Source organism: Streptomyces sp. NPDC058279 (assembly GCF_042881255.1).
Lineage (GTDB): Bacteria > Actinomycetota > Actinomycetes > Streptomycetales > Streptomycetaceae > Streptomyces.
Genome location: NZ_JBHVYA010000005.1, coordinates 291,184 through 403,454, shown reverse-complemented (window position 1 = coordinate 403,454; position 112,271 = coordinate 291,184). Strand labels below are relative to the sequence as shown.

104 protein-coding genes, 1 tRNA gene and 6 pseudogenes (1 of these 111 running past the window's edge) are annotated in these 112,271 nt (G+C 70.5%); 59 read left to right on the top strand and 52 right to left on the bottom strand.

Going from position 1 to position 112,271, the window contains the following annotated elements; translation table 11 throughout:
• From ACFVXJ_RS13750 to ACFVXJ_RS13725, 6 genes are all read right to left on the bottom strand, one after another.
• Positions 1-2,945, bottom strand: partial view of an alpha-mannosidase gene (locus tag ACFVXJ_RS13750; RefSeq protein ID WP_389661898.1) — the 5' portion only. 79 nt of this gene lie to the left of the window's left edge; the window shows 2,945 of its 3,024 coding nt (coding positions 1-2,945); it begins with the start codon at positions 2,943-2,945; the stop codon falls past the left edge of the window.
• Between the two features lie 58 nt (positions 2,946-3,003).
• Complete coding sequence (locus ACFVXJ_RS13745) at positions 3,004-3,882, bottom strand: carbohydrate ABC transporter permease (RefSeq protein ID WP_389661897.1); 879 nt, start codon at positions 3,880-3,882, stop codon at positions 3,004-3,006.
• A complete protein-coding gene (locus tag ACFVXJ_RS13740) occupies positions 3,879-4,769 on the bottom strand; it encodes a carbohydrate ABC transporter permease (protein ID WP_389661896.1) in 891 nt (296 codons plus the stop codon). Before ACFVXJ_RS13740 ends, ACFVXJ_RS13745 begins: the two co-directional genes overlap by 4 nt.
• A gap of 80 nt (positions 4,770-4,849) precedes the next feature.
• The gene (locus ACFVXJ_RS13735; RefSeq protein WP_389661895.1) at positions 4,850-6,184 is read right to left on the bottom strand and encodes an ABC transporter substrate-binding protein; all 1,335 of its coding nucleotides are present in this window, start codon (positions 6,182-6,184) and stop codon (positions 4,850-4,852) included.
• Positions 6,185-6,492: 308 nt separating this feature from the next.
• Positions 6,493-7,428: a serine/threonine dehydratase gene (locus ACFVXJ_RS13730; protein ID WP_389661894.1), complete on the bottom strand. Its 936-nt coding sequence runs from the start codon at positions 7,426-7,428 to the stop codon at positions 6,493-6,495.
• A 65-nt stretch (positions 7,429-7,493) separates the two neighbouring features.
• Complete coding sequence (locus ACFVXJ_RS13725) at positions 7,494-8,153, bottom strand: TetR/AcrR family transcriptional regulator C-terminal domain-containing protein (RefSeq protein WP_389661893.1); 660 nt, start codon at positions 8,151-8,153, stop codon at positions 7,494-7,496.
• Positions 8,154-8,344: 191 nt separating this feature from the next.
• Here ACFVXJ_RS13725 and ACFVXJ_RS13720 point away from each other — a divergent pair, with 191 nt between their 5' ends.
• The 5 genes from ACFVXJ_RS13720 (at position 8,345) to ACFVXJ_RS13700 (ending at position 15,766) form a co-directional block, all read left to right on the top strand.
• A complete protein-coding gene (locus tag ACFVXJ_RS13720) occupies positions 8,345-10,024 on the top strand; it encodes a ricin-type beta-trefoil lectin domain protein (protein ID WP_389661892.1) in 1,680 nt (559 codons plus the stop codon).
• Between the two features lie 104 nt (positions 10,025-10,128).
• Positions 10,129-12,426 carry an alpha-N-acetylglucosaminidase gene (locus ACFVXJ_RS13715; protein WP_389661891.1) on the top strand — a complete coding sequence of 766 codons (2,298 nt, stop codon included), beginning with the start codon at positions 10,129-10,131 and terminating at the stop codon, positions 12,424-12,426.
• Between the two features lie 207 nt (positions 12,427-12,633).
• The gene (locus ACFVXJ_RS13710; RefSeq protein WP_389661890.1) at positions 12,634-12,927 is read left to right on the top strand and encodes a hypothetical protein; all 294 of its coding nucleotides are present in this window, start codon (positions 12,634-12,636) and stop codon (positions 12,925-12,927) included.
• Positions 12,928-13,052: 125 nt separating this feature from the next.
• Positions 13,053-14,651, top strand: coding sequence for a molybdopterin-dependent oxidoreductase (locus ACFVXJ_RS13705; protein ID WP_389661889.1), 1,599 nt, complete (start codon positions 13,053-13,055; stop codon positions 14,649-14,651).
• Positions 14,652-14,695: 44 nt separating this feature from the next.
• On the top strand, positions 14,696-15,766 hold the full coding sequence (locus ACFVXJ_RS13700) for an alpha/beta hydrolase (protein ID WP_389661888.1): 1,071 nt from the start codon (positions 14,696-14,698) through the stop codon (positions 15,764-15,766).
• Here ACFVXJ_RS13700 and ACFVXJ_RS13695 read toward each other — a convergent pair.
• Entirely contained in the window at positions 15,648-17,006 is a 1,359-nt protein-coding gene (locus ACFVXJ_RS13695) for a cytochrome P450 (RefSeq protein WP_389661914.1), read from the bottom strand. The genes ACFVXJ_RS13700 and ACFVXJ_RS13695 overlap by 119 nt on opposite strands.
• Before the next feature lie 148 nt (positions 17,007-17,154).
• Positions 17,155-18,252: an enoyl-CoA hydratase/isomerase family protein gene (locus ACFVXJ_RS13690; RefSeq protein WP_389661887.1), complete on the bottom strand. Its 1,098-nt coding sequence runs from the start codon at positions 18,250-18,252 to the stop codon at positions 17,155-17,157.
• Positions 18,253-18,279: 27 nt separating this feature from the next.
• Between ACFVXJ_RS13690 and ACFVXJ_RS13685 the strand changes: the two genes are divergently transcribed.
• The 3 genes from ACFVXJ_RS13685 (at position 18,280) to ACFVXJ_RS13675 (ending at position 20,023) form a co-directional block, all read left to right on the top strand.
• Entirely contained in the window at positions 18,280-18,840 is a 561-nt protein-coding gene (locus tag ACFVXJ_RS13685) for a dihydrofolate reductase family protein (protein ID WP_389661886.1), read from the top strand.
• A gap of 75 nt (positions 18,841-18,915) precedes the next feature.
• Positions 18,916-19,389, top strand: coding sequence for a MarR family winged helix-turn-helix transcriptional regulator (locus tag ACFVXJ_RS13680; protein WP_389661885.1), 474 nt, complete (start codon positions 18,916-18,918; stop codon positions 19,387-19,389).
• 25 nt (positions 19,390-19,414) lie between these two features.
• Positions 19,415-20,023 carry a hydrolase gene (locus tag ACFVXJ_RS13675; RefSeq protein ID WP_389661884.1) on the top strand — a complete coding sequence of 203 codons (609 nt, stop codon included), beginning with the start codon at positions 19,415-19,417 and terminating at the stop codon, positions 20,021-20,023.
• Between the two features lie 4 nt (positions 20,024-20,027).
• Here the strand turns inward: ACFVXJ_RS13675 and ACFVXJ_RS13670 are convergent, their stop codons facing one another.
• The 3 genes from ACFVXJ_RS13670 to ACFVXJ_RS13660 all read right to left on the bottom strand — a co-directional run bounded on the left by ACFVXJ_RS13670 (position 20,028) and on the right by ACFVXJ_RS13660 (position 21,210).
• A complete protein-coding gene (locus ACFVXJ_RS13670; protein WP_389661883.1) occupies positions 20,028-20,426 on the bottom strand; it encodes an ATP-binding protein in 399 nt (132 codons plus the stop codon).
• A gap of 56 nt (positions 20,427-20,482) precedes the next feature.
• A complete protein-coding gene (locus tag ACFVXJ_RS13665) occupies positions 20,483-20,845 on the bottom strand; it encodes an STAS domain-containing protein (protein ID WP_389661882.1) in 363 nt (120 codons plus the stop codon).
• A 291-nt stretch (positions 20,846-21,136) separates the two neighbouring features.
• A tRNA-Pro gene (locus tag ACFVXJ_RS13660) sits at positions 21,137-21,210 on the bottom strand.
• 121 nt (positions 21,211-21,331) lie between these two features.
• On the opposite strand from ACFVXJ_RS13660, the gene ACFVXJ_RS13655 reads away from it, so the two are divergent.
• Positions 21,332-21,820 carry a DUF309 domain-containing protein gene (locus ACFVXJ_RS13655; RefSeq protein ID WP_389661881.1) on the top strand — a complete coding sequence of 163 codons (489 nt, stop codon included), beginning with the start codon at positions 21,332-21,334 and terminating at the stop codon, positions 21,818-21,820.
• On the opposite strand, the gene ACFVXJ_RS13650 is transcribed toward ACFVXJ_RS13655, so the two are convergent.
• From ACFVXJ_RS13650 to ACFVXJ_RS13635, 4 genes are read right to left on the bottom strand one after another with little or no spacing between them, the layout of a single operon-like run.
• On the bottom strand, positions 21,788-22,192 hold the full coding sequence (locus tag ACFVXJ_RS13650; RefSeq protein ID WP_389661880.1) for a VOC family protein: 405 nt from the start codon (positions 22,190-22,192) through the stop codon (positions 21,788-21,790). The genes ACFVXJ_RS13655 and ACFVXJ_RS13650 overlap by 33 nt on opposite strands.
• Before the next feature lie 5 nt (positions 22,193-22,197).
• Complete coding sequence (locus tag ACFVXJ_RS13645) at positions 22,198-22,836, bottom strand: lactate utilization protein C (RefSeq protein WP_389661879.1); 639 nt, start codon at positions 22,834-22,836, stop codon at positions 22,198-22,200.
• Positions 22,833-24,314, bottom strand: a complete 1,482-nt coding sequence (locus ACFVXJ_RS13640) for a lactate utilization protein B (protein WP_389661878.1) — start codon at positions 24,312-24,314, stop codon at positions 22,833-22,835. The genes ACFVXJ_RS13645 and ACFVXJ_RS13640 overlap by 4 nt, the downstream gene beginning before the upstream one ends.
• Entirely contained in the window at positions 24,311-25,126 is an 816-nt protein-coding gene (locus tag ACFVXJ_RS13635) for a (Fe-S)-binding protein (protein ID WP_389661877.1), read from the bottom strand. Before ACFVXJ_RS13635 ends, ACFVXJ_RS13640 begins: the two co-directional genes overlap by 4 nt.
• Before the next feature lie 18 nt (positions 25,127-25,144).
• Here ACFVXJ_RS13635 and cobF point away from each other — a divergent pair, with 18 nt between their 5' ends.
• The gene (gene cobF, locus ACFVXJ_RS13630; RefSeq protein ID WP_389661876.1) at positions 25,145-25,897 is read left to right on the top strand and encodes a precorrin-6A synthase (deacetylating); all 753 of its coding nucleotides are present in this window, start codon (positions 25,145-25,147) and stop codon (positions 25,895-25,897) included.
• 4 nt (positions 25,898-25,901) lie between these two features.
• Here the strand turns inward: cobF and ACFVXJ_RS13625 are convergent, their stop codons facing one another.
• The 4 genes from ACFVXJ_RS13625 to ACFVXJ_RS13610 all read right to left on the bottom strand — a co-directional run bounded on the left by ACFVXJ_RS13625 (position 25,902) and on the right by ACFVXJ_RS13610 (position 31,936).
• On the bottom strand, positions 25,902-27,083 hold the full coding sequence (locus ACFVXJ_RS13625; RefSeq protein ID WP_389661875.1) for an aminotransferase class V-fold PLP-dependent enzyme: 1,182 nt from the start codon (positions 27,081-27,083) through the stop codon (positions 25,902-25,904).
• A 100-nt stretch (positions 27,084-27,183) separates the two neighbouring features.
• Entirely contained in the window at positions 27,184-28,872 is a 1,689-nt protein-coding gene (locus tag ACFVXJ_RS13620; RefSeq protein WP_389661874.1) for an endo-1,3-alpha-glucanase family glycosylhydrolase, read from the bottom strand.
• 272 nt (positions 28,873-29,144) lie between these two features.
• On the bottom strand, positions 29,145-31,367 hold the full coding sequence (locus tag ACFVXJ_RS13615; RefSeq protein ID WP_389661873.1) for an NADP-dependent isocitrate dehydrogenase: 2,223 nt from the start codon (positions 31,365-31,367) through the stop codon (positions 29,145-29,147).
• A gap of 212 nt (positions 31,368-31,579) precedes the next feature.
• Positions 31,580-31,936 carry a DUF805 domain-containing protein gene (locus ACFVXJ_RS13610; RefSeq protein WP_389661872.1) on the bottom strand — a complete coding sequence of 119 codons (357 nt, stop codon included), beginning with the start codon at positions 31,934-31,936 and terminating at the stop codon, positions 31,580-31,582.
• Between the two features lie 253 nt (positions 31,937-32,189).
• On the opposite strand from ACFVXJ_RS13610, the gene ACFVXJ_RS13605 reads away from it, so the two are divergent.
• On the top strand, positions 32,190-33,257 hold the full coding sequence (locus tag ACFVXJ_RS13605) for an NAD-dependent epimerase/dehydratase family protein (RefSeq protein WP_389661871.1): 1,068 nt from the start codon (positions 32,190-32,192) through the stop codon (positions 33,255-33,257).
• An 811-nt stretch (positions 33,258-34,068) separates the two neighbouring features.
• Here ACFVXJ_RS13605 and ACFVXJ_RS13600 read toward each other — a convergent pair.
• Both ACFVXJ_RS13600 and ACFVXJ_RS13595 read right to left on the bottom strand, forming a co-directional pair.
• Positions 34,069-35,178 (bottom strand): sensor histidine kinase, encoded by a 1,110-nt coding sequence (locus ACFVXJ_RS13600; RefSeq protein ID WP_389661870.1) that lies wholly within the window; start codon positions 35,176-35,178, stop codon positions 34,069-34,071.
• Positions 35,175-35,993 carry a response regulator transcription factor gene (locus tag ACFVXJ_RS13595; RefSeq protein ID WP_389661869.1) on the bottom strand — a complete coding sequence of 273 codons (819 nt, stop codon included), beginning with the start codon at positions 35,991-35,993 and terminating at the stop codon, positions 35,175-35,177. The genes ACFVXJ_RS13600 and ACFVXJ_RS13595 overlap by 4 nt, the downstream gene beginning before the upstream one ends.
• A gap of 129 nt (positions 35,994-36,122) precedes the next feature.
• Here ACFVXJ_RS13595 and ACFVXJ_RS13590 point away from each other — a divergent pair, with 129 nt between their 5' ends.
• The 3 genes from ACFVXJ_RS13590 to ACFVXJ_RS13580 are packed head-to-tail and all read left to right on the top strand — an operon-like array spanning position 36,123 to position 38,106.
• Entirely contained in the window at positions 36,123-36,815 is a 693-nt protein-coding gene (locus tag ACFVXJ_RS13590) for a glycosyltransferase family 2 protein (protein ID WP_389661868.1), read from the top strand.
• On the top strand, positions 36,812-37,429 hold the full coding sequence (locus ACFVXJ_RS13585; protein WP_389661867.1) for a DUF2064 domain-containing protein: 618 nt from the start codon (positions 36,812-36,814) through the stop codon (positions 37,427-37,429). Before ACFVXJ_RS13590 ends, ACFVXJ_RS13585 begins: the two co-directional genes overlap by 4 nt.
• Positions 37,426-38,106: a methyltransferase domain-containing protein gene (locus ACFVXJ_RS13580; RefSeq protein ID WP_389661866.1), complete on the top strand. Its 681-nt coding sequence runs from the start codon at positions 37,426-37,428 to the stop codon at positions 38,104-38,106. Before ACFVXJ_RS13585 ends, ACFVXJ_RS13580 begins: the two co-directional genes overlap by 4 nt.
• Positions 38,107-38,154: 48 nt before the next feature.
• On the opposite strand, the gene ACFVXJ_RS13575 is transcribed toward ACFVXJ_RS13580, so the two are convergent.
• Genes ACFVXJ_RS13575 through ACFVXJ_RS13565 form a run of 3 tightly spaced genes read right to left on the bottom strand, consistent with a single transcriptional unit; the run spans position 38,155 to position 40,239 of the window.
• Positions 38,155-38,646, bottom strand: a complete 492-nt coding sequence (locus ACFVXJ_RS13575) for a GNAT family N-acetyltransferase (protein WP_389661865.1) — start codon at positions 38,644-38,646, stop codon at positions 38,155-38,157.
• A gap of 37 nt (positions 38,647-38,683) precedes the next feature.
• Positions 38,684-39,091: a hypothetical protein gene (locus ACFVXJ_RS13570; RefSeq protein WP_389661864.1), complete on the bottom strand. Its 408-nt coding sequence runs from the start codon at positions 39,089-39,091 to the stop codon at positions 38,684-38,686.
• Positions 39,088-40,239, bottom strand: a complete 1,152-nt coding sequence (locus ACFVXJ_RS13565; RefSeq protein ID WP_389661863.1) for a molybdopterin-dependent oxidoreductase — start codon at positions 40,237-40,239, stop codon at positions 39,088-39,090. The genes ACFVXJ_RS13570 and ACFVXJ_RS13565 overlap by 4 nt, the downstream gene beginning before the upstream one ends.
• Positions 40,240-40,430: 191 nt before the next feature.
• On the opposite strand from ACFVXJ_RS13565, the gene ACFVXJ_RS13560 reads away from it, so the two are divergent.
• Positions 40,431-41,840 (top strand): glycosyltransferase 87 family protein, encoded by a 1,410-nt coding sequence (locus ACFVXJ_RS13560; protein WP_389661862.1) that lies wholly within the window; start codon positions 40,431-40,433, stop codon positions 41,838-41,840.
• Here the strand turns inward: ACFVXJ_RS13560 and ACFVXJ_RS13555 are convergent.
• Positions 41,813-42,673 carry a chitosanase gene (locus ACFVXJ_RS13555; protein ID WP_389661861.1) on the bottom strand — a complete coding sequence of 287 codons (861 nt, stop codon included), beginning with the start codon at positions 42,671-42,673 and terminating at the stop codon, positions 41,813-41,815. The genes ACFVXJ_RS13560 and ACFVXJ_RS13555 overlap by 28 nt on opposite strands.
• A 221-nt stretch (positions 42,674-42,894) precedes the next feature.
• Here ACFVXJ_RS13555 and ACFVXJ_RS13550 point away from each other — a divergent pair, with 221 nt between their 5' ends.
• Complete coding sequence (locus ACFVXJ_RS13550; protein ID WP_389661860.1) at positions 42,895-43,485, top strand: sigma-70 family RNA polymerase sigma factor; 591 nt, start codon at positions 42,895-42,897, stop codon at positions 43,483-43,485.
• Positions 43,482-44,213 (top strand): anti-sigma factor domain-containing protein, encoded by a 732-nt coding sequence (locus ACFVXJ_RS13545; RefSeq protein WP_389661859.1) that lies wholly within the window; start codon positions 43,482-43,484, stop codon positions 44,211-44,213. Before ACFVXJ_RS13550 ends, ACFVXJ_RS13545 begins: the two co-directional genes overlap by 4 nt.
• 70 nt (positions 44,214-44,283) lie before the next feature.
• On the opposite strand, the gene ACFVXJ_RS13540 is transcribed toward ACFVXJ_RS13545, so the two are convergent.
• The 4 genes from ACFVXJ_RS13540 to ACFVXJ_RS13525 form a co-directional block, all read right to left on the bottom strand.
• A complete protein-coding gene (locus tag ACFVXJ_RS13540; protein ID WP_389661858.1) occupies positions 44,284-44,898 on the bottom strand; it encodes a GNAT family N-acetyltransferase in 615 nt (204 codons plus the stop codon).
• A gap of 59 nt (positions 44,899-44,957) precedes the next feature.
• Positions 44,958-46,040 (bottom strand): magnesium/cobalt transporter CorA, encoded by a 1,083-nt coding sequence (gene corA, locus ACFVXJ_RS13535; protein WP_389661857.1) that lies wholly within the window; start codon positions 46,038-46,040, stop codon positions 44,958-44,960.
• 150 nt (positions 46,041-46,190) lie between these two features.
• A complete protein-coding gene (locus ACFVXJ_RS13530; RefSeq protein ID WP_361307720.1) occupies positions 46,191-46,583 on the bottom strand; it encodes a TOBE domain-containing protein in 393 nt (130 codons plus the stop codon).
• A gap of 10 nt (positions 46,584-46,593) precedes the next feature.
• Entirely contained in the window at positions 46,594-47,562 is a 969-nt protein-coding gene (locus tag ACFVXJ_RS13525; protein WP_389661856.1) for a LysR family transcriptional regulator ArgP, read from the bottom strand.
• A 69-nt stretch (positions 47,563-47,631) separates the two neighbouring features.
• On the opposite strand from ACFVXJ_RS13525, the gene ACFVXJ_RS13520 reads away from it, so the two are divergent.
• The 5 genes from ACFVXJ_RS13520 (at position 47,632) to ACFVXJ_RS13500 (ending at position 51,328) form a co-directional block, all read left to right on the top strand.
• Entirely contained in the window at positions 47,632-48,255 is a 624-nt protein-coding gene (locus ACFVXJ_RS13520) for a LysE/ArgO family amino acid transporter (RefSeq protein ID WP_389661855.1), read from the top strand.
• A gap of 65 nt (positions 48,256-48,320) precedes the next feature.
• Positions 48,321-49,379, top strand: coding sequence for an NUDIX domain-containing protein (locus ACFVXJ_RS13515; RefSeq protein ID WP_389661854.1), 1,059 nt, complete (start codon positions 48,321-48,323; stop codon positions 49,377-49,379).
• Between the two features lie 47 nt (positions 49,380-49,426).
• Entirely contained in the window at positions 49,427-50,098 is a 672-nt protein-coding gene (locus ACFVXJ_RS13510) for a DUF6445 family protein (protein WP_389661853.1), read from the top strand.
• Between the two features lie 90 nt (positions 50,099-50,188).
• Positions 50,189-50,620 carry a DUF6153 family protein gene (locus tag ACFVXJ_RS13505; protein ID WP_389661852.1) on the top strand — a complete coding sequence of 144 codons (432 nt, stop codon included), beginning with the start codon at positions 50,189-50,191 and terminating at the stop codon, positions 50,618-50,620.
• Between the two features lie 87 nt (positions 50,621-50,707).
• A complete protein-coding gene (locus ACFVXJ_RS13500; RefSeq protein ID WP_389661851.1) occupies positions 50,708-51,328 on the top strand; it encodes a DUF305 domain-containing protein in 621 nt (206 codons plus the stop codon).
• Positions 51,329-51,418: 90 nt separating this feature from the next.
• Here ACFVXJ_RS13500 and ACFVXJ_RS13495 read toward each other — a convergent pair whose 3' ends face one another.
• Complete coding sequence (locus tag ACFVXJ_RS13495; protein WP_389661850.1) at positions 51,419-52,207, bottom strand: restriction endonuclease; 789 nt, start codon at positions 52,205-52,207, stop codon at positions 51,419-51,421.
• Between the two features lie 611 nt (positions 52,208-52,818).
• Between ACFVXJ_RS13495 and ACFVXJ_RS13490 the strand changes: the two genes are divergently transcribed.
• Positions 52,819-53,646, top strand: coding sequence for a DUF1206 domain-containing protein (locus ACFVXJ_RS13490; RefSeq protein ID WP_389661849.1), 828 nt, complete (start codon positions 52,819-52,821; stop codon positions 53,644-53,646).
• A gap of 130 nt (positions 53,647-53,776) precedes the next feature.
• Here the strand turns inward: ACFVXJ_RS13490 and ACFVXJ_RS13485 are convergent, their stop codons facing one another.
• Genes ACFVXJ_RS13485 through ACFVXJ_RS13475 form a run of 3 tightly spaced genes read right to left on the bottom strand, consistent with a single transcriptional unit; the run spans position 53,777 to position 55,805 of the window.
• A complete protein-coding gene (locus ACFVXJ_RS13485; RefSeq protein ID WP_389661848.1) occupies positions 53,777-54,559 on the bottom strand; it encodes a DUF3618 domain-containing protein in 783 nt (260 codons plus the stop codon).
• Positions 54,535-54,999, bottom strand: coding sequence for a phage holin family protein (locus ACFVXJ_RS13480; RefSeq protein WP_389661847.1), 465 nt, complete (start codon positions 54,997-54,999; stop codon positions 54,535-54,537). The genes ACFVXJ_RS13485 and ACFVXJ_RS13480 overlap by 25 nt, the downstream gene beginning before the upstream one ends.
• 2 nt (positions 55,000-55,001) lie before the next feature.
• Positions 55,002-55,805, bottom strand: a complete 804-nt coding sequence (locus ACFVXJ_RS13475; protein ID WP_389661846.1) for a hypothetical protein — start codon at positions 55,803-55,805, stop codon at positions 55,002-55,004.
• A gap of 178 nt (positions 55,806-55,983) precedes the next feature.
• On the opposite strand from ACFVXJ_RS13475, the gene ACFVXJ_RS13470 reads away from it, so the two are divergent.
• The gene (locus ACFVXJ_RS13470) at positions 55,984-56,205 is read left to right on the top strand and encodes a hypothetical protein (protein WP_361307742.1); all 222 of its coding nucleotides are present in this window, start codon (positions 55,984-55,986) and stop codon (positions 56,203-56,205) included.
• A 107-nt stretch (positions 56,206-56,312) separates the two neighbouring features.
• On the opposite strand, the gene ACFVXJ_RS13465 is transcribed toward ACFVXJ_RS13470, so the two are convergent.
• A complete protein-coding gene (locus ACFVXJ_RS13465) occupies positions 56,313-56,477 on the bottom strand; it encodes a hydrophobic protein (RefSeq protein WP_389661845.1) in 165 nt (54 codons plus the stop codon).
• A 123-nt stretch (positions 56,478-56,600) separates the two neighbouring features.
• Positions 56,601-57,776 (bottom strand): PP2C family protein-serine/threonine phosphatase, encoded by a 1,176-nt coding sequence (locus tag ACFVXJ_RS13460; RefSeq protein WP_389661844.1) that lies wholly within the window; start codon positions 57,774-57,776, stop codon positions 56,601-56,603.
• Between the two features lie 190 nt (positions 57,777-57,966).
• On the opposite strand from ACFVXJ_RS13460, the gene ACFVXJ_RS13455 reads away from it, so the two are divergent.
• From ACFVXJ_RS13455 to ACFVXJ_RS13440, 4 genes are all read left to right on the top strand, one after another.
• Positions 57,967-58,473 carry a MarR family winged helix-turn-helix transcriptional regulator gene (locus ACFVXJ_RS13455; RefSeq protein ID WP_389661843.1) on the top strand — a complete coding sequence of 169 codons (507 nt, stop codon included), beginning with the start codon at positions 57,967-57,969 and terminating at the stop codon, positions 58,471-58,473.
• A 222-nt stretch (positions 58,474-58,695) separates the two neighbouring features.
• Positions 58,696-59,094 (top strand): STAS domain-containing protein, encoded by a 399-nt coding sequence (locus ACFVXJ_RS13450; RefSeq protein WP_389661842.1) that lies wholly within the window; start codon positions 58,696-58,698, stop codon positions 59,092-59,094.
• 108 nt (positions 59,095-59,202) lie between these two features.
• A complete protein-coding gene (locus ACFVXJ_RS13445; RefSeq protein WP_389661841.1) occupies positions 59,203-59,481 on the top strand; it encodes a DUF3072 domain-containing protein in 279 nt (92 codons plus the stop codon).
• A 13-nt stretch (positions 59,482-59,494) separates the two neighbouring features.
• Positions 59,495-60,100, top strand: coding sequence for a phosphatase PAP2 family protein (locus ACFVXJ_RS13440; RefSeq protein ID WP_389661840.1), 606 nt, complete (start codon positions 59,495-59,497; stop codon positions 60,098-60,100).
• On the opposite strand, the gene ACFVXJ_RS13435 is transcribed toward ACFVXJ_RS13440, so the two are convergent.
• Both ACFVXJ_RS13435 and ACFVXJ_RS13430 read right to left on the bottom strand, forming a co-directional pair.
• Positions 60,064-60,258 carry a hypothetical protein gene (locus tag ACFVXJ_RS13435; RefSeq protein WP_389661839.1) on the bottom strand — a complete coding sequence of 65 codons (195 nt, stop codon included), beginning with the start codon at positions 60,256-60,258 and terminating at the stop codon, positions 60,064-60,066. The two genes, ACFVXJ_RS13440 and ACFVXJ_RS13435, sit on opposite strands and share 37 nt — an antisense overlap.
• A gap of 204 nt (positions 60,259-60,462) precedes the next feature.
• Positions 60,463-62,388 (bottom strand): amino acid transporter, encoded by a 1,926-nt coding sequence (locus ACFVXJ_RS13430; RefSeq protein ID WP_389661838.1) that lies wholly within the window; start codon positions 62,386-62,388, stop codon positions 60,463-60,465.
• A gap of 239 nt (positions 62,389-62,627) precedes the next feature.
• Here ACFVXJ_RS13430 and ACFVXJ_RS13425 point away from each other — a divergent pair, with 239 nt between their 5' ends.
• From ACFVXJ_RS13425 to ACFVXJ_RS13395, 7 genes and pseudogenes are all read left to right on the top strand, one after another.
• The gene (locus tag ACFVXJ_RS13425; RefSeq protein ID WP_389661837.1) at positions 62,628-62,777 is read left to right on the top strand and encodes a hypothetical protein; all 150 of its coding nucleotides are present in this window, start codon (positions 62,628-62,630) and stop codon (positions 62,775-62,777) included.
• Positions 62,774-62,863 (top strand): K(+)-transporting ATPase subunit F, encoded by a 90-nt coding sequence (kdpF, locus tag ACFVXJ_RS13420; protein WP_386530799.1) that lies wholly within the window; start codon positions 62,774-62,776, stop codon positions 62,861-62,863. Before ACFVXJ_RS13425 ends, kdpF begins: the two co-directional genes overlap by 4 nt.
• Before the next feature lie 8 nt (positions 62,864-62,871).
• Positions 62,872-64,536: a potassium-transporting ATPase subunit KdpA gene (gene kdpA / locus ACFVXJ_RS13415; RefSeq protein WP_389661836.1), complete on the top strand. Its 1,665-nt coding sequence runs from the start codon at positions 62,872-62,874 to the stop codon at positions 64,534-64,536.
• Positions 64,537-64,574: 38 nt separating this feature from the next.
• Positions 64,575-65,552, top strand: a pseudogene (locus ACFVXJ_RS13410) (HAD-IC family P-type ATPase); the annotation flags it as partial.
• Positions 65,553-65,583: 31 nt separating this feature from the next.
• A pseudogene (locus ACFVXJ_RS13405) lies at positions 65,584-65,802 on the top strand (potassium-transporting ATPase subunit C); the annotation flags it as partial.
• A gap of 73 nt (positions 65,803-65,875) precedes the next feature.
• On the top strand, positions 65,876-66,295 hold the full coding sequence (locus ACFVXJ_RS13400; protein ID WP_389661835.1) for a hypothetical protein: 420 nt from the start codon (positions 65,876-65,878) through the stop codon (positions 66,293-66,295).
• Entirely contained in the window at positions 66,292-66,606 is a 315-nt protein-coding gene (locus ACFVXJ_RS13395) for a transcriptional regulator (protein WP_361307766.1), read from the top strand. Before ACFVXJ_RS13400 ends, ACFVXJ_RS13395 begins: the two co-directional genes overlap by 4 nt.
• A 37-nt stretch (positions 66,607-66,643) precedes the next feature.
• Here ACFVXJ_RS13395 and ACFVXJ_RS13390 read toward each other — a convergent pair whose 3' ends face one another.
• The 4 genes from ACFVXJ_RS13390 to ACFVXJ_RS13375 all read right to left on the bottom strand — a co-directional run bounded on the left by ACFVXJ_RS13390 (position 66,644) and on the right by ACFVXJ_RS13375 (position 71,298).
• On the bottom strand, positions 66,644-68,443 hold the full coding sequence (locus tag ACFVXJ_RS13390) for an ABC transporter ATP-binding protein (RefSeq protein ID WP_389661834.1): 1,800 nt from the start codon (positions 68,441-68,443) through the stop codon (positions 66,644-66,646).
• Positions 68,444-69,259: 816 nt separating this feature from the next.
• Positions 69,260-69,613, bottom strand: a complete 354-nt coding sequence (locus ACFVXJ_RS13385; RefSeq protein ID WP_389661833.1) for a hypothetical protein — start codon at positions 69,611-69,613, stop codon at positions 69,260-69,262.
• A 634-nt stretch (positions 69,614-70,247) separates the two neighbouring features.
• The gene (locus tag ACFVXJ_RS13380; protein ID WP_389661832.1) at positions 70,248-70,409 is read right to left on the bottom strand and encodes a hypothetical protein; all 162 of its coding nucleotides are present in this window, start codon (positions 70,407-70,409) and stop codon (positions 70,248-70,250) included.
• Positions 70,410-70,782: 373 nt separating this feature from the next.
• Positions 70,783-71,298: a helix-turn-helix domain-containing protein gene (locus tag ACFVXJ_RS13375; protein WP_285523320.1), complete on the bottom strand. Its 516-nt coding sequence runs from the start codon at positions 71,296-71,298 to the stop codon at positions 70,783-70,785.
• Positions 71,299-71,740: 442 nt separating this feature from the next.
• Here ACFVXJ_RS13375 and ACFVXJ_RS13370 point away from each other — a divergent pair, with 442 nt between their 5' ends.
• From ACFVXJ_RS13370 to ACFVXJ_RS13285, 18 genes are all read left to right on the top strand, one after another.
• Positions 71,741-72,133 carry a hypothetical protein gene (locus ACFVXJ_RS13370; protein ID WP_285523319.1) on the top strand — a complete coding sequence of 131 codons (393 nt, stop codon included), beginning with the start codon at positions 71,741-71,743 and terminating at the stop codon, positions 72,131-72,133.
• Positions 72,134-72,271: 138 nt separating this feature from the next.
• The gene (locus ACFVXJ_RS13365; protein ID WP_389661831.1) at positions 72,272-73,576 is read left to right on the top strand and encodes a hypothetical protein; all 1,305 of its coding nucleotides are present in this window, start codon (positions 72,272-72,274) and stop codon (positions 73,574-73,576) included.
• Positions 73,577-74,032: 456 nt separating this feature from the next.
• Positions 74,033-76,006: a phage tail tip lysozyme gene (locus tag ACFVXJ_RS13360; protein ID WP_389661830.1), complete on the top strand. Its 1,974-nt coding sequence runs from the start codon at positions 74,033-74,035 to the stop codon at positions 76,004-76,006.
• A gap of 193 nt (positions 76,007-76,199) precedes the next feature.
• Positions 76,200-77,183, top strand: a complete 984-nt coding sequence (locus ACFVXJ_RS13355; protein ID WP_389661829.1) for a hypothetical protein — start codon at positions 76,200-76,202, stop codon at positions 77,181-77,183.
• Positions 77,180-77,881 carry a hypothetical protein gene (locus tag ACFVXJ_RS13350; protein WP_389661828.1) on the top strand — a complete coding sequence of 234 codons (702 nt, stop codon included), beginning with the start codon at positions 77,180-77,182 and terminating at the stop codon, positions 77,879-77,881. The genes ACFVXJ_RS13355 and ACFVXJ_RS13350 overlap by 4 nt, the downstream gene beginning before the upstream one ends.
• Positions 77,882-77,955: 74 nt before the next feature.
• On the top strand, positions 77,956-78,744 hold the full coding sequence (locus tag ACFVXJ_RS13345) for a hypothetical protein (RefSeq protein WP_389661827.1): 789 nt from the start codon (positions 77,956-77,958) through the stop codon (positions 78,742-78,744).
• Entirely contained in the window at positions 78,741-79,451 is a 711-nt protein-coding gene (locus ACFVXJ_RS13340) for a hypothetical protein (RefSeq protein ID WP_389661826.1), read from the top strand. Before ACFVXJ_RS13345 ends, ACFVXJ_RS13340 begins: the two co-directional genes overlap by 4 nt.
• Positions 79,452-79,514: 63 nt before the next feature.
• Positions 79,515-80,039 (top strand): hypothetical protein, encoded by a 525-nt coding sequence (locus tag ACFVXJ_RS13335; protein WP_389661825.1) that lies wholly within the window; start codon positions 79,515-79,517, stop codon positions 80,037-80,039.
• Complete coding sequence (locus tag ACFVXJ_RS13330; protein ID WP_389661824.1) at positions 80,039-81,073, top strand: hypothetical protein; 1,035 nt, start codon at positions 80,039-80,041, stop codon at positions 81,071-81,073. The genes ACFVXJ_RS13335 and ACFVXJ_RS13330 overlap by 1 nt, the downstream gene beginning before the upstream one ends.
• 94 nt (positions 81,074-81,167) lie before the next feature.
• Positions 81,168-83,447 carry a relaxase MobL gene (gene mobL / locus ACFVXJ_RS13325; RefSeq protein ID WP_389661823.1) on the top strand — a complete coding sequence of 760 codons (2,280 nt, stop codon included), beginning with the start codon at positions 81,168-81,170 and terminating at the stop codon, positions 83,445-83,447.
• Positions 83,448-83,533: 86 nt separating this feature from the next.
• Positions 83,534-84,082, top strand: a complete 549-nt coding sequence (locus ACFVXJ_RS13320; protein ID WP_389661822.1) for a hypothetical protein — start codon at positions 83,534-83,536, stop codon at positions 84,080-84,082.
• 364 nt (positions 84,083-84,446) lie between these two features.
• Positions 84,447-86,201 (top strand): AAA family ATPase, encoded by a 1,755-nt coding sequence (locus ACFVXJ_RS13315; RefSeq protein WP_389661821.1) that lies wholly within the window; start codon positions 84,447-84,449, stop codon positions 86,199-86,201.
• Positions 86,202-86,342: 141 nt separating this feature from the next.
• Complete coding sequence (locus tag ACFVXJ_RS13310) at positions 86,343-88,400, top strand: hypothetical protein (protein WP_389661820.1); 2,058 nt, start codon at positions 86,343-86,345, stop codon at positions 88,398-88,400.
• Between the two features lie 135 nt (positions 88,401-88,535).
• Positions 88,536-92,582: a type IV secretory system conjugative DNA transfer family protein gene (locus ACFVXJ_RS13305; protein WP_389661819.1), complete on the top strand. Its 4,047-nt coding sequence runs from the start codon at positions 88,536-88,538 to the stop codon at positions 92,580-92,582.
• Between the two features lie 165 nt (positions 92,583-92,747).
• Complete coding sequence (locus ACFVXJ_RS13300) at positions 92,748-98,297, top strand: hypothetical protein (protein ID WP_389661818.1); 5,550 nt, start codon at positions 92,748-92,750, stop codon at positions 98,295-98,297.
• A 1-nt stretch (position 98,298) separates the two neighbouring features.
• The gene (locus tag ACFVXJ_RS13295; protein ID WP_389661817.1) at positions 98,299-100,038 is read left to right on the top strand and encodes a hypothetical protein; all 1,740 of its coding nucleotides are present in this window, start codon (positions 98,299-98,301) and stop codon (positions 100,036-100,038) included.
• A gap of 41 nt (positions 100,039-100,079) precedes the next feature.
• Positions 100,080-100,445, top strand: a complete 366-nt coding sequence (locus ACFVXJ_RS13290; RefSeq protein WP_389661816.1) for a hypothetical protein — start codon at positions 100,080-100,082, stop codon at positions 100,443-100,445.
• Positions 100,446-100,577: 132 nt separating this feature from the next.
• Positions 100,578-100,961, top strand: a complete 384-nt coding sequence (locus ACFVXJ_RS13285) for an HU family DNA-binding protein (RefSeq protein ID WP_389661815.1) — start codon at positions 100,578-100,580, stop codon at positions 100,959-100,961.
• Positions 100,962-101,133: 172 nt separating this feature from the next.
• Here the strand turns inward: ACFVXJ_RS13285 and ACFVXJ_RS13280 are convergent, their stop codons facing one another.
• Entirely contained in the window at positions 101,134-101,679 is a 546-nt protein-coding gene (locus ACFVXJ_RS13280) for a hypothetical protein (protein WP_389661814.1), read from the bottom strand.
• A complete protein-coding gene (locus ACFVXJ_RS13275) occupies positions 101,639-102,046 on the bottom strand; it encodes a hypothetical protein (protein ID WP_389661813.1) in 408 nt (135 codons plus the stop codon). Before ACFVXJ_RS13275 ends, ACFVXJ_RS13280 begins: the two co-directional genes overlap by 41 nt.
• Before the next feature lie 497 nt (positions 102,047-102,543).
• Between ACFVXJ_RS13275 and ACFVXJ_RS13270 the strand changes: the two genes are divergently transcribed.
• The gene (locus tag ACFVXJ_RS13270) at positions 102,544-103,038 is read left to right on the top strand and encodes a LysM peptidoglycan-binding domain-containing protein (RefSeq protein ID WP_389661812.1); all 495 of its coding nucleotides are present in this window, start codon (positions 102,544-102,546) and stop codon (positions 103,036-103,038) included.
• Positions 103,039-103,385: 347 nt separating this feature from the next.
• Here ACFVXJ_RS13270 and ACFVXJ_RS13265 read toward each other — a convergent pair whose 3' ends face one another.
• The gene (locus ACFVXJ_RS13265) at positions 103,386-103,904 is read right to left on the bottom strand and encodes a hypothetical protein (protein ID WP_389661811.1); all 519 of its coding nucleotides are present in this window, start codon (positions 103,902-103,904) and stop codon (positions 103,386-103,388) included.
• A gap of 238 nt (positions 103,905-104,142) precedes the next feature.
• Here ACFVXJ_RS13265 and ACFVXJ_RS13260 point away from each other — a divergent pair.
• Positions 104,143-104,319: pseudogene (locus ACFVXJ_RS13260) on the top strand (helix-turn-helix domain-containing protein); the annotation flags it as partial.
• A gap of 33 nt (positions 104,320-104,352) precedes the next feature.
• Positions 104,353-105,018 (top strand): helix-turn-helix domain-containing protein, encoded by a 666-nt coding sequence (locus ACFVXJ_RS13255; protein ID WP_389661913.1) that lies wholly within the window; start codon positions 104,353-104,355, stop codon positions 105,016-105,018.
• A 237-nt stretch (positions 105,019-105,255) separates the two neighbouring features.
• Here the strand turns inward: ACFVXJ_RS13255 and ACFVXJ_RS13250 are convergent, their stop codons facing one another.
• The 8 genes and pseudogenes from ACFVXJ_RS13250 to ACFVXJ_RS13215 form a co-directional block, all read right to left on the bottom strand.
• Positions 105,256-105,885, bottom strand: a complete 630-nt coding sequence (locus tag ACFVXJ_RS13250) for an HAD-IA family hydrolase (protein ID WP_386463230.1) — start codon at positions 105,883-105,885, stop codon at positions 105,256-105,258.
• Positions 105,886-106,159: 274 nt separating this feature from the next.
• On the bottom strand, positions 106,160-107,395 hold the full coding sequence (locus tag ACFVXJ_RS13245) for an MAB_1171c family putative transporter (protein ID WP_389661810.1): 1,236 nt from the start codon (positions 107,393-107,395) through the stop codon (positions 106,160-106,162).
• Positions 107,396-107,403: 8 nt separating this feature from the next.
• The gene (locus ACFVXJ_RS13240; protein WP_389661809.1) at positions 107,404-107,988 is read right to left on the bottom strand and encodes a hypothetical protein; all 585 of its coding nucleotides are present in this window, start codon (positions 107,986-107,988) and stop codon (positions 107,404-107,406) included.
• Between the two features lie 174 nt (positions 107,989-108,162).
• A complete protein-coding gene (locus ACFVXJ_RS13235) occupies positions 108,163-108,456 on the bottom strand; it encodes a hypothetical protein (RefSeq protein WP_389661808.1) in 294 nt (97 codons plus the stop codon).
• Positions 108,457-109,126: 670 nt separating this feature from the next.
• Positions 109,127-109,403 (bottom strand): annotated as a pseudogene (locus ACFVXJ_RS13230) (IS110 family transposase); the annotation flags it as partial.
• Between the two features lie 2 nt (positions 109,404-109,405).
• Positions 109,406-109,660: pseudogene (locus ACFVXJ_RS13225) on the bottom strand (transposase); the annotation flags it as partial.
• Positions 109,646-109,801 (bottom strand): annotated as a pseudogene (locus ACFVXJ_RS13220) (transposase); the annotation flags it as partial. The pseudogenes ACFVXJ_RS13225 and ACFVXJ_RS13220, both read right to left, overlap by 15 nt.
• 31 nt (positions 109,802-109,832) lie before the next feature.
• Complete coding sequence (locus tag ACFVXJ_RS13215) at positions 109,833-110,636, bottom strand: CPBP family intramembrane glutamic endopeptidase (protein ID WP_389661807.1); 804 nt, start codon at positions 110,634-110,636, stop codon at positions 109,833-109,835.
• 32 nt (positions 110,637-110,668) lie between these two features.
• Between ACFVXJ_RS13215 and ACFVXJ_RS13210 the strand changes: the two genes are divergently transcribed.
• The 3 genes from ACFVXJ_RS13210 to ACFVXJ_RS13200 all read left to right on the top strand — a co-directional run bounded on the left by ACFVXJ_RS13210 (position 110,669) and on the right by ACFVXJ_RS13200 (position 112,136).
• Positions 110,669-111,130 (top strand): hypothetical protein, encoded by a 462-nt coding sequence (locus tag ACFVXJ_RS13210; protein ID WP_389661806.1) that lies wholly within the window; start codon positions 110,669-110,671, stop codon positions 111,128-111,130.
• A gap of 11 nt (positions 111,131-111,141) precedes the next feature.
• Complete coding sequence (locus ACFVXJ_RS13205) at positions 111,142-111,579, top strand: hypothetical protein (RefSeq protein ID WP_389661805.1); 438 nt, start codon at positions 111,142-111,144, stop codon at positions 111,577-111,579.
• A gap of 221 nt (positions 111,580-111,800) precedes the next feature.
• On the top strand, positions 111,801-112,136 hold the full coding sequence (locus ACFVXJ_RS13200) for an Lsr2 family protein (protein ID WP_389661804.1): 336 nt from the start codon (positions 111,801-111,803) through the stop codon (positions 112,134-112,136).
• Positions 112,137-112,271 lie beyond the last annotated feature (135 nt).

Sequence of the window (112,271 nt, the reverse complement as noted above, 5' to 3'; positions counted from 1 at the left end):
CCGACCGCGGTGGGCGGCAGGGGGCGCTCCAACAGGTCGCATTCGCCGGCCGCCGTCGGCGCGAAGTCCGCCGTGAGGGTGGCCGTGGCCCGGCCGCCCCGGGACTCGTACACCCGGACGATGACGTCTCCGCTCCGGTCCTCGGCCGGCTTGACCGCCTCCACCACCACCGCGTCACCGTCCACCGCCACCAGCGGCGCCACCGGACCGGCCCCGGACACCACCCGCTCCGGCAGGTTCAGCGCGTGTCCCTCGCGGACGGCGTCGGCGATCGTCGCGCCGGGCGCGAGCGAGAAGCACAGGGTGTGGGTCCCCTGGTCGGTCTCCGGATCGGGATACCGCGGGGCGCGCAGGAGCGAGAGCCGGACGGTCGTGGTCTGCCCGCCGTCGGGGCGCACGTCCCGGGTCACGTCGTGACCGTACGTGGAGTCGTTGAGGACGGCGGCGCCCCAGCCGGGCTCCTCGACGTGGATCCAGCGGTGCGCGCAGATCTCGAACTTGGCCGCCTCCCAGGAGGTGTTGGTGTGGGTGGGCCGGTAGACGTGCCCGAACTGGATCTCGGCGGCGGAGCGTTCGGCCTTCACGTCGAGCGGGAAGGCCGCCTTGAGGATCTTCTCCGTCTCGTACCAGTCCACCTCGGTGCGGATGTCGACCGTCTTGGCGTCCGCCCGCAGCGTGAGCGTCTGCACCACCTTGGAGGAGCCGAAGGAGCGGGCGACCCGGACCGTCGCGGACTCCGGCCCGGCCCCGGTGACGTCCAGCGCGTCCAGGTCCACCAAGTCGGTGACCCGGTGGCGGTAGGAGGCGTCGAGGTCCCAGGCGTCCCACATGTTCGGGAAGTCGGGGTGGATTTGCAACAGGTTCGCGGCGGCGCCCGGCGCGACGGACTCGCGGCCGGCTTCCAGGTCGAACGCCGACACGATCAGCCCCCGGCCGTCCACCTCCACCCGCAGCCGCCCGTTGGCCAGCACGTACCCGCCGCCCGGCCGCTCGGCGAGGGTGACCGGCTCCCCGGCCCGCTCCGGCATCCCGGCCCCGCCGGCGGGGATGCCGCGCCGGGCGTGCGGGGCGCAATTGAAGACCAGCCCCCGCGTCCCCTCCCCCGCCAGCGCGAGCTGGGCGGCCAGGGTGATCCCGCTCAGCTCCTCCCGCACCCGGCGGTACGTCTCGCGGGCCTCGCGGTGCACCCAGGCGATGGAGGAGCCGGGCAGGATGTCGTGGAACTGGTGGAGCAGCACGGTCTTCCAGATCCGCTCCAGGTCCTCGTACGGGTACGCGTACCCGGCGACCCGGACCGCGGCGGTCGTCGCCCACAACTCGGCCTCGCGCAGCAGGGATTCGGCGCGTCGGTTGCCCTGCTTGGTCTTGGCCTGCGAGGTGTAGGTGCCCCGGTGCGACTCCAGGTACAGCTCCCCGGCCCAGACGGGGGCGTCCGGGTACTCCGCGTGGGCCTGCTCGAAGAAGGCGTCGGGCCGCTCGATCTGCACCCGGGGCGAGCCCTCCAGGTCGCGCAGCCGCCGGGCCCTCGCCAGGTGCTCACGGGTGGGGCCGCCGCCTCCGTCACCCCAGCCGAAGGGCACCAGGGAACGCGAACCGCGGCCCTTCTCGCGGTAGTTGCCGGCGGCGTGGGCCAGTTGCGCACCACCGAGATCGCTGTTGTAGGTGTCGACGGGCGGGAAGTGGGTGAAGACCCGCGTGCCGTCGATGCCCTCCCACCAGAAGGTGTGGTGGGGGAACGCGTTGACCTGGGACCAGGAGATCTTCTGGGTCAGGAACCAGGTGGAGCCGGTGAGTTTGACGATCTGCGGCAGGGCGGCGGTGTAGCCGAAGGAGTCGGGCAGCCAGACGTTGCGGGTATCGATCCCGAACTCGTCCAGGAAGAACTTCTTGCCGTGGAGGAACTGACGGACCATGGCCTCGCCGCCCACCATGTTGGTGTCGGACTCCACCCACATGCCGCCGACCGGCACGAACTGCCCGTCACCGATCTTCTTCTTGATCCGCTCGAAGAGTTCGGGCCGGTGGGTCTTGATCCAGTCGAGTTGTTGGGCCTGTGACATGGCGAAGACGAACTCGGGGTGTTCGTCCATCAGGTTCACCACGTTCGACGCCGTCCGCGCCACCTTGCGGACCGTTTCGCGCAGTGGCCACAGCCACGCGGAGTCGATGTGCGCGTGCCCGACCGCGCTGATCCGGTGCGCGGAGGCGTGGGCGGGGGTGACGAGCACCCCGGCCAGTCGGGCCCGGGCGGCGTCCGCCGTGCCGGCGACATCGTCGAGGTCCAGGGCGTCCAGTGCGCCGTCGACGGCGCGCAGGATCGCGTACCGCCGGGCGTCGGCCTCGTCCAGCTGCGTCATGAGGCCGTGGAGGACGTCGAGGTCCTGTACGAGTTCCCACACCTCGCCCTCGAAGACGGTGAGGTCCATCCGGGCGAGCCGGTAGAGCGGCCGGTCCGCGCTGGTCTGCAAGTCGCCCTCGTAGGTGGGCCGGTGTTCTACGAGGACGGGGTTGGCGGCGGCCTCGACGTACCACTCGATCCGCTCGCCGCCCTCGGCGCGGTCGGCGACCCGCACCCAGTCGTTGTACGGGTTGAGCGCCTTGATCTCGGCGCCGGCCGCGTCGTGCACCAGGCCCTCGCACTGGAAGCCCGGCATCATGCGGTCGAACCCGAGGTCCAGGACGGCTTCGACGGTGCGGCCCGCCCAGTCGGCCGGGACGGTGCCGGTGACCTTGAACCAGGTGGTGCCCCAGGCCGGGCCCCACGGGTCCCCGACCGCGCAGGGCTCGTAGTGGGCCGCGAGCCCCTCCGCCACCGGGACGGGCTCGCCCGGTGCGTCCCAGCGCTCGACGGTCAGCGGCAGGCAACGGGAGTGGACGGCGGGCGTGACGCGCTCCTTGAGGACCCGGCGGAGGCGGTGTTCGGCAACGCTGCGGTCGTCGTGCATGACGGCTGCTCCAGGAGGGGGAAGGGCCGGTGGTGGGGCCGGTGGTGGGGCGGGTGGCTCAGAGCTTGACGGCTCCCTCGCCCACGCCCTTGAAGAAGAATCGCTGGAGGGCGAAGAAGAGGAGCACCATCGGGATCAGCGCGGCCATCGCGCCGGCGGCGATGATCCGCTGGTCGTTGACGGTGGTGGAGCCGGCCAGGGTCTTCAGTCCGAGTTGCAGGGTGTAGTGCTCGCTGTCGGTGAGGACCAGCAGCGGCCACAGGAAGTCGTCCCAGGCGCCCATGAAACTGGTGACGCAGACGACGGCGAGCGCGCCTTTGGCGGCCGGCAGGAACACCCGGGCGAACCGGGTCCACTCGCCCGCGCCGTCCAACAGTGCGGCCTCCTCGATCTCCCGGGGGACGGCGAGGAAGGCCGCCCGCATGACCATGATGTTCAGGACGGAGACGGCGCCCGGCAGCCACACCCCGATGAGCGTGTCGACCAGCCCCATCCCGCGCACGGTGAGGAACATCGAGATCATGACGGACTCGAAGGGGAACATCAGGGTCGCCACCAGCAGGGTGAAGACGCTCCGGCGGCCCTTCCAGCCGGTGCGGGAGAGCGCGTAGCCGCCCATCGAGGCGCAGACGACGTTCGAGGTGACGGCGAGGCCCGCCACCACCAGCGTGTTGCCGGTGTACTGGAGGAGCGGGAACGACTCGGCGACCCGGACGTAGTTGTCGAGGGTCGGCCGGGACGGCAGGACGCCCTCGTACACGTTCTCCGTACGGCCGCGCAGCGAGGTCAGGAACTGCCAGACGATCGGCCCGAGCGTGACCACGAGCATCAGGGTCAAGGTGGCGTACCGGCCGGTCAGACCGGCCAGGCGGCGCCGGCGCCCCGTGCGCCGGCTCGCGTCGGCCCGGTCCGCGGCCCCGATTCGGTACACGCTCACCTCTCGTCCCCCTTCGAGAGGCGGCGGCCCAGCAGGCTGAAGACCAGCGTCAGGAGGAACAGCAGGAGGGATACGGCGGAGGCGTAACCGGTCTCGCCGGCGAAGCCGAGACCGACCTGCCGGATCAGGAAGGGCAGGGTACGGGCCCCGCCGCCGGGGCCTCCGCCCTCGCCGCCCAGGATGTAGATCTCGGTGAACACGCGCAGTGCGGAGATCGCCGAGAGGGTACCGACGAGCAGCATCATCGGTTTCACCTGGGGGACGGTGACGCTGAAGAAGCGTCGGACGGCGCCGGCGCCGTCGAGGGCGGCCGCCTCGTAGAGGGAGACGGAGACGTTACCGAGGGCCGCCAGGTAGAAGACCATGTAGTAGCCGAGGCCCTTCCAGACGGTCACGATCATGGCGGACACCAGCAGCAGGCCGCTGTCCGTCAGGAACGGGACGGGCTCCGAGACGATACGGAGCCCCCGCAGGACCGTGTTGACCAGGCCGTCGCTGCGCAGCACCCACTGCCACATCAGGCCGACGACCACCGCCGAGGCGATCACCGGGGTGTAGAAGGCCGACCGGAAGAACCCGATGCCGGGGATCTCGGCGCGTACGAGGACGGCGAGGGCCAACGGGAGCAGGACCAGGCAGGGGACGACGACCAGCAGGTACAGGACGCTGTTTCCGGTGGCCAGCCAGAAGTCGGGGTCGGCGAGGGCCCGGCGGTAGTTGGCGAAGCCGACGAAGTGACCGCCGCGCAGGATGCGCGCGTCCGTGAAGGAGAGGATCACGGTGTTCAGGAACGGCCAGACGCCGAAGAGGAGCACCGGCAGCAGTCCGGGGGCGAGGAAGAGGTACGGGGCCCAGCGCGCGCGGCGGCGTGGGGCCGTAGGGGGCACTGCTTCCGTCGTGGGGGCCGGCGATCCGGCTACGGGGGTAGGGGCTTCGGCCCGGGCGGTCGCGGCCGAACGGCCGGACCTCACGGCCTGGCCGCTTGGGCGAGCAGCCTGTTCGCCTCCTCCCGCGCCTTGCGCACCGCCGTCCCGGCGTCCTGCTCGCCCTTGATGGCCTTCTGCACCTCGCGGACGACGGCGTCGCCGACCTGGTTGGTCCACTGCACGGGGGTGTTGGCGTCGAGGTCGGCGGTCTTCAACTCCTCGGCGCCCACCGCCCGGGCCAGCGTCTCGGCGTCCGTGCCATCGCCCCGGTCGGAGAAGTAGGGGTCCGTCAGGCCCTTGGCGTTGGACGGATAGATGGTGGCCTTCTTGGCGAACGCGACCTGGTTGGGGCCGTTGGTGACCCACTTGGCGAATTCCGCCGCCGCGTCCGGGTGGGGCGTGTCCTTGCGGATGCCGAGCGACTGGGCGTAGACACCGATGTGGCCGAGCCGTCCGGTGACGGCGTCCGCGACCCGGGTGGTGGCGTAGACCTGGGGGGCGTTCTGCTTGATGTCCTTGACGAAGCCCGGTGAGCCGGGGCCGAAGACGAGTTTGCCCGCTCCGTAGAGCTGGTTGATGTCGTCGGCCTTGAGGAGGGACTCCTTGGGCATGGCGCCCTTGGCGTAGAGGGACTTCATCCGCTCGACCCACTCGACGGCCTTGGGCGTGTCGAAGACGAACCCGTCCTTCGCCGGGGTCAGGATCGGGATGCCCATCTTCTGCCAGTCCCCGGGGAGCCGTCCCTTGGGGTCGGCCATGAAGGCGGAGTACCGCCCGCCGGACGCTGCCGCGATCCGCTCGGCGTAGGCGAAGAACTCCTCGACGTCGACGGGTGGTTTGTCCGGGTCCAGTCCGGCCTGCCGGAAGAGGTCGGTGTTGTACGTGAGGATCTCCGGGGTCACGTACCAGGGGTAGGCGTACACGCTGTCGCCGTTGCCGGGCAGTTTGAACTGCTCCCAGGCCCCGGGGACGTACTCCCGGGCCACCCCCGGGTCGAGCCGGGTGACATCGGCCAGCATGCCGCGGTCACCGAGGAGTTGGAAGGAGTCGGTGGAGAGGTTGACGACATCGGGGAGCGCGCCCGCCTGGGCGTCGGCCACGAGTTTCTCGTTGTACCCCTCGCCCGGCACGTCCTCCCACTTCACCTTCACGTCGGGGTATGTCCGTCGGAAGGAGTCGATGACCGACTGGACGTACGTCGTGAAAACCGGCTTCAGTTGAAGGGTGCGGAAGGTGATCTCCCCCGCCACCTTGCCGGTCCTCGCCGCTTCCCCCACGTCTGCCGGGCCGGCACCGACCCCGCACGCGGCGGACGACAAGAAGGCGCCCGCCGCGAGCGCGGCGAGGACCGTACGGGTCAGGGGGGAACGGGGCATCGTGGCGGCCTCCAGGGGGGATTTCCGGCAACGCTGCCGGAGAGCGCTGACCACGCTCACCCGGATTCGGGGGCCCGTCAACGCGGCCCGCGACGCATTGGCCGGGCCCCTGTGGTGACGGCGTTTCCCCATCGAACTCCAGGCAGAACGACGCCCTTTCGTCAACACCGCGACCACCTGGCCTCATGGGGCCCGGCCGGCGCTCGTCCGGGCCCGGGCCCATTGCGCGACGCGCGGCCTTTCCCCGGCGGAGTTGGCTCTTTGTGGCCGTTTTCCCGCCGGGTTCCTGGGCCGCGCGCTAATGCGCTTTAGCGGAGGCTCGGCGAAAGGTCGATCGGGTCCGTGTTGGCGCCGCAGAGAATGACGGCGACCCGTGCCCCCGGCGCCCGCGGAATCCGGCGGAGCGCCGCCAGGGCCGTCGCGGCACCCGGCTCGACCACGATCCGGTGGTCCTCCCAGAGGCCGCGGCGGGCCGCGGTGATCTCCGCGTCCGGTACGAGCACCGAGTCGACGCCTTCCTGCCGGGCCGCGGCCAGCGCGTCGGCGGAGACCCGCGTCGCCCCGAGCGAGTCGGCCGCCACCGAGTCCACCGGCACGTCGACCGGCCGGCCCGCCTCCAGCGCCGCGTTGAGCGCCCGGCAGTGCTCCGGTTCGGCGGCGACGACCCGCACGCCGTGCTCGCGCGCGGCGGTCGCCACGCCCGCGAAGAGCCCGCCTCCGCCGACCGCCACGACGACCGTGTCCAGCGCGGGCAGGGCGATCCGGATCTCGTCGAGCAGGGTTCCGGCGCCCGCCGCGATCAGCGGATGGTCATAGGCGTGGCTGCTCAGGGCGCCGCTGTCGGCCGCGAACTCCCGACACGCGGCGAGGGCTTCGGCGTACCGGTCGCCGACCAGGCGTACGTCGGCCCCGTAGCCGCGCAGCCGGTCCACCTTCACCCGGGGCGCGTTGACCGGCAGGAACACGGTGGCGGGCACGGACTGGGCGCGCGCCGCCCAGGCGCAGGCCAGACCGGCGTTGCCGCCGGAGGCGATGGTGACACCGGCGGCCGGGAGGGTGCCGGCGGCGTGGTGCGCGGCGAGGAAGTTGTGGGCGCCGCGCGCTTTGAAGGAGCCGGTGTGCTGGAGGTGTTCCAGTGCGTACCAGACGCCGTCGGCGGCGGGCACCACGGCGACGGGCCGGGTCACCCCCGCTATCCGGCCGGCGGCGGCGCGTACGGCGGCGTAGTCGAGCTGCTGTTCCATGGGGTCGGCCCTTCGGGAGGCGGCGGTTCAGGGGTGGCGGGTGGCGGGCTCGGGAGGCGGCCGGCTCAGGAGGCGGCGGGACGGGAGGCGGCGGGACGGGACGCCTCGATGAGTTGGCGCAGGGCGCCGTAGTACACCTCGTGGTCGGTCAGGGCGGGCAGCACGTCGGCGATGCCGGCGGAGAGCACCGGGAACTCGCCCGGGTCCAGGGCGGCCAGCGCGGCCCGGGACGCCGCGGTGGCCCCCGCCGGATCACGGTGGTCCACGAAGGCGGCGCTGCCGAGGGTGAGCAGGTACATGCGGCGGTACGCGGTCATCGCCTCGGCGGCGGTCATGCCCGCGGCGACGCTGTCGGCGAGGGCCGGCTCGACGAGCCGGGCCAGCAGCTGACGGCCGAGCCACGGCTGGCCGCCGCGCAGCACCAGCAGCCCGGGGTGGGCGACGAGCAGCCGGTAGAGGGCCGTGAAGCGCGACTCGGTGGCCTCGGCCCAGTCGGTCCCGGCGGGGATCTCCGGCAGCCGGGCGGCCAGGTGCTCGGTGCACAGGTCCAGCAACCCCGCGAGGTCGACGCAGCGCCGCTGGACGGTGGCGTGCGAGACGTCGAGCCAGTCGGCGAGGGCGCGGAAGCTCAGGGCGCCGGGGCCCTGCTCGTCCAGGATCGCCAGGGCGGCCTCGGCGATCGCCCCGGGGGTGGCACGGTCGAGGGCTACTGATCTGCGCGGCATAGATACACCGTAACAGACAGCGTCACATACAGCTGTCGCGCCCTTCCGGCCGCCTCGTTCGTGTGACGCGACTGCGGCCAAATTGCTGGTCATCGGGGTGAAAGCCCCGAAGGCCGTTGACAGCGCGTAGTCGCACCGCTGCACTGAGCGCTCGACAGCCCGTCGGTACCTCCCCCACTCAAGGAGATCCCGTGCCGCCTCGCCCTCGCGCGTCGCTCCCCTGTCTGACCGCGGCCGCCCTGCTGGCGCTCGTCCTCGGCGCCGCCCCGGCGGCGGGCGAGCCCACCGCCACCTCCGACACCCCGCTCGCGCTGACCCCGCCGATGGGCTGGAACAACTGGGCGCACTACATGTGCGACATCGACGAGGCCAAGGTCCTCGCGAACGCCGACGCGCTCGTGTCCACCGGCCTCGCCGCCAAGGGCTACGACACCGTGACCGTCGACGACTGCTGGATGACGAAGTCCCGCGACGCGCACGGCGACCTGGTCACCGACACGCGGAAGTTCCCGCACGGCATGGCCTGGCTCGGGGACCACCTGCACGCCAAGGGGTTGAAGTTCGGCATCTACCAGGACGCCGGCTCCCTCACCTGCGAGCGCTACCCCGGCAGCGGCGCCCCCGCGGGCGGCGGCCCCGACCACTACGCCCTCGACGCCCGGCTGTTCGCGTCCTGGCACGTGGACTACGTCAAGATGGACGGCTGCAACCTGTACGTGCCGCCCGGCGCCACCAAGGAACGGGCCTACCGCGACGCCTACCACGCCGTCGCCCGGGCCCTGCGCGCCAGCGGACGCGACATGGTGCTGTCCGCGTCCGCACCCGCCTACTTCCAGCAGGGCGAATGGGGCGGATCCGACTGGCACAAGGTGCTCCACTGGGTCGGCGAGACCGGCCAATTGTGGCGCGAGGGCAAGGACATCAAGGTCTACGACCCGAAGGCACCGAAGGCCTCCCGCTGGAGCGCGGTCCTCGGCAACTACGGCTACAACCGCTGGCTCGGCCGGTACGCGGGTCCCGGCAACTGGAACGACCCGGACTTCCTCATCGCGGGCGCCCCCGGACTGAGCGACGCGGAGAGCCGCAGCCAGGTCGGCCTGTGGGCCATGATGGCGGCCCCCTTCATCCTCTCCTCGCAGGTCGCCGAGCTGACCCCGGGCGGACTCGCCGCCCTCGGCAACACCGATCTGATCGCGCTCGACCAGGACCCGATGGGCCGGCAGGGCGCCGTGGTGTCCTCCAACGCCACCTTCGACATCCTGGTGCGCCCGCTCGTCGACGGTGACCGGGCGGTGGCCGTCCTCAACCGCTCGGGTGCCGCCCGTGACATCAACGTGCCGCTCGGCGAGGTCGGGCTGCCCGGGTGCACCGCCGACGCCAAGAACCTGTGGAGCGGTCAAGGGCAGCGGATCGGGAGCGCGTTGACCGGAAGGGTGGGAGCGCACGACACCGGCGTCTGGCGGCTCACCCCGCGCGACTGCGCGGGGGCGGTGCCGACCGGGCAGATCGCCGGCGCGGGCGCCAAGTGCGCCGACGGGGCCAACACCAGCGGGCCCGGCGCCGTCGTACTGGCGGCCTGCACCGGCGCCCCCGACCAACGGTGGAGCCTGGGCGACGGAGCGACGCTGAAACTGGCCGGCGCCTGCCTGTCGGCGGACGACGCGGGCCTGGTGGAACTGGCCCGGTGCGCGCCCGGCCGGCCGGGACAGCGCTGGGAACACGACCGCGCCGGGACGCTGACGGAGACCGCGAGCGGGATGTGCCTGACCGCCCCCACCACGACGACCGCCCCGGACGCCCCCGCCGAGCGGCTCCGCCTCACCGCGTGCGGTGACCACCGGGTCGACCAGACCTGGGCCCTGCCGGTCTGACGCCGCCCCCGCGGCTTCCGAGCCTCCTCGCGGACCCCGCCCCCGTCACAGGCCCCGTCACAGGCCCCCTCACCGGACCCGACACAGAGGACGACGCACACCCGATGCCACGCGTTCCGCGCCCCCGCACGCGCCGATCCGTCGCGCTCGCGACGCTTCCCACCGCGCTGCTGGCCCTGACCCTCGCGGCCACCGCCCCCGGCGCCGCCACCCCCGCCGCGGCCTCGCCCGCACCGGCCGACTCCCCCGCGGGACGGGCCGGCGGACCCGGGCAGCCGCGCCCCGCACCCCGCCCCCGCACCTTCGACACCGGCCCGGCGCGGGACGCCCTGCGGCGGCTGCTGCCCCGACACGCGGGCCAGTTCACCCTGGTCCCCGACACCTCCGCCGGGAACGACGCCTTCACCGTCTCGGGCACGCGTGGCGCGATCACCGTCCGTGCTTCCACCGGGGCGTCCCTGCTCACCGGCGTCGGCTGGTACCTCCAGCACGTCGCCGGCGTCGACATCGGCTGGCCCGGCGACAGCATCGGCATGCTGCCCGCCACCCTGCCGGCGGTACCCGCCCCGGTCACGCGTACCGCACGGGTCCCGCACCGGTACGCGCTCAACGACACCGACGACGGCTACTCGGGCCCGTACCGCACCTTCGAGGAACACCGGCGGCAGATCGACCTGCTCGCGCTGCACGGCGTCAACGAGGTGTTCGTACAGACCGGCGCCGAGTACCCCTACTACCGGGCGCTCCAGCGGTTCGGCTACTCCCCCGACGAGCTGCGCAAGTGGATCCCCGCCCCCGGCCACCAGAGCTGGTGGCTGTTGCAGAACCTCAGCGGCTTCGGCGGCCCGGTCACGGAGCGGCTGATGCGCGAGCGCGCCGACGTGGGCGCGCGGATCGCCGACCAGTTGCGCGGCCTCGGCATGACACCGGTCCTGCCCGGCTACTTCGGCACCGTCCCGCCGGGCTTCGCCGCGCGTCACCAGGGCGCCTCCACCGTGCCACAGGGCGACTGGGCCGGCTTCGACCGGCCGGACTGGCTCGACCCCGCCTCCCCGGTGTTCGGGGAGCTGGCAACCGCGTACTACGCCGAGCAGCGGGAGGTCTTCGGCGACAGCGCCATGTACCGGATGAGCCCCCTGCACGAGGGCGGGCGGACGGGCTCGGTGGACGTCCGGGCCGCCGCGGGAGCCATCCAGCGCGCGCTGTGGGCGGCCCACCCGGGCGCCCTGTGGGCGGTGCTCGGCTGGCAGGACGACCCGACGAAGGAACTGCTGGCCGGGGTGGACACCTCGAAGCTGCTGATCCTGGACGGCCTGTCCGACCGGTACAACCGACTGGACCGCGAGGCCCGTTGGGGCGGCACCCCGTACGCGATGGGCACCATCTACAACTTCGGCGGCCACACCACGATCGGCGCCAACACCTCGGTGTGGATCGACCGGTTCGGCGCCTGGCGCGACAAGCCGGACAGCGCGCTCCAGGGCACCGCGTACCTACCCGAGGCCACCGGTACCAACCCGGCCGCCTTCGACCTCTTCACCGACCTGGCCTGGGAGCCCGGGCCGGTCGACCAACGCCGGTGGTTCGCCGACTTCGCGGCCCGCCGCTACGGGCGCCCCGACGCCCACGCGGCGGCGGCGTGGGAGGAGTTGCGCAAGGGTCCGTACAGCACCTCCTCGGGGCTGTGGTCGGAGTCGCAGGACAGCCTCTTCACCGCCCGGCCGAGCCTGACGGCGACGGGCGCCGCGCACTGGAGCCCCAAGTCCATGCGCTACCCAACGGATTCGGTACGCCGCGCGCTCGACCAGCTGCTGGCGGTGCCCCCGGCGCTCAGGTCGTCCAGCGCCTACCGCTTCGACCTGGTGGACACCGCCCGCCAGGCCCTCGCCAACCACTCCCGGGTGCTGCTGCCCAAGATCAAGGTCGCCTACGAGGCCAAGGACCTGACCGGGCTGCGCCGGCTGACGGCCCAATGGCGCGACGAAGAGGGCAAGTTGGACGCCGTGACAGGCTCCGACCCCAACTTCCTGCTGGGCCGCTGGCTGTCCGCCGCCCGCTCGCACGGCGCGGACCGGGCCGAGCAGGACCGGTACGAGTACGACGCGCGTTCGATCCTGAGCGTGTGGGGGCACCGGAGCACCAGTGAGGGCGGCTTCCTGCACGACTACGCGAACCGCGAATGGAGCGGGCTGGTGTCGGAGTTGTACGCCGCCCGCTGGGACCGGTACTTCGCCTCGCTGGAGGAGGCTCTGGTCAAGCGCGCCGCCCCCAAGGAGATCGACTGGCACGCCTTCGAGGAGGCGTGGGCCCGGCGCACCACCCGCCACCCGGCCGGCCCGAGCGGGGACCCGCACGCGCTGGCCGCCGCGGTGGCGGCGGCCCTGCCCAAGGCCCGCTCCTGAACCACACCGGCCCCGGCGGTGGATGTCGGGGCGCAGCGGCAACCGTCACCCTCCCGTGGGAAATTCGGCACTCGTGCGAGGGAGAGGGCGCACCGCGCGGCGACGTAGGGCCCGGGTCGTCGGTTCACTGACCCGGACCCGACCGGGGCGGCCGTCGGGAAAGTCCCGCCGGCCGCCCCTTCCTACGCCGTCAGGAGTGCATGGGGCATGTCCGAGACCGAACCGGAGCGGCCCTCCGCGACGCTGGAGCTGCTGGCGCTGCTCACGGCCGGCGCCGGCGACCCGGCCGTCGACGCGTCGGGCCAGCCCGGCGACCGGGCGCGGGGGGCGGTCCGGCGCTCCGATCCCGCTCCCGATCCGCGCGACGTGATCACCGACGGGGTGGTGGAGCTGCGCAAGCGGGCCGCACCGGCCGCGTGCCGGACCGCCGCCGACTCCGCGAACTGTCTGGAGACCATGGCGCGGCGGGCCGCCGAGCGGGCCGGTCGCCCCCGGGCGTGACCACGTCACCCCCCGCCCCGGTACGCCGGCCGCCCCCATGCGCCCCGCGCCCCGGTACGCCGGCGGGCCGGGGCTCGTACAGTCGGAGGGGGGACGGTGCGAGCCCGGGCGGACGGTGACCCCTGATGAGCGGTGTGCGGGCGGCTTCCGGGCGTCCCCGGGCCGGGGCGGCGTGGGGTGCGCTCTGCGGGGTGCTCGCCGCCTTCGCCGGGCTGGCCGCGGCGCAGCTGGCGACCGCGGCGGTACGGCCCGAGGCGTCCCCGGTGACCGCGGTCGGCGGGGCGGTGGTGGACCGTACCCCGCCGGCCGTCAAGGAGTGGGCGGTCCGGGACCTGGGAACGGCCGACAAGCCGGTCCTGACCCTCGGCATCGTCGTGGTGCTGGGGCTGGTAGCCGTGGCGGCCGGGGTGCTCGCCGTACGCCGGCCGCGCGCCGGGATCGCGGTGGCCGCGTGTTTCGGCCTGGTCGGCGCCGTGGCCGCGCTCAGTCGCCCCGAGGCGACCTGGAAGGACGCGCTGCCCTCGCTGGTGGGTGGCCTGGTGGCCGCCTGGGTGCTGTTCTTCCTGGTCAGGGCCTTGCGCCGGGCGCGTCCGCAGGGCGCCCCGGCAGGCGGCACGGGGTCGCTGGACCGGCGCGGCTTCGGCCGGCTGGTGCTGGCCACCGCGGCCGTCTCGGCGGGCGCCTGGTACGCCGGGCGGCGCCTGGGCGCGTACGGGTCGGCGGGCGCGACGGCCTCCCGGACGGACCTGGTGCTGCCGCCGCCCGCGGTGCCGGCCCCGCCGGTGCCGGCCGGAGCGCAGGCGCGGGTGCCGGGGGTGTCGCCGTTCCTCACGCCCGCCCGGGACTTCTACCGGGTGGACACCGCGCTGGTCGTGCCGCGGGTGGACGCCGCCGACTGGCGGCTGCGGATTCACGGGGACGGAGTCACGAAGCCGCTGACCCTCGACCTGCCGGAGCTGCTCGCGCGCCCCCTCGTCGAGCACGACATCACCCTCACCTGTGTCTCGAACGAGGTGGGCGGTCCGTACGCGGGCAACGCCCGCTGGCTCGGCGTCCGGCTGGCCGACCTGCTGCGGGAGGCGGGGGTGCGGCCGCCGTCGCGGGGCGGCCCGGCCGACCAGTTGGTGGCGCGGTCGGTGGACGGGATGACGATCGGCACGCCGGTCGAGGCCGTGATGGACGGCCGGGAGGCGCTGCTCGCGGTCGGGATGAACGGCGAGCCGCTGCCCTTCGCGCACGGCTTCCCGGTACGGATGGTGGTGCCGGGCCTGTACGGATACGTATCGGCGTGCAAGTGGCTGAGCGAGCTGCGGCTGACGACCTTCGCCGCGTACGACGCGTACTGGGTGCGCCGGTCCTGGGCCCAGCAGGCGCCCGTCAAGACGCAGTCGCGGATCGACACGCCGCGCCCGCTCGCGGAACCGGCGGCGGGCCGGGTGATGGTCGCCGGGGTGGCCTGGGCGCTGCACCGGGGCGTCTCCCGGGTCGAGGTACGGGTCGACGGCGGCCCGTGGCAGGAGACCCGGTTGGCGGACGCGGACGGCGACGACACCTGGCGCCAGTGGTCGTGGCCGTGGCAGGCCACGCCGGGCCGGCACACCCTGGAGGTCCGGGCCACGGACGGCGCGGGCGCCGTACAGACGGGCGAACGGCAGGGGACGGTCCCGGACGGGGCGACGGGGTGGCACGCGGTGACGGTGCGGGTACGGGCGGGCGACACGTAGCGGTCCGCCCCCCACTGGGGCGGGGCGCGCCGTACATTGAGGCGGTGGAGCTGACCGGTACGGCGTTCCTGGTGACCCTGGTCGTGGTCACCGCGCTCGCCATGCTCGCGGCGCTGCTGCTCTGGAACCGGCTGCCGGGACCCGGCTGGCTGCGCTGGATCGCCCGGGTGCTGATGATCGGGTTGTGCCAGTTGACCGCCATCTGTGTGGTGGCGACGTGGATCAACGGGAGCTACGGGCTCTACTCCTCCTGGGACGACCTGCTGGGCAACCCGAGCGGCAACGGGTCCGCGATGACGGGCCCCCCGGTGGGGCGGGCGACCTTCACGCTCGGCGAGGACGGCACCCGCAGCACCTATTTCCGTGGCTCGCACTCCAAACTGGCCGGACAGGTGATCGTCTGGACTCCCCCGGAGTACAGCGCCGCCGGCGCGGCGAAGACCCGCTTCCCGGTCTTGACGCTGCTGCACGGGTATCCGGGCTCGCCCCGGTCCTGGATGGAGCTGGGCGACATGCCGGGCGCGCTGGAGGACTTGGTCCGGCTGGGCGCGGCCCACCCCTTCATCCTGGTGATCCCGGAGATCTATCCGGGCGGGGTGAACACCGACTGCAGTGACGTGGCGGGGCACAAGGTGGCGACCTGGCTGGCGGACGACGTGCCGGCGCTGGTCGCGCGGCACTTCCGTACGCTGCCGCAGCCCAAGGGGTGGGCGCTGATGGGGATTTCGACGGGGGCGTTCTGCGCGGCGAAGCTGCCGCTCCAGTACCCGAAGGTGTTCGGCGCCGGGGCGGCGTTGGACCCGGACGCGCTGACGGGTGATCCGGGTGTGCTGGCGGACCGGGCCCTGCGGGAGCGCAACAGTCCGATGTGGCTGGTCACGCACGCGAGGAAGGCGGACGTCGCGCTGTTCCTCGCCACCTCCGCCCAGGACAAGGACAGCCCGCCGCGGCAGTTGGACGCCTTCGCCAAGACCGCCGCGGGGACCGGCGTCCGGGTCAAGACGCTGGTCCGCCCGGCCGGCGGTCACAACTTCCAGACGTGGACGGGGATGTACCCCGACGCGCTGGGCTGGCTGAGCTCCGAGGTCCCGGCCCCGGCCGCTCCGACGAGATGAGGCGGCGGGCGCCCGCGGGGTCTCTAGTGCTGTGACCGGGCCGTACGGGCAGCGCGTCCACGCTGTTGCCGATGAAGCTCCGTTGGCGCGGCAGGTCGGACTCGGGCACGGCGAGGTCGAGGTCCGGGAAGCGCGTGAAGAGGCGCTCCAGGGCGATGCCGGCCTCCAGACGGGCGAGCGGCGCCCCGACGCAGTAGTGCGCGCCGTGCCCGAAGGAGAGGTGGCGTCCCGCGGTGGGGCGGGTGAGGTCGAAGCGGTCGGCGTCCGGTCCGTGGACCGCCTCGTCGCGGCCGGCGGCCGTATAGCCGGCGAGGACGGGGGTGCCCCGCGGGATGACGGTCCCGCCGACCGTGACGTCGCGGCTGGGGTAGCGGAACGGGAACCAGCTGACCGGGCCGTCCCAGCGCAGCGTCTCGTCGACGACGTCCGACCAGCTCGCCTTCGACTCCATGACCAGGGCGAGCTGGTCGCGGTGCGTGCACAGGGCGCGGACTGCGTTGCTGATCAGGTTGAGGGTGGTCTCGTGACCCGCGACCAGCATCAGCCGCATGGTCCCGATGAGTTCGGCTTCGCTGAGCCGGTCGCCGTCGCCGTCACGGGCGGCGATCAGCGCGCTGGTGAGGTCCTCGCCGGGGTCGGCCCGGCGGGCGGCGGCGATGGTGGCGATCAGTTCGACGAGTTCCCGGACCGCGGCCATGACCTCGGCGGGGGTGGTGTCCGTCGAGATGATCACGGTGTGGGTGAGCCGGTGCAGCCGGTCGCGGTGCTCGGGGTCCACGCCGAGCAGCTCGCAGATGACGCCCATCGGCAGGGGCAGGGCCACGTGGGTGCGCAGGTCGGCGATCCCGTCGGGGGAGGCGGCCGCGGCCCGGTCGAGGTCGTCGAGGAGTCCCTCGGTCAGGGCCTCGACGCGCGGCCGCAGCCGCTCCACCTGTCGGGCGGTGAACGCGTTGCCGACGAGGGAGCGCAGCCGGCGGTGGTCGCCGCCGTCGGCGGTGTGCATGCCCTGGGCGTCGGCGAAGACGCGCAGCGGCCAGTCCGGGGGGATCGTGCCGTCGTGCAGGGCCGGGAAGTGCCGGGCGTCCTTGGCGACGTCGCGGTGGCCGAGGAACTCCTTGAGGGCGTCGTGGCCCAGGACGACGGCCCCGGGCACCCCGCCGGGCAGCACGACGTCCGCCACGGCCCCCCGGGCCCGGAGCCGGGCGTTCAGGGCGTGCGGGCAGCCGCCCGCCGGGTCTATGACGTGCGGCTCCGCGGTGGCGTGCGCTGCGTTGACGTGCGCCGCGTTGACATGCGCCGCGTTGACGTGCGCGTTCTGGGCTGACAAGCCGGATCTCCTGACCGAGGGGGTGTGCTCGGCCAACAGTGCGGGCACAAGGGCGGGTTGTTCAAGCCCGGGCGCCACCGGTGGCGGCGAAGGTCAGCTCCCGGCCCTCGCCGAGCGGGGTGAAACAGCGCTCCACGGCCGCCCGGTCGACCTCGGGCAGGGTCGCGGGCCGCCAACGCGGCGTACGGTCCTTGTCGACGACCTGGGCCCGGATGCCCTCGATCAGGTCCGGCGAGCGCAGCACGTGCGAGGAGACTCGGAACTCCCGCGCCAAGGCCGCTTCCAGAGTGCCCGATTCGCGCGCTCGACGGACCGCTTCCAGGGTGACCTTGAGGGAGGTCGGGGACTTGGTCAGGATCGTCTCGGCGGTCTCCTTGGCGGCCGGTTCGCCCACCGCCAGCAGCCGTTCCACGATCTCCTCCACCGTGTCGGCGGCGTAGCAGTGGTCGATCCACCCGCGGTGGGCGGCGAGTTCACCGGGCGGTGGCGGGTTCCCGGCGTGGCGCGACAGTACCCGCGCCACGGGGGCGTCCGCGAGGTCGGCGGTCAGTTCGGGCAGCAGGCCGGCGGGGACGAAGTGGTCGGCGAGCCCGCACAGCAGCGCGTCGGCGGCCCCGACGGCCGCACCGGTCAGGGCGAGGTGGGTGCCGAGCAGGCCGGGGGCCCGCGCGAGCAGGTGCGTACCGCCCACGTCGGGGACGAAGCCGATGCCGGTCTCCGGCATGGCGACGCGGGAGCGTTCGGTGACGATACGGACCCCGCCGTGCGCCGAGAGGCCGACGCCGCCGCCCATCACGATGCCGTCCATCAGGGCCACGTACGGCTTGGGGTAGCCGGCGATCCGGGCGTTGAGGCGGTACTCGTCGCGCCAGAAGTCGATCGAGGCGTTCCCGCCGGCCTTCGCGTCGTCGTGGATGGCGCGGATGTCGCCGCCCGCGCACAGCCCGCGTTCCCCGGCGCCGCGGAGGAGGACCTGGGTGACGGCCGGGTCCTGCTCCCAGGCCGTCAGCGCCTCGGTGATCCGCAGCACCATGGGGTGGGTGAGGGCGTTGAGGGCCCGGGGGCGGTTGAGGGTGATCACCCCGGTGTGGCCCTCGACGGTGAACAGCACGGTGGCGTCAGTGGCGTCGTCGGGTTTCGTGGTGTCGTCGGTCTTCACACCGGCCAGTATGTAGCGTGCGGGGGCATGCGAAAGATCATCCTGATGATGTCCATGTCCCTGGACGGCTTCATCGAGGGGCCCGAGCGGCAGATCGACTGGCACCTCGTCGACGACGAACTGCACCGGCACTTCAACGACGAGATCCGGCGGCTGGGCGGCTTCCTGACCGGCCGCGTCACCTACGAGCTGATGGCCGGCTTCTGGCCGACCGCCGACGCCGACCCCGCCGCGAGCGGCCCGGTGGCCGAGTTCGCCGGGATCTGGCGGGACATGCCGAAGTACGTGTACTCGCGCACCCTGCACCGGGCCGACTGGAACTCCACGATCGTGCGCGACGTGGTCCCGGCGGAGGTGGAGGCCCTCAAGTCCGCGCCGGGCGGTGACCTGAGCGTGGGCGGCGCCGATCTCGCAGCCGCGTTCCTGCGCCACGACCTCGTGGACGCCTACCGGATCTACGTGCATCCGGTGCGCATCGGCGGCGGCACACCGCTCTTCCCACCCGGCTACGCGCCGACGCCGCTGCGCCTGGAGGGGACGCGGACCTTCGGCAACGGTGTCGTACAGCTCAGGTACGAGCGCCCCTGACCCCCGCGCGGACCGGAGCGGGACAACCGATAAGGCAACCTTGCAAGTTTGCCTGAAGATCACTAACCTGAGGGCATGACCGATCCCCGGCCGGCCGACACCGGGCCCGCCGCCGCCCCGCCCGCGGACGCCCGGCCGCGCGACACCGCCGAGGAGCTGCAACTGGCCGTCGGCATGCTGGTCCGGCAGGTGCGCGCCGCGGCGGGAGGCGGGGTCAGCCTGTCGCAGATGTCCGTGCTCAAGCGGCTGGACCGGCTGGGGCCGACCACGGCGTCCGAGCTGGCGCGGGCCGAGCGCATCCGGCCGCAATCGGTCATCGCCACCGTGAACTCCCTCCAGGCGGAGGGCCACGTCGCCCGCAGCCCGCACCCCACCGACGGGCGGCAACAGCTGATCGCCCTGACCGACCAGGGCCGGGCCCTCGTACGGCAGCGGCGCGAGGCGGGGCACGGGCGGATCGCCGAACTGATCGCCGAACGGCTCAGCCCGGCGGAGCAGAGCCTGCTGGCCGAGGCCGTCCCCCTGCTGCGACGCCTGGCCGAGAACTGAACGTCCACCGACTCGAGGAGCCCCCATGACGTCCCCCGCGCCCGCCCTCACCCTGGACCGCGCGACCGCGCTGGTCCTCATCGACCTCCAGCAGGGCATCCTGGCCCTCCCCACCGCCACGCCCTCGGCGCGCGTCCTGGAGAACGGCATCGCCCTCGCCGAGGCGTTCCGCGCCCACCGGCTGCCCGTGGTGCTGGTCAAGGTCGCCTGGTCCCCCGACGGCGGCGACCTGCCCAGCGTCAACGTCGACCGGCCCGGCCCGGCCTCCGCTCCGCCCGCCGCCTTCTCCGAGCTCCCGGAGCGGCTCGCGGCGCTCGCGGACGTGGTGGTCACCAAACGGCACTGGGGCGCCTTCACCGGCACGGAACTCGACCTCCAGCTGCGCCGCCGCGGCGTCCGCCGGATCGTACTGGGCGGCATCTCGACCAGCATCGGCGTCGAGTCCACCGCGCGCACGGCCTGGGAGCACAGCTACGAGCTGGTCTTCGCCGAGGACGCCACCACCGACCTGGACGCCGACTCGCACGCGCACAGCTTCGGCAAGATCTTCCCGCGCATCGGCAAGGTGAGCGCGACCGACGAGATCATCACGGCCGTCAAGGCCCTGGACGACGGGCCCGGCTCCCGGGACTGACCCGCTACCCCGGACCGACCTCCAGCCAGACGCACTTCCCGCCGTTGCCGGGGCGCGACCCCCAACTGCGGGACAACCGGTCGACGATGAGCAGCCCGTGTCCGCCCGGCTGCCCCGGCTCGGGGGCCCGGGCGCGCACCGGCGGCGCGGGGTTGCCGTCGGTCACCTCGATCCGCAGCCGCTCGGGCGTCAAGTGCAGGAGCAGCGTGCCGGGCCCTCCGCCGTGCATACAGGCGTTGGACACCACCTCGGATACCAGCAACAGGACGTCCTCGGCGGCCTCGGGCAGCCATTTCCAGGACGCGAGGGCCCGGCGGGCGAAGTCACGACTGCGGGTCACCGGGTCGGCCGCACCCTCCAACAGCAGCAGCCGCGTCCGGCCGGGGGACCCTCGCTGCTGCATGGCTCGTCTCCTCGTATCGCCTCGACCCTACGGGCCCCACGCGCCGTCCGCCGCGGTCAGCGGGGCTGCCGCTCCAACGCTTCCGCCACGTCCGCGTACACCGGGAACACCCCGTCCGCCCCGGTGATGCGGAACATCCGTGCCACCGGTCCGCTCAGACCGGCCAACTCCAGCGTGCCGCCGGCCTCCTGGACCGTGATCCTGCCGTGCAGCAGCACGTTGAGCCCGGTGGAGTCGCAGAACCCCAGCCCGGACACGTCGACCACCAACCGGCCACCCGGGGTGACCGCCGCGTCCAAGGCGTCCCGCAGGGGCTGGGCCGTGTCATGATCCAGCTCCCCGGCGAGGGCGAGGACGACGGTTCCGTCCACGGCCCGCGCATCGACCGTGAACCGCTCATTGCCCGCTCCCGGCACCATCCGGCATCACCTTCCGTCCAGCTGTGGGTGCGCCTGCCCGCATCCCGCCGGGATACGCGTGCGCGGCTCCGGGCCGGGACCTCGGCAGGCCGACCTGGGCGTCTCGACCCGGCGCGTGCCGGTCCGCCCTGATCACCGGACCCTACGCGCCGGTCCCCCGCCTGTCGCGGGCCCTCGGCCGTGTCGGCGGCAGTCGCACACGACCCGACCGCCGCGCCATCCGGACCGCACAACGCTCAGGGGCCGTTTCAGATTGCTCTGAAACGGCCCCTGAGCTGCGACTCTTTCGAGTCGGGACGACAGGATTTGAACCTGCGACCCCTTGACCCCCAGTCAAGTGCGCTACCAAGCTGCGCCACGTCCCGTTGTGCCTGGGCACTGTGCCTCCCACCAGGGGTTTCCCCTTCGCGGCGGGCACATGCAGAACATTACCGCACACCGGGGGGTGTCTGTGCACGGGTGATCCACGGGCGGCACGATGGACGGATGAAGGCACGGGATCGCGATGACGAGGGGCGGGCGCGCAGCGCGCGGCCGCGTGACGGACTGGGGCGGCCGTTGCCGTACGGGGCGCCGGGCGTCGGACGGCAGCCCGAGGGGGTGGTCCGGACGCCGGCCGGGACGGTGGCGGAGGCCCAGCGGCTCCTTGACGACGGGATGCCCTTCCACGCGCACGAGGTGTTCGAGGACGCCTGGAAGTCGGGGCCGGCGGTCGAGGCCCCGCTGTGGCGGGGGCTCGCGCAACTGGCGGTCGGGCTGACGCACGCCGCGCGGGGGAACACGGTGGGCGGGGCCCGGCTGCTGCGGCGCGGCGCCGAGGGTCTGGCCGGGGTGGAGCCGGCCCACGGGATCGATGTCGCCGGGCTGGTCCGGTGGGCCCGGGAGCTGGCCGACCGGGTCGAGGCCGGGACGGTGGTGGACGCCGCCCGGGAGGCCCCCGGACTAGGCGGCGGACGCGGGCGCCGGCTGGAGTAGGTCCCAGCGGTTGCCGTAGAGGTCCTCGAAGACGGCGACGCTGCCGTACGTCTCGTGGCGCGGCTCTTCCAGGAACCGGACGCCCTCGGTGGTCATCCGGGCGTGGTCGCCGGCGAAGTCGTCGGTGTGGAGGAAGAAGCCGACCCGGCCGCCCGTCTGGTCGCCGACCCGCGAGCGCTGCGCGTCGTCCTTGGCGCGGGCGAGCAGCAGCGCGGACTCGGTGGCCCCGGGCGGCCGGACCACGACCCACCGCGAGCCGTCGGGCCGGGCGGTGTCCTCGACGAGGGTGAAGCCGAGGGCGCGGGTGTAGAAGTCGACGGCCTCGTCGTAGTCGTGGACCAGGAGCGCGGTGAGGGCGATGTATGCGGACATGACCCTCATTGTGCGGGTGCGTCGAGCAGCACCACTTCCAGGGTCCGGGGGCCGTGGACGCCCTCCACCCGGTCGAGCTCGATGTCGCTGGTGGCGGAGGGCCCGGAGATCCAGGTCAGCGGGCGGGTGGGATCGAGGCGTTCGAGCGCCTGCGGAACGGAGTCCACCAGCTGCCCGGGCACGCGGACCACGCAGATGTGGTGGTCCGGGATCAGGGTGATCCGGCGCCGCCCCTGGTCGGGGCCGCCGTCCAGGACGATCGTGCCGGTCTCCGCGACGGCCAGCGCGCAGCCCGTGACCACGCTGTCCACGGCGTCGAGTTCGTACGGGGTGGAGTCGGCCCGGTCCGGGACCCGGGTCGCGCGCGCCGCGGCGAGCCAGGCCGCGGGCAGGCCGGGCGGTACGAGTACGGTCCGCGCGCCCCGGGCGGCGAGCAGCCGGGCCAGGAGCGGGGCGAGGCCGTCCGGGCCGGTGCGGTGGACCTTCGCGCGGTACTCGGCGAGATGGGCGGCGAGCAGGTCCGCGGATTCGGCGGGCGTACGGGAGCCGTGGACGCGGAGGTAGTCGCGCGGGATCGGGGCCTCGGGGCCCGGCTCCCCCAGCGCCCGCCGGATCCGGCCCAGTACGCGGTCCTTGCCGCTCACGCGCGTCCTCCCCGCTCGCGGGCCCACCAGTCGCGGAAGGGCTCCGCCGGGGGCACGGGCAGCTCGCGGCTGTCGGTCCACGCGCGGCCGGGGCCGGGCAGCCGGCGTGGTCGCAGCCGGCGTGCCCGGGACAGCAGCCGCTCGCCCGCGCGCAGCGCGCCCGGGCGTTCCAGCAACAGCCGGGCGGCGCGCATCGCGGCCCGTTCGGCGGTGTGGCCGCGCGCGGGGCGGATGCGTACGCGGATGCCCTCGCGGGTCGCCGGGCCGCCTTGGGCGACGCGTTCGCGCAGGTGGAGGAGGACCTCCGGGATGTCGATGGCGACCGGGCAGACCTCGTAGCAGGCGCCGCACAGGGTGGAGGCGTAGGGCAGTGAGGCGTCGATCCCGCTCCCGGTGCCGCGCAGTTGGGGGCTGAGGATCGCGCCGATGGGGCCGGGGTAGACGGAGCCGTAGGCGTGCCCGCCGGCGCGTTCGTAGACGGGGCAGACGTTCAGGCAGGCGGAGCAGCGGATGCAGCGCAGCGCCTGCCGGCCCACCTCGTCGGCGAGGGTGTCGGTGCGGCCGTTGTCGAGGAGGACGAGGTGGAAGGCGGCGGGCCCGTCCTCGGCCCCGTTCGACGGGCCCAGCCCGGTCCACATCGTGGTGTACGGGTTCATCCGCTCGGCGGTGGAGGAGCGCGGCAGCGTCTGGAGGAAGATCTCCAGGTCCCGGAAGGTCGGCACGACCTTCTCGATGCCGACGACGGAGATGAGGGTTTCCGGCAGGGTCAGGCACATCCGGCCGTTGCCCTCGGACTCGAAGACGACCATCGTGCCCGTCTCGGCGACCATGAAGTTGGCGCCCGAGACGGCGACTTTGGCGCGCAGGAACTTCTCGCGCAGGTGCAGCCGGGCCGCTTCGGCGAGTTCGCGCGGGTCGTCGCCGAGGCCCTCGGGAGCCGGCCGTCCCCACCGGCCCATCTCGGCGCGGAAGACGTCGCGGATCTCGGCGCGGTTGCGGTGGATGGCCGGGACGAGGATGTGCGAGGGCCGGTCGTGGCCGAGCTGCACGATGAGTTCGGCCAGGTCGGTCTCGTAGGCGGCGATCCCGGCCGCCTCCAGGGCCTCGTTCAGGCCGATCTCCTGAGTGGCCATGGACTTGACCTTGACGACTTCCCGTTCGCCGGTGGCCAGCACCAGCGCGGTCACGATCCGGTTGGCCTCGGCCGCGTCCGCCGCCCAGTGCACGGTGCCGCCGGCGGCGGTCACCGCCTCCTCCAGCCGCAGCAGGTAGTGGTCGAGCCGGCGCAGGGTGTGGTCCTTGACGGCCTTGCCCGCCGCGCGCAGCCGGTCCCAGTCGGCGAGTTCGGTGACCGCGCGGGCCCGTTTGTCGCGGATGGTGTGCGTGGCGCGGCGGAGGTTGGCGCGCAGCACGTCGTCCCGTACGGCCTGCCCCGCGGCCGCGGGGAAGGCGGGCATGCCGAGGTGGGTGGCCGTCATCGTGGGCTCGCCTCCTGTGTCGCGGTGCCGTCCGTCGCGGTCTCCTCCGTCATGGGCTCCTCCGTCATGGGCTCCTCCGTCGCGGCGAGGATCTCGGCGAGGTGCAGGGTCCGCAGCGGGGCGCCGGCGCGGCGCAGCGTCCCGTCGAGGTGGGCGAGGCAGGAGTTGTCGGCGCCGCAGAGCACCTCGGCGCCCGTGGCCCGGGCGGCGCGGATCTTGTCGGCGCCCATCGCGGCCGATACGTCGGGGTTCTTGACGGCGAAGGTGCCGCCGAATCCACAGCACTCCTCGGCGCCGGGCAGTTCGATGAGCTTCAGGCCCTTGACGGCGGCCAGCAGCCGGCGGGGGCGGTCGCCGAGTGCGAGGGCGCGCAGGCCGTGGCAGGAGGGGTGGTAGGTGACGGTGTGCGGGAAGTGGGCGCCGACATCGGTCACTCCGAGCACGTCGACGAGGAACTCGGTCAGCTCGTACACGCGCGGTACGAGGTCGGCCGCGAGGTCCGCGAGCTCGCTGCCGCGCCCCTCGGCCGCCGCCTTGGCGCCGATCCGCGGGTAGTGCTCGCGGATCATGGCGACGCAGGAGCCGGACGGCGCGACCACGTACGAGTGGCCGGCGAAGGCTTCGGCGGTACGGCGCAGCAGCGGTTCGGCCTCGTACCGGTAGCCGGTGTTGTACTGGGGCTGACCGCAGCAGCTCTGCGCCGCCGGGAAGTCCACGGCCACGCCGAGCCGCTCCAGCAGGCGTACGACGGCGACGCCGGTACGCGGGTACAGCGCGTCGTTGACGCAGGTGACGAACAGGGCGGCACGCATGACGGGCAGAATAGCCGGGTGAAGAAGTTCTCAGTGATCGGCATAGGCGCGGGCGACCCGGACCACCTGACCCTCCAGGCGGTCAAGGCGATCGGTGCCACGGACGCATTCCTCATCCTGGAGAAGGGCGAGGAGAAGGCGGACCTCACGGGGCTGCGGCGGGCGATGCTCGACGCGCACGCCCGCCCCGACCACCGGCTGGTGGAGGGCCGTGACCCGGACCGCGACCGGACCCCGGCCGACTACGCCCCGACGGTGGACGGCTGGCGCAGCGCGCGGGCCGAGATCTTCGAGCGGTTCATCGCCGAGGACCTCGCGGACGGCGAGACGGGCGCGTTCCTGGTCTGGGGCGACCCGTCTTTGTACGACTCCACGCTCGCGATCCTGGACGAGGTGCTGGAGCGGGGCCGGGTGGCCTTCGAGCACGAGGTGGTGCCGGGCATCAGCAGCATCTCCTCGCTGCTGGCCCGGCACCGCACCACCCTGAACCGGGTGGGGCGGCCGGTCCAGATCACCACCGGCCGGCGGCTGGCCGAGGGCTGGCCGCAGGACGTGGACGACGTGGTGGTGATGCTGGACGCGCGGCACGCCTTCACCGCCCACCTGGACCAGGACCTCTTCATCCACTGGGGCGCCTACGTCGGCACGCCGGACGAGATCCTGGTCTCGGGGAAGCTGGCGGAGGTCGCGGGCCGGATCGAGGAGCTGCGGACCGAGGCGCGCGCCCGCAAGGGCTGGATCATGGACACCTACCTGCTGCGGCGCGGCTGAACCGCTACCCCGCGAGGTAGCCGGGGAGGCCGGCGGCGAGGCGTTCGTACTCCTCGGGGCGGGTGTAGATCTGGCCGCACACACGGATGCCGCCGCCGCCCGGCCAGGGCCAGATCAGCACCCTGATCCGCAGCTCCCGCGCGATCCGCTCGCGCAACGCGCGGGCGGCGTCCGGGGTCTCGGCGGTGCCGGGCGGCAGCCGCAGGGCGCGCATGCCCACTCCCGGGGTGTACGGGAGCGGCGTGAGGCCGGGGAGTTCGGCGAGCAGGGTCGCACCGTAGCCGGCGAGGGCGCTGTTGTGGGCCCGTACCTTGCCGGCGTCGAGCCGGTCGAGGAGGTCCAGTCCCTCGGGGGCGGCGAGCCAGCCGGTGTAGTCGGCGGTGGCCCGGTACTCGACGGAGCGGGGGAAGCCCTCCCCGTCCTCCCAGGACGGCACGAGGGCCCGGACGCGGCCCCGGTGGCGGGGGGCGACGGCGAGGAGGGCACTGCCGGAGGGGGCGTACCCCCACTTGTGCAGGTTCCCGAACCAGAAGTCGGCGCCGCCCGCGAGCGGGTCGGCGAGCATGCCGGGCGCGTGGGCCCCGTCGACGATGGTGGTGACGCCCCGGGCCGCGAGGTCGGCGAGGAGGGCCGGGGTCGCGATGAGGCGGGCGGTGGGCGAGCTGATGTGGTCGAGCAGCGCCACCTTGGTGCGGGGCGTCAGACCGGCCAGCACGGTTTCCCGTACGGCGTCCTCGTCCGGGAGCCCGGGGTCCAGGGAGACGGTGGTGACGGGGGCCCGGCGGGCGGCGGCCGCGGTGACCGTGCCGTAGCCGTGGTCGGTCACCAGGATCTCGTCCCCGTCGGCCAGTTCGACGGCGTTCAGGGCGAGGTTGGCGCCTTCGGTGGCGTTGGAGATGAACGCGATCCCGTCCGGCTCGGCGCCGAGGTGGGCGGCGACCCGGCCGCGGGCGGCGGCGATCCGGTCGGCCACTCCGACGAAGAAGGTGTCGGGGTCGGCGTGCGCCTCCTCCACCAGCGCCGCCTGGGCCTCTTGGACGGCGATCGGGACGGCGCCGAACGAGCCGTGGTTGAGGTGGGCGATCGCCGGGTCGAGGCGGAAGAGCTGCCGACCGCCCGGGAAGGCCGGGGGAACGCTCGGTGGGGCGGTCGGCGCGCTCTTCGGCTCGCTGTGCGGCTCGGTCACGATGCTCCTCCGGAGGGCGGTGGGACGGTCCTCCGGAGCATGCGGGGCCGACCGCACGTCCGGTAGGGCCAATTGCGCCAGGGTGGTCGGGGCCTCGGAGCTACTGCCGCCCGCTGGTCGCGCCGTAGTACTGGAGGTCCTGTACCCGCACCGTACGGTCCACCCGGTACGGGAGTTCCACCTCCGCCGCGGCGCGCCCCTCCCGGACCACCCGGGCCGCCATGGTGCCCGGCCGCAGGGGCAGCAGCTCGGAGTGCAGGCCCGCCGGCGCCTCGTGCGTGTCCTGGACGGAGCCCACGGCCGTGCGGACCGTCGCGGGCTCCGTGAGGAAGCTGAGCACCTCCACCGTGTCGCGCGGGGCGGCGCCGCCTCTGCGCGGCGACATCAGCAGCGACTGACCGCCGGTGGGGTCGGCGGCGGCGAACTGGGTGCGGGCCGTCACGTAGAGGGTGTCCCGCACGATCGGGGGCCGGCTGCCCGTCTTGAACCGGGTCAGGTAGTAGGAGGTCAGGTCCAGGTAGGTGTACCCGTTGTGGAGGGAGGGCGCGAACTGGGTGCCTTCGGAGTAGTCGTTCCAGGTGGTCAGCTGGACCCAGTCGGCGCCGTCGTCGATGGCGTGCTCCCACGTCGAGCGGAGGGTGGCGGTGTTGCCCGCCTCGTCGTAGACGCCCTGGTTGGGCCGGCTGTCCTGGACGGATACGGGCTGCATCCAGACCTTGCCGGCCGTGTGGGCCCGCCGTACGTCGGCGGTGGCGCCCTCTTGGCCGACGTAGCTGCGGGTGCCCCATTCGGAGAAGCCGTAGCTGATGTGGGCGAACGCCGCGTGGTTCGCGTCGAAGTCGAGGAAGAGCGGGACGAGGGCCGTGCGGATGCCGTGCCGGGCCTGGAGGGACTCCATGACGCGGGACCACCAGTCGGCGCTCTTGGCTTCCGCCTTGAAGGGCGACACGACGAGCCGTCCGTCCCCGAGCCGGTACGCGGCGGGGTGTGCGCCGAGCTCGGCGAGGGCGTCGGCGAGCACCGCCGGGTCGTCGGACGTCAGGGCGGTCATGTCGGGCATCAGCATGATCTTGAAGGCGGGGTCCACGGCGTGGGCGGCGGACATCAGCAGTTCGGCCCGGTCCCGGTTGCTCCCGGACAGCGCGAGCAGGTCCAGGGTGAAGCCGTCGAGGCCCGCGTCGCGCGCGGTGCGCACCTCCTGCCGGAGGTTGGCGGCCTCCCAGTCGCCGGACTTGGGCGGCACCGGCAGCGGGCGGTCGCGCAGCAGGCCGCCGTACCGCTGGTGTTTGCCGTTCTCGCCCGCGGGGCTGAGGTAGTTGCGGGTGTAGTAGTCGACGTCGGCGCTCGCGTTGTCGAGGGAGAGCGGGTACGGGGTGAAGTAGTGCGCGAACACCAGCTTCTTGCCGGCGGCGCCGGAGCGCAGCGCGGCCGGCGCGGGCAGGTCGAAGGGCAGCGCTCCGGTGGGACGGGGCGCGCCGGTGTCGACCTCACCGCGGGGCATCGCCTTGTCCGGCGTCTCCGGGCTCGGAGCGGGGCTCCGGCTCGGAGCGGGGCTCGCGGTGGCGGTGGGGCCGGTGGGCCGGGGGCCACTGCCGGACACGGGTGCCGGACCGCCTTGGCGCGCCTCGGCGGTGAAGGGGTCCCAGGCGATGCCGGTCGCGGCGCAGACGCCGACGAGCAGGAAGGCGGAGATCAGGAGCACCAGGAGCGGCCTGCGCCCCCGGAAGCGGGGCCGGCGCCGGTGCGAGGAGGGCCGTGCCGCCCGTTCTGCCCGCCGGTTCGCCCTCATCTGCCGCCCCTCCCGGAATATGCCCCGTGCCCGGGGCTGCACAGCAGTAGAGCCGATTCCCGGCGTACGGACAACGGTTCGCGGCGCGCGGGGCCGCCGCGCGTACGTCACGGGGCCCAGCGCGCCTACGCCGAGCACCGCAGCCGGGGTCCGGAGGCGGGGTTCCGCCGCCGGTTACCGGGGGCTCGGTTCCGCGGACGCGGTTCCGCAGACGGGTCCGCCCCGGCCGGGCGCTGGGCCGGCCGGGGCGGAACACGCGGAACGCGAAGGGCTTAACCCAGCGTCGCGATCGCCTTGTTGAAGGAGGCGGACGGGCGCATCACCGCGGCGCACTTGGCCGGGTCGGGCTGGTAGTAGCCGCCGATGTCCACCGGGGAGCCCTGGACCGCGATGAGCTCGCCGACGATGGTCTGCTCCTGCTCGGCCAGCGTCTTGGCGAGCGGCTCGAAGGCGGCCGCCAGCTTCGGGTCGTCGATCTGGCGGGACAGCTCCTGCGCCCAGTACAGGGCAAGGTAGAAGTGGCTGCCGCGGTTGTCGATGCCGCCCAGCTTGCGGCTCGGCGACTTGTCCTCGTTGAGGAAGGTGCCGGTCGCGCGGTCCAGGGTGTCGGCCAGCACCTGGGCGCGGGCGTTGCCGGTGGTGGTCGCGAGGTGCTCGAAGGAGACGGCCAGCGCGAGGAACTCGCCCAGCGAGTCCCAGCGCAGGTAGTTCTCCTTGACGAGCTGCTGCACGTGCTTCGGGGCGGAGCCGCCGGCGCCGGTCTCGAAGAGGCCGCCGCCGTTCATCAGCGGGACGACCGACAGCATCTTGGCGCTGGTGCCCAGCTCCAGGATCGGGAAGAGGTCGGTCAGGTAGTCGCGCAGCACGTTGCCGGTCACCGAGATGGTGTCCTCGCCGCGGCGGATGCGCTCCAGGGAGAAGGCGGTGGCCTCGACCGGGGAGAGGATCTTGATGGTGAGGCCGTCGGTGTCGTGGTCGGCGAGGTACGTCTTGACCTTGGCGATCAGCTGCGCGTCGTGCGCGCGGCCCTCGTCCAGCCAGAAGACGGCCGGGACGCCGGTGGCGCGGGCGCGGGTGACGGCGAGCTTGACCCAGTCCTGGATCGGCGCGTCCTTGGTCTGGCAGGCGCGGAAGACGTCACCGGCGGCGACCTCCTGCTCCAGCACCACGTTGCCCTCGGCGTCGACGACGCGGACGGTGCCCGCGGCGGCGATCTCGAAGGTCTTGTCGTGGCTGCCGTACTCCTCGGCCTTCTGCGCCATGAGGCCCACGTTCGGCACCGAGCCCATGGTGGCGGGGTCGAAGGCGCCGTGCGCGCGGCAATCCTCGATGACGGCCTGGTAGACACCGGCGTAGCTGCTGTCCGGGAGGACGGCGAGGGTGTCGGCCTCCTGGCCGTCCGGGCCCCACATGTGGCCGGAGGTGCGGATCATGGCCGGCATGGAGGCGTCGACGATGACGTCGGAGGGGACGTGCAGGTTGGTGATGCCCTTGTCCGAGTCGACCATGGCGAGGGCCGGACCGTGGGCCAGCTCGGCCTCGAAGGACGCCTTGATCTCGTCGCCGAGGTCCGGGACGCCGGCCAGGCCCTTGAGGATCGCGCCGAGGCCGTCGTTCGGGGACAGGCCGGCGGCGACGAGCGCGTCACCGTAGCGGGCGAAGGTCTTGGGGAAGAAGGCGCGGACCACGTGGCCGAAGATGATCGGGTCGGAGACCTTCATCATCGTGGCCTTGAGGTGCACGGAGAACAGGACGCCCTCGGCCTTGGCACGCTCGATCTGGTCGTTGAGGAAGGTGCGCAGCGCGTCGACGTGCATCACGGACGCGTCCACGACCTCGCCGGCGAGGACCGGTACGGACTCGCGCAGCACGGTGGTCGTACCGTCGGCGGCGACGTGCTCGATGCGGAGCGTGCCGGCCTCGGCCATGACGGTGGACTTCTCGGTGGAGCGGAAGTCGTTCTCGCCCATCGTGGCGACGTTCGTCTTCGACTCGGGGCTCCAGGCGCCCATGCGGTGCGGGTGCGCCTTGGCGTAGTTCTTGACCGAGGCGGGGGCGCGGCGGTCGGAGTTGCCCTCGCGCAGGACCGGGTTGACGGCGCTGCCCTTGACCTTGTCGTAGCGGGCGCGGATCTCGCGCTCCTCGTCGGTCTTCGGGTCGTCCGGGTAGTCCGGGAGCGCGTAGCCCTGGCCCTGGAGCTCGGCGACCGCGGCCTTGAGCTGCGGGATCGAGGCCGAGATGTTGGGCAGCTTGATGATGTTCGCTTCCGGCGTCTTCGCCAGCTCACCGAGCTCGGCGAGGGCGTCGGCGATGCGCTGCCCCTCTTCCAGGTGCTCCGGGAAGCTGGCGATGATCCGACCGGCCAGGGAGATGTCACGGGTCTCGACATTCACACCGGCCGTCGACGCGTACGCCTGGACCACAGGCAGGAACGAATACGTCGCGAGGGCCGGGGCCTCGTCAGTGTGCGTGTAGATGATGGTCGAGTCAGTCACCGGATGCTCCGCTCCACAGTCTGCGTCTCTCGTCTGCAACATTGCTCGACATCAAGATATCTCGTGATCGGGCCGGTCTGGACAGCCCCCCGGCCGCGAGATCACGAGAGACATGTCACCCGGCGCGCGAAAGCGCCGCCTGCGGCTGTTTCCGGCCGGAGGCGGCGCTGGGTGCGGTGTGGTGGTGCGCGGCGGTGTGGGTCAGGCGGCGATCAGGCGGCGACGACCTGCTTGGGGTCGGCCCCGTACTCGTTCGGGCCGCGGTGTCCCTCCGTGGCCATGAGGATGAGCATCCAGATCCCGCCGATGAACGGGATCAGGCTGATCAGGTACCACCAGCCGGACTTGCCGGTGTCGTGCAGCCGGCGTACGGAGACGCCCAGGCTGGGCAGCAGGACGGCGAGGCTGTAGATCCAGGTGATGACGGGGTAGCTGCCGAGCGCGAAGTCGATCACCATGAGTACGGCGACGATCGGGATGTTCCACAGGACGAACATCCAGTACTCCTGCCGGCGGGCCCGGCCGTCGAAGTCCGCGTAGCGCTTGAGTATGTCCGTGTAGTAGTGCACGGGTCCCCCCAGGGAGCGGATTCGGCCACTCCTCCCGCAGGAGCGACCCCAGGCCGGACTTATGCCCTTCTTACGGCGACCTCAAGCCACTCGGGGGGCGGGAAGATGCGCGGGATTCCTTGTGCGGAAGGGGAGTTGACGCTTCCGCGGCCGGGGACTCCAGTCCGCCGGTGGGCTGCGGAGAAGTGACGGAAGCCTTACGGCGGCGCGCGGGAACCGCCGTCGGCGCGGCGGATTCCGTAGCGTCCGGTGCATGCGCGTACTCGTCACCGGAGGAGCCGGGTTCATCGGCTCGCACATCGTCACCGCCCTGCGTCGGCGCGGGCACCACCCCGTGGTCCTCGACGCCCTGCTGCCGGCCGCCCACCCCGTCCCGCCGCCGCCGGGGCCGGGGCCGGGGCCGGATTTCGTACGGGCGGACGTGCGCGATCCCGAGGCGGTGCGGGCGGCGCTGCGCGGGGTGGACGCGGTCTGCCACCAGGCCGCGATGGTCGGGCTCGGCAAGGACTTCGCCGACGCGCCCGACTACGTCGGGATCAACGACCTGGGCACGGCGGTCCTGCTCGCGGCGATGGCCGAAAGCGGGGTCCGCTCCCTCGTCCTCGCGGGCTCGATGGTCGTCTACGGGGAGGGCCGCTACGACTGCCCCCGCCACGGGGTGGTGCGGCCCGGGCCGCGCCGGGTGGCGGACCTGACCGAGGGCCGCTTCGAGCCGCGCTGCCCCTCCTGCGGGGCGGAGCTCGCGCCGGGCCTGGTGGCCGAGGACGCGCCGGCCGACCCGCGCAACGTGTACGCGTCCACGAAGCTGGCGCAGGAGCACCTGGCGGCGGCCTGGGCGCGGTGCGTGGACGGCCGGGCGGTGTCGCTGCGCTACCACAACGTGTACGGGCCGGGGATGCCGCGCGACACCCCGTACGCGGGGGTGGCGTCCTTCTTCAGGTCGGCGCTGGCCAGGGGCGAGGCGCCGCGGGTCTTCGAGGACGGGGCCCAGCGGCGCGACTTCGTGCACGTCGGGGACGTCGCCGCGGCCAACGTGGTGGCGCTGGAGGCGCTGGGCGGCGCGGGTGTCCTCCCGCCGGGCGCCTGCACCCCGTACAACACGGGCAGCGGCGAGCCGCACACGGTCGGGGAGATGGCCTCGGCGCTGGCCGCCGCGCACGGTGGCCCGGACCCGATCGTGACCGGCGAGTTCCGCCTCGGCGACGTCCGGCACATCACGGCCGACTCGCGCCGCCTCCGCGCGGACCTGGGCTGGCGCCCGGAGGTGCCCTTCGAGAAGGGCATGACCGAGTTCGCCCACGCCGCCCAGCGCGCCACCTGAGCCCTGGCCGGGCGGTTCTCGCGGGCCGGTCACGCGCGCCGGCGACGGTGAAGTCCCACCCGCCCCGCGAACCGGCCGCGTCGAGCCGGGCGGCGGCCCGTGGTTCGCCCACCGCCGTCGCGGCGCCCGGCGCGGGCGAAGGCCCGGCGCCGCACCGGACGGGCGCCGGCCCCCCAAAGCCCCCTGCCCCCTGCCCCCTGCCCCCTGCCCCCTGCGGCGGCAGCCTGGGGGCGGGGCTCCGTAGGTACCTCCCCCGAACCGGGGCCGTCGCCGGAGCGCTGCGGCCACGGCTCGGGACCGGTGGCGCTGAGCCGGGACCGGTCCCGGCTTCACCGGCCACCGGCACAACCGCCCCGCCCGGCGCGCGCCACGGACAAGGCCGGCGCCCTCCCGGGCGGGGCAGGCCCCCGACAACGCCTCGATGCATGCGGCGGCGGCCGAGGCCAGGCGCCCTAGGCCACTCCGCTACGGGCGCCGCCACCTCGGACGATGACAGGGGCAGCCGCCAAGCGACGCGACCGGGCGCGGCGAGGGCGACCCGGTCCGGGGTTTCGCCCGCCACCGGCGCAACCGCTCGGCCACGGGCGGCCCTCACTCCTACCGGGCGGGCGCCGGCGCCCGACAACGCCGGGACACCCGTGCCGGTGGCCGGGGGCGAGACGCCGTGGGCGGCCCCACTGAACCCGGACCGTCACCCCGGAAGGACCGGGCAGCCGTCGCGGCGGCACGGGCCCGGGGCCCCCGCCGCATGGGCAGCGCCGGGGCGGGGTGGCGGCCCGTCGGACCGGTCCTGGCAGGGCCCGGGGCGGGGTCAGGCCGTGAGGGGCAGGGTCACCTCGAAGCGGCAGCCGCCGGGGACGTTGTGGACGGTGGCGCGGCCGGAGTGGGCCTCGACGATGCCCCGGACGATGGCGAGGCCCAGGCCCGCTCCGGCCGGGGGCGTACGGGCGGTCGTGCCGCGCCAGCCGGTGTCGAAGACCCGGGCCAGGTCCTCGGCCGCGATGCCGCCGCAGCCGTCCGTGACGGACAGGACGACCGCACCGGCCCGCTGTTCGGCGGCGATGGCGACGGTGCCGTCGGTCGGGGTGTGCCGGATGGCGTTGATCAGCAGGTTCGCCAGGACGCGGGTCATCTCCTTGCCGTCCACCTCCACCGGCACCCGCTCGACGGTGTCCCCCACCAGCCGTACGCCGTGCTCGCGCGCCAGCGGGTCCACCCCCGACAGCGCGTCCCCGACCAGGTCGTACACCGACATCCGACTCGGGACCAGGCTGAGCGCGCCCGCGTGGATCCGGGACAGCTCGAACAGGTCGCCGACCATCGAGTTCAGCCGCTCCACCTCGGTGCGGATCTGGCGGTGGTAGCGGGCCGGGTCGGCGGCCATGCCGTCCTCCAGCGCCTCCGACATCGCCCGCAGCCCCGCCAGCGGGGTCCGCAGGTCGTGCGAGATCCAGGCCACCAGCTCCCGCCGTGACGCCTCCAGCGCCCGCTCCCGTTCCCGGGAGGCGGCCAGCTTCGCGCTGGTCGCCGCCAGTTCGCGGGACAGCGCGTCGAGTTCGGCGGTGGTCTGCCCGGGCGGCGCCGCGAAGCTGCCGCCGTCACCGAAGTCGCGGGCCGCGAGGAACAGCTCCCGGCTGCGGGCGACCACCCACCGGCCCAGCACCAGCGCGGTCACCAAGGAGACCACCGCCGCCATCGCCGCGACCAGGGTCACCACGCCGAGGTCGTGCGGGGACAGGAACATGGCCTGGGCGACGGCCAGGGTGCCGGCCAGCATCGCGGTGACGGTGACGGCGGCGATGACCGTGAGCGAGACGGCGACCGAGCGGTGCCGCACCAGCCGCAGGACGCCCGCGCCGAGCACTCCGGCACAGGCCGCGCCGCCGAGGGCGAACAGCGCGATGAGCAGGATGTCCGTCATGCCGGCTCCCCCGTCCCGGCCCACTCCGCCGCACCGGGGCCCGCGTCATCAGGCTCCGCCTCGCCGGTACCCGTGGAATCGGTACCGGTGGAGTCGCCACCCGCGGGGTCGCCACCCGCGGGGTCGAAGCGGTAGCCGACCCCCCACACCGTCTGGATCAGCCGCGGCCGGCCCGGGTCGGTCTCGACCTTCGCGCGCAGCCGCCGTACGTGCACCGTCACCGTCGACAGGTCCCCGAAGTCCCAGCCCCACACCTCGCGCATCAGCTCCTCCCTGCCGTGCGCCCGCCGGGGGTGCCGCAGGAAGTGCGCGAGCAGGTCGAACTCCCGCAGCGTCAGCGTCAGTTCCCGCCCGTCCTTGGTGGCCCGGTGGGTCGCCGGGTCCAGCGCGAGCCCGGCGCCCGCGAGGACCCGCGGCCCGCCGACGGGCCCCGCGGCCCGGCTGCGCCGCAGGACCGACGTCACGCGCAGCACCAGTTCGCGCGGGCTGAACGGCTTGGTGACGTAGTCGTCCGCGCCCACCTCCAGGCCCGCGATCCGGTCGTCCTCGTCCCCCCGGGCGGTCAGCATGATCACCGGTACGGGACCGGCCTCGCGCAGCCTCCGACACACCTCCAGCCCGTCCAGCCCCGGCAACATCAGATCCAGGACCACCAGATCGGGGCGCGCCCGCCCGGCCAGGTCCAGGGCGGACGGTCCGTCACCGGCCTCCTCCACGGCGAACCCGGCGCGCCGCAGGTACTGGGCGACGACCTCGGAGACGGTCGGGTCGTCGTCCACGACGAGGATCCGGGCGGGGGGCGCTTCCATGCTCATGCGGTCCAGCCTCCCATCCTGCGCCCGTGCGCGGGAGCGCACACCGGTCCGGTCGGGGTGACGTCCGCGTTTCGTAAGGAGTCCCGGACCCCATCGGCGACTCCCGCTTCCTACGGTGAACCCGTGACCATGACCGCGACCGTAGACGTCGTACTCCCCTGTCTGAACGAGGCCGAGGCCCTCCCCTGGGTGCTGGACCGCATCCCCGCCGGCTGGCGGGCCCTGGTCGTGGACAACGGCTCCACCGACGGCTCCGCCGACATCGCCCGGGCGCTCGGCGCGACCGTGGTGCGCGAGGAGCGGCGCGGGTTCGGCGCCGCCTGCCACGCCGGGCTGCTCGCCGCCGAGGCGGACATCGTCTGCTTCTGCGACTGCGACGCCTCCCTTGACCCGGGACTGCTGACCGGGTTCGCGGCCTCGGTGGCCGCCGGCGAGGCGGACCTGGTGCTGGGCCGGCGCCGTCCGCAGGGCCGGCGCGCCTGGCCCGCGCACGCCCGGGCCGGGAACCTGGCGCTGGCCCGGATGCTACGTCGCCGCACCGGCCTGGAGCTGCGCGACCTGGGACCGATGCGCGCCGCGCGGCGGACCGGCCTGCTGGGGCTGGACCTGGCCGACCGGCGCTCCGGGTATCCGCTGGAGATGGTGGTGCGGGCGGCGGACGCCGGGTGGCGGGTCCGGGAGGTGGACGTGCCGTACCTGCCCCGGTCCGGGAAGTCGAAGGTGACCGGCACCTGGCGGGGGACCTGGCACGCCGTGCGGGACATGAGCCGGGTGCTGGCGGAGCCGGTCGCGGGCCGCCCGGTGTCCGGGGGTGCCCGGTGAGTACGTTGCTGGTGATCGCGAAGGAGCCACTGCCCGGCCGGGTCAAGACCCGGCTGACCCCGCCGTTCACCCCCGCCGAGGCGGCCGGGCTGGCGGAGGCCGCGCTGGCCGACACCCTGGAGGCGGTGGTCCGCACCCCCGCCGAGCGACGGGTGCTCGTACTGGAGGGGCGGCCCGGACCGTGGCTGCCGCCCGGCTTCGAGGTGGTGCCGCAGGCGGCCGGGGGCCTGGACGAGCGGCTCGCGGCCGCCTTCGCGGGGTGCGTCGGGCCCGCGCTGCTGATCGGGATGGACACCCCCCAGGTCACACCGGAGTTGCTGGCGGTCGACTGGTCGCAGCGCGACGCGTGGTTCGGGCCGGCCGTGGACGGGGGTTTCTGGGCGCTGGGTCTGGCGGTACCCGACCCGGCGCTGCTGCTCGGCGTACCGATGTCGGTGCCCGAGACGGGCGCCGTCCAGTACGAGCGGCTGCGCGCGGCCGGACTGCGGATCGGGCGGCTGCCGGTACTGCGGGACGTGGACACCGCCGAGGACGCCAGGCTGGTGGCGGCCCACGCCCCGGCGGGTGCCTTCGCGGCGCGGCTGGCGCGGCTCGCCCCGGCGGGCCGCCGGTGAGCGCGGCGGGGGCGGTCGCGGCCTGGTCGGCGGACCCGTACACCGTCGCGCTGCGCAGCGGCCGGGGTCCCCTCTACCTGCGGCGCGGGGACGGCTGGCTGTTGCCGTTGGACGTGGAACGCTGGTGCGAGGAGCCCGACGGGGCGGACCGGACGGTGCTGGACCGCTGTCGGGGCGCGGTGCTGGACATCGGCTGTGGCCCCGGCCGGCTGGTGTCGGCGCTGGCCGCCCTGGGGCACCGCTCGCTGGGGATCGACGTCAGTCCGGAGGCGGTGGCCCGTACGGCCCGCTCGGGAGGTACGGCACTGCACCGGTCGGTCTTCGAAACGCTTCCCGGGGAGGGGCGTTGGGACACGGCGCTGCTGATCGACGGGAACATCGGGATCGGCGGTGACCCGGCGACGCTGTTGCGGCGGATGGCCGAGGTGCTGGCCGGGACGGGCGCGCTGATCGTCGAGTGCGTGGAGGTGGAGGTGGACGAGCGCTGCGTGGTCCGGGTGGCGGACGGCCGGGGTGGCGTCGGCGCCCCGTTCCCGTGGGCCCGCGTCGGCCCGGCGGCGCTGGCCGCGTGCGCGGCGGCTGCGGGCTGGGCGCCGACGCACCGCTGGTCGGCCGGGGGCCGGGTGTTCGTGGAACTCGCCCGCGCCCACCCACCCCGTCACCCCGGCAGCCCGTAGCCCCGGCCCGCCGGCCCGCCCCCGCCATGCCGGGAGGAGGCCCGGCGGTCAAGGCCGGGTGGGGAGGCGGAGGACGTAGCGGACGGCCGGGCGGTCGCCGATGAGGGTCTCGCCGGTGGCGGTGAAGCCGCTGCGGGTGAGCACGGCCGTGGAGGCCGGGTTGTCCAGGGTGGTGACCGCCGTGAGGTCGCGCAGCCCGTACTCGCCCGCGGCCATCCGGCGGATCTCGCGGACCGCCGCCGTCGCCAGGCCGCGCCCGGCCGACCTCTCGCCGATCCGGTAGCCGAGTTCGGCGCTCCCGTTCAGCACGTCCACGAGGTTGATCCGCCCCGCCACCTCCCCCTCGGCGTCGAACACGAGGTGGAAGTGGCAGCCGCCCGCGTGCTGTTCGGCGAGCAGGGCACGGTGCCGGTCGGCGAAATCGGCGAAGTACGCGTCCCCCCGGTCCGGCACCGTGCGCGCGAAGTACGCCCGGTTGGCCCGCTCGAAGGCGAGCAGGGCATCCGCGTGGTCCGCCCTCAGCCGCTCCAGCCTCGTCATGGCCCCCGAGCATACGTGCGTAGGCCCGGGGGCCCCGTCAGGTGTCCCGCCGGCGCCGGCCGTGCGAGCGCACCGCCGAGACCGCCGCGAGGAGTGCGGCGGCCACGGCCACCGCCCCCAGGACCAGCAGCAGGTTCCTCCCGTAGGGAAGCGGCAACGCCGACGCGTTGGGGGCAGCGCCCGGCCGCAGCAGCAGCGGCAGCGTGACCAGCAGCACCGCGCCGCCGGTGAGCAGCGCCCCGCGCGTCAGCCCCCGCGCGGGCAGCGCCGCCACCAGCATGCCGACGCCCAGCACCAGCGGGGCGATGACGGCGTCGTGCAGGACGAGGGCCCCGCCGAGCCAGACGAGGACGTCGAGGGGGTCCGGGAGTACGGCCACCAGGCGGGCCCCGACGGCGATCAGCAGCAGCCCGAGCGCGCCCAGGGTGTACCGGTACGTCTTCACAGCACCTCCAACCGGGTGACCCACTTGGTCTGGAGCACGCCCGGCCGGTTGGGGGCGATGATCCGCGCCGGGTAGCCGTGGTCCGCGGAGAGCACCTCACCGTGGAGTTCCAGGGCGAGCAGCGTCAGCGGGTCCTCGGCGTAGTCGCGGCCCATCTCCATCACCCGGTAGGCGCCGCCGGTCTCCAGCGAGGTCACGCGCAGCCCGGCGCCGGGTGGGGCGCCGGCCCGGGCGAGCAGGTCCGCGATCCGGACCCCGCCCCAGCGCGCCTCCACGCTCCAGCCCTCCACGCAGGCGATCGGCAGCCGTGCGGAGGCGTGTGGCAGCGCCCGCAGTTGGTCGAGCGTCAGGTGGTAGGGGTTCGGGCCGATCACCTCCAGTCGCCAGTCGGCCAGCGCCTCGGCGGTGATTCCGGCGGCCGCGGCCGTCCGGTTCACCGGCAGCCCCATGGGTCCGATGTCGGGATGCCGGGGCGCGAGCAGGTCCAGCCGCTTGAGCGGGGTGAGGCTCTGTCCGACGGTGGCGAGGGTGACCACGCCGATGGCGGCCCCGGCCCCCAGGAGCAGCGCGCGCCGGTCCGGGCCGTCCGCCGCGGGGAGTTCCCGGGTGCCGGGCGAGCGACGGCTCCAATGGGCCCTGATGTCGGGCGCCTTGACGGCGAGGTGGAGCATGATCGAGCCGATCACGACCCAGGCCAACGCGAAGTGCGTCTGGATGAACCCGAACGGCCAGGGGTACCACTCGACGACGTTGAGCAGTCCGGTGAACACCTCCAGGACCGCGGACGCCACCAGCACGGCGACCGACAGCCGTTCCAGTGCGTGCCGTACCCCGCGCACCGGCGGCCAGGTGAACAGCCTCGGGTAGACCGTCCACAGCTTGACCAACAGCAGCACGATCGCCGCGAGACCGGTCCCCACGTGCAGGCCCTGGCTGAGCCGGTAGCCCCAGATCGGCCGGGCGGGCAGCGAGTCCGCCGCCCAGGAGGGCGGGTGCTGGAGGTAGTGGCTGATCAGACCGGTGACGAAACAGACGACGAAGGCCGCGCCGAGCCATCGCCCTACGGCGGTGGCGGTGCGGGCGTCGTGCAGCCGGCCGGAGAAGGAGGGCGGCCGGAGCGGCGGGGGCCGCAGGGAGGAGGGCCGCAAGGAGGGGAGCCGGAGCGAAGGGCGCCGGAGCGAAGGGCGCCGGGGCCGCCACCGGCTGCGCGGGGCTGGGGGAGTCATGTCCTCCATCACACCGCCGCGGGGCCCCGCCCGGGGGGTTCGACACCTTACGAAACGCGGACGTCGGGCCAGGTCACGCCCCTGGCTCAGGCGCCCGCTGGGAGGCTGGCCCGATGAACGAGCCCCGTCGCCGCCGCCTCCCCTGGACCGCCGTCACCGTCCTGCTGCTCGCCGCCCTGACGGCCGTCCTCGTGCCGGCCGTCCGCGACGAGGGCTACGTCACCGACCCGGCGGGACTCACCCGGTGGTACGCCGTCGCGTGGGCGCTGTTCGGCGCCGCCGCGTGGACGGTGCGCCGGGTTCCGCGGCGGCGGGTGGTCCCCCTGGTGTGGGCGGGCGCGCTGGCGGTGGCGGTCACGGGGCTGGCCGGGCCACCGTTGACCAGTACCGATTCCTACCGCTACGCGTGGGACGGCCGGGTGCAGGCCGCCGGGATCTCGCCGTACGACCACGCCCCGGCGGATCCGGCGCTGCGCGGGCTGCGCGACGACTGGCTGTTCCCGCGCGGCGGGCCGGCCTGCGCCCGTCCGGACCGGGCCCCCGTCGAGCCGGGGGTGTGCACCCGCATCAACCGGCCGACCGTGCACACCATCTACCCGCCCGTGGCGGAGGGGTACTTCGCCCTCGTGCACGCCCTCTCGCCGTCCGGGGTGCGGCACAAGGCGCTCCAGGTGGGCGGCGCGCTCACCGCGCTCGGCGTCACGGGGGCCGTTCTGTGGGTCCGGCGGCGGGCGGGCGCGGACGCGCGGACGGCCGCCTACTGGGCGTGGTGCCCGGCGGTCGCGGTGGAGGCGGTGAACGACGCGCACGTGGACACCCTGGCGGTGCTGCTGTCGGTGGTCGCCCTGGGGGTGGTGGTGCGCCGCCGGGCCGTGGGCGGGGCGCTGTTCGGGCTGGCGGTCGCCGCGAAGCTGCTGCCGGCCGTACTGCTGCCGGGCGCGCTGGCGGGCGTACGCCGGTGGCGGGACGCGGCGGTCCTGTTGCTGCCGGCGGTCGCGGTGGTGGGGCTGGTGTACCTGCCGTACGTGCTCGTGTCCCGCTCGTCGGTCTTCGGTTACCTCGGCGGATACGCGGCGGAGGAGGGGTACGAGGACCCTGGCGCGGGCGGCCGGTACGCGCTGCTGCGGCTGGTGCTCCCGGCGTCCTGGGCGGTACCGGCCGTGGCGCTCGGGATGGCGGCGGTGGTGGCGTACGTCTGGTGGCGCGGTGATCCGCTGCGGCCGTGGAGCGGGGCCCTGACGGTGACCGGCACCGCGTTCCTGCTGATGACCCCGGGGTACTCCTGGTACGCGTTGCTGCTGGTCGCGCTGGTGGCGTTGGACGGGCGCGCGGAGTGGCTGGGGGTGGCGGTCGCGGGCGCCGCGGCGTACGTTTCCGCGCCGGCGCTGGGCGGCGGGACGGTGCGGGTGGCGTACGGGCTGGCGGCCGCGGTGGTGGTGGCGGGGTGGGCGGCCCGGGCCGGGAAGGGGATGCGGTCCGGGCCGCCGCGGGTGGCTCAGCCGATGTGGAAGGAGTCCCCGTAGACCTTCCAGGCGAGCGGGGTGTCGAGGTTCAGGTTGCCCTTCTTGAGGAAGACCCGCTGGGCGGTGTCGACGCGGCTGGTGTCGCTGTGCGCCTCCTCCTGCTTCATCGCCCAGACGCGGGCGTCGAGGAAGGCGTTGAGCCAGGTGGTCTCGTTGCCGCCCTGGGCCGGGGGCTTGGCCTTGGTCAGGGCGCGCTTGCGAATGTTGCGGAAGCTGGTGGAGTCGCTGCCGTCGCCGTGCATGACGATGGCGTCGTAGTAGATGAACTGGCCGAGCGTGCCGACCCCGTCGGACTTGCCCTGCTTCACGGCGGGGTCGAAGTACACGCGGTCGCGCTCGTGGTCCTGGGCCTTCTTGAACTCCGTGTCCTGGGCGGCCTTCGCCCAGTCCTTGGTGAAGTTCGGGTCCAGGCCCTTGTGCGAGTCGGTGCCGTCGACCTTGCGCAGGGCCGGGAGGTACTTGGCGAGCACGTTGCCGGGCTTGACCTGCGTGTAGTACTCGACGAGGTCGAGCATGTCGCCGGTGCCCGAACAGAATCCGATGATGCCGGCCGTGTAGCCGCGGCCGTCGTCTATGTCCTCGATGTACTTGTACTGCGCCTTCCAGTCGAGCGAGGAGTTCTCGGCACTGAAGACGATCTGCATGGCGATGTCCTTCTTCGCCGGGTCGTCGAGTCCGGTCGCCTTGGTGGCGGCCGCCGGGAGGGCGACGGCGGCCGGGGCGGCGGGCGCCCGGGTCGCGGTGGCGTGCGCGGCCACCGGGACGGCGAGCAGTGCGGCGCCGAGGAGGGCTCCGACGGCGACGGTTTTGCTCGGACGGCGAGGGGTGAACACAGGGCCTCCATAGGGGGGTTGAGGCTTCCGATCCGTTAGGAAACTTTCCTACCAGATAACGGACGCGTCGAACAGCCCGTTGTCATTTCCGGAGCAATCCAATCCGCGGGGCCCCCCGGCTCCGAATGCTGGTGGAGGACCCGAGTACGACGCCCACCCCGGAGGCGAACCGCCATGACCCGTACGCGAAACGTCCGCACCGGCCGGCGAAGGAGGCCCGCGTGCGACAGCAACCGGTGACCGTCGGCGTGCCCCGGATCGACCCCGGACCGGACCTCCCCGCCCTGATGCAGCGGATCGCCCGCGGCGACCAGGACGCGTTCACGGCGCTGTACGAGGTGATCGCCGGCCCCGTCCACGGGATCGTCGTCCGGGTCCTGCGCGACCGTGCGCAATCGGAGGAGGTCACCCAGGAGGTGCTGATCGAGGTGTGGCGGCAGGCCCCGCGCTACCGGCCCGACAAGGGCGCCGTGATGACCTGGGTGATGACCATCGCGCACCGCCGGGCGGTGGACCGGGTCCGCTCGGCGCAGGCCGCGACCGCCCGGGAGCAGGACAACGCCGCGCGGGAGCACAGCCGTGCCTACGACGAGGTGAGCGAGCGGGTGGAGATCCGGCTGGAGAGCGAGCAGGTACGCCGCTGCGTGCGCGGGCTCACCGAGCTCCAGCGACAGGCCGTGCACCTCGCCTACTACGGCGGGCTCACCTACCGCGAGGTCGCCGAGACCCTGAGCACCCCGCTCCCCACGGTCAAGACACGGCTGCGCGACGGGCTGATCCGGCTGCGCGACTGCATGGGAGTCACCGTATGAGCAGCGGCACCGACCAGTTGCACGCGCTGTCCGGCGCCTACGCCCTGGACGCGCTGGACCCCGAGGAACGGGAGGCGTTCGCGCGCCACCTGCCCCGCTGCCCGCTGTGCGCGCAGGAGGTGCGGGAGTTCGCCGCGACGGCGGCCCGGCTGGGTGCGGCGGTCGCCCTGGCGCCGCCGGTCGCGATGCGGGCCGAGGTGCTGGCCCGCATTGACACGGTGCGCCAACACCCCCCGGTCCGGCGGGGCATGGTGGCCCTGCGCGGACGGACCCTCCCGCTGGCGCTGGCGGCGTGCCTGGCCGGGGCGTTGGCGCTGGGCGGCACGGCGCTGTGGCAGCGGGAGCAGGCCCGGGAGTCGGCGCGCGCGGTGCACGACCTGCGGGACCTGACCGAGGTGATCGCCGCCCCCGACGCCCGGACGGTCACCGGCCGCTCGGAGTCCGGCGCGCGGGCGACCGTGGTGGTCAGCGCGGCGCGGAACCGGGCGGTGTTCCTGAGCTCCGGGCTGCCGGCCGCCCCGGCGGGCAGGACCTACCAACTGTGGTTCGCGGACGGCGGTGTGATGCGTCCGGCCGGCCTCGTCCCGGGCGACGGGGGCACCTTGCTGAGCGGACCGGTGGGCCGGGCCACCGCCGTCGGGGTCACCTTGGAGCCGGCGGGCGGCTCGGCCCGTCCGACCTCGGAGCCGCTGATGCTGATGCCCCTGGCCGCCGCCCGGGGCCGCTGAGCGACGCCGGCCGGAGGGCGCCCGGCGGCGGGACATCCGACGGGGGGCGCCCGCCCCGCGCCGCGGCCGCTCAGCCCCGGGGCGACGCCGCCGCGCGGGCCGACGCGGCGATGCGGGCGGTCAACGCCCGCTTCGCCTCGGGCCATTCGGCGCGCGTCAACGCGTACAGCGCGGAGTCGCGGACCCGGCCGTCCCGCATCACCATGTGACTGCGCAGGACGCCTTCCTGCGCCGCGCCGAGACCGGATATGGCGGCGCGCGAGGCGCTGTTGCGGACATCGGTGAGGAACTCGACCCGGTTCATGCCCAGCGCCTCGAAGGCATGGGTCAGCATGAGGAGCTTGGCCTCGGCGTTCACGCCCGTGCGCTGCCAGGAGGTGCCCAGGAAGGTCCAGCCGATCTCCAGCCGCCGGTGCGCCGGGTCGATCATCATCAGCCGGGTCGAACCGGCGATGCGGCCCGTGGCCGGGTCGACCGTCGCGTAGGCGAGCTGGGTGCCCTGCGCGCGCGCCGCCAGCGCGTCGTCGATGAAGCCGCGCACCTCGTCGGGGTGCGGAACCATCGTGACCGCGAGCTCCCACAGGCTCCCGTCCCGGATCGCCTCGCACAGCCCGTCGTGGTGGCGCTGTTCCAACGGCTCCAGGCGCACTCGCTCGCCGACCAGTTCCACCGCTGCCACGTCCATGCCCGCCCCACCCGTTCCCGCCGATGATCACCGACGACAGACGGTACCCGCCGCGCGGCTCAGAGCCAGCCGTTGCGCCGGAAGCCGCGGTGGATGACGTAGCAGGCGAGCGCCATGACGACGATGACCGTCGGATAGCCGTACCGCCAGTGCAATTCCGGCATGTCGTCGAAGTTCATGCCGTAGACCCCGCAGACCATGGTGGGGACGGCGACGATCGCCGCCCAGGCCGTGATCTTGCGCATGTCCTCGTTCTGGGCGACGGTCACCTGCGCGAGGTGGGCCTGGAGGATCGAGTCGAGGAGGGAGTCGTAGGAGTTGATCTGCTCGGTGGCCCGGGAGAGGTGGTCGGCCACGTCGCGGAAGTAGGCGCGGATCTCGGGCGGGATCACCGGTATCGGCTGCGTGGCGAGCAGCTGGAGCGGGCGGGCCAGCGGCGCCACCGCCCGGCGCAGTTCGAGGAGTTCACGCTTGAGCTGGTAGATCCGGCCGGCGTCGCCGCCGGCGCCGTTCTCGCTGAAGACGGCGGTCTCGACGGCGTCCATGTCGCTCTGCACGGCGTCCGTGACGGCCAGGTAGTCGTCCACGACGTGGTCGGCCATCGCGTGCAGCACGGCGGCCGGCCCCTTGCGGAGTTGGTCCGGCGCCGCTTCGAGGGCCTCGCGGACGGGGCCGAGGGTGCCCTGCCCGCCGTGTCGGATGGTGAGGACGAAGTCCGCCCCGGTGAAGGCCATCAGCTCGCCGGTCTCGACGACCTCGCTGGTCGCCGTCAGCTCCTCGTGCTCGACGTAGCGGACCGTCTTGAAGACGGCGAAGAGGGTGTCGTCGTAGCGCTCCACCTTGGGCCGCTGGTGCGCGTTCACGGCGTCCTCGACGGCGAGCGGATGCAGCCCGAACAGCGCGGCGAGGCCCGCGAGCTCCTCCTGGGAGGGCTCGTGCAGGCCGATCCAGACGAAGCCGTCGCCGCTCTTGCGGACCCGGCGCAGCGCCTCTTCGGCGTCGGCGCAGCCGTCCTGGCGGACACCGTCGCGGTAGACCACGCAGTTGACGACCGCGCTGCCGAGCGGGGAGCGGGCCGGGTGGCTGAGGTCGACGGCCCGGCGGTAGCCGATGCGCACGGCCCGGCGCAGGTTGCTGAACATGGACAACGGGGTACTTCCCTTCGGCGGATCAGCGGCCAGTCTGCCACCGCCGCCCGCGCCTCCCTCGACGCCCACCCCCGGCGCGGCCGGACGGGCCGGGTGGGCCGGGTGGGCCGGGCGGGCCAGGTGGGCCGGGTGGTCAGCGTCCCGTCAGCCGCGGTCGATGAAGACGCTGGTCGACTTGACCCGGGCGACGGCCCGGGCCCCGACCTCCAGGCCGAGTTCCTCCACCGCCTCCCGGGTCAGCAGGGAGACCACGCGGTGCGGGCCGGCCTGGATCTCGACCTGCGCGTCGACGATGCCGAGCTTCACGGCGGTGACGATCCCCGGGAAGGCGTTGCGCGCCGAGGTGTAGGGGGTCTCGTCGCCGTCCGCCCCCTCCTGCGCCAGCTCGACGCAGAAGGCCGCCAGGTCGGGGCCGTCGACCATCCGCCGGAGCCCGTCGCGCCGGGTCGGGAACCGTTCGGCGTCGGCCCAGCGGCGTGCCGTGTCGACGCTCACGCCGAGCAATCGGGCCGCTTGGCCGATCGTGTAGGAGTCCATGGCGCCCACCCTAGAGCGTCAGGTCCGGCGTCCGGTCCGGCGTCGCGTCCGACGTCGGGGCCGCGGGCAGGAGCGCCTCCGCCGCCGCCCGGACGATCACCGTGGCGACGACCGCCAGCGCGGGCGAGTCCAGCTTCCACTGCTGCCAGTACAGCGGCACGTCCAACGGCCGCCGGGGCGTCAGCAGGACCAGCTCCCCCGTCCGCAGCAGCGGCTCGGCCTGCGACTGGGGGACCATCCCCCAGCCGAGACCGGCCGCCACGGCGTCACGGAAGCCCTCCGAGGTCGGCACCAGGTGCCGGGTGGCAGCGGCCGAGGCGGCCTGGGCGTCGGGGCCGCCGAGCGAGCGTACGAAGCGGTCCTGCAGTTCGTCCCGGCGGTCGAACACGATCGTCGGCGCCTCGCGGAGCCGATCGACCGGACCGCGCGGCCCGGCCAGGTACCCGGCCACGAAACCGGGGCTCGCCACCGGCAGGTACCGCGCGAGGCCCAGCGGCCGTACCGTGCAGCCCGCCACCGGGTCGGGCGAGGAGGTCACGGCCGCCATCACCTGCCCCTCCCGCAGCAGGGCCGTTGTGTGTCCCTCGTCCTCCCGGTGCAGCTCGAAGCAGATCGGCGGGTCCTGCGGCACCCGCGTCAGCGCCGGCAGGAACCAGGTGGCGAGCGAATCCGCGTTGACCGCCATCGGCAGCCGCACCGCCCCCCGCCCGTCCGCCATGCCCATGCCCAGCTCGGCGCGCGCGTCGCGCTCCAGCCGGGCCAACTGCCGGGCGAAGCGGACCACCACCTCCCCCGATTCGGTCGCCCGTACCGGCTTGGTCCGCATCAGCAGCACCCGGCCGGTGCGCTGCTCCAGCGCCTTGACGCGCTGGCTGACGGCGGAGGGAGTGACGTGCAAGGCGGCCGCCGCCGCGTCGAAGGTGCCCTCGTCCACCACGGCGAGAAGCGTCCGCACCTGTTCCAGGGGAAGCTCGTCCATCACAAGAGCTAAGGGTACGTAAAAATCTTTAGCTGTACTGCATCAGTCGCCGCGCCTACCGTCGAGCACATGACACACGGCATCACCACAGCGGCCCTGGCGGGCTTCGGCACCGGCCTCTCCCTCATCGTCGCCATCGGCGCACAGAACGCCTTCGTGCTGCGCCAAGGCGCGCGCCGGCACGCCGTCCTCCCCGTCGTGGCCATCTGCGCTGTGTCCGACCTGGTCCTGATCGTCCTCGGCGTCGCGGGCGTCGGCGCCTTCGTCACCGTCTGGCCGGCCGCGCTGACCGTCGTCGGTCTCGCCGGCGGCGGCTTCCTGATCTGCTACGGGGTCCTCGCGGCCCGCCGGGTGCTGCGGCCCGTCCCGGGCGCGGCCCTCGCCTCGGACGGCGCCGCCGCCGGCTCCGCCCGCCGGGCCGTGCTGACCTGCCTGGCGATGACCTGGCTCAACCCGCACGTCTACCTGGACACCGTCCTGCTGCTCGGTTCCCTCGCCGCCGACCGCGGTGACCTGCGGTGGGCCTTCGGCATCGGCGCCGGGGTGGCCAGCCTGACCTGGTTCACCACCCTGGGCTACGGCGCCCGCCTGCTCAGCGGAGTCCTGGCGCGCCCGGCGGCCTGGCGGGTCCTGGACGGGCTCGTCGCCGCCACCATGGTGACCATGGGCGGCATGCTCCTGGTCCGCGCCTGACCGCTCGACGGCCGCCAGGCGGCCACAATGGTGCCGCCCTTCCCCTTCCTCCCCCAGGAGACCGAGTGCCCGACCGGCCCTCCTCCGGTGGCCCGGGCCCGCACCGGGCCGCCCGGCCCGCCCCGCTGCTGACCGCGACCGGGATCGTGCTGGACGCCCGCGGCCGGGTCCTCGTACGGTCCGCCGCCCACGAGGCCGGGCTCGAACTGCCCGGCGCCCCGGTCATGGACACGGAGACCCCGGAGGAGGGTCTGGCGCGGGCGCTGTGGGAGCAACTGGGCCTGACGGCGCCGGCCGGTCGGTTGCTGGCCGTCGACTCCTGCCGGCCGGGCGCGCTCGGGCGGTCCCTCGTCACCCACATCCACCTCGTCGGACCGCTCACCGACGAGCAGGCCGCCCCGATCGCCGGCGCGGCCGGTGGGGGCTGGAGGGCGCATTGGCTGACGCCCGAGGACGCCTACGAGCGGCTCCCCGCCCGTACCGCCCGGCGGCTGCGCGCCGCCCTGGCCGCCCTGTACGCCGGTTCGTTCGCACACTTGGTCGACGCGGCCCCCCAACCCGGCTCGCCCGCCGGGCTCGACCGGGCCCGCCGGGCCGAGCTGGAGCACGCGGGCGCCTTCGACGCCGCCGCGCACCGCGCCGCGCGCCCCAAGGCCGTCACCGCGGCGAGCGTGCTGTTCACCGACCCGGCCGGACGCGTCCTGCTGGTACGCCCGACCTACGGCAAGCCGGGCCGCTGGCTCCTCCCGGGCGGCGGCGTCGACAGCGACGTCGGGGAGACCCCGCGGGCGGCCGCCGCCCGCGAGGTGCGCGAGGAGACCGGGCTGGACCGCGCCCCCGGACGTCTGCTCGCGGTCAACTGGGCGCACAAGGAGGGGCGTCCGGCCCGGATCCGCTTCCTCTACGACGGCGGCGTGCTCGGCCCGGCCGAGCTCGCCCGCATCCGCCTGCCGCGCGGCGAGCTCTCGGCTTGGCGCACGGCGGCGCGGGGCGAGCTGCGCGGCCTGGTCAAGCCCCTGCTGCGCCGGCAGATCGAAGCCTGCCTGACCGCGCGGGCCGACGGCACCGGTCCCCTGGAACTGCACGCCGGCCGGCCGTATGAGGAACCCTTGACCCAAGGTTGACCGCTTCCCTGGTGAGCCCGCCGGTCCCGGCAACTACGGTCCGCTGCATGTCTCTACGACCCCCACCCCTCCCCGTACTCCCCTACCGCAAGCCGACGCGCGGCCGCGACTACTGGATACTCGACGACGTGCTGCCGGATCCGGACGCCGTCCGGGAGCGCTGCCTGGCCAGGGACGACTGGACGGAGGGCTACCCCCACAAGCCGGAGAGCTGGCCGGGCCTGCGCGCGATGCCCGCGCTGGAGCCGGCCGAACTGGCGCACGTCGAGCGCCTGGTGCGCAAGGCGACGGGCGCCCCGAAGATCTGGGCCGAACAGCCCGCCGGGGGCGGCACGTTCAACCACAACTGCGTCCAGGTCGTCGGCGCGGGCGAGTGCGAGCCGCGCCCCCACACGGACTCCCGCACCCTGTGCCGTTACGCGGCCGTGCTCTACCTCAACCCGCGGGTCCCCAAGGACTACGGCACGAGCTTCTACCGCCAACAGCTCGCGGGCGGCAGCCTCGGCGGCAACCAGGTGGCGGCCCCCCACAACAACCTCGTCGACGCCCTCGGCACCCGCTTCGTCTCCCCCGACGCCTTCGTCGAGGACGTCCGAGTCCCCCACAAGGCCAACCGCCTGCTGCTCTACTCCGCCAACCTCGTCCACACGGCGACGGGCTACTGCGGCACCACCCTGGAGGAGAAGCGCATGACGGCGGTCTTCTTCTGGATGGCCTGAGCCCCCACCGGCCCCCACCCGACCCGACCCGATCGCCCTGGCCTCCGGTCGCGGGCCCGGGCGGTATCGTCGGGCGCGGAGGTCGGGAGCATGAACGCGAGCCGGAGTGGGCGGGCGGTGGGTGCCTTGGGGCATCTGCTGCTCGTCGTCGTGCTCGCGCTCGGGGTCTTCGTGATGCACTCGGTCGGCCACCCCGACAGCCCGTCCGCCCATCCGTCCGTCCATCCGGCCACGCATCCCACCGCCGGCCGGCCGGCCGAGCACGCGGCGGACGCGACGGTGGTCGCCGACCCGGAGCACGGCGCCCGGGTCGCGCAGCACGCCCCGGGCATGCGCATGGACATGGCCGCCCTGTGCGTGGCCGTGTTGGGCGCCGCGATCCTCCTCGTGCTGCTGCGCGCCGCCTTGGGCCGCGCCCGCCTCCTCCCGGCGGGCCCGCGCCCCGGCACGGCGCCCGGGCCCTCCCCCCGCCCGCCGCCACGGGCGCCCGACCTCACCCTGCTCTCGATCCTGCGCATATAGGCCGAACGCCGCCGCGGGCCGGTTCGCCGTGCCCGCGGCACCCCGTTCGTCCACCGTCACGCAGTTCAGACACCACGAGGTCTCACCATGCCAAGCACCGGTCTCCGCCGTATCCGCCTCGCCGCCACCGTGACCGCCGCCGGGCTGCTCCTCGCCGCCTGCGGGGGTGGCGGCGCCTCGATGGGCGGCATGGAGCACGGCGCCCCCACCGCTTCCCGGGCGGCGTTCGGCGCCGCGGACGTCACGTTCGCGCAGCAGATGATCCCCCACCACCAGCAGGCCGTGCAGATGGCCGCCCTCGCGGACGGGCGGGCCGGGGACACCGAGATCAAGACGCTCGCCGCCGCGGTCCGTACGGCACAGGACCCCGAGATCCGGACCATGCGGTCCTGGCTCGCGGCCTGGGGCAAGCCGGAATCGGGCAGCGCCATGCCGGGGATGGACCACGGCTCCGGCGGGCACGACGGATCGGGCACCGCCGGGATGATGTCCGACCAGGACATGAAGGACCTCGAAGCCGCCCGGGGCACCGACTTCGACAAGAAGTTCGCCCGCCTGATGATCGCCCACCACAACGGGGCGATCGAGATGGCCCGTGCCGAACAGAGGGACGGCCGCAGCCCCGACGCGCGGAAGTTGGCCGACGACGTGGTCGAGAACCAGTCGGCGGAGGTCGGCCAGTTGAACAGGGTCCTCGCCCGCCTCTGACCGTTCTCCCCGTCCGGCCGCCCCGCTCCGGGCGGCCGGACGGCCCACCTCGAAGCCGTCCGGAGCGCCCTGGCCAACGGGCGCACCCGCCTACACCCGCGACTCGGGGGCGGGGACGAGGGCCCAGGGACCGGGGCCGGTCCCGGCGGACCAGGCGTGCAGGGCCGCACGGTCGAAGCAGAGGATGCCGCACTGTTCGGCGTACTCGACGGCCGGGGTGGTGAAGTCGCTCGTGGTGACCACGGCGGCCACCTCCGCCTCGTGGACGGCGTAGCAGGTGCCGCCGAAGCGCTGGAGGTCCTGCGAGCCGACCTTGTTGGTGGCGCAGTAGCGCTTGCACTGGATGACGACGCGCCGCCCGTCGGGGGCGGTGGCGACGATGTCGGCGCCCAGGTCCCCCGCGCCGCCGACGACGCGCACGTCGCGGCAGCCGTCCCGTTCGCACAGCTCGGCCACGGCCCCCTCGAACGCGTCGCCGTCCAGCGCGTCGTAGTCCGCGGGTTCCGCGGCCACCCACGCCACCTCGGGCCCGACCGCCCCCGCCACCCCCGTCGATTCCGCCACGGGTGCCGGTTCCACGATCTCCGCCGCCGCGCACTCCAGCGCCCGCGCCGCCCGTCGTGCCGCCCGGCGCAGGCGTAGCCGACGCCCGGCGCGAACGGAACTCCACGCCAACGGGAGACAGGCCGCCGCGGTCAGGGCGGCCGCGACCGGGTGCGCGGCGGCAGCCGCCGCCAAGACCCGTACGGCGAAGCCCGCTCCGCACACGAGCAGCGCCACGGCGGCGAACCACAAGGCCGTGACGCGGAGGCTGAACCGGGTCCGGCGCCCGGCCGGCGCCGGCATCGGCCCGGGTATGCGCTGGGTCGGAATGGTCATCGGCGCGTCGCCCCCCTGTCGTTCGCTTCGTCGTTCACTCGTCGTTCACTCGTCGTTCACTTCGTCGCGAGGTCACCGCTGTGCAAGATCGTTGCTGCCGTCTGCCCGGCTGCGCGCCCTTGAAGCGGGCCGCGGACCGCTGATCGGCCCCGCCGATCGAAGAACGAAAAGAATGCGGCGAGCCCACGTTTGCGCCCTCCGATCCGGGCCATACGGCTTGATGTCGGTGGGCTGGCGCTTCGAGCGGTGTGGCAGGCCACCGGGATCGGCGCCCGCACGCGGCACCCCATCCCCCCGGGTGTCGTGTGCGGGCCACCGGACCGACAACGACGAACGAGACGCACGTCGCGCCGCACGTCGGGACGCGGCGCGATACGAGCCCGACCGGAACGACCCGCTGCCGTACCGGCCCCTCCCGGCACACCAGACCCCACCGGCTGCCTCCCCGCAGCGCCGAACGGCCTGGTCGAGGCCCCGAGGGGACGGTACGGCGGCTTCCGCTGCCCGAACGCGACGCGAACGCGAACGAACCGACCGTACGGGGAAGGTTGAGGGATGAGGCACGCAGAGGTGAACGTCCGGCACCACCCCGTGACGCGAGGTCCGGGGCGGTGAGCGCCACGGTGGCGGACGAAGGGGTGCGCGCCGTCTCCCGTGGCGGCGCCGCGCGCGAGGTCACGGCGCGCAGCGGTCTCGTGGCCCGGGGCGTGCTCTACGCGCTGACCGGGCTGCTGGCCGTGCGCGTCGGCCTCGGCACCGGCGGCGGCCGGGAAGCCGACCGGCAGGGCGCGTTGCAGGAGTTGGCCGGGAAACCGCTCGGCCCCTTCCTCGTCTGGGCCGTCGGCGTCGGCCTGGTCTGCATGATGGTCTGGCGGCTGTCCGAGGTCGCGTTCGGGGCCGCCGGCCCCAAGGGTGACGCGGCGACCAAGCGACTTGCCTCGGCCGCGCGGGCGGTGTTCTACGCCGTCGCCGCCTACTCGGTCCTCTCCTTCGCGGCCGGCTCGGGCGGTACCCGCTCCGGCGACGAGCAGTCGCGCGACGTGACGGCGAAGGTCCTCGGATGGCCCGGCGGTCAATGGCTGGTCGGCGCGGTCGGCGCCGCCCTGGTCGTCGGCGGGGTCGTCACCGCCGTACTCGCGGTGCGGCGCACGTTCCGCAAACACATGAACCTGAGCGGTCTCTCCCCCCAGTGGCGGCGGGCCGTCGAACTCCTCGGCGTGGCGGGCGGCGTGGCGCGCGGTACGGTCTTCGCCGCGGCGGGCGGTTTCGCGGTGCACGCCGCCGTCCGGTACGACCCCTCGCAGGCCAAGGGCATGGACGACACGTTGCGCACGCTGACCCAGACCCCGGCCGGGCCCTGGCTGCTGGTGGCGGTGGCCATCGGGCTGATGTTGTTCGGGGCGTTCTCCTGGGCCATGGCCCGGTGGCGCGAGGTCTGACCAGAGGTCTGACCCACGCCGGTGGGGCCTTCCCTCCCCCGTGGACAGGTCCCCCCGTACGTACGCGTCCCCCGGCCGGTTCGGCCGGGGGACGGGGGGTGGGCCCGCCGTGGCGGGGTTCCGGTCGGCGTCAGGTCATGTAGCCCGGGCCGTCCTCGGTGGCCTCCCGGCTCGTGGGCGCGCCGCTCTCGCCTCCGGTCGCGCCGGTGGAACCCGTGGTCCCGCCGGTGCCGCCGGGGGTCCCTCCGGTCGTGGCACCGCCGGTGGCGGTTCCGTCCCGGGCCGCGTCCGCCGTTTCGCGGCCGGCGCGACGCAGTTCCTCGGCCGTCTCCTGTCCGGCGTCCTTGGCCTGTTCCTGGGTGGTGGACACGGCGTCCTGCGCGGCGGACCTGACGGACTCGACCGCCTCGGCGGCGGGTTCGCGCAGTTCGTCCCTGACCTCCTGGGCCGCCTGGAGGGCCGTCTGCTTCACGGGTTCCAGCAGCTCTTGCCCGTGCTCCCGCAATTGCCGCCCCGCCCGTTCCTCCGTCTCGGTGGTCGGCAGCAGGCCTCCGGCGAGCAGACCGGCTCCGAAGGCGATGAGGCCCGCGGCCAGGGGGCTGCCCTGGGTCTGCCGCCTCGCCTGGACCGGCGCCTGCTGGAGGGTCTCGGTCAGACCGCCCACGGCCTCGCGGGCGGTGTCCGCGACGCTCTCCGCCACCTGGCCGGTGCCTTCGGTGAGGCCCTGTGCGGTCTCGTGCGCCGTGCCCATCACGCGCTCCTTCACACCACTCAGTCCCCGTCGCATCGAGCCGACCCGCCGCTGCGCCACCCGGCGCGGTGTCACCCTGTCGGCAAGGAGGTCGACGTTGCGCGCCAAGTGGGCGCGCCGGTACTCCACATCGGTTCTCAACTGATCGGGTGTCGTGCCCATCGGACGTCCTCCTTCACCGTTTCCACGGTCTGCTCGGGCTTGAGGTTGACGGTGCGCAGTTGTTTGCGCCCGTTGACGTAGAGGATCGCGCCGGCCACCGCCCACAGGGCCGTGACAATGAGCGCGGCCCAGGCGATGTCCATGGCGTGGGCCAGGGCGAAGACGACGGTCAGGCTGCCCAGCAGCAGGACCAGATGGCCGGCGTAACCCGCGCCGCCCAGCATTCCCACTGCTTTGCCCGCCTTCGTCGACTCCTGCTTGATTTCGGCCTTCGCCAGTTCGATCTCGTCGCGGACCAGCTGCGACAGGTCCGTGCCGATCTCGGCGATCAGGTCTCCGATCGACGGTTCGGTCGGCGGCTCGGTCGACCGCTGACCCGCCGTGGTCCACCGGGGCGGAGCCGCGGGGGCCGGCGGCCGTTCGTGCGCGGAGATGGCCACGGTCAACCACCTTCCGTCGGGTGGGCGCCACCGGTTTCCGACCGGGAGGCGGGCGGGTAGGCCGGCGGGGCGGGCGCGCCCTTCGGGGCCGGGGTCACATGCGGTGGCTGCGACTGTCCGTAGGTGTCGAGGGGGTCGGTGTACGGCCCTCGGCCCGCGCCGGGCGCCGTGCCCGCACCGTCGCTCCCGGGCTGCGCGGCCGGCGACGCCGCGGGGGATACGTCAGGCGGCACGGTGGGTGGGGGTGCCGCGTACCCCTCGCCGCCCGCCGCCGGGACGGCCCGCGGGCCGGTCCCGTCGCTCCCCGCCGCGTTGAGCCCGTGGACCACGCGCGCGGCCGCGAAGCCGGCGAGTGCGGCGCCCGCGAGGAACACGCCGGGGCGGCGCCGGGCGAAGTCCTGGAGGTCGCCGATCAACCCCTCGGGACCGCGCTCTTCCAGCCGGTCGGCGACCTGCCGGCCGCCGTCCGCCACCCGGCCGACCAGTCCGGCGGCCGTGGAATCGGCCCCGCTGTTCTCGCTCATCTCCCGCAGTTCGTCAGAGAGTCGGCGCACGTTCCCGGCGAGGCGGCTCGTCTGCGAGCCCGCCTGGTCCTGGAGCCGGTCCTTGAATTCGCCGATGAGGTCCCGGGCCTGGCCGGTGGCCTCGCCGACGACCTGAGCCGCCTGCTCCTTGGCCGTCTGGGCCACTTCGGTCGCCTTGTCACCGACCGTCGCGGCGCTCTCCCCCAGTTTGTCCTGGGCCGTTCGCGCTACCGCCGCCGACGTACTGTCCGGACGGCGGCCTGAGTCCTGGATGTCAGTCAAGGCTCCTCCTGGTCGATCGAAGCAATCAATCTCCTCCATTCGCGCGTACCCGGCCCGCCGCACCAAACCCCAAACATGAGCAAAAAAGACATAACCGACTGAGGATGGAATGCCCGCGGAAACGGGTAGCAGAACCGCGTGCAGTCGCAGACGACGGCGAAGTGGTGCGTGATCGGTGATGGCCGACTGCAAAGTTCCCGACTACCGCACGGGCAGGCGCGGGCGCCATTGGACGCACGCCTTGCGCAGTGCGCAGCGAGCCGGCGCCGTGATCGTCACGGATGACGCCGGGGAGCCGGTCGCCTATGCCCACACCGACAGCGGACCGGGCCGCCTGCGCCCCTGGGTCGGCGCGGACGGCATGCGGTACGACAGCTACGAGGTCCACCCGGAGTGGTAACCCGCTCGCGGGCCGGGTACCGCGAGCGGGAAGCCCGCGACGAGATGACGGAAGGGGCCCGCCCCTCACGGGACGGGCCCCCGACCGACGGGACGGGTACGTACGCGCTACCAGCGGTACCAGCGGCCGCCACCGCCGCCACGCGGCCGGCCCAGGAAGCCGATCAGCCAGATGACCAGAACGGCCAATGCGATCCACCAGAGGATCTTGACGGCGAATCCGGCGCCGAAAAGGATCAGCACGAGCAGGAGTACGAGAGGCAGCGGGACCATGGTCGTCCACCTCCGGCGGGCGCCTGCCCGAGGCGGACCCGTCCATGCGCGCTCTTACGCGTTTCTTATCCGCGACACGGGGCCGCCTCCCGGCTCCGCCCGGCTCCACCACCGCCCGGCCGCTCAGGCCACGGACATCCCGCCCCGGCCGTGCCAGTCGAGGCAGACCACCAGCGCGTCGTCGTCCGCGTCGGCGTCGCGGTAGTCCCGCAGCGCCCGCAGCACCGCGCTGGGGACCTCCGTGGCGGGCAGCAGCCCGGCGGAGGCGATAGCCCGGGACAGGGCCTGCTCCTCGTACGCCTCACCCCCGGGCGAGGAGACGGCGTAGACCCCGTCACTGACGAAGACCAGCCGGTCGCCCGGCAGGACGCGGAATTCCTGGAGCGCGTACTCCGATTGGTCGAACATGCCGAGCGGGAACTGGGCCTCGAAGGGGATGCGCTCGACGACCTTGTCCCGCTGGCGCCACAGCTGCGGTGAGCCCGCGTCGACGACCTGGACCCGGCCCGTCGCCAACTCGAAGGAGAGCAGGAGGGTGGAGACGTACGCCTCGCCGCGGTGGGTGGCGTACAGGGCCTGGTCGGCCAGGGCGGCCTGGTCCGCGATGCCGATCCCGGCGCGCCGGGCGTTGCGCAGGGCGTTGACCGCGAGGTTCGTGAGCAGCGCCGCCTGGATGCCCTCGCCCATGCCGTTGGTGATGGTGAGGGTGAGGTTCTCGGCCGTACTGGCCCAGTCGAAGTTGTCCCCGTGGATCGCGTACGCGGGCTCCAGCTGGGCCCCGATGGAGTACTCGGCCCGCGCGCAGGCCCGGGCCGGCAACAACTGCCACTGCATCTCCGCGGCCAGGGTGAGCCGGCTGACCCGGCGGGCCTGGAGGTAGATGTCGGTGTCCCGTTCCGCGACGAGGATCTCGTGCCCGAGCAGGCCGGCGATCTCCGCGAGGTCGTTGCGGCTCTCGGGGGTGCAGAGCTCTTTGGGCACGGACACCGACAGGATGCCGAGCCGGTCCCCCCGGACGGTCACCGGCAGGTGGAGGACCACCATGCCGCGCCCGACGTCCTCCTGGCAGGGCACCTGACTTCCGAAGGCCCGCCCCACGACGGTGCTGTGGACGGACAGTCCGGCGGCGGTCCGGGGCACGACGGTGACGGGGTGCAGGGTGGCGAGGCTGTAGTCGGCCATCAGCAGTTCCACGGCATGCGCCCCGTAGTGGGTGGCGAGGGAGGACCGCGCCGCCTCGATCAGTGCATGCGGGGCGGCGGCGCGCAGGGCGCGCTCGACAGCCAGGAAGTTCGTCATCGTCGGGTGAGGCTCTCTTGGGGTCACAGGGCCGGGAGGTGCCGGTGGTCGAGGGTCACGGGGGCGGAAGGCACAACGGTCGGCGTGGATCGGGCAGGGATGGGGGCGGGGCGGCGGAAACGGCGGCTCGGGCAAGGGCCCGGAGCTGCCGGGATGGCTGGGACAGGGTGCGGGATGACACAGTAGGCCAATGCCCGCCCCCGGCCAGCCCCCCGACCACTTGGCGGCCGCCCATGCCCTGAGCACCGTCTCGCAACTGCTCGACGTGCTGTGGGCCCGCGGGCAGGAGGCGGTGGCGACCGGCTCGGTACCCCCGTCCCAGCTCCGCGCGCTCGTCGTCATCGAAGGGAACCAGGGCACGAACCTACGGGCGCTGAGCGAGGCGTTGGGTTCCCGCCCCTCGGCCGTGAGCCGCCTGTGCGACCGCCTCGAAGCCGTCGGGCTGCTCCGCCGGACGGCGAGCGCCCACAGCGCGCGCGAGATCGAACTGCACCTCACCCGCGCCGGGCGGGACACCCTCGATCAGATCCGCGCCTTCCGCCGGCGCGAGGTGACCGACGTCCTGGCCTCCATGCCTGCCGCGCAACTGGCCGCCCTGACCAACGGACTCGCGGCCTTCGAGGACGCCGCCGGCGCCCGCATGGGAGTGCCCCGTCGCGATCCAGGCTCCCCGGCGGCCATGACCGACACCGCCTGAGCCGGTCCCCGCCGCGCACTCGCCCCGGAACCGGGGCTTTCGGTACGCACGCCCCCACCAGCAATTGTTGCCATGTGGAAACTATATCGCTAGCGTGGAGATCCTGGTCGTGCATCAAGGCCGGAGCTGCGCACCGGTCACCGACGAGGTGGCGGCGCCGCAGAACCCGAAGCGGGAGACGACCGTCCGGTCGGCCTCGCCGTAGCCCATGAGAGGCCATCTGTGCCGACGACTCGTATCCACCACCTGAACAACGACCTGTTGAGCGTCACCACCGTCCGGACCGAGAGCGCCTGGGTCATCACGGTCAGCGGGGAGGTCGATCTCGACACGGCCGATCCCCTTCGCCTCACCCTGGAAGCGGCGTCCTCCCCCCGCCAGCCCCTGCCCGTCCTGCTGAACCTCAGGGGCGTGCGCTTCGGCGGCTCGGCCCTGGTCAACCTGCTGCTGCGGGCCCGCAGCAGCCTCGGGCCGGACCGGCTCACCCTCGCGGACCCGGCCCCCCGGGTGATCCGGCTGCTGCGCCTGACCGGCCTCGACGCCCACTTCGAGGTCGGCCCCCGACCGGCGGCGGCCCGCGCCGAGCCCGACTCCGTCGCGAAGGTCACGTACCGCCCCTGACCCCTTTCGCGACCGGCCCCGGACCGCGCACGACCGCGCACGACCGCACACGCGAGAATTCCCCGCCGTCGGAGATGGTCCCGCCGACGAGCGGGGTAGTCGGACGTTATGACCGATCTGAACCCGAACGAACAGCAGCCGGACAAGGACGTCGACGAGTGGGTGACCGGTGACGAACCGGCCACCGGCCCGCAGCTGAGCTATCTGCACACCCTGGCCCGGGAAGCGGGCGAGGACGTGCCGGACACCCTCACCAAAGCGGAGGCGTCACGGCTGATCGACCACCTCCAACAGGCGTCGCCCCGCACCGCCGCGCCGGACGGGACGGTGCCCCGTACCCCCGCCGACGAGGCGGCCACCCGGCCCGGCGACGCCGAAAGTCCGTGACCGGAAACGTGTGATGCGGGCCCCGCCACGGCTACGGGCCGCGGAGCGGCGCCTCACCCGGCGCATGGCCGGCTGGGACTCGTTCTGGGCGCGGCGCGTGCTGCCCGCCGTCGAGGACGCCGCGCGGCGGACCAAACTGTGGTGGGGCGTCGCCCTGCTGCTGGCCGTCGTGGGCGGACGGCGTGGACGCGCGGCCGGGACGGCCGGCCTGGCCGGGATGGCGGTGGCCGAAGTGCTGTCCAACGGCGTCGCGAAGCGGCTCGTACCCCGGGACAGGCCGCCGAAGGAATGGTTCCACGCGGACGAGGTGCGGGACCGGCCCGACTCCTCGTCGTTCCCGTCGGGTCACACCGCCGCCGCCGTCGGGTTCACCGCGGGCGTGGCCGAGAAGTGGCCGGGCGCCGGTGCGCTGTGCCTGGCGGCGACCGCCGCCATCGCCGTCGAGCGGGTCCACAGTGGCGCCCACTACCCCAGCGATGTCGCGGCGGGCGCGGTCATCGGCCTCGCCTCCCGGGCCCTGTCGCGCGCCGTTCCGGCCGCTTGGCGCCGCGGCCGGCGGCTCTCGCGGCGGGCGGCCCGGCGTCAGTGGCCCGGGCCGACGCGGCCGTGGCCCTCGTGACGGCCGTCGGCGCCCTCCTCGTTGAACCAGTAGTCCCCGGCGGCGAGGTAACGCCGGCGGGCCTCTCCGGCCCGGCCGACCGCGGCGCGGCGGGGGGCGTCGGCCGTGGCGGCGACGGGGAGTTCGGAGCGGTCCTGACGGGGCTGGCGTTCGAACACAACAGGCTCCTGACGGGGCTGGGGTGGGATCTCCCTCATGATGGCGCCGCACCCGGCGTCCCGCAGGTCGAGGCGGCCCCGTCCCCCGCCGGAGCCGCCCGCGGATGCGCCGCGAGCCGTTCCGTGGCAGCCTGAACGGCCCCTCGACGCGCGGTGCGCCGGGAACCGAAGAGGCAGCGCGTCGATCGGCAGGACCGTGCGCGCTCAGCCGGCGTGGACGTGCGGGCGGCGCCGCCGGTCGGGTTCGGCCCCGCGGATGACCTCGCGGGTGACGGGGGCGACCTCGCCCTGGCCGAAGAGGAAGAAGCGCAGGAAGTTGGCCATCGGGTTGCCCTCCGTCCACTCGAAGTAGATGTGCGGGCGCCGTCCCGTCTCGTCGCGCACGTACAGGAGCAGCGCGGCCAGGGCGTTGGGGATGCTGGAGCTCTCCAGCGTCAGCACCCGGTAGCGGTCGTGCAGCACTTCGCCGCGCACCCGCAGCACCGACTCGAACTCGGACGCGTCCAGGACGGTGACCTCGACGAACGTGATGTCGTCGCCGGGCGGGATGTCGTTGTCCTCGTGGATCTGCGCGGTCTTGTCCCGGTACTCCGCCCGGTCGCGGCTGCCGGGCTCGTTGGCGACGAAGCGGATCGTGCGGTTGGCGGCGTCGCGGACGAACCGCCGTGCCATGGGATCGAGTTCCACGTCGGTGACCCGCAGCTCGAAGACCCGGGCGAGGCGGGACAGCAGCGACAGCGCCATGATGCCGGCGATGAAGCAGCCACCGATCTTCACGCCGTCGGGGCGTTCGGCGACGTTGACGGCGGTCGTGTAGAGGAGGACGGCGGAGATGACGCCGAAGCCGATGGTCCAGCCGCGTTGGCCGGCCTTGCGGGCGGCGATGGTCACGGCGACGGCCGCCGAGGTGATCAGTACGAGCACGCCGGTGGCGTAGGCGCCGCCCTGTGCGTCCACGTCGGCGTCGAAGAGCCAGGTGACGAGGAACGCGACGAGGGTGAACACGATCACCATCGGGCGCAGGGCCCGGGCCCAGTGCGGGGCCATGCCGTAGCGGGGCAGGTAGCGCGGCATCAGGTTGAGCAGTCCGGCCATGGCGGAGGCGCCGGCGAACCACAGGATGAGGATGGTCGAGACGTCGTAGACCGTGCCGAAGGCGGAGCCCAGGTGCTGGTGGGCGAGGTAGGCGAGGGCTCGGCCGTTGGCCGCGCCGCCCGGCTCGAACGCGTCGGCGGGGATCAGCAGGGTGGTGACGAAGCTGCTGGTGATGAGGAAGACGCTCATGATCACGGCCGCGGTGGTCAGGAGCTTCTTGGTGCCGCGCACGCGTCCCGCGGGCTCGTCGGCAGTGTCGTCCCGGTCGCCCCGCACGTGCGGCATGACGGCGACGCCGGTCTCGAACCCGGACATGCCGAGCGCGAGCTTCGGGAAGACGACGAGCGCGATGGCGATCATCATGACCGGGTTGCCGTGCTCCGCGGTCAGGGCGTGCGACCAGTCGACGATGACGTGCGGCTCGGAGAGCACCTGCCACAGGCCGACGCCGATGACGACGACGTTCAGGGCGAGGTACGAGCCGACCAGGACCACGGCCACGCCGATGGCCTCGCTGAACCCCTTGAGGAACACCGCCCCGAGCAGGGCGACCAGCAGCAGTGTGATGACCACCTCGTGGCCGTGCAGCACTCCGGTCAGGTGCGGGTTCTCCACCAGGTGCGCGGTCGCGTCGGCGGCGGAGAGGGTGATCGTGATCAGGAAGTCGGTCGCCGCGAAACCCAACAGGGTCAGGACGAAGAGCTTGCCCTTCCAGAAGGAGAGCAGCCGTTCCAGCATGGCGATGGAGCCTTCGCCGTGTGGGCTCTCCTCGGCCACCCGCCGGTAGACGGGGAGGGCGCCGAAGAGGGTGAGCAGCACGAGCACGATGGTCGCGACCGGCGACAACAGACCGGCGGCGAGGGCGGCGATGCCGGGCTGGTAGCCGAGGGTGGAGAAGTAGTCGAGACCGGTGAGGCACATGACGCGCCACCACGGACGGCCCTCGTGCTCGGCGTGCGCCTGCGGTTTGGGGCGGTCGGTCAAGCCTTCCAGCAGCCACGCGCGCAGGCGTGGCGTGCGGGCAGGGGTGGCCATCGTGGTGCTCCTGTCGTACGCATGGATTCGGCCATCACCTCGACGGCGGAGCAAGCGTACGCACCCCGAGCATTCGTTCCCGTTCGGGGTCCGATCCTGACACTTTCTTAACGCTGTCGCCCGCATCGCCTTCGGATGTGTGGTCCGGTCCCTGCGACCGGGGCGACGCGTATGAAGGCCGTCAAGGGACGCCCCACACCCGTCAGGGGGGCGTCAAGAGGCCGGATGCGGACGCCCGGGTGCGATTGGCTCGTCTCAGGCCATTCGGCCGGATCCTTTTCTCCCTCTTCACCCAGGAGCTCGCGATGGCCGACATGGCCTTCGTCCTCGCCACGGTCGCGGTGTTCGCGCTGGTGGCCCTCGTTGCCCGGGGGGTGACCAAGCTGTGAGCGTCGAGAACGTCGTCGGCCTCGTGGTGGCCGTCTCCCTGCTCGGTTACCTCGTCCTCGCCCTCGTGTACCCGGAGAGGTTCTGAGCACCGACATGAGCCCGCTGTCCGCTGGTGTGCTCCAGTTCCTCGCACTGATCGCCGCGCTCGGCCTCGCGTACCGCCCGCTGGGCGACCACATGGCCCGGGTCTACTCCTCCGAGAAGCACTACAGACCGGAGAAGTGGATCTACAAGGCCATCGGCGCCGACCCCTCGACCCAAATGCGTTGGCCCGCCTACCTGCGCGGCGTCCTCGCCTTCTCGGCGGTCGGCGTCCTGTTCCTCTACGGCCTCCAGCGCCTGCAAGGGGTCCTGCCCGGCTCGCTCGGCTTCTCCTCGATCGATCCGGACCAGGCGTTCAACACCGCCGCCTCCTTCGTGTCGAACACCAACTGGCAGTCGTACGCGGGCGAACAGGCCATGGGTCACGTCGTGCAGACCGGCGGCCTCGCGGTCCAGAACTTCGTCTCCGCCGCCGTCGGCATGGCGGTCGCGGTGGCCCTCGTACGGGGCTTCGCGCGATCCCGGACCGGTGAACTCGGCAACTTCTGGGCGGACCTGGTCCGCGGCACCGTCCGCATCCTGCTGCCGCTCTCGGTGATCGGCGCGGTGGTCCTCGTCGCCTGCGGGGTGATCCAGAACTTCGCCGGCATCCACGAGGTCGGGCAATTCACGGGTGGGACCCGACAGTGGAACGGCGGGGCCGTGGCCTCGCAGGAGGTCATCAAGGAACTCGGCACGAACGGCGGCGGCTACTTCAACGCCAACTCCGCGCACCCCTTCGAGAACCCGACGCCCTTCTCGAACCTGTTCGAGGTCTTCCTGATCCTCCTCGTCCCGTTCGCGCTGACCCGTACGTTCGGCCGGATGGTCGGGAACGTGCGCCAGGGGTACGCGATCCTGGCGACGGCGGGCGTCATCTGGCTCGGCTTCACCGCACTGATGATGTGGACCGAGTTCGCCCACCACGGCCCGGCGCTCCAGGCGGCGGGCGGGGCGATGGAGGGCAAGGAGACCCGCTTCGGGGTCGGCGCCTCGGCGATCTTCTCGGTGGCGACCACGCTGACGTCCACGGGCGCGGTCGACTCCTTCCACTCGTCCTTCACCGGTCTGGGCGGCGGCATCCAACTGCTCGGCATGCAGCTCGGCGAGATCGCGCCCGGCGGCGTGGGCTCCGGCCTCTACGGTTTGCTCATCATGGCCGTCATCGCGGTCTTCCTCGCCGGCCTGATGGTCGGCCGCACCCCCGAGTACCTGGGCAAGAAGATCGGCACCCGCGAGATCAAACTCGCCGCCTGCTACATCCTCGTCACCCCGGCGCTCGTCCTCGGCTTCACCGCCGCCGCGATGGCGCTGCCCACGCCGGCGACCTCCATGGCCAACCCGGGCGCCCACGGATTCTCCGAGATCCTCTACGCCTACACCTCCGGCGCCAACAACAACGGCTCCGCCTTCGCCGGCCTGAACGCGGACACCCAGTGGTTCAACACCACCATCGGCCTCGCCATGCTGCTGGGCCGCTTCCTGCCGATGGTGTTCGTCCTGGCGCTGGCCGGTTCGCTCGCCGAACAGAACCCCGTGCCGGAGACGGCCGGCACGCTGCGCACCGACAAGCCGCTCTACGCGGGCCTGCTGGTCGCCGCGATCGTCGTCGTCACCGGCCTCACCTACTTCCCGGCCCTGGCGCTGGGTCCGCTCGCCGAAGGGCTCGCGTCATGAGCACCGTCACTCCCACGCCCACCCCCGACCCCACCCCCATCCCCGATCCCGCGCCCACTGCCGCCGCCGCGCCGCGCGAAGGCGCCCCGGCGGATCGCGGGCCGGCCGCCGGCCGCGCGGGCGGCGCCCTCTTCGACGCCCGGCAGCTCCTCACGTCCTTCCCGGACGCGGTGCGGAAGCTCGACCCGCGCGTGATGATCAAGTCGCCGGTGATGTTCGTCGTCCTGATCGGGTCGGTGATCACCACCGCGCTCGCGGTCCAGGACCCGACCGACTGGTTCGGTTGGGCGATCACCACCTGGCTGTGGCTGACCACGATCTTCGCCAACCTCGCGGAGGCCGTCGCCGAGGGGCGCGGCAAGGCCCAGGCCGACACCCTGCGCAAGGCCAAGAGCGACACCGTAGCCCGCCGCCTGGTGGGCACGACCGAGGAGCGGGTTCCCGGCACCGACCTGCGGATCGGCGATCTGGTCGTCTGCGAGGCGGGCGATGTCATCCCGGGCGACGGTGACGTCGTGGAGGGCGTCGCGTCCGTGGACGAGTCCGCCATCACCGGCGAGTCCGCGCCGGTCATCCGGGAGTCGGGCGGTGACCGCTCCGCCGTCACCGGGGGCACGAGGGTCCTCTCGGACCGGATCGTCATCGAGATCACGACGAAGCCGGGCGAGACCTTCATCGACCGCATGATCAGCCTGGTGGAGGGGGCGGCGCGGCAGAAGACCCCGAACGAGATCGCCCTCGACATCCTGCTGGCGTCCCTCACGATCGTCTTCCTGCTGGCCGTGGTCACCCTCCAGCCGTTCGCGATCTACGCGGGCGCCGAGCAGTCGATGATCGTGCTCACCGCTCTGCTGGTCTGCCTCATCCCGACGACGATCGGCGCGCTGCTCTCGGCGATCGGCATCGCGGGCATGGACCGCCTGGTCCAGCGCAACGTACTCGCCATGTCGGGCCGCGCGGTGGAGGCGGCGGGCGATGTGTCCACCCTCCTCCTCGACAAGACCGGGACCATCACCCGGTACGTCCTCGGGCCTGACCTTGAAGCCGGCCGTCACCTCCTCCGGCTCCGGCCTCGACCCGGACATCTCCCTCGCCTACGCCGAGCTCCAGACCCACCGCGTCGCCGAACGCAACCACCTCGACGTGCTGCGGGTGAAGCACCTGGTCACCGCCCACACCCGGCCCCGCACCCTCGGCTTCATGGGCGAGCCCCGCGTCAACGTCCTGGAACTCAACACGGCGCTCAAGGCCCTGGGATCCGTCTGACACGGCTTGTACTTGCCGAAATGGAAAGTAGACGCCATCCTGGACAGTAACGGCTTCGAGCAGGGGGATGGCGATGGATGCAGCGGGGAACGGTGTCGGGGCCTTGGGCCGGGCAGCCGCAGCGGAGCGGGCCGCCCTGCTGGGCAGCGATTGGTACGCGCGCTACCTTGCGGTGTTCGGTGGTAGCCAGTTGCTCATGGTGCCCAGCGCCCTCCTGTGGCACGGCCCCGTCGCCGCCGCTGTGTTCACCGTGGTGCAGGTGCTTCTCGTCGGCGGCCTGAGCCTGTACGCCGCGCGGCAGCGGGCGGTCCGGCGGGGTTTCGGTGTCCGGCACGGGGTGATCATCGGATCTTGGGGCGTCTGCTTCGCCGCGACGCTCGTCATCGGCCTCACCGTCTTCCCGGGGAGCGCGGCCTTCGCCGCCGTCGGCGCCGTGGCCTGTGCCCTGCCGCCGGCGGTCGGTGTCCGGCTCGAACTGCGGCGGCCGTCATGACCCCCGGCCCGGGCTCCCACCCGCGTCACGAGCTGGACCCGCTGCTCAACGCCCCCGTCCGGCTGTCACTGGTCGCCGCCCTGGCTCCGCTGGACAAGGCCGAGTTCGGCTTCCTCCGGGACCTGGTGGAGATCAGCGACTCGGCCCTGTCGAAGCAGGTCGCCGCCCTGGAGGAAGCGGGCTACGTCGACGTGCACAAGGGCCGCGTGGGCCGGCGCCCGCGGACCTGGCTGTCCCTGAGCCCCGAGGGGCGCGCCGTCTACCAGCGCCACCTGGCGGCCCTGCGCGCCATCGCCGCGGACTGGTCGTAACAGGTGGATCGCCGGGCACCGACGGCCCCGCGCGGTCTCAGACCGTGTCTTCGAGGAAGCCGCCCGACTGGTGCTGCCACAGCTTCGCGTAGGCGCCGTCCGCCGCGCGCAGTTCCTCGTGCGTGCCCTGCTCGATGATCCGGCCGCGGTCGAGGACGACGAGGCGGTCCATGGTGGCGACCGTGCTCAGGCGGTGTGCCACCACGAGCGCCGTCCGTCCCTCCATGAGCCGCCAGAGGGCGTCCTGGACGAGGATCTCGCTCTCCGAGTCCAGGGCGCTGGTCGCCTCGTCGAGCAGCAGGATCGGGGCGTCCCGCAGGATCGCCCTGGCGAGGGCGACCCGTTGGCGCTGGCCGCCGGAGAGCTTGACGCCCCGTTCACCCACCATCGTGTCGAACCCCTCCGGCAGCCCGTCGGCGAACTCCGTGACGTGCGCGGCCTCCGCCGCCCGGCGGATCTCGGCATCGGTCGCGGCGGGCCGGGCGAACGCGATGTTGTCCCGCAGCGTGCGGTGGAACATCGCCGGGTCCTGCGGCACGTAGGCGATCAGGCTGCGCAGGTCGGCCTGGCGCAGCCTGCTGATGTCCTGTCCCCCGATCAGGATGCGGCCCGCGTCGATGTCCGTCATGCGCAGCAGCAGCCGGGTGAGGGTGGTCTTGCCCCCGCCGGACCGGCCGACGAGGCCGATCTTCGTCCCGCCGGGCACGGCCAGGTCGAGGCGTTCGAAGAGCGGCTTGGCCCCCGCGTGGGTGAAGGTGACGTCCTCGAAGCGGACGTCGGCGGTGGTCTCGGACAGCAGCGGCTCGGGGCACGGCGGGTCGAGCACGGTCGGCCGCTCCAGCAGCAGCTCCGTGAACTGCGCGGCCTCCGTCATCGAGCTTTCCAGGCGGCGGTAGATCTGGTTGAACTCGAACATGATCCGGGTCGCGTTGGAGTAGTAGGTGAAGGCGACGACGACCGCCTCCACCCCGTGCCCCGACCCGGCGAGCGTGACGGCGAGGAACAGGCCCACCGCATTGGTCAGCACGGACATCGGGGCGACCAGCGTGTCGATGCGCAGGTTGCCGTAGTCCCAGGAGCGGAGCGTGAGGCGCCGCGACTCGGCGACCCGCGCCCGGTGCTCGGCGGCCTCGCGTTCCTCGGCCCCGAACGCCCGGATCGTGTCGATGTTCATGAGGCTGTCCGCGACATGGCCCGAGACCCGGGCGATCGCCTCCTCCCGCTTCCTGACCAGCGCCTGTCGTCGACGGATCAGGGGCGCCACGCAGAGCGCCGTCAGTGTGATCATCGACAACAGGGTCACGACGAGCAGGGGTTCGTACTGCCACAACACCACCGAGCCGAACGCCAGCGGCACGAAGCTGCCCACGACGGAGAAGGTCAGCGTGTCGACGAGCTCCTCGAAGCGGGAGGCGAAGCTCAGGACCCGCTTGGTCAGCGAGCCCGCGAAGTTGTCGTGGAAGAACGCCGCGTCCTGGGCGAACAGTTCGTCCATCCCGATCACGTAGAGGCGCTCGATGCCGCGGGCGTCGAGACGGTTCAGGCAGTGCAGTCCCACGCGCCACAACGTCTCGGCGAGCAGCAGGGTCCCCCCGAACCCCAGGACGTAGGGCAGCATCGGGCCGATCCCGGCGCCTGCGCCCCCCGCGATGTGGGCGATGAGCTTGGCGACGACCAGCGGCGCGATGTAGTTGATGCCGGTGTTGCCCAGCGCGGGGAGCAACATCGCGGGCGCGGTCAGCCACCTGAGGCGGACCAACTCCCGTCCGTAGTAGCGGAGGGCGAGGTGCGTGGCGCCCGCGCCCGGCGAACCTTCGCGTAATTCGAGCGATGCCATGTCAACCCTGCGTCAGAGAACCGGCGGAGGATTGGCAGTGTCCTGCACCCACGCCCACCCAGTCCAAGCCTTTTCCCCGCCCGTCCCGCCCCCGTCCCGGCCCTCGCTGCCGCTTCCGATCCGGCGCGGTTCCGGCCCCCGCTCCAGCCACCGCCGGCCGGCCGGGCATGCGAAAAGGCCGTCCTCTCACGGATGAGAGAACGGCCTCCGACGTGCGTAAAGCACAGTCGGGACGACAGGATTTGAACCTGCGACCCCTTGACCCCCAGATCGTTAGGCAGGGGGACCAATCGGGACATAAACAGCCGTTCGAGGGCGTATTGCGTTCGCAGGTAGGCACTGCGTGCACCCATATCCATGGATGCTGGTCCCCAACTGGTCCCCAAGGTTTCTCAACGATCGCCGCGCGGGCGGGCGGCCCAACCGACCTCCACAAGATCATCGAGACGCCGTGGCCTCGATGACCACTCGATCGAAAGATGCGTGTCATGCACACTGGTCCCCAGCACTGGTCCCCAAGCTGAGGGTTTTCGCACGGCAACATCCTGCGCAGTTGGCCGCCTGCGCGAGGGCGACGGTCCGTGTGGTCCGCAAGCAAGTGAGCCGTGAGCCCCGGAGCTCTCGGAACCAGCAGACGTCGATCTGGCTGGTCACCGGCGGCAGGTCCCTCGACGCCCTAACTGCAGGCAGCGTCGCCGCCATCGCGGGAGTCGAAGCGCCCCTTCTGACGGACGCGCTCGTCCTCGCGGCTGCGGCGGCCACCTCGTGGGCCTCTCCCGTCCGCGGCCTGGCCGTCATGTCTACGCACAGCGATGATCAGAACGGGACACGCCCGACCTGCGCCCCGGTGACCACCTGGGCGATGATGCCCAGCATGCCTGCGAGGGTGCCTGTGTACGCGTGGACCTGTTCTCGGGCTCGCGCCTCCATGCCTTCGGGGACCACGAAGAAGCCGGGGGTCGTACCTGCGGGGTGCTGCTGGCTCCGAGCCGCCTCGTATTGCGCCCAGTCGATCCGGTGCACCCTGCGCGCTTCGAGGAGGTCCTCTTCGCGGACCTCCTCGGCGCCGAGCCGTGCCGTCAGCCGCTGAGCGGCCACCTTGAGCACGATGGAATCGGTCACCGTCAAGGGCATGTCCGGTCGGCCGATGCCGCGCTCCAGCAGGGGCACGCTGGCAGTACGCCATGGCGAGCACAGAGCCGTGAGCGCCGAGTGCAGAAGGGAGCCGACAGGGCTGGACGCCGCGCCGACCGGCCGATGCCGCGCCGACACGATCATCACGCCCCGCTCCCGAGTGCCCTGGGGAGACCACGGGTGGTCAGGATGGGCGCACCGGCCCGGGCCTGAATGATCGGGGGGCGTCGGGGGTCAGGCTCCGCCGGCCGCCCCCGCGCGTCCTGTTCGGAGTCTCGCCCTCCACGATCGGCAGGCCGGTCGGCCGGCGAGGTGCCCAGGCCGGATGCACGATGCACTGCAGTACGCACCGAGGGCCGCGAGGAGCAGTTGCGTCTGCACCCGAACGGAAAGCCGAAGTCGATTCCCGCTATGCCGGCCTGACCCGCGATTCCCCGGCCAGCTCAGCGCCCCGCCGAAGAAGCCGGCGACGGACGCCGGGCCGTCCGAGCGCAACTTCTCGCCACCCGTGCCGCGCCCATCTGGACACGGCGAGGCGAGGTTCCCGATGGCACGCTTGACCACCGGTTCATTACGGGGCAGAAGCCTCTGATCCCCAATGCCCGCCAGAGCGGACCAAGCCCAACAAGCAACCCCGGCTCATCGGGCAGTCTCTGCGTGCGCCCTCAGGTCAGCGCAGGCCATCCGTGTCGTCGGACTCTTCGCCGACCGGGAGTGGCCGATGGTCGTCCTCCGAGGTCTCGCCATAGACGACCGAGGAGACCGCCCTGTCGTATGCCTCGTCGAGACCGTTCCCGCTTGTGCCGAGCATGTTTTCCCAGTCAATTCCCATACCTGCGATCCTATCCGAACTGCCCGACAGTCTTGGTGATTTGGGACACTGCGGCCGTGCAGCCGCACGGCCTGGAGCTACATCCGCCGACGGATGCACGGGCCCGTGGCCGACCAGGACGATGTGCCCCTCGACGCACGGATCCACACGACCGGCGTGAGCGGCGACGCGCTGCACGCGATGCTGCACCGGCACCTCGAGCGGCCGGAAAGGATCCGCCGGCATACGACTTGCACAGTTTGCGTGCTGGTCATGTCACCCAGATACGGCGGAACGACGCGAGCACCGAGGAGATCATGCAGGCCGGCCGGTGGCGGAAACCGGGACGGCGAACGTCTGCGACCGGAAGTTCAACCCGGCCGCCCGCACAGCGTCATGCGCCTGGGCCTGGGCCTGCACCCTCTCCGGCCGGCTTGTTGCGGACATCACGCATCCGGACATCGAGAGCGGCCTGGGTCTCCGGGTCGAGCTCGTGGTCGCCGGCGGTTTCAGGGTTGACGCTCAGCGCGTGGGAGCGGAAGGCCTCCCGCTCGGCGGAGAGTTGCTGGATGGTCTGGGTGATCCGGTGGATCTTCTGCAGCAGCCTCTCCCGCTCCTGCTCGGCGATGGCGAGCTCGGCGAGCTGTTTCCGGATCTCAGCCTCGTTTTCCCGGGCGTAGTTGTCGCTGACCAGTGTGATCAGCGGAACCCCGAGAGCCTCGGCAGCGGTGACCGCCTCATCGAGCCTGACCGCACGGGTCTGCTGCTCGATGCGCGTGATGGCAGTGGAGTCAACGTTCGCGCCAAGCAGTGCGGCCATACGGCGCGCCAGCTCTGCCTGGCTGATGCCGAGGCGTTCGCGCTCTTGACGAAGCCGACGGGCGAAAAGGTCACCGGGCAGTGGGTTCATGGCGGTTTGACACTTCCTGGTCAAGATCGCGATCGACGGGGGACAGGCGGGGGCGGCCCACCTCGGAATCGAGCAGGCCGACGTCGCGGCACTGCTGGAGCAGCACCTTACACATCCCGAACTGCGGATTCCACAGCCGCCCGCCGCACCTCAACGGCCGCACGCCACCTCCACGACCACGCACCGCGACGTCGATTCGCCTCGTCCCCGAGGCCCTTTCGATGGTCTATCGATACATCTAGCGCACCCCTACGATCGACGATTCGAATGGTGTACGTTAACCACTCAGGATGACACGTATACGAGTCAGCAAGAGGAGTCGATGGATGTCATCGACCCACTCAGCCCCTATCACTACCTGCCATGATAGGTAGTCAGCGCTTGTTGCCTTGCGACTCGATGTCACACCACTGAATGAATCGAAAGGCGAGAGGAAAGAAGTATGCCGAAGACCGACGGGGCAGCCGTCCTCACACAGGCACCCCTGCCGAGCGCCGCCTGGGACCTGACCAGCTTCCTGCAGAACGCCAAGTCCCAGGTCCAGCTCTGGGGAGGTTCTGTACTCATGCTGCTCGGCGTTGTCGGCCTGGTCTGGGGCGGCGTGCTCTTGATCAAGAAGCTGATGGCCAACCCGCAGTCCGCCGGCCAACAGCAGGGCTGGGGCACGATCGCGCTCCTCGTTCTCGTCGGCGGTGCTTTGGGCACCGGCGGCTGGACGCTGATCTCGACGATCGGCTCCGGCGGCCAGCAGACCATTACGGATCTCGGCGGCGGCACGGTGATCGCGCAGACCTTCGACCAGGTCACCGGATTCCTGAGCGCCCCTTCCAAGTAAGGGGCCGTCACGGACTGCGCACACGAACGGTGACAGAGCCATCGAGCGAACCAGGTCGGTTGAGGCGCAAGGCCTCTTCCGACCCGGTTCGCCATACCCGGGCTCGCAGCACGGTGCAGGCGCGAAAGAGAGCAGAACATGGGGATCAGGAACAAGGCGCTGGGCTTCAGTAGGAAGTTCAAGCTTGACTCGCACCACGCGATCGAGCGTTTTGGGGTGTTCTTCGGCATCTTCGCGGTCACGGGCGCGATCGCGTTCGGCGCATCAGGGGTCTCGGCATACCAGGCGGGACGTGACTCGCTGTCACAGACGGCGCTGTACATCAGCGACTTCAAAACGTCGAAGACGAATCTCGACGGCACCGTGGACGGGGTCTACACCAACGAGCGCGGCAACAAGGCGCTCGTGATGATGCACTTCAGCCCGACCGCTCAGATCTCGTACAACGCCGCGGACTACAGGGCGTTCCTGCTCGGGTCGGACACCTCACTCAACAGCGAGCCGGTCAGCACCAGCGGGATCAAGGGATCCCTCTACGCCTTCGGCTCGACCGGCTACATCGGGGTCCTCCTGAACGCCGACCGGCCCTTCGACCGCCAGGTGTTGAATCTGACGGTCCGTGCGAATGCCGAACTCACCGCGCCCGGAGCCCAGCCGAAGCAGAGCAGCGGCAAGCTGGCCGGTGACGAGACCTTCACCAAGTACGACCAGTGGCGGGTCTTCTTCAACCCCGGTGCGTCCGGGGTCCAGAAGATCGCGGCGCTCAACGCTCCGACCTTCGATCCCGCGCAGGCCTACTACTGGGTCGCACTCAAGAAGAAGGAGACCGAGGCCAGGAAGGCCCTGGACCAGAAGCTCGTCGAGATGCGCGCGAATCTGACGCAGATTCGGTCTTATACGTCCGACCTGCAGACGACGAAGATCGACGGGTTATTCCTGCGTCCGCCGACCGTTCCGGCCTCGATCGCCACCGACAAGATCACGGGGGTCTCCGCAGCCGAGGCAAAGGATGGAGTCTCGACGCTGGCGCTGCAGACCAAGCACGTCGCCCCCGGCGGCTTCGACCTCAACTGGCGTACAGGCAACGTCTACGACGGCTACCTCGATGCCCTGGTGCCGGCCGGACAGAGCTACGCCCAGTTGTTCGCCAAGAAGCGTGACGAGGGATCAGATCCGACGATTCAGCAGATCTCGGACATGCAGTGGATTCTCTCGGATGGCACCAGCCTCACCAAGGACTACCAGTCCTCTGACGTGACGATGCGCCCGCTCATGAACATCATGAACAACCTTTCACATGCGTATCAAACCTACTCAGTGAACAAGTCCAAGTACCAGTCGGACCTCTCACTCGACCTGCTCCGCCTGGACGTGAGTCTGCGGGACGTGCAGTCCAACAGCACCGTTCGTGACGACAAAGACTTCCTCACCACGCTCCACTGAGTGCGGCGAAGAAGTGTCGGAGCCTGCTACCTGGATTGAGCCGGAAAGGAAAATAGCATGGCCGCCGACCAGCCGAATCGGAGCTCCGAGACGGGGACGACGAAGGACCAGCCGGACACGTCGGCGAGCCAAGGGATGCCCCGGCAGGGTCGCGGGACCAAGAGCCTCGATTCGGCGGCGCCCCTGCGCCGGCACAGCAGGATGAAGGCGGCGGCGCCCACCCGAAAGGAGGGCATCGAGAAGCCTCCTGAGGGCAAGACCGCCGTGCCCAAGCAGCTCCCGAGGCGGGAAGCTGATCCTGCCGGTCCTTCCCGTCCTTCCCGTCCTTCCGGTCCTTCCGGTCCTTCCGGTCCTTCTGGCCCTTCCGGCCCTCCTGGTCCTCCTGTTCCTTCCGGTCCTTCTCGTCCTTCCGGTCCTTCTGACCCATCCGGCACGGCGAACACCGCGCGACCGAAGATGGCGGAGGCCGGGTCGAAGGTACCGGACAGTGCAGACACCGCAGGCAAGACAGCCGGGGCCGCGAACGCCGGGGCGACGATCAAGCAGGGTATGGACGGCGTCGCCGGGAACCTGGCCGGAGGCGCGACCCAGAAGGCGATCGAAGGAGACGGCAGCAGCGCGACCCGTCGTAACGTCGGGCGTTACGCGGGAGCTGCTGTCTCCGGTGCCGTGGCCGGCGCACAGGCCGGCGGGCTTCCGGGAGCCGCCGTTGGCGCAGCGAAGAACCTCGCTGTCGAGGGTGCCCAGGACACGGTCAAAGGCGTGTCCAAGGCCACCGGCGGCAGCCCGGACGCCAAGCCGGCGGACCAGCGCGAGCTGGGTGTCGGCGGCACGGGCTACCAGCGCGGTGCGACGAAGGACGACGAGGGCCTGGGCGCGAAGGCGGCCAAGGGCGTCGCCATCGGCGGTGGTGCGTCTGCTGTTCCGCCGGCCATAGGCCTGGTCATGGCCATGGCCTTACTGAACTGGCTCAAGTCCATGTTCTTCGCAGCCATGGCGATGGCCGTCAACGCCGGGAAGCTGCTGTGGACTCTCTTTGTCAACATCCTCAAGGCGGTTGGTCATGCGATCGCCGCACCGTTCATGGCGATCGGCAGCTTCCTAGCCAAGGGGGCCGGCGCGGTCCTGGGCTTCACCGTCACTGCGACGATGGTCCCTGTAGCGGCAGCGCTGTCGGGTGCGGTCGCGATGACCGCCACCGTGGCCCTGCTGGGCACGATCCTGACCGGTGTCCTCAACTCGACGGCGTTGACCGAGGGCAGCATCAACGCGAACAGGGCGGCGTGCGTCGTCAACGCGGATAACGTCGGCAACGGTTCCGGTGCCACAGTCCCGGCGAACGTGGAGAAGAACGCCAAGGAGATCTACTCGGTACTCAGCAGTTGGGGGATGCCGAAGGCGAACATCGCGGGCATCCTCGGGAACTGGTCGCAGGAGTCCGGGATCGACCCGACGAGTGTGCAGAACTTTCCGACGGGGACGTATGCCATGACCGCCGCGAAGGCCGGCGCCGCGCAGAACACGGACAACGGTATCGGCCTTGGGCAGTGGACGTTCGGCCGCAACACGCTGCTGCGCCAGTACGCGCAGCGCAAGGGCGTCGACTGGTTCACGATCAAGGCCCAGTTGGCCTTCATGGTCGATGGTGACGGCCCGGGCGACGTTGCGGTCTTCAAGGACATGCTCAGGAAGTCGCAGGGCTCGCCGCGTACGGCGGCGCTGCACTTTCACGAGAACTGGGAGCGCTCCGCCGACGGCGCGGCCGGGCTCGCTGTACGAGGCGACAACGCCGAGATGTGGTTCGGCAAGATGAGCGGCTGGTCGGTCGACAGCTCGATCGTCGGTGGCGTCGAGGACATCGTCGGCGGGATCATCGACAACATATCGAACGGGATCGACACGATCCTGGGAAACTGCGCCTCCACGGCCGGCGGTTCCGTCTCGCCGAAGGACGGCGGGATGACGCAAGAGGAGGCCCAGGCCCTCGTCGACCTCTTCAACAAGGAGGGCGACAAGTTCCTCGACGACCGGTACGGTCCGGGCGGCGGCCCCGGTTCCTGCGGCGACAACCACGCGATGAACTGCGTGAGCTTCTCAACCTACTTCGTGAACAAATACACGACGTTCCAGGCCTACCCGGCCGGTGATGGCAAGGAGACGGCCTACACGATCGCGAAGGAGACCGGCAAGACGATGCAGTCGACCCCCGTCCCCTACTCGGTCGGGTCCGGGCCGGGATCCACTTCCGTCGGCCACACCCTCGTGGTGCTCGGCGTCCAGGGGGACAAGGTCATCCTCGGTGAGGCCGGCTACTGCGCCTACATGGGCCGGGTCCGCGTCGACAGCGCGGCGCGGATGGCTGCCGCAGGCTGGAAGTTCGTGGACATGTCGGATGCGATGCTCACCTCCGACAAGATCAAAACGGCCTGATGCGCAGCATCTGACCTGGGAGGAAGACGCCGGTGCTCGGCGATCCGGGCACCGGCTTCTTCGTGTCCGAGTCAGGTCAGCGCGCCGGTTCCACCTTCGACGCTCTTACTGAATGGATTCACACTCGGCCGTGAATGGCTTTTGATATAGGCTTCAGTCGTTTATGAGAACAACGCGGAGTGAGGAGCGTTCCGTGACGACAACCCCTGACGAGTCCGAGGGCATCGGATCGGAGCAGGAGAGCGAGTCGATGCCCGGGGAGAAGCCCGCGGTATCGAAGACGCACACGAAGGTCACCGGAGTCGAGCTCGAAGAGCGCTTCGCGGGCTGGATGATGCGCCGGCGAGAGAAGGGCCAGGCCCGCGCCCCGGCGGACAACGCGCGCCTGCTCCGCCGCGGCGTCACCGCGGTGATGAGTGCCGGGATCCTCGCCCTGGTCATCACTGCGGGCGTGACCGGCGAGAGCTTCAAGACGACCACAGCGGACAACGAGGCCCGGATCCTCCAGCTCACGCAACAGTTGGACGATGCCCAGTCCAAGCCCGCGAAGGCGGACGTCGGCGCGCAGTTGTCAAAGCTCGCCGAGGCGGCAGCCGCCGACGCGAAGAAGGTCGCGGCGGGTGAGCAGACCTTCGCCGAGTTGTACCACCAGGCCGATGTCCAGCCCAGCCCGAAGAACGGGGCTCCGAACCAGGCCGCGCTGGAGATCGTCGAGCACCGACGGGACTTGGCGCCGCTGTTCGGCAAGGACTCCTTCCTCGTCAGTGACAAGGAGGCGTACAGCACGTCGTCGCTGACGCCGTTCGACGCGACCACCGAGATCGATCCGCGCCACGCCTGGTACATCCGCTACGACGGCGACAAGGCAGCTGCCCCGAGCACGTACGCATGGAAGGTCGAGACGGTGATGCCCGATCTGAGCGTGAAGGGCGGCTCCGGCGCGACGAACCAGGCAAGGGTCATCTGGCTGTGCCGGGACACGACGAGCGGCGAGGTGCTCGCCTGGGCGAGCGCGCGTTACGTACGCAATGGCACGGCGGGGGCCTTCGACCACTTGGCCCTCGTGGTAACCGCCGCTGGGGCTCCGCACGAGAACCCGGCGGTCAAGATCCCGGCCGGGTCCGGAGTACCCGAACTCGGTGGCACGGGCACACAGGAGGCGGGCGGGAAGCGATGACGGAGCAGACGGCAGCACCCGCACGGCGGGGATTCTTCCGGCGCAACCTCTCGGTCTTGGGGACGGCAGCGGTCCTCGCGGTCGTCGCGACGGTTGGGGGGGTGACCTGGAGCAGCCGGCACGCGGCCCTGGTTGGGCAGGAAGCCCGGATCAACGATATCGAGGGACATCTGGCGGCAGTCCGGAAGAGCGGTGCCGAGCAGGTGAACGCGGACGTCATGGCGGCGCTGGGTGTCAGCCAGAGTCGGCTGAGCACCGACCGTGAGCGCATCAAGTCGCTGCTCTCGATGATCTTCACGTGGGACTCGGGGCAGAGCTACGAGGCTGCGCGCGAGAGGCTGAAGAGTCGGTTCGACCTCACCGAGAACGAGATGTTCCTGAAGTCGTTCATGCCCCCGTCGAGGTTCAACGAGGATTCCCAAGGGCGGCGTTACCACTACATCGACGCGGTCGGCCTGAACTCGGCCCTCGGCGCGGATCCGGACATGGAGGTCATCGACGCCAAGGCGGGCGTCTACACCTACGCCGTCCTCGCCGACGTCGAGGTCACCTCCGACGCGACCTCCCAGAACAAGGCGAGCAAAGCCAGTGTCACGGCGTACCGGCGCGCGCTCCTCTTCGTCACGGTCGACGCCCAGGGCAAGGTCTCGAACCTCTCCGGCGTGCCGGCGAGCGGCGAGACTCGCCATTCCAAATGACTCACACGCCCTTTTAACTCGTCTCGCTGATAGAGTTAGACTGATATTTGAGTCGAACGGCGAGTCGAGGAGCAATGGCGTCGACACAGACCGATGAGTCGGGCGAGTCCGCGGTACGCAAGACGCGCTTCGTCGCGACGTCCGGGTCCTCGCAGGAGGGCGCGGACACTCCTGAGCGCATGGAGCCCGCGGGCAGCCTGCGCAAGCGCACCCTTGCGGCCGGCCTGAGCATGGGTGTCGGCGCACTGCTGTGCTTCCTACTCTCCGCAGGAATTTCCGACAGCCAGAGCGCGGTGCGCGGTACGGCTGTATCGGAGGTGTCCTCTCTGCGGGAGCAACTCCGGATCACCGAGGCGAAGACCGCGGCGCTACCGAAGGCCGACGACGCCGAGCGTGGTCTGACCGCGGCCCTGAGGGCGGCTGGTCAAGTCGCGAAGCTGCAGAACGACTACCGCTACCTGACGCCCAAGGTGGCGGCAGACGGCGGCAAGCTCGACGCCGCGACGTCTCAGTCGACGCTACGCAATCTCATCCCCTACTTTGCCCCCTCGGTACACCAGGGAGACCTGGGCCCGTGGTACCTGCTCGCCGGCGACAAGGACGTACCAGCCGGCGTCGGGATCCCAATGAGCTTCGACTCGGGCTTCGAGTGGGCCGGCCAGGTGCCTTACCTGGTCAACGACGACGGCACCATCGCGGTGACCTGGCTGGCGATGGAGACCAGGACCGGGGCGGGCGAGAAGCCGGCGGTGCTGGCCTGGGCCCGCGCCGACTACGACCTGGTCCGCAACGCGTTCGTGAACATCCGGACCGGTACGACGGCCACGGGCGAGGCTCTGGAGCAGGAGGTGAGGGCACCGTGAAGGAGGAGATCAACGACAAGTTGCGCCTGCACGCCGGGAGAATCCTGCTCGGCGGCACCGGGGCGCTGCTCGCGCTCTCGGTGGTCACACTCGGAGCCACCCTGCTCAGCGACGGTTCAGCTGCGTCGGACATCCAGGACAACGCGGTTGTTCAGAAGCTCGAAGGCAACCTCAGCGACGCCCGGACCGAGCTCGCAGCACAGCACACGGCGCTGCTGGCCCAACTGCGGGGCGTGGACATCGAGCGGGTGAACCGTGACAGGACGACGGGCCGGTCCCTTCTACTCGGCCTCACGGACAGCTCGGCGTCGAGCCGGACCGTCAAGGACCAGCAGGCGCTACTCGACGCGCGCTACGGCTTCCTCGACCACGAGTCCCGCGTACTGACCGAGTTCGTGCCGGAGTGGATGACTGCGACCCGAGCCACGAAGGGCGCTGGGACGACGTACGCGCTTGCCGATCTGGACGTTCATGTGAGTCGGGTGCAGGGCCTGAACTACTCCTACACGGGGGTGGCCCGTCTCGATCCGGTCCGCGTTGGACCGGAGCAGAGCAGCACTGCCAAGAGCGAGTTCGTGGTCCTCACTTACTCCACCTCTCAGGACGGCACGGCGACGTCGCTGGACGCCTACCGAGCCTCCGACAAGACCCGCGACGCCCTCGTCGGCGCCGGCGAGGAACAGTCCTCCCCCAAGCCGATCGGGTGAGCGAAGCGCCCACCGTTTCGGCACGCACCCCAAAAGACCTCTACGAGACGTAAGGACACGAACATGTCGACTCAGGCCCTGGAGAAGACCGAGACGACTGTCCCGACGAGCACGGCCGCGGCGTCGAGGAAGACCACGGCCAAGCCTGAGCAGGAGCACAAGGCTTCGAAGCTGCGCACCGGATGGCGGCGCCTGGCTCCGAAGAATCAGGCCGGTAGGTTCTCTGTCGTGGTGTGGGCGGGGTTCTTCCGGGCCGTCGTCCTTCTCGCCGACTACCTGCTGGCATGCATCACGGCCGTGGTCATCCTCCCGCTGCTGGGCGCATGGCTGCACCAGCAGTCGGGCGCAACCCGGGGTGCGCTCAGCGCGGATGGAACCATCGCCATGTGGCTGATGCCGCTCCTCTTCCTGGTCGCACTGCTCGCCGTGGGCGAGATCGTCGTGATGCGCGGCATGTGGCGCTGGGCAACACGGATGATCGCGAAGATCCAGGACGCCCAGGGCGAGGCGACCGGGGCCGACGTCACACCGAAGTCCACGCCCAGGACCACCAACCAGAGCAAGACCAACCGCAAGAGGAGCAAGTGATGCGTACCGCAGGACTGACGATGAACGACGTATGGGCCCACCGTGTCCTGCGTGAACGAGGAGTGGAGACGTACCGGCTGGAGGGGGTGGTCGCCGAGCTCGGCGTCATGGTCGAATCGCTCGACCTCAAGCATCGGGGCAAGGAGGAGAACTATCGTCCGTATCTGCACATGACGGGCGAGCTGCGCTCGGTCACCCCTGCCGAGGCCCTGCCGTTCGGTATCTCCCAGGTGACCTACTCCCCCGGCCAGGGCGAGAGGGTGGACGCCTTCTACGAGTTCGACGACCAGCAGCTGGTGGTGCTGGCCGGCAAGGGATACTTCACGAGTGGCTTCACCGTGCCCGAGCAGGTCACTGGGATCGAGTGGGAGTTGCCGGCCACGGCGGACGTGCTCGTCCTCGCTCCGTCGGAGGTGCAGATCGAAGGCGATGTGCCCGTGGTCTTCACCCAGATCCACGGCATCGGGGGCTTGGAGATCGATCTCGAGTCCAGCGGCTATGACCTCGCCGGCTACTTCGCCGACCAATCCAGGAACGGCGTCCCGCGGGCCGAGGCCGTGGTCGATGCACGTGGGCTGAAGTCGCGCTCGGACGTGATCAACCCGCTGTTCACCGAGGACGAGCTGGGCCTGGACACCGAGACCAAGCAGGCCGTCGGAGCGCCCGCCCCTGAGGCAGCGCCGGTCGCTGACGGCATGAACACACGCTTGCGGCAGATCGAGGCGGAGATCGCCGCCGAACGGGAGCAGTACAAGACCGAGCGTGCGAGCACCGAAGGCACCACGGAGAACCTCTACCGGGAGCGCGTGGCTGCACCACTACACAGGGCTGAAGAGCAGGAGGTGCCGTCCGCTTCCTCGGTCCCGACCCGTGAGGCGCAGCGCGACCTGAACCTGGACCCCGACCTGGAGGAGGAGACACGCCGACGTGAGGTCAAGCCCGTCCCGAGCCTGGACGAGCGCAAGCTCCAGGTGGCCCAGCGTGCAGCCGACCTGGACTTCGGCGTTGACGACGAGCAGAGCTTGGGCTCCTGAGGACGGATCAGGCATGACGTGCGCGGCCCCGGGAGCTGGCTGACACCAGCCGGGGCCGTAGTGCATCGGTAGCGAGACAGGAAGGAGAGCGACGATGGGCCTGAAGCAGGACATCGTGATCGTGAATGAGTTCAGCGTGCCGCTGCCCGGCGGCAAGGGATCGCGCGGCGCGACGCCGGGCGACTACGTCACCCGGTACATGGCCCGCGCGCAGGCGACGGAGTCACTGGCTCCGATCCAGCGTCTGCGCACCGACGACTTCATCCTGCGCTACACGGCCCGGGAGTCCGCCGTCGAGCGCGTCGGCATCTCGCGGGGTGCGACGAAGCACGAGATGCGCCAGGCCCAAGGCAACGGCGGCGTAGCCTTCGGCTACGGCTCGGTCTCGCTCTCGGACGAACAGCTCAAGGCGGCCGGCAAGGACATCCAGCACTACTTCGACGCTGGGCACACCGTGTTGAAGACCGTGCTGTCTTTCGACGAGGAGTACCTGCGGAAGCAAAAGATCATCGACGATGACTTCCGCTGCGAAGCCCGCGGTGACTACCGCGGCCACATCGATCAGATGAAGCTGCGCATGGCGATCATGTACGGCCTGGAGCGGATGGGCTCGGGCACCAGCGGCTTCGACGACCTGCGGTACGTGGGGGTCATCCAGGTCGATACCGAGCACGTGCACTGCCACCTGGCCATGGTCGACGGCGGCCGGGGCCAGGTGACGAAGAACGGCACGCAGCGCGGCAAGCTACTGGACCGGCACAAGTCCCGGCTCCGCCGCGGCGTCGACACCTGGCTCGACCAGAAGCAGGCGGTGGCTCACCTCTCCAGCGCCGTCGGCTACGAGCGGCGCAACGTCACCACCTTCATCAAGCGGTGGGCGCACGAGCGAATCCGTGCCGAGTCTCTGCCGCAGTTTCTGCTCGCCTGCCTGCCTGGGGACCGAACGCTTTGGCGCGCCGGCTCGAACGACGCTCGCATGCGCAAGGCGAACCAGCTGGTGACCGAGCTCGTGAAGGAGCAGCTCGAACGTGCTGGGTCCCCGATGCCCGAGGCCATGGAGCGCATCGTCGACTACGCCAACGAGCGCCGCGCGAACGAGTCTCTGAGCACGGAGGAATGGCAGAAGCTGGTCGAGCGGGGACGTACGCAGATCACGGAGCGCGCCGTCAACGGCATCTACCAGATGCTTCGGGCCATGCCGGAGTCGGAACTGCGAGTGCGCACGCCGATGCTCGAAGTCATGGGGATGGACTACCAGCAGATGGCGGCGCTGGCTGCAGATCGTCAGGTGGACCACGAGAACACGGAAGCTGATCTGGTCTCCTTCGGCTTCCGGCTGCGCAGCTACGCCTCACGTCTACGGCATCACCGGGAGAAGGTCGGGGTCTATCGCGATCTCACCCACCAGTGGGAACAGGCCGATAGGGCCGGGGTGGCCGCCGAGGATTCGCGCCCGCTCTACGACTTCTATCGCTTCGAGGAGGGCTACCACTGGAGGCTGATGAGCAAGTACCGGCACTTCCTACCCTTCGTCGGGGATGCGGGCGCATGGCACGAGCAGCAGCAGGACGTGGCGGCTTACGGCCGGCGGCTGCTCTCGCTCATGGCCCTGCGCGCGGATGCCTCTCTGCAGCGGATGAAAGACTCCGAGGAGGCCGAGAATCTGGGCCGGACGATCTACGATCAGCCCGGCGGCAGGCTCCTGACCGAGGGCGAGCGCGGCCGGGCGGTGCTGGACGCGCGCATTCGGACGATGAAGCAGTCCTATGACCAGAAGTTGGACGGCCTCCGGGCCGATCTCGCTTCCTCCGGCCTGGTGCTGCGCGTGGGGTCGAGCGCCGAGGGTCGGGCGAGTACGGAGACGGACGCGGTCAGCACGGACTTCAAGGTCGTCGTCGGTACGACGTATGACTTCGACGAGGTCAAGGGCTTGGATCTACATCACCTGGGCTACGACTTCGTCACCGACGTCCGAATCGGGCCGCGCGCACACCAGGCCTTCGTCGAGACGGCCAGGGATCGCCGACGGCTGCTGCTGGCGGCGATGGACTACCTGGACCAGTCCGGTCAGGCAGAGGCGATTCCCGATCTGCCGGTGAACGATGTCGCGGCGATGACACGGGTCTCCCGGGAGCTGACGTCCCAGCAGACGGGCCAGGGATCCGGCTCGCTCATGTTGCGTTCCCGAATCGCGGAGCTGCGCGCCGGGCGCGGGCAGGCCGAGCGGATGCGGCGGTCCAAGGCTTCCTCGCTGGACGCCGGCCTGGTCGTGCGGGTCCAGGCCCGAGTCGATCGGGCTGTGACCACAGCAGACGCCGAGATGGCATTCGACTCGCATCAGCCGTCCATCTCAACCGCTTTTGAGCGTGACTAGACAGGCTGGTTACGTCTTGTTCGGGCGATGTGACTGATCGCGGCCGCCTGTCAGATGACAGTCGGAACAAGTGGAGGGAAGAGATCATGGCACTTCTCAAGGGCCCGGGCGCGATGACCGGAGTCAACCTCATCGCGATAGCCTACAAGAAGGGCTTCACCAGCAATGGCAAGTCCCAGTACGCCGACATCCAGCTTGACGCTCGAGATCTGCGCGGCCCGAAGCAAACGAACCTGCATCTGAAGTCCGATCGGGTTCAGGGCGAGGACGGCAAGGTCCGCTACAACAACGGCGCCCCGTACTCCACCGGTCAGATGGAGGAGATCGCCAGGGCCGCGGGGCCGAACACCGAGCCGATCCTGGACAAGGACGGCAACGAGGTCGGCACCATCTACGGCTTCAAGGGCAATGTGATGCCCGCGACGCGCGGCACCGGCCTGGTGGTCAACACCAAGTCCGTCGAGGCCTCCGAGTTCAAGGTCGACAGCAAAACGCTGGACAACCAATTGGCCTCCATGCGCGCAGCCCGCAAGGCCCGGGCCGCGGCCAAGGAGTCACAGGCCCAGGCTTCGGCTCCCGAGACCGAGCGGGAGCAGGCAGCCGAGGTCGAGGTCGACCAGCCGACGGTCGGCTGAGACCAAGGTCGAGGCCGAGTCAAGCCCTCGAAAGGCCCCTGGAATGACATCCAGGGGCCTTTCGGCTACACGGGGGCGCCTGCCCGCCGGTCAGCTCGCACCACCGAAACCGTCAGCGCGCGAGCGCACGCATCCGGACGCAAGTCGATCGCCTGACTCCTGGAGTGCACGACCCACGACTACGAGACGTCGAGCACTGATCGCGCGGCCGCCTCCGATCCAAGACCCATCTCCGAATGTTCTCACGGACCCTTCCAGCCCTCCATTGAGCGCCCTATTGGGTGCTACTCATGATAGGTTTCGACTGGTTTTACAGTCGAATCGTCAGCCCTGTCGAGAGGTCTTGTGTGGCATGTTTCAAGAGGTGCAGCTCAACGAGCGCTACCGGCTCCTGTCCAAACTCTCGGAGCCGCTGAAGAAGGCCGAGCGCGACATCGTCGGCCGCGAGCACGAGACGACACAGCTGCTGGCCTCACTGAGCCGCCCCGAGCTGTGCAACGCGCTCCTGTTGGCCGAGGCCGGCACAGGCAAGACGGCCCTGGTCCAGGCCACGATGCTGGTGGACAAGGAACGCCTCTACCTGGAAGTGGACCCAGCGCGCATGATCTCCGAGGCGGGCACCGCCGAGAACATGGCCGCGATTCTCAAGGGCTTCTTCGACGAGGCCGAGGACTTCGTCAGAAACGAGCAGCACGAACTGGTCCTCTTCATCGACGAGTTCCACCAGATCGCTCAGCTCTCCGACGCCGCCGTCGAGGCGATCAAGCCGGTCCTCGCCGCATCGGGAACCCGCGGCATAAGGATCATCGCGGCGACAACCTACGAGGAGTTCCACAAGCACATCTCGCCGAACCAGCCGCTCGTCGAGCGACTGCAACGCATCAACCTGAACCCGCCCGACCAGTCGACGACCATCAAGATTCTGCAGGGCATGGCCGAACGATATGGCGTGGCTGACGAGTTCTACGACGACCACATCTTCCGGCAGATCTACGAGTACACCCAGCGCTACATGCCGGCCAGCGCTCAACCGCGCAAGTCGATCCTCGTGCTCGACTCCATGGTCGGCTGGTCTCGCCTGACGCACCGGCCGATGGACCGGGACCTGCTCTCGGACGTGCTCATGGAGACCCTGAACGTCAACGTGGCCTTCAAGGTCGACGGCGCGAAGATCAAGAAGCAGCTGGACGAGAAGGTGTTCAGCCAGGAATGGGCGACCAGCGCGGTGGCACGTCGCCTACAGCTGGCGGTGGCGGACCTCAACGACAAGGGAAAGCCAATGGCGAGCCTGCTGTTCACGGGCTCCACTGGTGTCGGCAAAACCGAACTCACCAAGCAGCTGGCGAAGCTGCTGTTCGGCGATGACCAGCGGCACCTGATCCGTTTCGACATGACGGAGTACGCCGAGGACTCGTCATTCGCGGCCTTCCGCTCCGAACTCACCAAGCGGGTGTGGGACCTCTCCCACGCCGTGTTGCTTTTCGACGAGGTCGAGAAGGCCTCGGCGATGGTCACGCGCGTGCTGCTACAGGTGCTCGACGACGGCCGGCTCAACGACGACAACAACCGCGAAGTGAGCTTCCTCAACACGTACATCGTTCTGACGACGAACGCCGGCACGGAGATCTACAAGAGCATCTCGCAGTACGCCGCCGACGACACCGGCTCGGGCAAACAGCTCATGGAGTACGAGAAGCTGATCCGCCGCTCCATCTCCTCGACGACGGGCGACAACCGGTTCCCGCCCGAGCTGCTGGGCCGCATCGACGCGATCGTACCCTTCCAGCCGCTGTCGCTGCCGACGCAGCAGAAGATCGTGCGGAAGAAGCTGCGGCAGATGGTGCAGGAGGTGTTCATCAAGCACAACGTGCGGGTCGACGTCGATGCGAGGGTGCTGCAGTACCTCATCGAGGACAAGGGTGACACCGACTCCGATGCCGGCGGCGCGCGTGCGGCCGTGGCGAGGCTGACCGACGAGGTCACCACCGCGGTGGCGACCTTCCTCAACGAGCACCCCTCGGAGCGACGGATCCGCATCGACGTCGTCGGCGACTTGGTCAGCGACGACAAGAACCTGCTGAGTTCCGATGCCTACATCGAGGTCAGTGCGGTGCGATGAGTCGGTCAAGACCGGCGGGACCTAGTCGACTAATGAGTCGATAGCCATTCAACACCCTATTGTTGCTTACTCCGACAAGGCGACGATAGGATGCTCGTAAACTAGGCGGACTGTGTTCTTTTGGCGAGGGGATCGGCATCAATGGGCATTCTGGGAGCGGCGGCGGTCCGCCAGAAGAAGGAACGGAAGAAGAAGCCCAACGAGCTTCTGGCCTCCGTTGTGAGAGAGACGGCGATCCCGGCAGCCGTCGAGTTGCTGCGGTCGAACACTCCGTTCGTCTTTCCCAGCGGCACGGCCTGGGTGATGCTCGTGCTTGCTGCCGAGGAGATCGGCGGCCTGAGTACGCGGCACGGCCGGGACGAGGCGAAGGGCTCGATCATCGAGCTCATCAGCTCCGACCAGATCCGCACGGTGGCCACGGCAGAGATGCTCGAAGAGGAAGTCTTCGGCATCATCCCCACCGCCGAGACCCTCGCGCGCATGGAGGAGTACTCGCTGCTCACCGGTGCCACCTACGCCTGGGCCGTCGTGTGGCAGAAGCCCGGCGGCGATCTGCTCGTCGATCTGGTGAACGATGCGACCTTCGCAGAGGCGCGCTTCGTCGCTGCAGGTGTCAGGACCCTCGAAGAAGCCGTGGGAAAGAAGGCGTGGGACGAACACAGCGGCCTGGTCGCCGAGGCTGGGACCGCCGACCCCGCCCCGGCGCTCCTCGATGAGGACGAGGGGGATGCGATCTTCGATGAGATCCCCGGTGACGAGGGGGCTGACGAGGGCCTGGACGACGAGCCGCGTTTCAGCGACGTCGTCCACGACGATGAAGGGGTGGACGCACCCCTGTTCGGCGGGGACGACGTGGGCACCGCTTCGGTCGAGTCGGAGCCGGACCACGACGGCGACGAGGTGACCGACTACGAGGGCTTCGACGAGACCGACACCGGCTACGGCATCGAAGGCGACCACCAGGAGGCCGACGACGCCGTGCTGTTGGCGGATCAGGCCCAGGTACGCGACGTCATCGCCCGCCGATTCCTCTCCGACGAGCTGGACTTGGACGTCCGGCTTGACGAGTTCGACGCGACCTTCGCCATCGGCGCACCGGTCGTACAGATCGCCGTGCCCGAGGGAGCGACCGAGTGGCTCGGGGACCAGGTCGCCCAGCTCAACCGGCAGGCCAACGCAGACTTGATGCAGCTCCGTTCCGCGCACGAGGTCGAGCTGCGTGCGCTCTACGTCAACCTCATGTCGGCGCACACCGAGCAGGTCATCCGTGCGGTGGCCACCGACCGCGAGGGCTCCCGGTACAAGCTGTTGAAGGACGCGGCTGAGGCTGAGCACCAGCAGCGGCAGGCAGAGAGGGAGGAAAAGGTCCGAGCCCGCCGGGCGGAGATCGCCAAGGAATATGAGGCGCAGGCCACCAAGGTGGCCCAGCAGGCGGCGCTTTCGGCGGAGCTGCAGTACAAGGAGCGCAACCGCTCGCGGATGGAGCGCGAGCAGATTGACTCCGTCGCCCAGATCGAGCGGGACATCGAGGATACCCACGCGCACAACCAGCAGGAAATCCTGCGGGTCCGGCGGTCGGACGCAACGCTGAAGATGCAGACCGGGCAGACGCGGATATTCGAGGTGCTGGCCGAGCGACAGTCGGAGTACCTGGCGGCCGAGGAAGAGCGCCTGAGCCAGTGGAAGTCCGAGATCCAGCGAATCGTCGACGACAACCGCAAGGCCGACATCGCCCAGTTCGAGGCGCTGGCCGAGCACCAGCGGACCACGGACGAGATCGGCATCCTGCGCCGGGAACAGCAGGACCTCCTGGAATCGGTGCGCTCTGAGCACGCCGACCGGATCCGCCGAATGGAGGACGATCTCGAACGCAACCGCAAGGACGCCATCACGCAGATGACGACTCGGGACGCCGAGTGGCAGCACAACCTCAACCTGGAGAAGGAGAAGACCAACTTCCAGGTGACGCGGGTCACCGACCTGCTCAAGCAGCTGTCGACGGTCGAGGATTCAGTGGCCAGGCGGTACGAAGCACGCCTGACGGAGATGCAGGCCGACAAGGAGGCCTACGCCAACGAGCTGGCGCGGGCTTCCGAGATCCAGAGCCGCTCGAACAAGATCCTCGTCGTCATGATCGTCACGCTCTCGCTCCTGATGGGTGTGGCCGGCTTCATCGTCGGGGTGGTCTGGATCCGTTGAGCGATCCGGTCATGACCGACGGGGTGATCTGACGGCGCATGGGGCGCGTTCCCCGTGCGCCGTCGTCGTCTGCGCAGCCGGGCGCGCTGGACAGCGGGACAGCGAAATGAGCGAGGCTCGAGATAAGGAATCACGATGGCCACGAACAGGCGGAAGGCGGCACGGCCGAAGGCGAGCAGCTGGGAGAAGATCTCGGCGCGGACGCCCGGCGAGACGCTGACGAACCGAGACGTCTACGACAACCAGCAGTTGGACCGCAGCAAGTTCCTGACCCTGAGGTCGACCAGACCGGGCATCGTCGTCGCGGTGATTACCGGGGTGCTGGTGACGGTCGTTGCCTGGGTCTTCTACTCGCTCATCGCCGCGGCGGTGCTCTCGGTGGGCGTGTTCGTGGGCTCGGGTGTGTCCGGCAGCGGCAGCGACAAGCCGAGTGCGTACTACGTTCAGGACACCACGACGGGTGCGGGCGGCTCGGTCGTGAAGTGTTACCGACCCCTGACCCAGGACGGCAACCCGGACGTGAAGGCGAAGTGCCACCCCAGCGCTGAGGCTGTTCCGGTCCCCATCTGGTACACCGCGGCGAAGGACGGCAAGCTCGGCGCCGGCGGGCGGGCTGAGCCCAAGAAGAGCGCGACGACGGTCGGAGAGCAGCTGGCCGACGTCTCGGGGTTCAAGCTCTTCATCACGCTCGGCTCGGGTCTGATGGTCGCCCTCATGATCGGCACATGGTTCTCGCGGCGGGTCGCCGCGGCGAACCTGATGAACACCACGAGCGACATCAACCAGTACCAGAACGACCAGCACATCGCTCTGCCGGAAGAGATCCAGCAGAACTACGACTGGTTCCCTGACGCCGGTGCTCACTCGAGCGTGCAGGTCAGCTCGATGCTCAGCCACATGATGCTCAGGCAGAAGGGTCTGGGCACCGTCGAGGTCGCCCAGCGCGCCAAGGAGGACGTCACCGATGAGGAGGGGAACCTCGTCTATTACGCCGGCGAGGTCATGGACGACGACGAAGGCAGTCCGCTGACGCAGACCCTGCCGATCATCGACGAAGTCTTCGGCGACGAGCTGTTCGAGGCTTCCGGCCTCCCCGATGACAAGACCCTGCGGCAGAAGTACGACGCCACACGCATCCCATACAACCCTGACGGCAAGAACCGGGACAAACTCGGCTTCGGATCGGACACGTACAAGACCGTCGCTGCCCTGATCAAGGAGGACTGGACGTTCCCGGAGTACGAGGTCCAGCGCCCTGCCGGGGCGTACGTAGTCGATACCGCGCCGGTGAACACCATGGTGCTGGCCATTACCCGAGCCGGTAAGGGCCAGACGTACATCGAGCCGGTCATCGACATGTGGTCGCGAGAGAAGAAGCCCTCGAACATGGTCATCAACGACCCCAAGGGCGAGCTGCTGGTGAAGAACTACGTGCCCCTAGTCACACGGGGGTTCGAACCGGTGCAGTTCAACCTGATCAACTCCATGAAGACCGACATCTACAACCCCCTGGGGCTGGCGGCCGACGCAGCGCGTGAAGGCAACTTCACCAAGTGCGCACTGTATGTGGAGAACATCGCCGGGATCTTCTTTCCGCTCGACGGCGGCGAGGACCCGGTCTGGCCCAATGCCGCCAACAACGCCTTCAAGCGCGCGGCCTACGGACTCATCGACTTCTACCTGGAAGAGGAACGGGAGCTGCGCAGCGCCGCAGCCGTGCTGAACATGGACCCGGCGCTGCTCGAGCAGAAGCTCGATGACCTCTGGGGCAAGGTCACGCTCTACAACTGCTACCAGCTCTTCGTGCAGATGAGCTCGAAGAAGATCAAGAACCCTGAGGCCGAACTGCAGAAGCGGGTCAAGGCCGGCGAGTTCGAGAACAACGCGGACGCCCTGGCCGAGGAGCAGGAGAAGGCTGCGGCCCAGGCCTTCATGTGGGAAGGCAAGGCCGATCAGGACATGCTCAGCCTGTACTTCAACGCGAGCGAAGCGCTGCCCCGCAACAACATGCGCACGATGGTGGGCAACGCCCACAACGCGCTGCGCTCGATGGCCGGCGCAGAGAAGATGCTCGCCTCGGTGTACGGCATCGCGATCACCGCCATGTCGTTCTTCACCGACCCCACGATCTCGACGCTCACCTCGGGCAAGCCGTCGCAGAACACCGACCTGGCCGGCCTGAGCTTCCCGCGTCGCCTCGGCGTGCGCTTTGCGCCGAACTACGTCAAGCGCGACCACCTCGTCGGTCAGCAGGCCGTGTGGTCGGCCTACGCCGACCCAATGTTCACCAAGAACCTCGGCGAGGACTTCGAGCACGAGGAGATCGTCGGCCGCGAAGGTTGGGCCCGGTACAACTTCAAGGGCAAGTTCCCTGGCAACGAAGCCTGGCTCAAGCTGGAGCTGGTCAACCCACAGACGAAGATGCTGCTGCGCACCTTCTACTTCAGCTTCACGAAGACCCACCAGGTCTCGCTCAATGGCCGGCACTACGTGGTCGAGCCGGTGACTTGCAAGAAGATCGTGAAGAACGGCGTGATGCGCGAGCTGAAGCCGGTGCGCGAGGGTGGCACTCGGGACGGGAAGATCCTGTCGTTCCAGGCCGGGGACACGCTCTACCCGGACACGCGACTCGACTTCTCCGGCGGCGGCAACCCGGAGAAGGTCTCGTATCAGGCACGGGCGATCACGCAGAAACTGTCTCGCTACTCCGAGTCCCCGAAGGCGCTGTTCCTGGTGACTCCGCCTCACCTGATGAAGTACGCGAAACTGATCCTGATTTTGGTCAAGCAGCTGTTCGACGTGAGCGCCGACCAGTCGTACATGACGAAGTCGAACCAGAAGCCGCTCTACCGCACGCGGTTCATGCTCGACGAGCTCGGCAACCTGCAGTCGGAGGGCAAGGGCATCGACGGCTTCGCGACGATGCTCTCCATCGGCCTGGGCCAGGAGCAGCAGTTCACGCTCATCCTGCAGACCCTGCAGCAACTGCGCGACGTCTACGGCGAGAGCGTCGACAAGATCGTGCAGGGCAACACCTCGAACATCGTCTTCTTGAAGTCCACGGACGACTCGATGATCGAGACGCTGGAGAAGATGAGCGGCAAGACTCACCGGTCGTACCGAGACAGCAAGCAGATCAGCCAGGATCTCGACAAGGTCATCGGCGGCAAGACCGAGGGCCGGGTCTCCTACACGATGAGCACCAAGGAAGAGCCGCTGATCAGCTACAACGACATGGCCTTCCTCTCGCCGCGCAACTCGATCGTCTTCCGGGCCGGCGATGCGCCGATCTGGAACCGCAACCAGACGATCCTGCCGATGTCGGTCCGGCTACTGGGGGACACGATCAAGCACCCGGGGCACACGTACTCACTGCAGACGATCCCGACGCTGTCCAGTGCCATGGACTTCGACGTGCGGATGAATCAGCCGGACTTCGTGAAGATGCTGGAGAAGCGCATGCGGCAGGCGGTCAAGGCCGCGGACGCGAAGGCGCAGTACAAGGAGATCTACGGCTACCGGGAGGTCGACATCGAGCGCCTGGACCCGGATGTCTACGCCGACGAGGTCATGGAGGTCATCACGACGATGACCACGGTGGACGAGGGCCAGGCCCCCAACGCTCCGGTGGTCGTCGACCCCGACGAGTACGAGGGGATGAGCATGTTCGACGAGGACCAGTTCATCGAAAACGTCGAGGTCGGTGTCGCAGTCGCCGAGAGTCAGGCGGTCAGCGTCGAGCGGCAGCGTCTGCTCTACGCGGAGGGGACGATCAGCAAGGAGATGCTGGTCAATCCCGACGGCTCGGCAAAGGTCAAAAGCCTGGACATCGAGATCGCCGAGGCTTACAAGTCCGCGCAGACCGAGTTGGAACGGGATCGCGAGCACTTCTCGGTCGGCGGCGACGGCGAACTGCGCAGCGCCGATGGGTCTCAGACCTACATCAGCCAGATCCGCTCGGACGCGTACGCCAAGGCCGCCCGCCGGATCAACGGCCACGTGAAGGACGAGGGCTCGCGGGTGTTCGCGGAGGAGGACGTCACCGAGGAGGACCTGAAGTCGCTGGCGACGGTGAAGGTCTACTCGGCCTTCTACCAGTACCTGGCCTCGCTGCCGAGCTGGGAGGTGCTGGCCGACGGCCGGTTCGACAGGGCGATGGCCATCGAGATGAACTCGAAGTAGCTGACGGCCACTTGGGGTCGGACAAGGATCACAACCAGTGCCGAGGCCATCTCTCACCCAAGAGAGACAGCCTCGGCACTGACCTTTCAAATAGCCTTCCACTCTCTTTCGATAGGCGATGTAGGCTCTACGCAACCCGGAGCATCCACAGGAAGCTGATTGACTATGAAGAAGGCACGTGGACTGCGGAAGTACTTCTACGAGTACGTCTACTACAAGGCAGTCGAGCAGGCCCGGGTGCAGGCCGGACAGGTCATTCCGATCTCCCAGGCCAAGGCGATCCGCGCCCGAGTCGACGAGATCCTCGGCCGGCGGGGCACCGCACTGGCCGACCCCCGGCTGGGCATCGCGGACTGCCTCTCCGCGATCGACCAGGCGTTCGAGGAGAAGGTGTCCGACTACGAGCCGCAGTTCGGTGATCATTCCCCGCAGAACGAGCGCTATCAGCAGCTGCAGCGGGAGTTCACCCGCGTCACCGGTGTCGGTGCCCAGGTCGACTCGCAGTCGGCCCGGCTGCCGATCAGCCCCTATGACCCCGACTGGTCCGAACGCGCGACCGTGAAGCGCGCCGGAACCGCGCTGCTGTACCTGCCGGACGAGACGATCGGACGCGTGGCCGGCGGCGAGGTGGAGACCCTGGCCGATCCGCGGCGCGGAAACATGGTGCTCTGGCGGGTCGACGACAATGGCCGGCCGTTCGAGGCAGGCCGCGCGATGACGAACGACGACGCCGCGGGACTCACCGCGCTCATGGACAAGATGAGCCGGCAGGAGTACGACCAGGTGCGCGAGTGGGTCATCGACGGCGGCCGGAACCCGCAGACGAACCGCGTCGACGGCAACCGCTTCATGTCCCGGCGCGCCGTGGCGCGCTCGGCAGCACTGCTCGAAGAGCTGAAGGCCCAGGGCGTGTCCTACGCGGTGATGCGCGACCGCGAGCCAGGTCAGATCAAGGCGAAGATCGCTGGGACCGGCATGGAGATCCGCCTCATCGACACACGCCAGGAGGAGTACGCCGGAGCTCGGATATACGACAACGGCACCGTGCTGCGCTACTCGACGAACCACCGGGTTCCCGGCGGCATGGCGGTCTACTCTCCCTCGCCGGCGGAGGCCGTCCAACTACTGCGCTTCGCCCAGGGACACCGCGTCGAGCGTACCGATCTTCCGGGGCGCGCCGCCGGCGAGACCGGCGCGACACACCAGGAGCCCGGCCGTGGCCGCATGGTGGTGGACGTGCCCGACAGCTACCACGTCGACCGTGAGTCGATGTTCGTGGTCGGCGACTACGTGGCCCCCGGTGAGTCCGGCCCTCGGCCCGGCTCGAAGGTGATGCTGCGCCGGGACGCGAAGAACCGCTCACTGCCGGCCTTTTTCCTCGACACCGAGTCGGCCGCGGCCTATGCGAAGACCGCCGTCGAGAGCGCTCGGGAGAACCTGCGGGCAGCCCTCGGCGTCGAGGATCTCATTGCTCGTGCCGAGACGGAGCTGGAGCGAACCGGCGGACAGCTGGATGCGATCGAACCGCCGGAGTACTCGGCTGACTCCGAGGTCGCTGCGATCCAGCGCTCGTACTGGGACGTGCTCACAGGCGCGCACAGCGAACTGCTGCGCCCGGGTGCGACCGAAGAGATGTACCAGGAACGGCTGGAGGGGATCGGCGAGCTGCAGGCCGAGGAGGCGCCCGAGATGGGCAACCTTGTCTACGGCGGCACCGCCGTGGACAAGGTCCGACAGCACGCTGAGGACGTTCCCTTCGAACTCATCGGGACCTGGGAGGCGGAGCCCCATGACGTCGACGGCGAGTGGGTCGATCAGCGCTTCAACCCGGAGCGGGTGGCGCGATACATGACCAGCCCCACCGGGCAGTGGTCGAACCTCGACAACCTCGCCTCAGCGCTTCGTCGTTGCGAGATCTCCCCTGACGAGATAATGGGCTCGACCTTCCAGACGACCCGGTTCAAGGACCGACTCGTCCGCTTCAACGCCGAGCGTTCCGTGCCGATCACCGATCACGAATCCGCGTTCATGCGGCGTATCGGGGTCACCGTGCGCGAGAGCATCGAGCGCAACGCGGCGACGGTCTCCGAAATCCTGGTCGACGCTCACGGCGTCATTCGCTGGAGTGGCGAGAAGCTTCGCCGTGACGGCAAGGGAACTCCGATCTCGGGTGAGATCGGCCAGGTCTTCGATGTCGGCGAGTACGGCGAGATCACCACCGCCTTCGCCGGCGGGCAGAACGCCCTGATCGTGCCCGGCTACGAAGCCACGATCACGGCCCAGACTCCGGGCGAGGCTCCGACCTCGGTCGAGGAGCGCACGCGCCTGCGCGGCTACGAGCAGCTCATGCACGAGCGCATCCAGTACCAGATCGCCGGTGACGTCATCACCGGGCGGAGCGAGACCGGCGAGCCCTCCTCGCTCAACACGGTCTACTCACAGCTTTACGGCACCAAGCACCCGATCGACTACATCGAGCGCGCCACCACGTACCAGCGGGACGAGTCCACCGGCGAGATCAAGGCACACCTGGAGGAGTGGACGGCAGCGATCCTGCAGACCGAAGCGCGCCGTGTGCGCTACGCCAACGAGATCAAGGCCGGCTCGACCGTCTACGCCGAGTACAGGGCCCAGCGCGACCGAACCGACCCGGCTGATGACAACCGCTTCGACGCCTGGCGTCTCACCGGCGGGCGGAACATGGCGGTGCTCACCGGCAAGGACCGGAACAACGTGGCCGCGCCCAGTGGCTACTTCGACCCGGTGATGACGGGAGGCGCGACCAACCAGGGCATCGTGCGGTACCTGACCACTCAGGCCCGGGTCGACAGCGATGGTCGTATCGTGCCGGGCGACGAGAGCGTGGCCGGACAGCGTGCGCCGCTCATGGCTCTACCCGAGCTCGAGACGCTGCGGTACGACCCGTTCGACCGTCAGCAGATGACGGCCTCGACGATCATGCAGTCCTCTGAGGTCACCGCGCCGGCGAAGACGGCGCTGATGACCTTCGGCGGCTGGACGGCTGATGACCCGATCGTGGTGTCTAAGGAATTCGCCGGGCGCCACCGCATCCGCGGGGCCGGCGGTCGGGAGCGCGATCTCGTCGTGGGCGACAAGATCTCGGATCTGCACGGCAACAAGGGCGTGATCTCGCTGATCGTCGACCGGGACATGCCTCTGCACGACGCGCAGCAGCAGGCCGTTGTCGAAGAGGTCAACTGGTTCCGGGCCAACCCGGGTCTGGACGTGGTGATGAGTCCGTTCAGCCTCATCTCCCGACGCAACGCGGGCTCGGCGCGCGAGCTGATGAGCGGGAACGTCTCCGATCTGCGCTCGCCCAACGGAGAACTGCGGCCGAGTGCCCTGGGCGAGATGCGCTTCGTGGTCACCCATATGGCCGTCGACGAGAAGACGAAGATCTACGACGACGAGCAGGTGCGTGCCGGCAAGGGCCGTAAGGCCTCCGCTCAGCTGGCCTGGGCGCTGCAGTCCCAGGACTGCCCGGCGATCATGCGCGAGTTCTACGGCCACAACAGCGGGGCCGAGTCGAGCCTGCGCGAGTACCTGCTGGTCACCGGCATGGACATGGACGCTGACGGCACGCTGCGCGTGATCGGCCAGGCCGAGGGCCTCGACGAGCGTACCGAGCGTCGGTTCGTCCCGATGCCCGACTTGCTGCGCACGCAGCCGCGCAAGGCGGGCCAGCTTCCCGGACTGAATACCACGGCGATGCGCAAGTCCTTCGGCGACCTCATTGGCGACCGCGGCGGCGACATGGAGATCCCGTTCCCGCTCACGTATCCGACTGGTGAGCAGACCGAGACGGTGAGCGCGAGCTCGTGGAAGCTGCCGGTGATGTCCTCGCATCTGCGCAGTGGTCAGGAGTTCGAGGATGGGTCCTCCGTCATGCACGACTACACCCGCAGCTACCAGGACGTCTTCGTGGAGGCCTGCCGCTACCGCTACATGGCCGAGCAGCTGGACGGCCAGGGTCTGTCCGCCGAGAAGCGCGCCGAGGTGCGTCGCGACATGAGCGAATCGGTCTCGCGCGCGCAGCGCGCCTTCGAAGCGATCACGACCGACGTCCAGAACCGAGTGCTGACAGGCAAGAGCAACATCTTCAAGACCGGGCTGATGTCCTCACGGCTCACCGACTCGGCGACGATGGTGTGGACCGCAGACCCACGGCTGGACGTCGACCAAGTTGCGCTCAGCTCGGTCAAGGCTGCGAAGTTGGGGCTTGCCGAGGGCGACCACGCGCTGGTGTGGCGTGACCCGGTGCTCCGTGACGCCGGTGTGCGCTACATGCGGGTCGCGATCGACGACCGGCTCACCGGCGCCGCGATCAACCCGGTAATGGACGCTTGCTTTGACGGCGATTTCGACGGTGATGCCGTCGCCGTGGTGAAGCTGCACAGCGAGGCAGCCAAGGCTGAGGCCCTGGCAAAGCTGTCGGTGCCGGCCAACCTGTTGGACACCGGAGTGGTCAAGGGCGATGGTTCACACCCGCTGGCCATGCAGGTGTCGCTGGACACCCAGGTCGCGCTCTCCAAGAACGCTGGAATGGCTGATGAGTTGGAGAGTTCGCGGAGCGAGGCGAACCGGCTCCGGCTGCGGGCAATCACGGGTTCGGATTCGCCGGAGGACATCAAACTCGCCCAGCAGATCGTGACGGAGGATCTGAGCGGGCTGTACCGCCAGGCGCAGCGTGGCGAGTTCGGTGCGGCACTGACGTTCTCGGATCGCGAGGCACACCTGCGGAGCATCCACGAGGTCTGTGTCAAGACCGGCGCCAAGGGGAACGAGAAGAAGCTCACCGACTACGCCCGGAACCTGGGCGATGCACAGGGCACGCCCGGCATCACCCAATCCGACCAGGAAGCCTCGATGTTCGCCACGGCGATCAAGTCCCACGGCACCGGCTTGGGTGGCTCGTTCAGCCAGCGCGCCGTGCGCGCGCTGCGCGGCGAGGATCTCAAGGCCGTCCTGGAGGTCACCTACCCGGTGACCCAGTCGATCCTGCAGGCGAAGCACGACGCTGCCGAGGCCCGGCACAAGTACGCGATGCTCCAGGGCCCCGGCCGTGATCTCTGGAGGGGCCGCAGCATCGAACATGTCGGCCCGGGCCAGTGGCGCACGGCATTCATGGACGGTGAGCCCGTCCAGGCTACGGCCGAGGAGTGGGAGAAGCAGTTCATCGAGTTCTACGAGTCCAAGGAGGGCTTCGGAGTCACGGTCAACCCGGAGTATGTGGCCCGCGTGGCCGTTGCGCTGGAGGACCCGACGACCGGGCTCATCCGCAACTTGGAAGAAGATGTGTCGCTGCGGGGCACCGTGATGGACCGGATGGCCTACGGCGGCGCGTTCGCCGATCTGGTCGAGGCGGCCAAGAACCGTGAGAGCGTCTATGACGGCGAGAAGAACGAGCAGTTCGCGTCCTCGGCGGCTCTGAAGGCTCGGGTGCAGATGTCGTGGCAGCTCGATCAGCTGGGCTCCACCGAGAGGCACAGCCTGGACCACGCCGTGATCGCTGTCGATGACTCGGTGGTCAAGCGCGACGTGATCTCTCCAGACGCGGCGGCGTCCCGCACCCGCGGCTCGCATCGCCGCTCCGCGCATGCCGTGGGCGTGGGCGCGAGGCGCCCGGTCTACACGCCGAGCATCGAGATCGATCAGCCCGAAGTCAACGACGGCGACTACGGGATGGGGTACTGAGATGGCACAGCACAAGGAACTGGGAACAGGACCCGCGGGCCGACGGCGCGCGATCAAGGTGCTTCCGGTTGGCGATGATCGGCTTCAGACCGGTGAGCCGAGGGGCAACACCTATGCCCACTGGGACTCGCGCTCGGAAGAGCCGATCGACGCCGAGGTGATCGACGATCCGGGGCCGCAGGACGCAGACGGTGCGCGCGCCTGGCGTGAGCGGCTCCGGGACCGTGCCCGCGAGTTCTTCGGTGAGAAGACCCGGAAGCGGATGGCCGACCGTGACCGCGTGCACGGGATCGACGTCGACCGGGCCGAGGACGAGAGAGAGGGCCTGGATCAGCGCGAGCAGCTACTCAAACTCAGGGCGGAGACGCGGCTGGCCTGCGAGAAGTACATGGCCTCGCTGCGGGACTCGAAGCTGTTGGTGCCCGGCTTCACCGACGAGGAGCGGACGCGGGATCTCGGCGTCATGCACCACGTCTACATGCAGATGATGATGCAGTCGTGTCTCAAGCCGCTCTCGCGCGGAGTGAATGCCAACTCGATCATCCAGGCGGTCGGCATGGTGATGACGATGCGGATGCTCGCCCCGGATTTCAAGAAGGAGATGGACAGCTACCTACAACCCCTCAAGGACAAGATCCAGGAGCGCATCGACACCAGGACCCGTGGCATGGTGGCCTTTGCCCAGAGCGGCATCACGCACCGGCAGAGGATCTTCAAGGACCTGCCGAGCGACGCCCGGCGCGAGCGCCTGATCGGCAGCACGGATCCGCGTGACCACCTGTCGAAGAAGTGGCGCGATCGCTTCGACGCCATGCAGCATCGTGAGCGCGGCCACCGGGAGATGTTCACCACGGACTCGGCAGCCATGACCGAGGTCGCGCTCATGGAGAACGCCTTCTGGAAGATGCGTGAGCCGGGCGCGGACGTCGGCCTGATCCGCGATGGCTACCGGGCGCTGCGCAAGCGGCTGCACGAGCAGATGAGCGAAGACGGCCTGGAGCGCCGGGAGGTCGTCCAGCGCGCCCGAAGGATCATCGGCGAGCGGATGGAGTACGAGCCCGAGCTGCGCACGATGTTCAACGGCGTGGCCCACGGACGGATCGTCAAGGCCCCCGCACACGAGGAGCAGATCGCCGGCTCCGACCGGGTCCACACGGTTTGGAGCGGGGAGTTCGACGACCAGTTGGGCCGGCGTCTGCCCGAGGACGGGATGTTCACACTGCGCCGCCCCATGGACGCGGACGCCCACCAGGTTCAGCTCGCCGAGACGATGAAGACCTCGCTTCTCGACGCGCTGGGCCGCGGCGACCAAGAGGCCTACGGGGGCAACATGCTCGGCTACCTGGTCGGCTTCGCGGCGCGGAAACAGGGTCTGGACACCAGCGGGCTGCCCGACATGCTCCAGCACCGCCTGGACCAGTCCGAGGTGATGATCGCGAGCATGGACATCGACGGTCTGCCACCCGAGGAGCAGCAGCGGGTCTACTCCAACGCCTACGTCGACGCGATGGAGGCAGTGAACGAGAAGTACCCGGATCTGGAGGCTCAGCTGAAGCGGAGCCTCGGAGAGAACTGGCAGCAGACACTGCAGACGGCGGTCGACGACCCCGGGGCCTTCTTCGAGGAGCAGCGGCTCAAGCCGCGGTCGCGCCCTACGGGTCCGTCGGCCGAGCAGGAGGCCGGCGCGCAGAACGACGACCCGAACGCTGAGGCCGACTCCGAGGACTTCCAGCCCACCTGAGCGCGATCCGAGAACACGAACAAGGAGCAGGAGGAGGGGGCATGAACCAGGAACAGAACGAGGGACAGCAGGTCAGGTTCGGATCGCGCTTCGCCCGGATGTTCGGCTACGTCACACCGGAAGATCGGAGCCGATGGGAGCAGCAGCGGGCACAGAACAAGTCGAACGTCAGCGCGCTCCGGCAGGGCGCGACGTCGGCACTGAGTTCGATGATGGAGTTCGGAGAGCGCAACATCGGCGCGAAGCTCGATGCGGCCCACCGCGTGGCGGCGCAGCAGCGGTTCGAGGAGTCGCACGACAAGGTCGTGAACCAGCGCCGCGATCCGAACACGCGGAGCATCATCGAGTCGGTCGACTATGAGCCCAGGGGCGACCGGGAGGGGATCGAGCCGGATCTGGAAATCTAGTCAAATGGGTAACGATAAGCATAGTGACTGCACTTGATACACCCGACTCCCCTTCTCCACTCATGACTGTCTCCGATAGACTGACTTCTAATTGGAACCGTTTCAGGAACGGCGATAGGACAGGGTGTAGACATGGAAACGACGAAGACACCGCGTGTCAATAAGCGCGAGTTCATCTCACGGGTCGCGACTCGCAGCCAGTTGCCCATACGAGTGGTGAACAAGGTCTACGAGTCGTTGCTTGGTGAACTCACTGGGGCGGTCAGCTGCGGAGAGGCGGTCGTACTCACGAGCTTCGGCCGCTTCTACCGGCAGGACCACAAGGGTCACAAGGTGCGCTTCGGCAAGAGCAACGTCGAGGACTACGTGGTTCTCAAGTTCTCCGCATCGAGCAGCTTCAACCGCCGACTGGGGGGCAATGAGGACGACGCCCCACCGGAGACCTACGGGACGATCGGGGATGCCGGCAAGTTCGAAAACGTCATTGAGGGTCGTGAGCTGCGGCCCGCGTCGTAGAAAGCGAGGAGCCGGCAGAAAGGAAAATCCCCGTGATGCCTGCAGGCATCACGGGGATTTTCTTTATGGATGAGATGAGTTCGGCCGCGGGGCTCAGCCGTCGGCGATGACGAAGATCAGCACGAGCGCGCCGACCGGGACGATGAGCACGCCGGCCACGGCCAGGTACAGGTCACTCGAACTGGTGATCAGGCTCGTTCATGGATGGCGTGTCGAAACTGCCGGTCAAGCGCTGCCTGGGGCGCGAGGGACTCGCAATCGGCTCGCGCTGCGCGGCCAGCTCGGCGAGAGTGAAGCCCACAGGGCGACCCAGACGCTGGCCGGCCATGTAGTAGGCCTGCCCGTTCGCGCGTTCACCCAGGGCGATGATCTCGCGGATAACGGGCTCGCCCGGGCGCTGGGGCGCGCGCTCCCGCCAGACGATCCGGTGCGAGGGCTTTGCATTCGGATCTGCGCCGACGTACGTGGTCTCACAATCGGAGAGGTCGGGATAACTGGGCGTGAACCCCAGCGGGTGCGTGCCCGGCGCGCCTTGCTGGATCCGGCCCAGCTGGTTGAGAGCCACGCGCAGGAGCCGGCCCTCTGGTCCTTGAGGTTTCTTCAGCGCAGCGTCGTGGAGAGTCTGGAGGTCCTGCTTGAGACCGGCGGTCGGCAGGATGCGGATGACAGGCCGACGCTCAGTCATGACGCTTCTTCTGCTGGGCAGCACGATGGTCATCCGCCCACTGCTGACCGAGCGGGCCGAGGCTCTCGGCCAGCTCTTCGATGGTCATGCCCGCCTCGCCGGAGGCGTCGGACTCCTGGATGCGGTGGGAGAGCTCGGCCTGAAAATCAGCCTCAGCGTGGACGTGGGCCGCGTGGTCGTACTTCATGAGGCGCACGAACGCGGCAAAGGGGATGATCGCGGCCTCGGGCTTGTTGCCGTCTCCGAAGATCAGCGGCGTGATCTGGCCGCGGCGATAGAGGTTCAGGACCGTGGCGAGTTCCTCGTGCCTGAGCTGGTCTGTGGGGACGACATTGACAGAGAACTTCGGGAGTTCGGCGCCGGGACCGCTGCCGCCGTGAGCATTGTCGTTGCGAGTCATACCTTCAGTATAGCCAGTCTCGATTGACTTGTTGTCGACTCGTATACGAGGGTCATCACCGAGTCGACATGGACGTCGAATGATGGCTCACTCCATCTCCGAGAGGCGGTCCTGGCAAGAGAAGGAGGAGCCCGCGCTCCAGTCCCGCACGGTGCGCATCAGGAGCAGAGGATCGATAGCCCACTCCCCCGGGGTTGACCCAGCCGGCCCCAGGTCGCAAGGTGTTCGGATCGCGAACCGGACCTCGGCGTGAATGATCGTCGCAGCGCTGTGCGTCTGGCGACCTCTCGGGCAGGGTTTCAACTACCATTCCATCCCTTATTGCATCGACTTGGATTCGACTATGAGTAGAATGTCAATGTCAGACGCGGATGACTCTGTATGCTATTCATAGAGGAGTTGAGGCAGGGATGGCGGCTACGGTTCAGAGGCCAGAGGGGACGGCGTCGAAGCCGACGGCACAGACGAGAGCAACTGCCCGGAGTCACACCGGCCCGATGGGCTTCGGCAACGGGCCGCTCATCGCGGCCGGCCTCATGGCGGGCGGAGCGGCGCTCCTCGCCGGCTGGGGCCTGACGCAGCTCACGACTTCCGACGGCGGCTTCACCCAGGCACTGCAGGGCAATCACGCCCCGACCGAGGCACCGGGCAACCCCTACGAACAGAACGCCGGAGGCAGCCGCGCTCAGCAGCCGAGCGAGACCGGCACGGGGAAGCAGGACGAGAGCGGGGCGAGTCCGACTTCGAAGCCCGGTCGCGGCGGCGAGAACAAGGACGAGGACGAGGACGAGGACAAGGGCGAGCCCAACGGATCGGGCGCACCCGCCGAGCCCGCGCCGAAGACGAAGCCGCGCACCATCGTGCCAGGCGATACGCTCGCCGAGATCTCAAGGAGGACGGGGGTTCCGATCGGCATTCTGGTCGAGGCGAACAAGATCCAGAATTCGGATCTCATCAACCAGTGGGCCTCGCGGCTCATCCCACGGGCGTGACGACGCGACAGGGCAACACCATCACGTACCGAGCCTGAATCGACGCCCTGACGCCACGAGGCCGTCAGGGCGGCATCGCGGGTTCCACTCCTGGAAGGCGACTGTGCCGAAGATGAACTGCGTGACCTCGCGGGGCTCACCGCCAGGCGTCACCCGGGACCGACGTCAACCGGGACCGGCATGAGCCGGTCCACGGCATGCCCGCACTCGGCCTGGGTTCGACACCCGGATCAGCTGTGCCGATCCCCCCTCGTTGCGAGGATGCAGCACTGGAACAGCGTCACAGATCAGGCGACCCCGCCGGCAGCCCACCGGCGGGGTCGTCTGACCTACGAGATCGTGGCCCCTCACGCCGCATCAGCCCCGTCGGACTCACCTTGGCCAAACAGGAATCCGCGGACCTCGCCGTTCTTCATCATGTCCTGCAGGTGCACCAAGAACACCGCACGCTGCGTGGCCCGGCGATCGGCCAAGGGCTCGTACTCGCGGAGCACCTTCAGGTTGACGACCCAGCCGTTCTCGCGAGAGATGGCCTGCTCAAGCTGGGAGTTGGGCACCACGTCCATCCCAGTGAAGTCGTGGTCGAACTCGGAAGCGATGTCGAGGTGTTGATTCGGCCCGTCGACGTAGAGCGTGTCCACGCCGACCTGCCGGCCGGCCTCGTCGAACGCCACGAGGAACACGCGGTCTGCCCGGGTGGTGTTGTCGACGTGGACCGCCGAAACGTTGGTGTCACCGATGAAGCTCGTCTCCTCGAACCGCTCGGACACGCGGGCACGAGCCTCATAGCACCACATGATGCGCCGAGCTTCGTTGAAACCTTTGAACTCGCCAGAGTTGGGCAACTCTGAGTGAGACTGGATCATCGGTGGGATCCTTCCAGGTTCCTAGGCCGTTGCATGACCTGGTCCGGTGGACCCGCCTTGAACAGGGCGGGTAGTTGAGCGATGGACTAATCGGGGCATAAGATCGACGCGCGAGCAGAGCCCCACCGTAAGTGCGATACAGAAACGTACGGTAGATGCATGGATCGATCAAGCCGGTTTCCGTTAGGGTTCTCTCGTCGCCACCCGAGGTCCAGACCGCCAAGTCGCAGGAGTCCATGTGCCACGTCAGTTCGACGGCAGCCGAGTGCGAGCTGTCAGACGGGGCAAGGAGCTCAGCCAGAAGGAGTTGGGCGCGAGAGTAGGCGTCCGCGGCCCCACCGTGGCGCGATGGGAGAGCGGCGAGGAGTTCCCCAAGGGGGAGAAACTCCCGGGGATCGCGTCGGCACTTGGTCAGGACCTTGACGCCCTCTTCCCCTACGACGGGCCCGTGGACCTGCAGTTGCTCCGCTGCGACGCCGGCCTCAGCGTGGCGCAGGCCTCCGAGGCCATCAACGCCAGTCGCGTGCCGCTGAGCAACGCGGAATCCGGCAGGCGTCGGCTCCAGGATGCCTACGTGGGACCTCTCTCGCACGCCTACGGGGTGACCACGGAAGAGCTACTGGCCGCGCAGGACGTCTCGTTCGGGCTCCGCAGGGGGCGGCCGCTGAAGGAAGCTCGTCCGTCTGCACCTCGCACGGTCGGCGAGAAGATCAACTATCTTCTGGAGCACGGGTACGCAGGCCAGGCGTCCCCGTCCAACGAGCAGATCGCGCAGGCCGTCAACGAGCACAGCGGCACGACGCGCATGACTGCCGATGATATCGCCACGCTGCGTTCGGGCGCCCCGACGACCGTCTCGGACGAAGTACGCGCCGGCCTGGCTCATGCTCTCCAGGTCGACATCGCCCTCTTCCAGGACGACGCCGAGTTGAGCCCAGCGGCCGGTGAATTCCTCGAAGCCATCCGCTTCCTGGGGTCGATCCACCAAGGCCAGATCCTCGGCCTCGCCGCCCGCGGCAACCAGGCAGGGCTGTCGGCCGGCATGATGGCCAAGATCAACGAAGTCGTCGGAGAGCTGAAGAACAAGCTGCCGGGCGAGCAGAGCGAGCAGTGACGCGGCGCCACGCCTTGACAGCGCCGCCGAGCCGTCCGCCCCTGGCCCTGGCGGAGCCGGCCGCTTGCCGCCCTCAGCCTGACGCCCTTCGCGGCTGAACCGCCCCCGCAGTCCTGAGGCGTACGACCAGGGTCCCGAGCCGCACCGGCACAAGGCAGATCCCCGGCCGTTGACGACCTCGCAGTGAGGTGGCCAACGGCCGGGGACGGTTGGACCAGGCGCCTGCCCGGGGGCCGGCTACGGCGCGGCGGTGAGGTCCACGCCCAGCAGGTTCGACAGGTCGGCCACCGTCTGCCTGGGGTCCTTGTTGTGCACCCCCGCGAAACCGAGCTGCTCCGCCGCCTGGACGTACGCCTCGGTGTCGTCGACGAAGACGCACTGCTCGGCAGGCATCTCCATCAGCTTGAGCGTGATCTCGAAGAGCTCGGGGTCGGGCTTGCGCAGCCGGTGGTGCTCGGAGATCACCACGACGTCGTACAACTTCTCGAGGTCGTAGCCGTCGTAGAGGTCCCAGGGCGCGAGGCCCACCGAGTTGGACAGGATGCCCACCTTGATGCCCGCTCGCCGCGCCGCGGCGGCCGCGTTGATCAGCAGCGGCTCCGGACGCAGGCCTCCGAAGATCCTGCCCATCAAGTTGTCGGGAGAGACGCCCAGCTTCTTGCCGGCAATCTCGTTCCACTCGGTCTGGCTGACCGCTCCCCGCTCGAGGTCGCCGGTGATCCGGACGCCCTCTTCGTCCTGGTACAGGGCCGAGATGCATGCACCCTGGGGAAGCCCTTCACGCTGCTCGAAGGCGAGCACCACGGGCAGGAGCGGTGTGGTGAGCACGCCTCCGAAGTCGAGGACGAGGCCGGTGCGCTGAGACATGCAGGAACTCCAGTGCTGAGAATCTGGGCGCCGCCCGTACCGGACAGCGTTCCGGCCCCGGCATGCGCGTGGCGGCGACAGCGCCTGCGCTTCGCTTTCCAGGGTCGGCGGTATTTACAGGGCGGAAAACGATGCCACCCACTGTCTGGCCCACGGTACCAGCCGCCTCTTTGCGGAACTGGCGACCCCGCCCGAATCCGAAGGGCGGCAATAGCACCGGAGGGCTGTCTTCTATTTCACGCGACCTCCCAATCGAGTCGACTTCTTCAGCGTTTTACGCGTCCGGTTCAAGACTCAGCTCCGCAGACTGCTCCAGAAGCTCTTGAGCGTCGCCCGGGGTGATGACCGCGTAAGCCTTGCTCACTCGCACGAGCCAAGCCGCCTCGCTGTTCGTGTCAACGAAAGGTTTCTCCTGGAGCGGGGCCGTCGCGTACTGGCCGGCCTTTGTGGAGGCAGCGGCACGGAGCGCCGCGGCGATCCAGTACGCCTCGGCGCCCGGCTCGGGGTCGGGGTGCGACGCGGCTGCCTCCTCGGCAGCCCACAGGAGCGTCTCCGGGGCGTAGTACCGGAGCTTCTCGCAGACATCAGCGATGTCCTGGGTCCATCGGTCCAGGCGGACATCGCTGGGGACCCGCATGTGGATCAGCTCGGCAAGGCGCGACCCGGGCGGGTAGAGACTCGTTCCGGGGAAAGCCTTCACCAGGTCGAACCAGAGCGGGTGAAGCCGGTAGAGGGTCTTCCATGTCTTCCAGCGAGCAGCAACGACGCTGGTGGTGGGGATGCTCGCGCCTACGGCCACGATCAGGAAGAGCAGGTTCATCCACATCGCCGTGAGATCAATGAGCATCTCCATTGTGGAATGACTCAGCGGGAAAAATACCGCCGTCCACACGATGACGATTCGGGCCGTCGTGTGGAGGAGCCCCATCCACATCGAAATTCCCATGAGCCTGAGACCGATTCGCATACTGATCGTCTCGGCTTCTCGCGCCCCCCGCGACCACTGGTAGCCACAGACGGAGGTTGTGACGAGCGGGAAGAAGTAGAAGACGCTCATATACACAGCGGCGCCTAATTCCCCTGCATGATCACTGAGAAAGTCTTTACTTTGCCGCTGGCGGTCCACAACGGTGAAAAAGAGAATGGTGAGCAGGGTCACGCCGATTGCGCCCACCGGGTAGGAGGCACGGGCGATCCAGCGCGACACCGTGACGTGTCGTGGCACCACGGCCTCGGAGCTCTTGCCGTAGCTGGTCGCAACGTACGTCAAGGACGCGATGATGGCGGCGGTGCTGGCGAAGTGCCTCAGGAGGGCGCTCAGATCGATCACGGGGATGCGGTCCACGGCCTGCATCGCTGCCGGTGTGTAGAGCCACAAGGCCACGGAGAATCCGGCGTAGCCGCCCCAGAGGGCTCGGCGGTGGGCGTCACCGTACCGGACGGCGGGGAATCGCCAAACGGCTATGAGGGTCATCACTGCCGCGGTCAGGTACCTGAAGAAGTCGAGCATGCCGTCCGTCATTCGTTCTTGGAGCCACGCCGCGGCGGAGCAACCGGGTGGGAGAGCGAGGACTCCAAGAGGCTGACCATGTCGTCGCCGGCCAACGGCTGGCGGTGGGCCAACCTCTTGATCAGGGACGCCGACAACTCGGCCTGCTGCTCCTCCGGGCTGTCGTAGTTCACGCGGCCTTGGACCAGAGCCAACGGGAATCGACGAAGGACTTCCTCCCGGATGTGCTCAGGGACGTATCGCTCGACCTCTTCATCGTTCAGGGTGCTCCCGTGGTCCAGCCACTCGTGCGCCAGCTCATGAAGGATGATGTGCTCGGTCTGGTTCCGGCTGGATCGGCGCCGGTAGAGCACGACCGTGAACTCCGGCGTCCTGACTCGAAGGCCGCAGGCCGTTCCCAGCCCTCCGTCCGGGTCGTCAAAGGGCACCAGCCGAATCTGACGCTTCAGTGCGTGCTCCATGTTCCGGACCAGCGCCTCGACACTGAAGGGAGTGGGCACAGGCAGATCGGCGAGCAGCTTCTCGCATTCCTTCAAGAGGGCGCGTCGCGAAGGGTCCCTGCGCCACTGCATGACTGCTCTCGCGAGGTGCATCGGCGTTGTACCGCCTGGTTCTGCACGCAACCCGTCACTTTCCCCGCTCCGGGCGGTCTTCCGTCGAGCAGCCCACCTCATCGCCCCGTCCCCCCTCGCCCCTGCCCCGTTTGCTTGCGGGGCTCCACCCACCCCGCGCCCAGTCATGCGTTCGGCAGGCTGAGCCAGTAGTCGTCACACTTTCCGCGTGTGCAGTGAACCCTCGCTTCGCTGCCCAGCCTGACGACGTGTGGTGACCATGTGGAGCACGTCGTGGACGACGTCCAGCACCATGGCCACGGCCTTCACCGCCCGCCCGGGTGTCTCCTTGACCGCGCCGCCCCGCTGCGCCGCGCGGACCGCGACGGCAGCGGTGCAGAGACAGAACAGGTCCATGCCTGTCGGCAGACGCAGGACGCGGGCAAGCGGTTCCACGGAGTACGGGACTTCAGCGACAACCTCGAACGCAACGGTGAACACGAAGGCCATCGCGATGACGGCGCCCGTGAACGCCCGGGTAACAATGCGGTGGACTGGTCGTGATCCACGGGCACTGGGCGGGCGGAGGATGTTGTCAAACGGCTGCGCCCAGCGCTTGGTTCTCTCAATGATGTTCCCGGACGCTCTGCGTACGGCACGGCGGCTGACCGTATGCCCCTTGCCGACGCGGCGAGCTTTCCACCGCATGTGCTGGCCCTACCCCCGTTGCGGAACGATCAGCAGGGCCAGGCCAACCAAAGGTGTTGATCATCCAGCCCACTTGAGAGTCCGTACGATATCCCTACACACAACGATCCTGTCAAGTCGATTGCATTTAGCGTGCGTTCGGGTGTAAACGGGACCGGCGCCCGCCGTATCGGGCTGCCGACGGCGAACGCCGCGGGCATCATCGTCGAGAGGTACTCGGCGTGGTGATGTCCGACTGCGGCGAGGGCGACGACATTGAGTGCTCCCAGGGTGCTGCCCGCCCCGAACAGGGCTGCCGCCAGGGCGCGCAGGCCGGGGGTGCGGATCGGGCCGAGCCGGTGCGTGCGGGTGCGGGACGGCTTCCACGTGGCGATGAGCACGAAGCCAGAGCAAGTAGCGGGCCGCCGATGAACACGAGCTCCTGGGCGCGGGCGTCGAGCGAGAGCGCGGCTCGCCGTTCGTGAGGGCCTCGCACGACGACGGCGGTCCTGACTCCGCCTCCGGGCATCGATGTCAGGACCGGGTGAAGAGAGTGGGCCTCCAGCAGGGTGCCGATCTGGGCTTCCAGTGCCCGACGCCGTTCGTGTACCGCGGCACGCGAGCGGGCCGGCGAGGGGATGACCACGCCGAGGGTGCCCGTTCCCGGGACCACTACGGTCTGTTCGTCTCGCGCAGTGCGGCGGGGATCCGTAGCGATGGAGGAGTCAGGTGACGGCAGGGTGGTCCAGCCGTGGGTCCAGGTCCCGCTCCGGTAGGCGACTTCGCAGCCTGCGTCGCGGGCGACGGTCAGTGGCGGGGCACCGATCGAGGCGGGCTCGTCCGCGATCACCAGCATGGTGCCGAACTTGGCCTTGAGCTTGTCGAAGACGGCCCGCAGCTTCGGTTCGCTGTCGGGCATCGGCTTGTCGAAGACCTCCTTCCCGGCCGGGGTCAGCCCGTGGCCGTGGTGGGCGGTCTTGCCGACGTCCTGATCTTCTTGTCGCGGGAGGTCGGCTTCGCCACGGATTGACGAGCCTGAGCTGCGGGTCGCCGGGGCCAGGCCGGCGTGGGCGGCAGACGGGGAGCCGGATCCGTCGCCCACGTCGATGATGATCCGTGCTCCGGTCCTGACGCCGATCGCCGGCATGGACGTCAGGACCTTGGCGACATCGTTTTTCAGAAGAGGCTGAGTACCTCGCTCACTGCATCGCGGACTCGCTTCCCGAGGCCGGGCCTGCGCTTGGCGCAGTCAAGCCGGCGACCCGCCGGTAGAGCCCAAAGGCACAGCCGGCGAAAGCCAGGTACAGGAGCGTCGCGGAGACGGGGTTCGCCAGAGCGACGAAGACCTGTGCTGGGACGAGGGCGGCAGCGAGGTTGAAACCCAGGTGCAGGAGCACACAGGGCCACAGCACGCGCGTGTGTTCGTAGATCAGGGCCAGGAGCACCGCCAATGGCAGGGTCGAGGCGAACTGCACCGCGTTGCCGTGCAGCAGGCCGAACACCACGGCGGTGACCAGCGTGGAAGCGAGTATGCTCACCCGCTTGCGCAGCAATGGGTAGACCAGCCCTCGGAACAGGGCCTCCTCCCCCGCAGGAGCCGCGACCATGGCGAGCAGCAGGGTCGCCAGCACTCCAGCCGCGTGCCGCGTCTGGTTCGACGCGTCGAAGCCTGTGGACCCGGTCGTGGCGTAGATCCACAAGGCCATCGACTGCCCGGCGAGGAATGCCAGAACCGCGCAGCCGACGACGGTCCACCCGAAGCGCGGAATTTCCACGCTCGGCCGCGGGGCCGGCGCATGCGCGAGCCACAGGGGCCGCTGGATCCTCACCGAGCCGACCAGGAGGACAACAAGCATGCCCAGGACGCAGGTCGCGACGATCGGCTCTCCGATGAGGCGGACCGCGACGGTGCCCAGACCGAGGTAGACCGCGACGACGGCGAACGGCACGAGGGCGCACCACCCGATGCCGAGCAGACGCGAAGTGATCGGTGGCGTCGTCATGGTCTCCTCCTGTACGGGCTCAAGCACCCGTGGTGATCTGTTTCGATCTCGACGACCGGCGTGGTGAAGCCGTGCCCGAAGGCCTTGAGGCCCTCGGTCCGGCGCACCGGCTCGAACGGCGGCCGCAGGTCTTGAGGGCCGGCGTCGCAGTCGGCGTCCGGGCCGAGCACGAGATCGCCTTTTGGGCCATCGGTGCTGACAGCGAGCAGGGCAACCCGGGCGGTCTCCTGCGGCACGGCGACCAGGTGGCCCAGCTTCGCGGCCTTCGCGACGCGAAGGCCGCGGGCCTGCTGGTGTCCGATGGCGCTGAGACCGTCGTGCTGCTCCAGGCTGGTGATGATGTCGAACCACCTCGACGCGCGGCCAGAGACCGGTCCCGGCGGTGGGTTCTTCCGAAGCCGAAGAAGCCCTCGTCGCGGTCGTCGACGTTTCGGATCCTGCCGACCCGGGCGAAGGTCTTCGGCACGATCGCGAAGCCCTCGAAGCCCCGGTAGGAGACCGGGCGATGCGGCTCGGTGCGCAGCGGCTGCATCAGTCTCGACTGCTCGATGTCGGTGGCATCGGGGTCGGTGTCGAACCCACCCCGGGGATGGGGGATGGTCTTCGGCGCGACGACGCGCAGCAGGAGGGCAATCGAGATCGCATCGCGCACCAGCCGGCGGTTCTCGTACAGGACGGGCATGACGTCGGAGACAGTGCCGAGCCCGGCGAACAGACGCAGCAGGCGGATCTCCCAGACCTTCTGGGCGTGGGTCTCGTCGAGCCGGCACGGGTCGACAGTGACGTCCGCGGTCGAGCCCGGGGCGAACTCCTCGTGGTGGTCGGCCACCAACGTCGTCCAGCCGGGGGCACGCGCGGCGGCGACACCGCGGTGGGAGTCTCCGGCATAGCAGGTGCGCAGTCGATGTCCTCGTCGGTGAGCGAGTGGTCGTCGACGGCATGAAGCGTGGACATGGTGGAGGCCCTCTCGATGGAGTCGCTGGTCGCTGGAGAACGAGGTACGAGACACTCTTTCAACGGCGCTGCGATTTTAGCAGTAACAGTCACTTCTTCTGCCAATCCATCAGCATCTTTGAGACTCATTCGGGTTCCAAATGGCGCACTTATATCGAATGAGTTCGACAGGCTTTCCAAAGTCCTTGCGCATCGGCTACTCTCACCGGTATGGCTATTCGAAGCATTGTCGAGTCAGATCTCAGCGGTAAGCCGGATGCGGCTACCGTGACCTTCGGCCTGGGAGACACCTGGTACGAAGTCGACCTCACGGCTGAGGAGAGGAAGGGCCTTGAGGCCGCACTGAAGTCCTACCTGGAGGTCAGCCGGAAGGCCGGGAAGCCTGCGCCCAAGAAGCGAGTCGTACCTGAGACGACTGCCGAGGAGCGAGAGAAGATCCGCGAGTGGGCCAAGGAAGAGGGCTATGAGTTCGCGGAACGGGGGCGCATCCCGAAGAAGGTCATGAAGGCCTACGACGAGGCTCACGGCATCGATCGGAGCAACTAGCGCCGAGCCTGATGTTCGCCTCCTGGCCGATTTCTCTCATTCACCCCGATGGGCCCTGCAGCACACTGCAGGGCCCATCGCGCGTCTTCAGACCGGATGGATCCCATAGGACGTCTTGATCCCCGCAGCTCACGA

Excerpts from the sequence above, each read along its gene's own strand:
- ACFVXJ_RS13275 (WP_389661813.1), bottom strand. The coding sequence starts at position 102,046 with ATGACTCGCAACGACAATGCTCACGGCGGCAGCGGTCCCGGCGCCGAA.
- ACFVXJ_RS13455 (WP_389661843.1), top strand. The coding sequence starts at position 57,967 with ATGCCCGCCCCCGGCCAGCCCCCCGACCACTTGGCGGCCGCCCATGCC.
- ACFVXJ_RS13505 (WP_389661852.1), top strand. The coding sequence starts at position 50,189 with ATGAACGCGAGCCGGAGTGGGCGGGCGGTGGGTGCCTTGGGGCATCTG.
- ACFVXJ_RS13725 (WP_389661893.1), bottom strand. The coding sequence starts at position 8,153 with ATGCCGCGCAGATCAGTAGCCCTCGACCGTGCCACCCCCGGGGCGATC.
- ACFVXJ_RS13320 (WP_389661822.1), top strand. The coding sequence starts at position 83,534 with ATGGCACTTCTCAAGGGCCCGGGCGCGATGACCGGAGTCAACCTCATC.
- ACFVXJ_RS13465 (WP_389661845.1), bottom strand. The coding sequence starts at position 56,477 with ATGGTCCCGCTGCCTCTCGTACTCCTGCTCGTGCTGATCCTTTTCGGC.
- ACFVXJ_RS13305 (WP_389661819.1), top strand. The coding sequence starts at position 88,536 with ATGGCCACGAACAGGCGGAAGGCGGCACGGCCGAAGGCGAGCAGCTGG.
- ACFVXJ_RS13510 (WP_389661853.1), top strand. The coding sequence starts at position 49,427 with ATGTCTCTACGACCCCCACCCCTCCCCGTACTCCCCTACCGCAAGCCG.
- ACFVXJ_RS13200 (WP_389661804.1), top strand. The coding sequence starts at position 111,801 with ATGGCTATTCGAAGCATTGTCGAGTCAGATCTCAGCGGTAAGCCGGAT.
- ACFVXJ_RS13270 (WP_389661812.1), top strand. The coding sequence starts at position 102,544 with ATGGGCTTCGGCAACGGGCCGCTCATCGCGGCCGGCCTCATGGCGGGC.
- ACFVXJ_RS13735 (WP_389661895.1), bottom strand. The coding sequence starts at position 6,184 with ATGCCCCGTTCCCCCCTGACCCGTACGGTCCTCGCCGCGCTCGCGGCG.
- ACFVXJ_RS13240 (WP_389661809.1), bottom strand. The coding sequence starts at position 107,988 with ATGCACCTCGCGAGAGCAGTCATGCAGTGGCGCAGGGACCCTTCGCGA.
- ACFVXJ_RS13540 (WP_389661858.1), bottom strand. The coding sequence starts at position 44,898 with ATGGACGTGGCAGCGGTGGAACTGGTCGGCGAGCGAGTGCGCCTGGAG.
- ACFVXJ_RS13460 (WP_389661844.1), bottom strand. The coding sequence starts at position 57,776 with ATGACGAACTTCCTGGCTGTCGAGCGCGCCCTGCGCGCCGCCGCCCCG.
- ACFVXJ_RS13205 (WP_389661805.1), top strand. The coding sequence starts at position 111,142 with ATGCGGCTCGGTGCGCAGCGGCTGCATCAGTCTCGACTGCTCGATGTC.
- ACFVXJ_RS13335 (WP_389661825.1), top strand. The coding sequence starts at position 79,515 with ATGTCGACTCAGGCCCTGGAGAAGACCGAGACGACTGTCCCGACGAGC.
- ACFVXJ_RS13360 (WP_389661830.1), top strand. The coding sequence starts at position 74,033 with ATGGCGGAGGCCGGGTCGAAGGTACCGGACAGTGCAGACACCGCAGGC.
- ACFVXJ_RS13390 (WP_389661834.1), bottom strand. The coding sequence starts at position 68,443 with ATGGCATCGCTCGAATTACGCGAAGGTTCGCCGGGCGCGGGCGCCACG.
- kdpA (WP_389661836.1), top strand. The coding sequence starts at position 62,872 with ATGAGCCCGCTGTCCGCTGGTGTGCTCCAGTTCCTCGCACTGATCGCC.
- ACFVXJ_RS13310 (WP_389661820.1), top strand. The coding sequence starts at position 86,343 with ATGGGCATTCTGGGAGCGGCGGCGGTCCGCCAGAAGAAGGAACGGAAG.
- ACFVXJ_RS13665 (WP_389661882.1), bottom strand. The coding sequence starts at position 20,845 with ATGGTGCCGGGAGCGGGCAATGAGCGGTTCACGGTCGATGCGCGGGCC.
- ACFVXJ_RS13485 (WP_389661848.1), bottom strand. The coding sequence starts at position 54,559 with ATGGGCACGACACCCGATCAGTTGAGAACCGATGTGGAGTACCGGCGC.
- ACFVXJ_RS13595 (WP_389661869.1), bottom strand. The coding sequence starts at position 35,993 with ATGAGCATGGAAGCGCCCCCCGCCCGGATCCTCGTCGTGGACGACGAC.
- ACFVXJ_RS13350 (WP_389661828.1), top strand. The coding sequence starts at position 77,180 with ATGACGGAGCAGACGGCAGCACCCGCACGGCGGGGATTCTTCCGGCGC.
- ACFVXJ_RS13495 (WP_389661850.1), bottom strand. The coding sequence starts at position 52,207 with ATGACCATTCCGACCCAGCGCATACCCGGGCCGATGCCGGCGCCGGCC.
- ACFVXJ_RS13680 (WP_389661885.1), top strand. The coding sequence starts at position 18,916 with ATGACCGATCCCCGGCCGGCCGACACCGGGCCCGCCGCCGCCCCGCCC.
- ACFVXJ_RS13560 (WP_389661862.1), top strand. The coding sequence starts at position 40,431 with ATGAACGAGCCCCGTCGCCGCCGCCTCCCCTGGACCGCCGTCACCGTC.
- ACFVXJ_RS13545 (WP_389661859.1), top strand. The coding sequence starts at position 43,482 with ATGAGCAGCGGCACCGACCAGTTGCACGCGCTGTCCGGCGCCTACGCC.
- ACFVXJ_RS13575 (WP_389661865.1), bottom strand. The coding sequence starts at position 38,646 with ATGACGAGGCTGGAGCGGCTGAGGGCGGACCACGCGGATGCCCTGCTC.
- ACFVXJ_RS13685 (WP_389661886.1), top strand. The coding sequence starts at position 18,280 with ATGCGAAAGATCATCCTGATGATGTCCATGTCCCTGGACGGCTTCATC.
- ACFVXJ_RS13400 (WP_389661835.1), top strand. The coding sequence starts at position 65,876 with ATGGATGCAGCGGGGAACGGTGTCGGGGCCTTGGGCCGGGCAGCCGCA.
- ACFVXJ_RS13395 (WP_361307766.1), top strand. The coding sequence starts at position 66,292 with ATGACCCCCGGCCCGGGCTCCCACCCGCGTCACGAGCTGGACCCGCTG.
- ACFVXJ_RS13250 (WP_386463230.1), bottom strand. The coding sequence starts at position 105,885 with ATGTCTCAGCGCACCGGCCTCGTCCTCGACTTCGGAGGCGTGCTCACC.
- ACFVXJ_RS13500 (WP_389661851.1), top strand. The coding sequence starts at position 50,708 with ATGCCAAGCACCGGTCTCCGCCGTATCCGCCTCGCCGCCACCGTGACC.
- corA (WP_389661857.1), bottom strand. The coding sequence starts at position 46,040 with ATGTTCAGCAACCTGCGCCGGGCCGTGCGCATCGGCTACCGCCGGGCC.
- ACFVXJ_RS13365 (WP_389661831.1), top strand. The coding sequence starts at position 72,272 with ATGGGGATCAGGAACAAGGCGCTGGGCTTCAGTAGGAAGTTCAAGCTT.
- ACFVXJ_RS13265 (WP_389661811.1), bottom strand. The coding sequence starts at position 103,904 with ATGATCCAGTCTCACTCAGAGTTGCCCAACTCTGGCGAGTTCAAAGGT.
- ACFVXJ_RS13655 (WP_389661881.1), top strand. The coding sequence starts at position 21,332 with ATGAAGGCACGGGATCGCGATGACGAGGGGCGGGCGCGCAGCGCGCGG.
- ACFVXJ_RS13290 (WP_389661816.1), top strand. The coding sequence starts at position 100,080 with ATGAACCAGGAACAGAACGAGGGACAGCAGGTCAGGTTCGGATCGCGC.
- ACFVXJ_RS13525 (WP_389661856.1), bottom strand. The coding sequence starts at position 47,562 with ATGGACGAGCTTCCCCTGGAACAGGTGCGGACGCTTCTCGCCGTGGTG.
- ACFVXJ_RS13295 (WP_389661817.1), top strand. The coding sequence starts at position 98,299 with ATGGCACAGCACAAGGAACTGGGAACAGGACCCGCGGGCCGACGGCGC.
- ACFVXJ_RS13280 (WP_389661814.1), bottom strand. The coding sequence starts at position 101,679 with ATGACCATCGTGCTGCCCAGCAGAAGAAGCGTCATGACTGAGCGTCGG.
- ACFVXJ_RS13285 (WP_389661815.1), top strand. The coding sequence starts at position 100,578 with ATGGAAACGACGAAGACACCGCGTGTCAATAAGCGCGAGTTCATCTCA.
- ACFVXJ_RS13300 (WP_389661818.1), top strand. The coding sequence starts at position 92,748 with ATGAAGAAGGCACGTGGACTGCGGAAGTACTTCTACGAGTACGTCTAC.
- ACFVXJ_RS13640 (WP_389661878.1), bottom strand. The coding sequence starts at position 24,314 with ATGACGGCCACCCACCTCGGCATGCCCGCCTTCCCCGCGGCCGCGGGG.
- ACFVXJ_RS13445 (WP_389661841.1), top strand. The coding sequence starts at position 59,203 with ATGACCGATCTGAACCCGAACGAACAGCAGCCGGACAAGGACGTCGAC.
- ACFVXJ_RS13600 (WP_389661870.1), bottom strand. The coding sequence starts at position 35,178 with ATGACGGACATCCTGCTCATCGCGCTGTTCGCCCTCGGCGGCGCGGCC.
- mobL (WP_389661823.1), top strand. The coding sequence starts at position 81,168 with ATGGGCCTGAAGCAGGACATCGTGATCGTGAATGAGTTCAGCGTGCCG.
- ACFVXJ_RS13590 (WP_389661868.1), top strand. The coding sequence starts at position 36,123 with ATGACCGCGACCGTAGACGTCGTACTCCCCTGTCTGAACGAGGCCGAG.
- ACFVXJ_RS13330 (WP_389661824.1), top strand. The coding sequence starts at position 80,039 with ATGCGTACCGCAGGACTGACGATGAACGACGTATGGGCCCACCGTGTC.
- ACFVXJ_RS13705 (WP_389661889.1), top strand. The coding sequence starts at position 13,053 with ATGAGCGGTGTGCGGGCGGCTTCCGGGCGTCCCCGGGCCGGGGCGGCG.
- ACFVXJ_RS13530 (WP_361307720.1), bottom strand. The coding sequence starts at position 46,583 with ATGGACTCCTACACGATCGGCCAAGCGGCCCGATTGCTCGGCGTGAGC.
- ACFVXJ_RS13605 (WP_389661871.1), top strand. The coding sequence starts at position 32,190 with ATGCGCGTACTCGTCACCGGAGGAGCCGGGTTCATCGGCTCGCACATC.
- ACFVXJ_RS13375 (WP_285523320.1), bottom strand. The coding sequence starts at position 71,298 with ATGAACCCACTGCCCGGTGACCTTTTCGCCCGTCGGCTTCGTCAAGAG.
- ACFVXJ_RS13235 (WP_389661808.1), bottom strand. The coding sequence starts at position 108,456 with ATGGCCTTCGTGTTCACCGTTGCGTTCGAGGTTGTCGCTGAAGTCCCG.
- ACFVXJ_RS13730 (WP_389661894.1), bottom strand. The coding sequence starts at position 7,428 with ATGGAACAGCAGCTCGACTACGCCGCCGTACGCGCCGCCGCCGGCCGG.
- ACFVXJ_RS13370 (WP_285523319.1), top strand. The coding sequence starts at position 71,741 with ATGCCGAAGACCGACGGGGCAGCCGTCCTCACACAGGCACCCCTGCCG.
- ACFVXJ_RS13245 (WP_389661810.1), bottom strand. The coding sequence starts at position 107,395 with ATGCTCGACTTCTTCAGGTACCTGACCGCGGCAGTGATGACCCTCATA.
- ACFVXJ_RS13715 (WP_389661891.1), top strand. The coding sequence starts at position 10,129 with ATGCCACGCGTTCCGCGCCCCCGCACGCGCCGATCCGTCGCGCTCGCG.
- ACFVXJ_RS13215 (WP_389661807.1), bottom strand. The coding sequence starts at position 110,636 with ATGACGACGCCACCGATCACTTCGCGTCTGCTCGGCATCGGGTGGTGC.
- ACFVXJ_RS13520 (WP_389661855.1), top strand. The coding sequence starts at position 47,632 with ATGACACACGGCATCACCACAGCGGCCCTGGCGGGCTTCGGCACCGGC.
- ACFVXJ_RS13620 (WP_389661874.1), bottom strand. The coding sequence starts at position 28,872 with ATGAGGGCGAACCGGCGGGCAGAACGGGCGGCACGGCCCTCCTCGCAC.
- ACFVXJ_RS13675 (WP_389661884.1), top strand. The coding sequence starts at position 19,415 with ATGACGTCCCCCGCGCCCGCCCTCACCCTGGACCGCGCGACCGCGCTG.
- ACFVXJ_RS13635 (WP_389661877.1), bottom strand. The coding sequence starts at position 25,126 with ATGCGTGCCGCCCTGTTCGTCACCTGCGTCAACGACGCGCTGTACCCG.
- ACFVXJ_RS13710 (WP_389661890.1), top strand. The coding sequence starts at position 12,634 with ATGTCCGAGACCGAACCGGAGCGGCCCTCCGCGACGCTGGAGCTGCTG.
- ACFVXJ_RS13470 (WP_361307742.1), top strand. The coding sequence starts at position 55,984 with ATGGCCGACTGCAAAGTTCCCGACTACCGCACGGGCAGGCGCGGGCGC.
- ACFVXJ_RS13650 (WP_389661880.1), bottom strand. The coding sequence starts at position 22,192 with ATGTCCGCATACATCGCCCTCACCGCGCTCCTGGTCCACGACTACGAC.
- ACFVXJ_RS13440 (WP_389661840.1), top strand. The coding sequence starts at position 59,495 with ATGCGGGCCCCGCCACGGCTACGGGCCGCGGAGCGGCGCCTCACCCGG.
- ACFVXJ_RS13670 (WP_389661883.1), bottom strand. The coding sequence starts at position 20,426 with ATGCAGCAGCGAGGGTCCCCCGGCCGGACGCGGCTGCTGCTGTTGGAG.
- ACFVXJ_RS13345 (WP_389661827.1), top strand. The coding sequence starts at position 77,956 with ATGGCGTCGACACAGACCGATGAGTCGGGCGAGTCCGCGGTACGCAAG.
- ACFVXJ_RS13380 (WP_389661832.1), bottom strand. The coding sequence starts at position 70,409 with ATGGGAATTGACTGGGAAAACATGCTCGGCACAAGCGGGAACGGTCTC.
- ACFVXJ_RS13430 (WP_389661838.1), bottom strand. The coding sequence starts at position 62,388 with ATGGCCACCCCTGCCCGCACGCCACGCCTGCGCGCGTGGCTGCTGGAA.